This window comes from Rhizobium sp. PP-F2F-G48, from assembly GCF_004342335.1.
Taxonomy (GTDB): domain Bacteria; phylum Pseudomonadota; class Alphaproteobacteria; order Rhizobiales; family Rhizobiaceae; genus Ferranicluibacter.
Map to the genome: position 1 here is coordinate 171568 of NZ_SLVH01000008.1, position 115343 is coordinate 286910.

General features: G+C 65.4%; 100 protein-coding genes and 1 pseudogene (2 of these 101 only partly in view). 49 read left to right on the forward strand and 52 right to left on the reverse strand.

Annotated elements, in window-relative coordinates:
- On the forward strand, positions 1-83 hold the 3' portion of the coding sequence (locus C8J36_RS18120) for a hypothetical protein (protein ID WP_132536788.1). The gene continues 220 nt to the left of window position 1, outside the view; 83 of the gene's 303 nt are visible here — the last part of the coding sequence; its start codon lies beyond the left edge, outside the window; its stop codon occupies positions 81-83.
- 209 nt (positions 84-292) lie between these two features.
- Here C8J36_RS18120 and C8J36_RS18125 read toward each other — a convergent pair.
- Positions 293-535: pseudogene (locus tag C8J36_RS18125) on the reverse strand (WGR domain-containing protein); the annotation flags it as partial.
- Positions 536-857: 322 nt separating this feature from the next.
- On the opposite strand from C8J36_RS18125, the gene C8J36_RS18130 reads away from it, so the two are divergent.
- On the forward strand, positions 858-2876 hold the full coding sequence (locus tag C8J36_RS18130) for an EAL domain-containing protein (protein ID WP_132536790.1): 2019 nt from the start codon (positions 858-860) through the stop codon (positions 2874-2876).
- Between the two features lie 16 nt (positions 2877-2892).
- Here C8J36_RS18130 and C8J36_RS18135 read toward each other — a convergent pair whose 3' ends face one another.
- The 4 genes from C8J36_RS18135 to C8J36_RS18150 form a co-directional block, all read right to left on the reverse strand.
- Positions 2893-3846 (reverse strand): sugar-binding transcriptional regulator, encoded by a 954-nt coding sequence (locus tag C8J36_RS18135; protein ID WP_062597166.1) that lies wholly within the window; start codon positions 3844-3846, stop codon positions 2893-2895.
- A gap of 21 nt (positions 3847-3867) precedes the next feature.
- The gene (locus C8J36_RS18140) at positions 3868-5334 is read right to left on the reverse strand and encodes an FGGY-family carbohydrate kinase (protein WP_132536791.1); all 1467 of its coding nucleotides are present in this window, start codon (positions 5332-5334) and stop codon (positions 3868-3870) included.
- 95 nt (positions 5335-5429) lie between these two features.
- Positions 5430-6386 (reverse strand): transketolase family protein, encoded by a 957-nt coding sequence (locus C8J36_RS18145; RefSeq protein ID WP_062597164.1) that lies wholly within the window; start codon positions 6384-6386, stop codon positions 5430-5432.
- Complete coding sequence (locus tag C8J36_RS18150; RefSeq protein ID WP_062597163.1) at positions 6386-7195, reverse strand: transketolase; 810 nt, start codon at positions 7193-7195, stop codon at positions 6386-6388. Before C8J36_RS18150 ends, C8J36_RS18145 begins: the two co-directional genes overlap by 1 nt.
- Positions 7196-7417: 222 nt before the next feature.
- On the opposite strand from C8J36_RS18150, the gene C8J36_RS18155 reads away from it, so the two are divergent.
- From C8J36_RS18155 to C8J36_RS18200, 10 genes are all read left to right on the forward strand, one after another.
- Entirely contained in the window at positions 7418-8398 is a 981-nt protein-coding gene (locus C8J36_RS18155; RefSeq protein WP_132536792.1) for an ABC transporter permease, read from the forward strand.
- A gap of 179 nt (positions 8399-8577) precedes the next feature.
- Positions 8578-9507, forward strand: a complete 930-nt coding sequence (locus C8J36_RS18160; RefSeq protein WP_062597161.1) for a sugar ABC transporter substrate-binding protein — start codon at positions 8578-8580, stop codon at positions 9505-9507.
- Positions 9508-9537: 30 nt separating this feature from the next.
- Positions 9538-11016 (forward strand): sugar ABC transporter ATP-binding protein, encoded by a 1479-nt coding sequence (locus C8J36_RS18165; RefSeq protein WP_062597160.1) that lies wholly within the window; start codon positions 9538-9540, stop codon positions 11014-11016.
- Positions 11017-11038: 22 nt separating this feature from the next.
- Positions 11039-11827: an SDR family oxidoreductase gene (locus C8J36_RS18170; RefSeq protein WP_132536793.1), complete on the forward strand. Its 789-nt coding sequence runs from the start codon at positions 11039-11041 to the stop codon at positions 11825-11827.
- A gap of 185 nt (positions 11828-12012) precedes the next feature.
- Positions 12013-12795 carry an SDR family oxidoreductase gene (locus tag C8J36_RS18175; RefSeq protein ID WP_132536794.1) on the forward strand — a complete coding sequence of 261 codons (783 nt, stop codon included), beginning with the start codon at positions 12013-12015 and terminating at the stop codon, positions 12793-12795.
- A gap of 98 nt (positions 12796-12893) precedes the next feature.
- Positions 12894-13235, forward strand: coding sequence for a metalloregulator ArsR/SmtB family transcription factor (locus tag C8J36_RS18180; RefSeq protein ID WP_062597157.1), 342 nt, complete (start codon positions 12894-12896; stop codon positions 13233-13235).
- A complete protein-coding gene (locus C8J36_RS18185) occupies positions 13232-14149 on the forward strand; it encodes an SRPBCC family protein (RefSeq protein WP_132536795.1) in 918 nt (305 codons plus the stop codon). The genes C8J36_RS18180 and C8J36_RS18185 overlap by 4 nt, the downstream gene beginning before the upstream one ends.
- A gap of 252 nt (positions 14150-14401) precedes the next feature.
- Positions 14402-14572 carry a hypothetical protein gene (locus tag C8J36_RS25410; protein ID WP_348631358.1) on the forward strand — a complete coding sequence of 57 codons (171 nt, stop codon included), beginning with the start codon at positions 14402-14404 and terminating at the stop codon, positions 14570-14572.
- 129 nt (positions 14573-14701) lie between these two features.
- Positions 14702-16612, forward strand: a complete 1911-nt coding sequence (locus C8J36_RS18195) for a diguanylate cyclase (RefSeq protein ID WP_165915103.1) — start codon at positions 14702-14704, stop codon at positions 16610-16612.
- Between the two features lie 247 nt (positions 16613-16859).
- Positions 16860-17969, forward strand: a complete 1110-nt coding sequence (locus tag C8J36_RS18200) for a capsular polysaccharide biosynthesis protein (RefSeq protein WP_132536797.1) — start codon at positions 16860-16862, stop codon at positions 17967-17969.
- 36 nt (positions 17970-18005) lie between these two features.
- Here C8J36_RS18200 and C8J36_RS18205 read toward each other — a convergent pair whose 3' ends face one another.
- The 4 genes from C8J36_RS18205 to C8J36_RS18220 all read right to left on the reverse strand — a co-directional run bounded on the left by C8J36_RS18205 (position 18006) and on the right by C8J36_RS18220 (position 24567).
- The gene (locus tag C8J36_RS18205; RefSeq protein ID WP_132536798.1) at positions 18006-19103 is read right to left on the reverse strand and encodes a diguanylate cyclase; all 1098 of its coding nucleotides are present in this window, start codon (positions 19101-19103) and stop codon (positions 18006-18008) included.
- Positions 19104-19285: 182 nt separating this feature from the next.
- Entirely contained in the window at positions 19286-20695 is a 1410-nt protein-coding gene (locus C8J36_RS18210; RefSeq protein ID WP_132536799.1) for a gluconate:H+ symporter, read from the reverse strand.
- Positions 20696-21146: 451 nt separating this feature from the next.
- Complete coding sequence (locus tag C8J36_RS18215) at positions 21147-23882, reverse strand: ATP-binding protein (protein ID WP_132536800.1); 2736 nt, start codon at positions 23880-23882, stop codon at positions 21147-21149.
- A gap of 475 nt (positions 23883-24357) precedes the next feature.
- Positions 24358-24567, reverse strand: a complete 210-nt coding sequence (locus C8J36_RS18220) for a hypothetical protein (RefSeq protein ID WP_132536801.1) — start codon at positions 24565-24567, stop codon at positions 24358-24360.
- Positions 24568-24857: 290 nt separating this feature from the next.
- Here C8J36_RS18220 and C8J36_RS18225 point away from each other — a divergent pair, with 290 nt between their 5' ends.
- The gene (locus C8J36_RS18225; protein ID WP_132536802.1) at positions 24858-25838 is read left to right on the forward strand and encodes a TerC family protein; all 981 of its coding nucleotides are present in this window, start codon (positions 24858-24860) and stop codon (positions 25836-25838) included.
- A gap of 91 nt (positions 25839-25929) precedes the next feature.
- Here the strand turns inward: C8J36_RS18225 and C8J36_RS18230 are convergent, their stop codons facing one another.
- A complete protein-coding gene (locus C8J36_RS18230) occupies positions 25930-26562 on the reverse strand; it encodes a pyridoxamine 5'-phosphate oxidase family protein (RefSeq protein ID WP_132536803.1) in 633 nt (210 codons plus the stop codon).
- A gap of 128 nt (positions 26563-26690) precedes the next feature.
- On the opposite strand from C8J36_RS18230, the gene C8J36_RS18235 reads away from it, so the two are divergent.
- On the forward strand, positions 26691-27623 hold the full coding sequence (locus C8J36_RS18235; RefSeq protein WP_132536804.1) for a LysR family transcriptional regulator: 933 nt from the start codon (positions 26691-26693) through the stop codon (positions 27621-27623).
- Between the two features lie 7 nt (positions 27624-27630).
- On the opposite strand, the gene C8J36_RS18240 is transcribed toward C8J36_RS18235, so the two are convergent.
- Both C8J36_RS18240 and C8J36_RS18245 read right to left on the reverse strand, forming a co-directional pair.
- Positions 27631-28278, reverse strand: coding sequence for a DUF1109 domain-containing protein (locus tag C8J36_RS18240; protein WP_132536805.1), 648 nt, complete (start codon positions 28276-28278; stop codon positions 27631-27633).
- The gene (locus C8J36_RS18245) at positions 28262-28819 is read right to left on the reverse strand and encodes a sigma-70 family RNA polymerase sigma factor (RefSeq protein ID WP_132536806.1); all 558 of its coding nucleotides are present in this window, start codon (positions 28817-28819) and stop codon (positions 28262-28264) included. Before C8J36_RS18245 ends, C8J36_RS18240 begins: the two co-directional genes overlap by 17 nt.
- Positions 28820-29001: 182 nt before the next feature.
- Here C8J36_RS18245 and C8J36_RS18250 point away from each other — a divergent pair, with 182 nt between their 5' ends.
- The 4 genes from C8J36_RS18250 to C8J36_RS18265 all read left to right on the forward strand — a co-directional run bounded on the left by C8J36_RS18250 (position 29002) and on the right by C8J36_RS18265 (position 31832).
- Positions 29002-29283 (forward strand): pentapeptide MXKDX repeat protein, encoded by a 282-nt coding sequence (locus C8J36_RS18250; RefSeq protein WP_132536807.1) that lies wholly within the window; start codon positions 29002-29004, stop codon positions 29281-29283.
- 142 nt (positions 29284-29425) lie between these two features.
- Positions 29426-30301 carry a cytochrome b/b6 domain-containing protein gene (locus tag C8J36_RS18255; protein WP_132536808.1) on the forward strand — a complete coding sequence of 292 codons (876 nt, stop codon included), beginning with the start codon at positions 29426-29428 and terminating at the stop codon, positions 30299-30301.
- Positions 30298-31074, forward strand: a complete 777-nt coding sequence (locus C8J36_RS18260; RefSeq protein ID WP_062597146.1) for a molybdopterin-binding protein — start codon at positions 30298-30300, stop codon at positions 31072-31074. Before C8J36_RS18255 ends, C8J36_RS18260 begins: the two co-directional genes overlap by 4 nt.
- A gap of 140 nt (positions 31075-31214) precedes the next feature.
- Positions 31215-31832, forward strand: coding sequence for a hypothetical protein (locus C8J36_RS18265; RefSeq protein ID WP_132536809.1), 618 nt, complete (start codon positions 31215-31217; stop codon positions 31830-31832).
- A 30-nt stretch (positions 31833-31862) separates the two neighbouring features.
- Here the strand turns inward: C8J36_RS18265 and C8J36_RS18270 are convergent, their stop codons facing one another.
- The 4 genes from C8J36_RS18270 to C8J36_RS18285 form a co-directional block, all read right to left on the reverse strand.
- On the reverse strand, positions 31863-32108 hold the full coding sequence (locus C8J36_RS18270) for a DUF982 domain-containing protein (protein WP_062597144.1): 246 nt from the start codon (positions 32106-32108) through the stop codon (positions 31863-31865).
- A 123-nt stretch (positions 32109-32231) separates the two neighbouring features.
- Positions 32232-32699, reverse strand: a complete 468-nt coding sequence (locus C8J36_RS18275; RefSeq protein ID WP_162242471.1) for a chemotaxis protein CheW — start codon at positions 32697-32699, stop codon at positions 32232-32234.
- Positions 32699-34657: a methyl-accepting chemotaxis protein gene (locus C8J36_RS18280; RefSeq protein ID WP_132536810.1), complete on the reverse strand. Its 1959-nt coding sequence runs from the start codon at positions 34655-34657 to the stop codon at positions 32699-32701. The genes C8J36_RS18275 and C8J36_RS18280 overlap by 1 nt, the downstream gene beginning before the upstream one ends.
- 339 nt (positions 34658-34996) lie before the next feature.
- Positions 34997-36112, reverse strand: a complete 1116-nt coding sequence (locus C8J36_RS18285; RefSeq protein ID WP_132536811.1) for a branched-chain amino acid ABC transporter substrate-binding protein — start codon at positions 36110-36112, stop codon at positions 34997-34999.
- 531 nt (positions 36113-36643) lie between these two features.
- On the opposite strand from C8J36_RS18285, the gene C8J36_RS18290 reads away from it, so the two are divergent.
- Positions 36644-38602, forward strand: coding sequence for a methyl-accepting chemotaxis protein (locus C8J36_RS18290; RefSeq protein WP_132536812.1), 1959 nt, complete (start codon positions 36644-36646; stop codon positions 38600-38602).
- Positions 38603-38678: 76 nt separating this feature from the next.
- Here C8J36_RS18290 and C8J36_RS18295 read toward each other — a convergent pair whose 3' ends face one another.
- The 3 genes from C8J36_RS18295 to C8J36_RS18305 all read right to left on the reverse strand — a co-directional run bounded on the left by C8J36_RS18295 (position 38679) and on the right by C8J36_RS18305 (position 41597).
- Positions 38679-39098 carry a cyclophilin-like fold protein gene (locus C8J36_RS18295; RefSeq protein ID WP_245506617.1) on the reverse strand — a complete coding sequence of 140 codons (420 nt, stop codon included), beginning with the start codon at positions 39096-39098 and terminating at the stop codon, positions 38679-38681.
- 88 nt (positions 39099-39186) lie between these two features.
- Positions 39187-40308, reverse strand: a complete 1122-nt coding sequence (locus C8J36_RS18300; protein WP_207897562.1) for an alpha/beta hydrolase — start codon at positions 40306-40308, stop codon at positions 39187-39189.
- Between the two features lie 26 nt (positions 40309-40334).
- Positions 40335-41597: an MFS transporter gene (locus C8J36_RS18305; protein ID WP_165915105.1), complete on the reverse strand. Its 1263-nt coding sequence runs from the start codon at positions 41595-41597 to the stop codon at positions 40335-40337.
- Between the two features lie 109 nt (positions 41598-41706).
- On the opposite strand from C8J36_RS18305, the gene C8J36_RS18310 reads away from it, so the two are divergent.
- Positions 41707-42594: a LysR family transcriptional regulator gene (locus tag C8J36_RS18310; protein WP_062597139.1), complete on the forward strand. Its 888-nt coding sequence runs from the start codon at positions 41707-41709 to the stop codon at positions 42592-42594.
- Positions 42595-42669: 75 nt separating this feature from the next.
- Here the strand turns inward: C8J36_RS18310 and C8J36_RS18315 are convergent, their stop codons facing one another.
- Complete coding sequence (locus C8J36_RS18315) at positions 42670-43071, reverse strand: DUF1236 domain-containing protein (protein WP_132536813.1); 402 nt, start codon at positions 43069-43071, stop codon at positions 42670-42672.
- A gap of 305 nt (positions 43072-43376) precedes the next feature.
- Here C8J36_RS18315 and C8J36_RS18320 point away from each other — a divergent pair, with 305 nt between their 5' ends.
- Entirely contained in the window at positions 43377-45203 is a 1827-nt protein-coding gene (locus C8J36_RS18320; protein WP_132536814.1) for a CHASE4 domain-containing protein, read from the forward strand.
- A complete protein-coding gene (locus C8J36_RS18325; RefSeq protein WP_132536815.1) occupies positions 45200-47086 on the forward strand; it encodes an EAL domain-containing protein in 1887 nt (628 codons plus the stop codon). Before C8J36_RS18320 ends, C8J36_RS18325 begins: the two co-directional genes overlap by 4 nt.
- Before the next feature lie 48 nt (positions 47087-47134).
- On the opposite strand, the gene C8J36_RS18330 is transcribed toward C8J36_RS18325, so the two are convergent.
- Together C8J36_RS18330 and C8J36_RS18335 are read right to left on the reverse strand one after the other, a co-directional pair.
- Positions 47135-47380 carry a hypothetical protein gene (locus C8J36_RS18330; protein WP_062597135.1) on the reverse strand — a complete coding sequence of 82 codons (246 nt, stop codon included), beginning with the start codon at positions 47378-47380 and terminating at the stop codon, positions 47135-47137.
- Between the two features lie 116 nt (positions 47381-47496).
- On the reverse strand, positions 47497-47901 hold the full coding sequence (locus C8J36_RS18335) for a DUF1236 domain-containing protein (RefSeq protein ID WP_132536816.1): 405 nt from the start codon (positions 47899-47901) through the stop codon (positions 47497-47499).
- Positions 47902-48121: 220 nt separating this feature from the next.
- On the opposite strand from C8J36_RS18335, the gene C8J36_RS18340 reads away from it, so the two are divergent.
- Together C8J36_RS18340 and C8J36_RS18345 are read left to right on the forward strand one after the other, a co-directional pair.
- Positions 48122-49558 carry a sensor histidine kinase gene (locus tag C8J36_RS18340; RefSeq protein ID WP_245506618.1) on the forward strand — a complete coding sequence of 479 codons (1437 nt, stop codon included), beginning with the start codon at positions 48122-48124 and terminating at the stop codon, positions 49556-49558.
- Positions 49555-50205 carry a response regulator transcription factor gene (locus C8J36_RS18345; protein ID WP_062597133.1) on the forward strand — a complete coding sequence of 217 codons (651 nt, stop codon included), beginning with the start codon at positions 49555-49557 and terminating at the stop codon, positions 50203-50205. Before C8J36_RS18340 ends, C8J36_RS18345 begins: the two co-directional genes overlap by 4 nt.
- A 41-nt stretch (positions 50206-50246) precedes the next feature.
- On the opposite strand, the gene C8J36_RS25015 is transcribed toward C8J36_RS18345, so the two are convergent.
- Positions 50247-50759: a hypothetical protein gene (locus C8J36_RS25015; protein ID WP_245506619.1), complete on the reverse strand. Its 513-nt coding sequence runs from the start codon at positions 50757-50759 to the stop codon at positions 50247-50249.
- A gap of 443 nt (positions 50760-51202) precedes the next feature.
- Between C8J36_RS25015 and C8J36_RS18355 the strand changes: the two genes are divergently transcribed.
- Positions 51203-51613 (forward strand): hypothetical protein, encoded by a 411-nt coding sequence (locus C8J36_RS18355; RefSeq protein ID WP_132536817.1) that lies wholly within the window; start codon positions 51203-51205, stop codon positions 51611-51613.
- Between the two features lie 58 nt (positions 51614-51671).
- Here the strand turns inward: C8J36_RS18355 and C8J36_RS18360 are convergent, their stop codons facing one another.
- From C8J36_RS18360 to C8J36_RS18370, 3 genes are all read right to left on the reverse strand, one after another.
- Positions 51672-52220: a YbhB/YbcL family Raf kinase inhibitor-like protein gene (locus C8J36_RS18360; protein WP_132536818.1), complete on the reverse strand. Its 549-nt coding sequence runs from the start codon at positions 52218-52220 to the stop codon at positions 51672-51674.
- A 99-nt stretch (positions 52221-52319) separates the two neighbouring features.
- Positions 52320-53144 carry an AraC family transcriptional regulator gene (locus C8J36_RS18365; RefSeq protein ID WP_245506620.1) on the reverse strand — a complete coding sequence of 275 codons (825 nt, stop codon included), beginning with the start codon at positions 53142-53144 and terminating at the stop codon, positions 52320-52322.
- 196 nt (positions 53145-53340) lie between these two features.
- Positions 53341-53853 (reverse strand): MarR family winged helix-turn-helix transcriptional regulator, encoded by a 513-nt coding sequence (locus C8J36_RS18370; RefSeq protein ID WP_132536819.1) that lies wholly within the window; start codon positions 53851-53853, stop codon positions 53341-53343.
- Between the two features lie 86 nt (positions 53854-53939).
- Here C8J36_RS18370 and C8J36_RS18375 point away from each other — a divergent pair, with 86 nt between their 5' ends.
- The 11 genes from C8J36_RS18375 (at position 53940) to C8J36_RS18425 (ending at position 67670) form a co-directional block, all read left to right on the forward strand.
- On the forward strand, positions 53940-55376 hold the full coding sequence (locus C8J36_RS18375; RefSeq protein WP_132536820.1) for an aldehyde dehydrogenase: 1437 nt from the start codon (positions 53940-53942) through the stop codon (positions 55374-55376).
- 162 nt (positions 55377-55538) lie between these two features.
- Positions 55539-56378 (forward strand): p-hydroxycinnamoyl CoA hydratase/lyase, encoded by an 840-nt coding sequence (locus C8J36_RS18380; RefSeq protein WP_132536821.1) that lies wholly within the window; start codon positions 55539-55541, stop codon positions 56376-56378.
- 166 nt (positions 56379-56544) lie between these two features.
- Entirely contained in the window at positions 56545-58671 is a 2127-nt protein-coding gene (locus tag C8J36_RS18385) for an acetate--CoA ligase family protein (RefSeq protein ID WP_245506621.1), read from the forward strand.
- Between the two features lie 124 nt (positions 58672-58795).
- On the forward strand, positions 58796-60124 hold the full coding sequence (locus C8J36_RS18390) for an MFS transporter (RefSeq protein WP_132536823.1): 1329 nt from the start codon (positions 58796-58798) through the stop codon (positions 60122-60124).
- 487 nt (positions 60125-60611) lie between these two features.
- Positions 60612-61625, forward strand: coding sequence for a 2-oxoglutarate and iron-dependent oxygenase domain-containing protein (locus C8J36_RS18395; protein WP_132536824.1), 1014 nt, complete (start codon positions 60612-60614; stop codon positions 61623-61625).
- A gap of 102 nt (positions 61626-61727) precedes the next feature.
- Positions 61728-62111, forward strand: a complete 384-nt coding sequence (locus tag C8J36_RS18400; RefSeq protein ID WP_132536825.1) for a VOC family protein — start codon at positions 61728-61730, stop codon at positions 62109-62111.
- 53 nt (positions 62112-62164) lie between these two features.
- Positions 62165-63250 (forward strand): BMP family ABC transporter substrate-binding protein, encoded by a 1086-nt coding sequence (locus C8J36_RS18405; protein WP_132536826.1) that lies wholly within the window; start codon positions 62165-62167, stop codon positions 63248-63250.
- A 132-nt stretch (positions 63251-63382) separates the two neighbouring features.
- Positions 63383-64906 (forward strand): ABC transporter ATP-binding protein, encoded by a 1524-nt coding sequence (locus C8J36_RS18410; RefSeq protein ID WP_207897563.1) that lies wholly within the window; start codon positions 63383-63385, stop codon positions 64904-64906.
- Positions 64899-66014, forward strand: a complete 1116-nt coding sequence (locus C8J36_RS18415; protein WP_132536828.1) for an ABC transporter permease — start codon at positions 64899-64901, stop codon at positions 66012-66014. The genes C8J36_RS18410 and C8J36_RS18415 overlap by 8 nt, the downstream gene beginning before the upstream one ends.
- On the forward strand, positions 66011-66949 hold the full coding sequence (locus C8J36_RS18420; protein WP_132536829.1) for an ABC transporter permease: 939 nt from the start codon (positions 66011-66013) through the stop codon (positions 66947-66949). The genes C8J36_RS18415 and C8J36_RS18420 overlap by 4 nt, the downstream gene beginning before the upstream one ends.
- Positions 66950-66989: 40 nt before the next feature.
- Positions 66990-67670: an isochorismatase family cysteine hydrolase gene (locus C8J36_RS18425; RefSeq protein ID WP_132536830.1), complete on the forward strand. Its 681-nt coding sequence runs from the start codon at positions 66990-66992 to the stop codon at positions 67668-67670.
- Between the two features lie 60 nt (positions 67671-67730).
- Here the strand turns inward: C8J36_RS18425 and ugpC are convergent, their stop codons facing one another.
- From ugpC to C8J36_RS18450, 5 genes are all read right to left on the reverse strand, one after another.
- Positions 67731-68798 (reverse strand): sn-glycerol-3-phosphate ABC transporter ATP-binding protein UgpC, encoded by a 1068-nt coding sequence (gene ugpC / locus C8J36_RS18430; RefSeq protein ID WP_132536831.1) that lies wholly within the window; start codon positions 68796-68798, stop codon positions 67731-67733.
- Between the two features lie 13 nt (positions 68799-68811).
- Positions 68812-70326, reverse strand: coding sequence for a DUF5060 domain-containing protein (locus C8J36_RS18435; protein WP_132536832.1), 1515 nt, complete (start codon positions 70324-70326; stop codon positions 68812-68814).
- Positions 70327-70349: 23 nt separating this feature from the next.
- Positions 70350-71222 carry a carbohydrate ABC transporter permease gene (locus tag C8J36_RS18440; RefSeq protein WP_132536833.1) on the reverse strand — a complete coding sequence of 291 codons (873 nt, stop codon included), beginning with the start codon at positions 71220-71222 and terminating at the stop codon, positions 70350-70352.
- A complete protein-coding gene (locus tag C8J36_RS18445; RefSeq protein ID WP_132536834.1) occupies positions 71219-72118 on the reverse strand; it encodes a sugar ABC transporter permease in 900 nt (299 codons plus the stop codon). Before C8J36_RS18445 ends, C8J36_RS18440 begins: the two co-directional genes overlap by 4 nt.
- 110 nt (positions 72119-72228) lie before the next feature.
- On the reverse strand, positions 72229-73473 hold the full coding sequence (locus C8J36_RS18450) for an extracellular solute-binding protein (RefSeq protein ID WP_132536835.1): 1245 nt from the start codon (positions 73471-73473) through the stop codon (positions 72229-72231).
- 188 nt (positions 73474-73661) lie between these two features.
- Between C8J36_RS18450 and C8J36_RS18455 the strand changes: the two genes are divergently transcribed.
- Both C8J36_RS18455 and C8J36_RS18460 read left to right on the forward strand, forming a co-directional pair.
- A complete protein-coding gene (locus C8J36_RS18455) occupies positions 73662-74855 on the forward strand; it encodes an ROK family transcriptional regulator (protein WP_062594080.1) in 1194 nt (397 codons plus the stop codon).
- Positions 74856-75032: 177 nt separating this feature from the next.
- A complete protein-coding gene (locus tag C8J36_RS18460) occupies positions 75033-76412 on the forward strand; it encodes an LLM class flavin-dependent oxidoreductase (RefSeq protein ID WP_132536837.1) in 1380 nt (459 codons plus the stop codon).
- Between the two features lie 129 nt (positions 76413-76541).
- Here C8J36_RS18460 and C8J36_RS18465 read toward each other — a convergent pair whose 3' ends face one another.
- The 19 genes from C8J36_RS18465 to C8J36_RS18555 form a co-directional block, all read right to left on the reverse strand.
- Positions 76542-77831 (reverse strand): hemolysin family protein, encoded by a 1290-nt coding sequence (locus C8J36_RS18465; RefSeq protein WP_132536838.1) that lies wholly within the window; start codon positions 77829-77831, stop codon positions 76542-76544.
- A 279-nt stretch (positions 77832-78110) separates the two neighbouring features.
- Positions 78111-79184 carry an LLM class flavin-dependent oxidoreductase gene (locus C8J36_RS18470; RefSeq protein ID WP_132536839.1) on the reverse strand — a complete coding sequence of 358 codons (1074 nt, stop codon included), beginning with the start codon at positions 79182-79184 and terminating at the stop codon, positions 78111-78113.
- Positions 79185-79250: 66 nt separating this feature from the next.
- Entirely contained in the window at positions 79251-80228 is a 978-nt protein-coding gene (locus tag C8J36_RS18475) for a 2-dehydropantoate 2-reductase N-terminal domain-containing protein (RefSeq protein WP_132536840.1), read from the reverse strand.
- 88 nt (positions 80229-80316) lie between these two features.
- Positions 80317-81570, reverse strand: a complete 1254-nt coding sequence (locus C8J36_RS18480) for an acyl-CoA dehydrogenase family protein (protein WP_132536841.1) — start codon at positions 81568-81570, stop codon at positions 80317-80319.
- Positions 81571-81692: 122 nt separating this feature from the next.
- Positions 81693-82808 carry an LLM class flavin-dependent oxidoreductase gene (locus C8J36_RS18485; RefSeq protein WP_132536842.1) on the reverse strand — a complete coding sequence of 372 codons (1116 nt, stop codon included), beginning with the start codon at positions 82806-82808 and terminating at the stop codon, positions 81693-81695.
- Between the two features lie 138 nt (positions 82809-82946).
- A complete protein-coding gene (locus C8J36_RS18490; RefSeq protein WP_132536843.1) occupies positions 82947-84053 on the reverse strand; it encodes an LLM class flavin-dependent oxidoreductase in 1107 nt (368 codons plus the stop codon).
- Positions 84050-85786 (reverse strand): ABC transporter ATP-binding protein, encoded by a 1737-nt coding sequence (locus C8J36_RS18495; protein WP_132536844.1) that lies wholly within the window; start codon positions 85784-85786, stop codon positions 84050-84052. The genes C8J36_RS18490 and C8J36_RS18495 overlap by 4 nt, the downstream gene beginning before the upstream one ends.
- Complete coding sequence (locus C8J36_RS18500) at positions 85765-86610, reverse strand: ABC transporter permease (protein WP_132536845.1); 846 nt, start codon at positions 86608-86610, stop codon at positions 85765-85767. The genes C8J36_RS18495 and C8J36_RS18500 overlap by 22 nt, the downstream gene beginning before the upstream one ends.
- Complete coding sequence (locus C8J36_RS18505; protein WP_132536846.1) at positions 86607-87602, reverse strand: ABC transporter permease; 996 nt, start codon at positions 87600-87602, stop codon at positions 86607-86609. The genes C8J36_RS18500 and C8J36_RS18505 overlap by 4 nt, the downstream gene beginning before the upstream one ends.
- Before the next feature lie 25 nt (positions 87603-87627).
- The gene (locus C8J36_RS18510; protein ID WP_132536847.1) at positions 87628-89307 is read right to left on the reverse strand and encodes an ABC transporter substrate-binding protein; all 1680 of its coding nucleotides are present in this window, start codon (positions 89305-89307) and stop codon (positions 87628-87630) included.
- A 241-nt stretch (positions 89308-89548) separates the two neighbouring features.
- Positions 89549-91900: a molybdopterin guanine dinucleotide-containing S/N-oxide reductase gene (locus tag C8J36_RS18515; protein ID WP_132536848.1), complete on the reverse strand. Its 2352-nt coding sequence runs from the start codon at positions 91898-91900 to the stop codon at positions 89549-89551.
- A 28-nt stretch (positions 91901-91928) separates the two neighbouring features.
- Entirely contained in the window at positions 91929-93365 is a 1437-nt protein-coding gene (locus C8J36_RS18520) for an FAD-linked oxidase C-terminal domain-containing protein (RefSeq protein WP_132536849.1), read from the reverse strand.
- A gap of 43 nt (positions 93366-93408) precedes the next feature.
- Positions 93409-94011, reverse strand: a complete 603-nt coding sequence (locus C8J36_RS18525; RefSeq protein ID WP_132536850.1) for a 2-hydroxychromene-2-carboxylate isomerase — start codon at positions 94009-94011, stop codon at positions 93409-93411.
- Complete coding sequence (locus tag C8J36_RS18530; RefSeq protein WP_132536851.1) at positions 94008-94619, reverse strand: TetR/AcrR family transcriptional regulator; 612 nt, start codon at positions 94617-94619, stop codon at positions 94008-94010. Before C8J36_RS18530 ends, C8J36_RS18525 begins: the two co-directional genes overlap by 4 nt.
- Positions 94620-94732: 113 nt before the next feature.
- Positions 94733-95518: an ABC transporter permease subunit gene (locus tag C8J36_RS18535; protein ID WP_132536887.1), complete on the reverse strand. Its 786-nt coding sequence runs from the start codon at positions 95516-95518 to the stop codon at positions 94733-94735.
- A gap of 104 nt (positions 95519-95622) precedes the next feature.
- The gene (locus tag C8J36_RS18540) at positions 95623-96414 is read right to left on the reverse strand and encodes an ABC transporter ATP-binding protein (RefSeq protein WP_132536852.1); all 792 of its coding nucleotides are present in this window, start codon (positions 96412-96414) and stop codon (positions 95623-95625) included.
- Positions 96415-96479: 65 nt separating this feature from the next.
- Positions 96480-97493, reverse strand: a complete 1014-nt coding sequence (tauA, locus tag C8J36_RS18545) for a taurine ABC transporter substrate-binding protein (protein WP_132536853.1) — start codon at positions 97491-97493, stop codon at positions 96480-96482.
- Positions 97494-97636: 143 nt separating this feature from the next.
- Positions 97637-98191: a flavin reductase family protein gene (locus C8J36_RS18550; RefSeq protein ID WP_062594046.1), complete on the reverse strand. Its 555-nt coding sequence runs from the start codon at positions 98189-98191 to the stop codon at positions 97637-97639.
- A 185-nt stretch (positions 98192-98376) separates the two neighbouring features.
- Entirely contained in the window at positions 98377-99897 is a 1521-nt protein-coding gene (locus tag C8J36_RS18555) for an FAD/NAD(P)-binding protein (RefSeq protein ID WP_132536854.1), read from the reverse strand.
- Positions 99898-100080: 183 nt separating this feature from the next.
- On the opposite strand from C8J36_RS18555, the gene C8J36_RS18560 reads away from it, so the two are divergent.
- The 5 genes from C8J36_RS18560 to C8J36_RS18580 all read left to right on the forward strand — a co-directional run bounded on the left by C8J36_RS18560 (position 100081) and on the right by C8J36_RS18580 (position 105247).
- Positions 100081-101061, forward strand: a complete 981-nt coding sequence (locus C8J36_RS18560; RefSeq protein ID WP_132536855.1) for an aliphatic sulfonate ABC transporter substrate-binding protein — start codon at positions 100081-100083, stop codon at positions 101059-101061.
- The gene (locus tag C8J36_RS18565) at positions 101061-101972 is read left to right on the forward strand and encodes an ABC transporter permease (protein WP_245506622.1); all 912 of its coding nucleotides are present in this window, start codon (positions 101061-101063) and stop codon (positions 101970-101972) included. Before C8J36_RS18560 ends, C8J36_RS18565 begins: the two co-directional genes overlap by 1 nt.
- Entirely contained in the window at positions 101972-102763 is a 792-nt protein-coding gene (locus C8J36_RS18570; RefSeq protein ID WP_132536856.1) for an ABC transporter ATP-binding protein, read from the forward strand. Before C8J36_RS18565 ends, C8J36_RS18570 begins: the two co-directional genes overlap by 1 nt.
- On the forward strand, positions 102760-103929 hold the full coding sequence (ssuD, locus tag C8J36_RS18575) for an FMNH2-dependent alkanesulfonate monooxygenase (RefSeq protein WP_062594039.1): 1170 nt from the start codon (positions 102760-102762) through the stop codon (positions 103927-103929). Before C8J36_RS18570 ends, ssuD begins: the two co-directional genes overlap by 4 nt.
- Positions 103930-103999: 70 nt before the next feature.
- The gene (locus C8J36_RS18580; RefSeq protein WP_132536857.1) at positions 104000-105247 is read left to right on the forward strand and encodes an SfnB family sulfur acquisition oxidoreductase; all 1248 of its coding nucleotides are present in this window, start codon (positions 104000-104002) and stop codon (positions 105245-105247) included.
- A gap of 82 nt (positions 105248-105329) precedes the next feature.
- Here C8J36_RS18580 and C8J36_RS18585 read toward each other — a convergent pair whose 3' ends face one another.
- Together C8J36_RS18585 and C8J36_RS18590 are read right to left on the reverse strand one after the other, a co-directional pair.
- A complete protein-coding gene (locus C8J36_RS18585) occupies positions 105330-106541 on the reverse strand; it encodes an acyl-CoA dehydrogenase family protein (RefSeq protein WP_132536858.1) in 1212 nt (403 codons plus the stop codon).
- Between the two features lie 49 nt (positions 106542-106590).
- Positions 106591-107637, reverse strand: coding sequence for a substrate-binding domain-containing protein (locus C8J36_RS18590; protein ID WP_132536859.1), 1047 nt, complete (start codon positions 107635-107637; stop codon positions 106591-106593).
- A 354-nt stretch (positions 107638-107991) separates the two neighbouring features.
- Between C8J36_RS18590 and C8J36_RS18595 the strand changes: the two genes are divergently transcribed.
- From C8J36_RS18595 to C8J36_RS18620, 6 genes are all read left to right on the forward strand, one after another.
- Complete coding sequence (locus tag C8J36_RS18595) at positions 107992-109527, forward strand: sugar ABC transporter ATP-binding protein (protein WP_132536860.1); 1536 nt, start codon at positions 107992-107994, stop codon at positions 109525-109527.
- Complete coding sequence (locus C8J36_RS18600) at positions 109511-110602, forward strand: ABC transporter permease (protein ID WP_132536861.1); 1092 nt, start codon at positions 109511-109513, stop codon at positions 110600-110602. The genes C8J36_RS18595 and C8J36_RS18600 overlap by 17 nt, the downstream gene beginning before the upstream one ends.
- A 137-nt stretch (positions 110603-110739) precedes the next feature.
- Positions 110740-111747 carry a sugar ABC transporter substrate-binding protein gene (locus C8J36_RS18605; protein ID WP_062594029.1) on the forward strand — a complete coding sequence of 336 codons (1008 nt, stop codon included), beginning with the start codon at positions 110740-110742 and terminating at the stop codon, positions 111745-111747.
- Positions 111748-111856: 109 nt separating this feature from the next.
- A complete protein-coding gene (locus C8J36_RS18610) occupies positions 111857-113392 on the forward strand; it encodes a sugar ABC transporter ATP-binding protein (protein ID WP_132536862.1) in 1536 nt (511 codons plus the stop codon).
- Positions 113382-114410: an ABC transporter permease gene (locus C8J36_RS18615; protein ID WP_132536863.1), complete on the forward strand. Its 1029-nt coding sequence runs from the start codon at positions 113382-113384 to the stop codon at positions 114408-114410. The genes C8J36_RS18610 and C8J36_RS18615 overlap by 11 nt, the downstream gene beginning before the upstream one ends.
- Before the next feature lies 1 nt (position 114411).
- On the forward strand, positions 114412-115343 hold the 5' portion of the coding sequence (locus C8J36_RS18620; protein WP_132536864.1) for an ABC transporter permease. Its footprint extends 73 nt past the window's final position; the window shows 932 of its 1005 coding nt (coding positions 1-932); the start codon lies at positions 114412-114414; its stop codon lies beyond the right edge, outside the window.

The following is a 115343-nucleotide window of genomic DNA, read 5'->3' on the forward strand; positions in this document are numbered from 1 at the left end:
GTTGTCCGTCGACCGGGATGGTCGGCACGCTCAGCATGGCGCAGGGTGCGGCAGCGGGGAAAAACGGGCATGCCGTTCCTTGAAAAGACACGCCGTTTTCGGTGTTTTTCTCCCCGCTCTCTGCAGGCCTCGGCCGGCGAGCAGGATGAAAGTTGACAGCTGTCAACTTTCATCGGGAGGGTCGGGGCGGTCGATCGAAAAGTTGACAGCTGTCAACTTTCTTGGCCGGCAGCGTTCCAGCGCTCTGCCCGACCGCCCCGCTGTCCCACCGCCCCACTGTCCCACGGCCCCACTGTCCCACAGCATAGCCGCGGGCCCGCTTCTGCCGGAGCAGCGCCAGCATCGCGCGGATCGCGGTCGTCTCGTCCGCATAGACGTCGAGGCGCGAGCGGCCGGAGGCGCCGATCCGTCCCCAGCGGCGCACCAGCACGATCTCTCCGAACAGCGACGGTTCGAGCGAGAGCGCATAGAAGCGGGCCATGTTGCGCGCGGGGTCGCAGCGCTCGAGATGCAGGTGGTAACGGGAGGTTTTCATGGGGGCCATGCTCGCGCGCGATGGCGGCCCGGTCCAACGAGACTTTTGAATCGATCCGGCGCGTTCGATTCACGACGGTGATCGAACAGGCGCAATGCGCGTCGCTTGCCGTCGTGCCTGTGTCGAGCCCGTGCGCCGCAAGGGGGCCGAGGTCCGGGCGATCCGCCGCCGCCGCCCCCGTCGGCGCGACCGGGCTTTACCGGCCGTTAAGGTCGATCGGTTGCGTCATCTTAATGCAATACGGGCATCATCGGCCGGCGGGGGTGATGTCGGTCTTCGCGACGGGGGACATGAGGTTCCAAAAAGCGCATTTGGACATGGTATGGCGGTACGCGCACTCTTTTCGATATTCGGCGTTCAGGGAGACGATCCGGACCTGGTGAAGGCGCAATATGCGGCCTTCTCCAAGCAGATCCCGCTCATGTATTTCATCCTGCTCGTCAACAGCTGGGGCCTCGCCGCGACCCATATCGCGATCGCGCCGGCCTTTCTGACGATCTATATCCCGGCCTTCCTCACTCTCGTCTGTGCGGTGCGCATCCTCTACTGGTGGATCGAGGGCCTGCGGCCGACGGCCGACCTCGATGCGCTCCGGGCTTTGCGCAAGGCCAATGCGCTCTCCTGGGTGCTCGCCGCCGCCTTTGCCGCCTGGGGGCTCTGTCTTGCGCCCTATGGCGAGATGCTGCATCGCAGCCATGTCGCCTTCTATATGGGCATCACGGTCATCGGCTGTATCTTCTGCCTGTCGCATCTCCTGTCGGCCGCCCTTGCGGTCACGGTCATCGTCAGCCTCGCTTTCGCCGCCTATTTCGGCATGACCGGAAACCTGGTGTTTATCGCCATGGCGGTCGATCTCGTCCTCGTGTCCGCCGCGATGATCGCCGTTCTCTCGGTCCAGTACCGGGATTTTCTGGCGCTGATCTCCTCCAAGCGCACGCTTCTGGCGCTGAACGAGGAAAACAAGCTGCTGGCGAACCAGGACAGCCTGACATCCATGCCCAACCGGCGCCGTTTCTTTGCCGAGCTGGAATCCGACCATCAGGCCGATCATCACGCGGGCCATCAGGTGGGGCACCATCCTGACAGCCTCGACCGGCACGCGATCTGCGTCGGCCTGATCGATCTCGACGGGTTCAAGCCGGTCAACGATATTTTCGGGCACGGAACGGGCGACGATCTGCTCATCCAGGTCGCGGACCGCCTGCTGCGGCTGGGCGGCTGGGGACCGGAGGGCGAGGACAGGCCCGCGAATCAGACCTTCTTCGCCCGCCTCGGCGGCGACGAGTTCGGCTATATCACGCGGCAGGGCGGGCTCGCGGCGGCGGTCGATATCGGCACCGCGGTCTGCGCGGCGCTGGCGGAGCCGTTTCTGATCGCGGACGCCCGCATCGAACTCTCGGCCTCGATCGGCATTGCCGCGCTGTCTCCGACCGACGCCACGGTCGCCAGCGTCTATGAGCGCGCCGATCACGCGCTGTACGAAAGCAAGCGCCAGGGGCGCGGCGAGGTCGTGGTGTTCTCGAAAGAACATGGCGAGGCCTTCGCCCGCCTCCTGACCATCGAGCGCGCCTTCGGCAAGCACAATTACGAGGACGAGGTCTCGCTCGTCTATCAGCCGATCGTGGACATGGCCTCCGGCCGGCTCGTCGCCTTCGAGGCCCTGGCCCGCTGGTACAGCCCGACGCTCGGTCATGTCTCGCCCGCCGAGTTCATTCCGGCGGCCGAACGGTCCGGCTTCATCAATCCGCTGACCCGGCTGCTGCTGCGCCGCGCCCTTGAGGACGCGCTGACCTGGCCGGCCGGGATCCGCCTGTCCTTCAATCTGTCGGCACGGGACGTCTCCTCCGGCGAGCAGGCGCTGAGGCTGCTGAACATCGTGCTCGCCAGCGGCGTGGCGCCGCAGCGCGTCGAATTCGAGATCACCGAGACGGCGATTCTCGCCGATATGAGCCAGGCGCGCACCGTGGCCTTGATGTTCAAGGCGGCCGGCGTCGGCATTGCGCTCGACGATTTCGGCACAGGCTATTCCAGCCTCACCCATCTCCACGAAATGCCGCTCGACAAGCTGAAGATCGACCGCAGCTTCGTCAACGGCATCGACGGCAATTCGACCGGCAAGAAGATCGTCAAGTCGATGCTGCGGATGTGCGCGGATCTCGATATCGGCTGCGTGATCGAGGGCATCGAGACGCGGGCGGAATACGAGACCGTCAAGGCGCTGGGCGGCCCCCTGGCGCAGGGCTATTTCCTGTCGCGGCCGCTGTCCGCCGACAAGGCGCTCGCGCTTGCCGCCGCCGACGCGCCGCTTGCCGCCGCGCCCGAGGTGATGCTCGCCTCCTGAGACGGGGAGGGGAGACCTACAGCTCCAGCAGCCGCTGCGCCGTGAACTTGTCGGTAACGAGGATGTCGATGATGCCGACCTTCAGCGCGCCGGCGATCGCCACCGCCTTCTTGGCGCCGCCGGCCAGCGCGATCACCCGGTCGACCTTGGCGAGATCCTCGAGCGGCAGGCCGATGACCCGGTCGTCGAGCGGCGTCTTGACCGCCTTGCCGTCGATATCGAAAAACCGCAGCGAGATATCGCCGACCGCGCCCGCTTCGGCGAGATCGGCCAGTTCGCGCGCCGAAAAGATGTTGCCGGAGCGCGCCAGAAGCTCGGACGGTTCGACCGCGCCGATGCCGACGATGGCGAGCGTGATGCTGCCGAAGAGATCGACCGTCTCGCGCACGAACGGGTCCGCCATCATCAGAAGTTTCGCCTCGCGCGAGGAGGTCACGCCCTGCACCGGCAGAAGCTTGGGTTCGGCGCCGGTCAGGCCCGCAAGCCGCGTCGTCAGCTGCGTCGCATGGGTCTGCACCGAGGGATCGCCCATGCCGCCCAGCGTCTGCACGACGAATTTGGCGCGCGCGCTCTTCAGCGGATGGATGTTCTCGACCATGCGGAAGATGGTCTGGCTCCAGCTGGAAACGCCGATCGTTTCGCCCGGCGCGAGCGTAATTTCAAGGAGATGGGCGGCGGCCTCGCCGATCCGGGCCATGATGGCGCCGTCGCGATCCTCGGTGCATTCGACCACTACGGCTTCCGGCAGGTCGTAGCGCTCGCGCAGTGCGGCTTCCAGATCGCCATAGGTGCCGACCGGGGGAATGACGCTGGTGCGCACGATGCCCTCGGTCTCCGCCCGCTTCAGCATGCGCGACACGGTCGCCTGCGACAGCCGCAGATGGTCCGCGATCTCCGCCTGCCGGCGCCGCTCGATGTGATACATCTGGGCGACCCGAGAAATCAGACGGAGTTCGTTGAGGCGTCCCATGGGCGTTCCCGTCGTGAATTTTTATTCACTCTTAGCGGCTGCCGGGTCAAGCGTCGAGCGGGCGAGTGCGTCATTCCATGTTTTCAGCCGCTCGGCTGTCTCATCGGCACCCGGCGCGATTGTCGTGGTCTGCCGGGGGAGGGCGGAAATGGCGTCGAGATCGGCGAAGATGCCGAGCGAAAGCCCGGCGAGATAGGCCGCACCCAGTGCCGAGGCCTCCGGCGCTTCGCACTGGATGACCGTGTGGCGCAGCGTATCGGCGACGCATTGCATGAGAAACCGGTTCTGGCTCGGGCCGCCATCGACCGAGAGCGCGCCGATCTCGCCGCCGCTCTGGGCCTTCATGGCGGAGACGACGTCATGCACCTGGAAGGCGATGGAATCGGTGACCGCGCGGGCCATCTGTGCCCGGCTGGTGTTGAAATTGATCTGCGAAAACAGGGCCCGCGCCGTGGAATCCCAATAGGGCGCGCCCAATCCGACGAAGGCCGGCACGAAGCCGGGACCGCCGGGCGCGGCGGTGGACGCGAGATCGACCAGGGCCGCGACGTCGGGCAGGCCGAGAATCTCGGTCATCCAGGGCAGGCTGGCGGCGGAGACGAGGATATTGCCCTCGAAGGCGAAGGTCGGCCGGCCCGCGATCCGCCAGGCGACCGTGGTGGTAATGCCGTTGCGCGGCGCGATGTAATGGGCAAGCGTCGTCATGATGGACGAACCCGTGCCGAAGGTGACCTTTCCGTCGCCCGGCCGGAAGGCGCGATGGCTGAAGAGGGCGGCGTGGCTGTCGCCAATGGCCGCGCGGATCGGCGTGCCGTCGGCAATGCCGGGGACGCCGGAGGTGATGCCGAAATCGGCGGCACTGTCGCGCACCTCCGGCAGGACGGCGGGATCGACGCCGAAAATGTCGCAGAGTTCGGTGCTCCAGACCTGCGCCTTCAGATCGAACAGCTGGCTGCGGGCCGCGTTCGACGCATCGCAGGCGTGTTCGCGCCCGCCGGTCAGGCAATGGATCAGCCAGCTGTCGATGGTGCCGGCCCGCACGCGGCGGCCTTTGGGCACGCGGTCCAGCAGCCAGCGGAATTTCGCGCCGGGAAACATCGGGTCGAGTGGCAGGCCGGTGATCTCCTGAACGCGGTCGAGATGGCCCTCGCGGGTCAGTCGCTCGCAATCGGGCGCGGTGCGGCGGCACTGCCAGCTGAGAACGGGGCCGAGCGGTTCGCCCGTTGCCGCGTCCCAGACGGTGACCGATTCGCGCTGGTTGGAAATGGCGATGGCCTCGACCGTCGCGTCGGGTGCGGCCTTCAGGCAGGCGGCGATCGCCTCGCAGACCGAGGCCCAGAGACGGGCCGGATCCTGCTCGACCCAGCCGGGCGTGGGGTAGCTGATGCCGACGGGGGCGGAACCCCGGGCCAGAACCGCGCCGGTCAGCGACACGAGCACGGCCTTGGAATTGGTGGTGCCCTGGTCGATCGCCAGTATCGCCTGCATGTCGTCTCTCCTTGCCCCCTGTCGAACAGGGGGATATTCCACGAAAAAGCCGGGGGCGGCGATGAAACCGCGCCCGGCCCGAAGGGTTCGTTATCTTACTTGCGCTTGATGACGGCTTCCGCCGCATCGGCGATCGCTTCCGGCGCCATGCCGAATTCGTTCAGCAGGAACTCGGCCGAGCCGGTGGGCGCGAAGATGCCGGGAACGCCGAGCCGCTTCATCGGCACCGGGGCGAGATCGACCACCACTTCGGCCACGGCCGAACCGAGGCCGCCGAAGGTGGAATGCTCCTCGGCCGTGACGATCGCGCCGGTTTCGCGCGCAGCGGCGACGATGGCGTCCTCGTCCATCGGGCGCACGGTCGCAAGGTTGAGAACGCGGGCGCTGATGCCGCGCGCCGCAAGGATCTCGGCAGCCTTGACCATGCGATGCGTCAGCGTGCCATTGGCGATCAGCGTCACATCGGTGCCGTCGCGCAGCAGATTGGCCTTGCCCACCTCGAAGACATGGCCTTCGGGCAGCAGATCGGGAACGCCGACGCGCGACAGGCGCAGGAAGCAGGGGCCCTGATAGTGCGCGGCCCATTCGACGGCGGCAGCGGTCTCGATATGGTCGCAGGGCGCGATGACGGGCAGATTGGGGAGAACGCGCGTCCAAGCGAAATCCTCGATCGAATGATGCGTCGGCCCGAGATCGCCATAGGCCATGCCGGAGGAGATGCCGACGAGCTTCACATTGGCATTGGAATAGGCGATGTCGGCCTTGATCTGCTCCAGCGCGCGACCGGTGAGGAAGGGGGCGGCGGCGCAGACATAGGGCAGGCGCCCGCCATTGGCGAGACCGGCGGCGACGCCGATCATGTTCTGCTCGGCGATGCCGACATTGATCAGCCGCTCGGGAAACTTCGCCTTGAAGCCGCCGAGCTTGGAGGAGCCGACGGAATCGTTGCAGACGACCACAATCGTCTCGTCTTCCGCCGCAAGGCGCTCCAGCGTCGCCGCAAAGGCGTCGCGGCAGTCATGGAGCTTCTGGGATGGGACGTGCGCGTTCATTAGAGGGCCTCCGACAGTTCTTTTACGGCGATCTCGTACTGTTCCTTGCTCGGAACCTTGTGGTGCCAGTCGACGGTATCCTGCATGAACGAGATGCCGTGGCCCTTGTTGGTGTGGGCGACGATGCAGTGCGGACGCGTGCCGCGATGCTCGAGCGCGGCCACGACCTCGCCCATCGCATTGCCGTTGATCTCGGTGACCTCCCAGCCGAAGGCTTCCACCTTCGGACGCAGCGGCGCAAGGCCGTTGGTATCGGCGATCGAGGCGCCCTGCTGGAAGCGGTTATGGTCGATGAGCAGCGTCAGATTGTCGAGGCCGAAATGGGCGGCGGCCATGATGGCCTCCCAGTTGGAGCCTTCCTGCATCTCGCCATCGCCGGTGACGACATAGGTGTGATAGGATGCGCCCGAAAGCTTGGCGGCCTTCGCCATGCCGACCGCGACCGGCAGGCCGTGGCCGAGCGGGCCGGTATTGGTCTCGACGCCCGGCACCTTGTTGCAGTTGGGATGGCCGTTCAGCCGGGAATAGGGCTTGAGGAAGGTCGAAACCTCCTCCTCGGGGATGAAGCCGCGCTTGGCGAGCGTCACATAGAGCGCGCAGGCCGTATGCCCCTTGGACAGGACGAACCGGTCGCGATCCGGATGCTTCGGCTGGTCCGGCCAGATCTTCAGGACACGGAAATACAGCGCGGTCAGCGTGTCGATCACCGACATTTCGCCGCCGATATGGCCGGCGCCGGCTTCGAACACGGCCTGCAGGTCCCGCAGCCGGATTTGGCGCGCGACGCGCTCTAGCTCTTCAATCTCCATCATTCCCTCGCGTGAATAAATATGCATGTGGTGATATTCTTGCACAGTTGCCCGAATAGTCAACCCCTGTTGGCACTCTGCCGGCGTGCCTCCTATGTTGCAGCGCAATGACAAATCCGGTTGACACCTTTCCTCTCCCTTGCTAGTGAATTTTCCAGCAGGAGTGAATATTTATTCTAGCTGGCTGCGGACTTCGGTCCGCGCCGCTTGCGAGGAGGATTAATGGTGGCGCTCGACATCAACGGACAGGCCAAGCCGTCCGGCACGTGGCGGAAGAAACTCAGCGGCGCGACGGGGCCTCTCGTCGGACTGCTCGCGCTCTGCATCTTCCTCGGCTTCAGCACCGATGCCTTCTTCTCGCTGCGCAACGGCCTCAACATTCTCGACCAGATCACCGTCATCGGCATCATGGCCGTCGGCATGACCTTCGTCATCCTGATCGGCGGCATCGATCTCTCGGTCGGCTCGGTTCTGGCCCTCTCCATGATGGTCATGGGCTGGACCGCCAACATCGCCGGCCTGCCTTTGAGCCTTGCCATCGCGGTGGCACTTCTCGCCTCCGCCGTCAGCGGCCTCATCGTCGGGCTTCTGGTGACCGTCTTCCGGGTTCCCGCCTTCATCGCCACGCTGGCGATGATGTCGGCCGCCCGCGGCGTCGCCAACATGATCACCGACGGCCAGCAGATCGTCGGCTTTCCCGACTGGTTCATGATGCTCGCGATCGACCGCCATTTCGGCGTTCTCACGGCCACCGTGTTCCTGATGCTCTTCGTGGTGCTGATCGCCTGGCTGTTCCTGCATTACCGCGCCGAAGGCCGCATGCTCTACGCCGTCGGCGGCAATCCGGAGGTCGCGCGTCTCGCCGGCATCAACGTCCAGTTCGTCACCATTGCGGTCTATGTCGTCAGCGCCGTACTGGCGGGCCTGGCCGGCATCGTGCTCGCTGCGCGCCTCGACTCGGTGCAGCCGTCGAGCGGCTTCGGCTATGAGCTCGACACGATCGCCGCGGTCGTCATCGGCGGCACCTCCCTTTCGGGCGGGGCAGGGGGTATCGGCGGCACGCTGATCGGCGTTCTCATCATCGGCGTGCTGCGCAACGGTCTCAACCTGCTCAACGTCTCGCCCTTCCTGCAGCAGGTCATCATCGGCGTCGTCATCGTGCTGGCGGTGGGTGCCGAGACCATGCGCCGACGTCGCGCCTAGAGGGCCGCGCCCGGCGCCTGTCCAGGCCAGGCGGCACGACACGGATCCAGCTTGGCCCACGGGGTTGGCCCACGGGGCTCTGGATGCCCACAGAATTCCCCTCCGAGAGGTTTGGAGCGGAGCATATGCCCCAGGGGGTGGAGGATATCCCCGGGTTCAATCACAACGGAGGAACGACCATGACTTTTGCACGCACCCTTCTGACATCGGCGGCCATTCTCGGCCTCACGCTCGGCTCCGCCCATGCGGCCGAAGTCAAGAAGATCGGCCTTGCCGTCGCCAACCTGCAGGCGAACTTCTTCAACCAGATCAAGCAGTCCGTCGAAGCCGAAGCCAAGAAGCGCGGCATCGAGGTCGTCACCGTCGACGCCAAGGGCGACGGCCCGACCCAGATCAACCAGATCCAGGACCTGCTGACGCAGAACATCGACGCGCTCATCTACATTCCCGCAGGCGCGGCCGCGGCCACCGTTCCGGTGAAGCTTGCCAAGGCGGCCGGCGTGCCGGTCATCAACGTCGATCGCAATGCCGACGGCGCACCGGGCGACACGTTCCTCGCCACCGACTCCGTCTCCTCGGCCAAGGCCGTCTGCGACCACATCCTGAAGGAAGCCGGCGGCAAGGGCGACATGGTCATCATCCACGGCCAGAAGGGCACGACGCCGGAAGTCGACCGCTCCAAGGGCTGCGCCGAAGCGCTGAAGGCCTATCCGGACGTCAAGATCGTCGCCGAGCAGTTTTCCAACATGTGGGCCCAGGACGAGGGCTTCCAGATCATGCAGAACATGCTGCAGGCCAACCCGAACGTCTCGATCGTCTTTGCCCAGGCCGATGGCCTCGCGCTCGGCGCGGCCCAGGCGATCAAGGTCGCCAACCCGTCGCAGAAGGTCGTGGTCGGCGGCTTCGACGGTGACACGGCGGCTCTCGAAGCGCTCGGCAAGGGCGTCTTCAACGTGACGGCGACGCAGCAGACCCAGAAGATGGGCCGCGAAGCCGTCGAGAACGCGGTGAAGATCGTGGCCGGCGAAAAGGTGCCGCCGGTGCAGCTGCTCGACGCGACGCTGACCACCAAGGACAATGTTGCCGAGTTTATCGCCAACCATCCCTGATCGAACAGCGACGCGAGGAGGACGTTTGCCATGACCCAGCCGGTTCTGACGCTCAGAGGTATCTCGAAACACTACGGACCGCTCCAGGTGCTCAAATCCGTGAGCCTGGACGTGCATCCGGGGGAAGTCGTGGCGCTTCTCGGCGAGAACGGGGCCGGTAAGTCGACGCTGTCGGGCATCATCGCCGGATCGCGGGCACCGTCCGAGGGAACGATGACGTGGCTGGGGCAGCCTTATGCCCCGGCCACGCCACGCGAGGCGATCGACAAGGGCGTCGTCCTCATCCATCAGGAGCTGAAACTCCTGCCGCAGCTGTCCATCGCCGAGAACGTCTTCATCGGACGCTGGCCGACCCGCAACGGCGTGGTCGACCGGGCCGAGATGGAGCGCCGGGCGCAGGAACAGCTGTCGCGCCTCAACCTGCATATCCCGGCCTCCCGCAAGGTGGCCGGGCTTTCCACCGCCAACCAGCAGCTGATCGAGATCGCCAAGGCGCTGGCGCTGGACGCGAAACTCCTGATCCTCGACGAGCCGACGGCGGCACTCGGGGGTGCGGAGACCGAAGCCCTGTTCGAGCAGGTTCGCAAGCTGCGCGCCGAGGGCGTCGGCATCATCTACATTTCCCACCGCATGGAAGAGATCAAGAAGATCACCGACCGCATCGTCGTGCTGCGCGACGGCGAGCGGGTGCAGGAATTCGCCGACAGCGCGACGCCGGTGCGCACCGTGGTCGAAAGCATGGTCGGCCGGTCGCTCGACCGCCTGTTCCCGCCGGTGCCGGTGCCGACCGAGCGCCCCGTGCTGCAGGTGTCGAACCTGACCTCGGCCATGAACGCCTTCCGCGATGTCAGCTTCGAGGTGCATGCCGGCGAAATCCTCGGCATTGCCGGCCTCGTCGGCGCCGGCCGGACCGAGCTCGTGCGGGCGATCGCCGGTGCGGACCCGGTCAAGGCCGGCACGATCCGGCTGAATGGCGACGTGCTCAAACTGCGCGACCCCGCCGATGCGATCGCCAAGGGCATCGTGCTGGTGCCGGAGGACCGCAAGGACCAGGGCCTCGTCGTCGCCCACAAGATCAGCGAAAACCTGATCTACGCCAATCTCGACAAGCTCGGCTCCCGCTGGATCACGGCCGGGCTGAAGAAGGCCTTTGCCGAGAAGGCGATCGCGACCTTCAACGTCAAGGGACGGGCCGAGCAGCATGCCTCGGACCTGTCGGGCGGCAACCAGCAGAAGATCGTCATCGCCAAATGGCTGATGCGCGATCCGAAGGTGGTGGTGCTGGACGAGCCGACGCGCGGCATCGACGTCGGCGCGCGCGCCGGCATCTACGATATCATCGTCAACCTGGCCCGGCAGGGCGTCGCGGTCATCGTGGTCAGCTCCGACCTCGAGGAGGTGCTCGGCGTCTCCAACCGCATTCTCGTGCTGGCCCAGGGCAACCAGGCCGGCATTCTCAACCGCGAGCAGGCCAATGACGTCTCCGTCATGGAACTCGCAACGATCTGAAGAACCAGAGAAAGGAAGAGCGGTGTCCGACATCACTCTGAACGCCCCCAAGCTGTTCGACCTCACGGGCCACGTCGCCCTCGTCACCGGTGCGGGCAGCGGCATCGGCCAGCGCATCGCCATCGGCCTTGCCCAGTGCGGCGCCGATGTCGCCCTGCTCGACCGGCGCACCGATGACGGCCTGGCCATGACCGCGCATCACATCAAGGCGGCCGGCCGCCGCGCGATCGAGATCGCCGCCGACGTGACCAGCAAGGGCTCGCTCGCCGACGCCGTCGCGCGCACGGAAGCCGACCTCGGCAACCTCTCGCTCGCCGTCAACGCGGCCGGCATCGCCAATGCCAACCCGGCCGAGGAGATGGAGGAAGACCAGTACCAGACCCTGATGGACATCAACCTCAAGGGTGTCTTCCTCTCCTCGCAGGCCGAAGCGCGCGCGATGCTGAAGCATGGCCGCGGCGCGATCGTCAACATCGCCTCGATGTCCGGCGTCATCGTCAATCGCGGCCTGAGCCAGGCGCATTACAACGCCTCCAAGGCCGGCGTGATCCACCTGTCGAAGTCGATGGCGATGGAATGGGTCGATCGCGGCATCCGCGTCAACACGATCTCGCCCGGCTATACCGCGACGCCGATGAACACCCGGCCCGAAATGGTGCACCAGACCAAGCTGTTCGAAGAGCAGACGCCGATGCAGCGCATGGCCAAGGTCGATGAAATGGTCGGCCCGGCCATCTTCCTCCTGTCGGATGCGGCAAGCTTCGTCACCGGCGTCGACCTGCTCGTCGATGGCGGCTTCTGCTGCTGGTAGAGACCGGCCGGTAAAACAGCGGTTTCGGCACCTCCCTGACGAAACCGCGGGCGGATCGTGCGTCAAGCGACGTTGCCGTGCGATCCGCTTCTTCATGCCGGGCCCCGCCCAAGACAGGCGTGGAGGGGGGAGGAGACGCGCGCCAGGGCCAATCCGGGCGCGCCTGCAGATGGAGGAGATATCCCATGAAGCGTTTCGACAACAAGACGGTCGTCATCACCGGCGCAAGCCGCGGCATCGGCGCGGCGATGGCCGCCCGCTTTGCCCGCGAGGGCGCCAATCTCGTCGTCTCGGCCAATGAGGACCGGGTGCACGGCGTGGCCGAAAAGATCGTCGCGGACGGCGGCAAGGCGATCGCCTTCGTCGGCGACGTCACCAGCAAGGCGAGCGTCGTCGCGCTCTACGATGCGGCGGAGGCCGCGTTCGGATCGGTCGACGTGTCCATCCAGAATGCCGGCGTCATCACCATCGCCCGTGTCGAGGACCTGTCGGAGGGCGACTGGGACAAGGTGATGGCGGTGAACACCAAAGGCGTGTTTCTCTGCGCGCAGGAAGCCATCGCCCGCATCCGCAAACATGGCCGCGGCGGTCGCATCATCAACACGGCCTCCGGCCAGGCCCGCGACGGCTTCATCTATACCCCCCATTACGCCGCCTCCAAGATGGGTGTCGTCGGCATCACCCAGAGCCTTGCCAAGGAGGTCGCGACCGACGGCATCACCGTCAACGCCTTCTGCCCCGGCATCATCGAGACCGACATGTGGGCCTATAACGACGAGGCCTGGGGCAAGCTGCTCGGCACCTATGCGCCGGGCGAACTGATGAAGGAATGGGTCGAGGGCATTCCGATGAAACGCGCCGGCTCCGGCGAGGACGTCGCCGGCCTCGTCACCTTCCTCGCCAGCGACGACGCCGCCTATATCACCGGGCAGACGATCAATGTCGACGGCGGCCTGATCATGTCCTGACAGCGGCTCGCGCCTGCATCGTTTGAGTACGTTAAAAACCTAGCCGATCGGCTAGGTTTTTTCTTGCGTGCCGTCCGTTCCTCATGATAGTTAGTGATATGGCTAAGCATGAACCCGACCTTTCGCACCTGTTCCATGCGCTGGCGGATCCGACGCGACGGGCGATCCTGACCCGGCTGGCGGAGGGGCCGGCGCGGGTGACGGATCTCGCCGACCCCACCGGACTGCGCCTGCCGACCGTGATGAAGCACCTCGCGGTGCTGGAGGCGGCGGGCCTGATCGCCTCGGCCAAGGACGGCCGGGTCCGCACCTGCGCCCTTCGTCCGGGCGCCCTGGAGCCGGGCCGGCAATGGATCGAGGATAGGCGCGCGGCCTGGGAGGCCCGACTGGATCGGCTGGAAGCGCTTGTGATGCGCGGGATGGAGGAGCGTGAGACATGACGGACACACCGGAAACGACGGCCACAGGCGGCGGCGCCAGCCGCTTTGCGACACTGACGTTCGAGCGGATCATCGGCGCGCCGCGCGCCGTGCTCTGGGAGGCCTGGACCGCTCCCGCCCTGCGCGCCGTCTGGGCTTCGCCGTCGCCCGCGGTCGAGGTGACGTTTCTTCAGGCCGAGACCGGGATCGGCGGGCGCGAAATATCGCTCTGCAAGGTGGAGGGCGAGCCGGATCGGCGCTGCGATTGCCTCTGGCTGGAGCTTGAACCGGGATCGCGCAGCGTCAACACCGAAGTCGTCTCGTCCGAGGGCGTGCCGCAGTCCTCGGCGCTGGTCACGGCGGATTTTGCCGATGCGAGCGACGGGCGCAGCAGGCTGGTGGTGACGGTGCAGCTCTCGGCGCGCGACGGGGCGATGGAGAACGGCTACCGGCAGGGCTTTTCCGCCGGGCTGGACAATCTCGTGTCTGCGGCCGAGCGGACCATGCTGCTGCGCCGGGAGATCCGGGCACCCCGGTCGGCGGTCTGGAACGCGTGGATGAACCCCGAGACCCTGCCGCTCTGGTGGGGCCCGGACGGCTTCTCCTGCCGCACCCGCAGAATCGACCTGCGCCCGGGCGGCGCATGGGTCTTCGACATGATCGGCCCGGACGGCACGGTCTACCCGAACCATCACCTCTATGGCGACATCGTTCCGCAGGAACGGCTCGGCTACACGCTTCTCTGGGGCGAAAACGGCCCGAAGCATGCCGACGCCTGGGCCGCCTTCGAGGAAAAGGACGGGGTGACGACCGTGACCCTGGGCATGGTCTTCAGCACGGCGGCGGAGTTTCAGGACGCGAAAGGCTTCGGCGCCGTGGAACTCGGCCAGCAGACGCTCGGCAAGCTCGAGCGCTTCGTGGCGGCTGCGCGCTGAAGTGCCTCTCCGGGGCACGGGCCGAAGGCTCGGGCCTGTCGCGCTGTGCCGCCGTGTTCAAGGTGCGGAGGTCAACTCGCCCTTCTCCAGGCACCACATGGCATCGACCCATGTCCGCTGGGCGGCGAGCGGGCCGGATACGTTCCGTTTCGCGCTGAAAAGCTTTCGGAGCGCCTTTGGCGGACGGCTCGCGATCGCGTTTTCGCCGACCCGGCACCGGTCTGGCCGCTGGAGACGTTCGAAACGCCGCCCGTGTATATGAGGCTGCACGGCGCGCCGAAGATCTATTCTTCGTCCTATGATGACGCAGAGATCGCGCGACTGCGCGACGCGCTTCCCGATAACGGCTGGTGCGTCTTCGACAACACGGCCTCCGGCGCCGCGATCGGGAACGCCCTGACGATGCGGCATCTGCCGGCCTGAGAGCATGTCCGGCCGAAGACGGATCGCTTCGGCGCCCAGGCGCAGAACGATCTTTTCCGATCGCGAACCCGCGTCAGGTTTTCGTTGACGTTCTTCCGCTAGGATGCGCGCTGCATGCAGGTGGAAACGATGACACTCTGGAACAATCTTCTCGGCAACCTGGCCGTCGTGGCGATCTGCACGTCGCTGTTGACGCTCGGAAATCCGTGGTTTGCGCGCCTGCACCGCCGGGCACAGCCGCTGGCGCTCGGCATCATCATGGCATGCGGCACCGCCTGCGTCATGCTGCTGCCGTTCCAGTTCCTCACCGGGGTCTATCTCGACCTGCGCTATACCTTCATCGGCATCAGCGCCTTTTTCGGCGGTCCGATCGCCGTCGTCCTGCCGCTCGTCACCGCACTGGCGATGCGGATCTCGGCCGGCGGCACCGGGGTCGCGACGGGCGTCGTCCACATTCTGCTGACCGCCGGCTCCTGCCTCATCCTCTGGCGTCTGACGAAAGCCGGAACGGTCACGGCCGGCAGGCTCGTCACCGTTGCCGGCGCGGTCGCCGCCAGCGGCACCGTCGGCTTCGTCTTCACGGTTGCGGTTTCGCGCTGGGGCGTCGTCTTTCCCGCGGTGGTCGCGCCCTTCGCGTCGGTCCTGTTCGTGTCCACGACCTTTTCCGGCCTCGCCATTCTCCAGGAGCGGCGGCGCGTTCTCATCACCAACGAAAACAGGATCTACCGGGCGATCATCGAGGCGCTTCCCGATTGTCTGAACGCCAAGGACCTCGACGGCCGCTTCATCGCCGCCAATCCCGCGACCGCCGCGCTGATGAAGGCGCCGTCGGTCTCGACGCTTCTCGGCAAGAGCGATGCGGACTTCTACCCGGCCGAGATCGCAGCGGAATTTCACGCCGTCGAGCAGGATCTGATCCGGCAGGGCAAGCCGCTGATGGTGGAGCAGAAATTCACCGGCCTCGACGGACGGGACGTCTGGCTGGCGACGCTGAAGGCGCCCATCCGCGACGAGCGGGGGATGATCACGGGCCTCGTGACGCACAACCGCGAAATCACCGAGCAGAAGCGCACCGAACTGGCGCTCGCCACCGCCCGGACGCGGCTGGCCGATGCGGTCTCCAGCATGGCCGATGGGCTGGCCATGTTCGATGGGCGCGGCACGCTCCTGTTCCGCAACGAGCAATATCTCGCGCTGTTCCCGCTGACGGCGGATGTCCGCGATGTGGGCACGTCGCTGAAGGACGTGCTGCGGCTCTCCATCGAACGGGGCGAGGACCAGGCAGCGTCCACCTGTCCGGAAGACACGGTGGAGCGCAGCTTTGCGACGTTCATGACGCCGGGAACCCGCCAGTTCCGCCTGGCCGACGGCCGCTGGATCGAGGCGCGCACCCGGCACGCCACGGATGGCGGAGCCATGATCGTCTTCACCGACGTCACCGCCGCCAAGGAGGCGGAGGTGGACCTGAAGGTGCTGAACACGCATCTCGCCGGGCTCGCCACCACGGACGCCCTGACCGGCCTCTCCAACCGCCGCGCCTTCGACCTGGCGCTCGACGAGATGACCCGGAAGGCAAAGGAGGCAGGCGAGGCAAACGCGGGTCTCGGCCTTCTGATGATCGATGTCGATCGCTTCAAGGCCTATAACGACACCTATGGACATCCCGCAGGCGATGCCTGCCTGAAGGCGATTGCCGCCTGTCTGGCCGAGGCGGCGAGCGTTCACCCGGATGCCGTCGTCGCGCGCTATGGCGGCGAGGAGATCGCCGTCATCCTGCCCGGCGTCGGGGAGGAACAGGCGCTGCACATCGCGGAACGGCTCTGCGCGGCCGTGCGTGGCCGGATGATGCCGCATGCCGGCAGCGACAAGGGCATCGTCACCGTCAGCATCGGCGTCGCTTTGTCGAGCCCGCACGGCGGGCAGCGCCGGGACGATCTTCTGACCGAGGCCGACAGCGGCCTCTACAGCGCCAAGGCGCTCGGGCGCGACCAGGTGCAACGCGCCGCACCCCACGCCCCGCGCCGCAGGGCAAGGCGCTAGGCGGAGGCGTCTTGCGCAGTCGGAGCTTGCCCAAGCCTCCGGCAACCGGCCGTGACAGGCCCCATCCTGAAATCGACATGATTTGAGGATGGATGCGCAGGGACGACGCTCGACGGACATCCCGCTCGATCCAGCTCGATCCAGATTGGTTTTTCGACCTGATAACGCTATGTCGGGCAGCGCGGACCGACCATCGATCCCGAAACGCCGTCCACGATGAAAAGTCCTACCCCATGAAGACGCTGCCATGAACCTTGCAAAGCCGATCAGCGCCTATCTGCAGCGACGCGTGTCGTCGCTCGAGCCGCGCGCCTATGTCCTCGGCCTCAGCCCCTGGAAGGCGTTCATCCGGCATTGGCTTGCCGGCGAAACGGTCGTGCAGTGGAACAGGAACATGAGCCGGCTGAAGTTCCACACGCTGGTGGCGCCGGCCCTGCGGCTGCGCAAGGGCTCCAAGGTCTATGTCTGGGGATACAAGATACCGGCCTTCGTCGAGGACTTCTGCGAGAAGCACGGGATCGCGCTCATTCGCGTGGAGGACGGTTTTCTGCGCTCGATCGCGCTCGGCGCGACGAAGGCGCCGCCGATCTCCCTCTGCTTCGATCGGGGCGGCATGTATTTCGATGCGACCCAGCCGTCCGATCTCGAGCAGATTCTTCAGACCTATGATTTTTCGGCCGATCCGGCCCTTCTCGACCGGGCACGGCGCGGCATCGACAGCCTGGTCGCCTCGCGCCTGTCGAAGTACAATACGTCCAGGGACATCGACATCGCGTCCATCTATGGCCCGAAGACGCGCCGGCGCATTCTCGTCGTCGGGCAGGTCGAGGGCGATGCGTCGATCCTCAAAGGCTGCGATCGCAAGATCGACAACAACGATCTGGTGCGCGTCGCGGCGGCGGAAAATCCCGATGCCCAGATCATCTACAAGCCGCATCCGGAACTGCTGCACGGCACGCGGCCCTACCAGTCCGACCCGCGAGACGTGCGCCACCTCGCCATGATCCTCAAAGAGGACATCACACTGGCCGACGCCTTCGAGACTGTGGATCACGTCTATACGATCACCTCGCTCTCGGGCTTCGAGGCGCTGATCCGCGGCATTCCCGTCACCTGTCTCGGCATGCCGTTCTATGCCGGCTGGGGCGCGACCGACGACCGGCAGCTGTGCCCGCGCCGCACAGTGAGACGCAGCACGACCGAGATCTTCGCCGCCGCCTACATCCTCTATCCGCGCTATTTCGATCCCTCGCTCCGAACGGAGCTCGATTTCGAAGGCGCGCTCGCTTTGCTCGCCGGCATGAGGCAGCGCCAGGGCGAAGCGTCGGCACTGGCCGGAAAGGTCTCGCGGCGCTGACCGGCCCGCGTGCCTGACGCGCTCGCGCGTGACGTCTCAGGCGGCGGACGCGTTTTCGCGGAGCGCGGGGTCGAGATCGTCGTCGAAGATCCGGAACTGGCTGCGACCGCCGGCCTTGGCGGCGTAGAGGGCGGTGTCGGCTCTGCGGAAGAGGGTCTCCGGGCTGGTGCCGTCGGCAAAGGCGATGCCGACCGATGCCCCGACCGTCACGGCGACACCCGCAGACGAAACGGTCTGGCGCAGGTCCTGCACGATGATCTGGCCGAGGAGGGGGACGAAGCGCGGCTCCTTGCCACCCTCGACGATGACGGCGAATTCGTCGCCGCCGACCCGGGCGATCATGGATGCGTCGCCGAAAATGCGCGTCAGGCGGCCGGCGGCCTCCTTCAGGCAGTCGTCGCCGGCCGCATGGCCGAACGTGTCATTCAGCGTCTTGAAGCCGTCGAGATCGATGAGGAAGAGGCAGGCGCCCGATCCCGACAGCGCGTCGGCCGTCGTCAATCCGGCGAGCTTCTCCTGAAACGCTGCGCGGTTGGACAGGCCCGTCATCACATCATGTGCCGCGAGATAGCGGATCCGGTCCAGCGCCAGTTTTTCCTCGGTGATGTCCTGCTTGGTGCCGAAGATCCTGACCGGCTCTCCCGCCTCGGACTCGACCGTCGCCGTGATCCGGATCCAGCGGTGATCGCCCCTCGCGGTGACGATCTCCGCGTCGAACCCGAACCCGCCGCCGGTCGCGATGGCCTGGCTGCGCAGCGCTTCGAGCCGCGCGAGCGAGGCGGGGGGATAAAGGCCGACGATCTGCTCGCGCACCAGTTTCGAGCCGCGCGGCAGGTCGAAGATGTCGTAGACCACATCCGACCATTCCAGTTCGTTGCCCGGCAGGGCACAGACCCAGACGCCCGTGCGCGCAAGCGAGAGCGCCCGCGCAAAGGTTCCCCGCTGATGGTCGAGAACCGAGATGCGGTGTGACCGGACGGAGCCCTGGTCCCGCGCGCGGAGTTCGCAGTGCAGGCGTTCGATCTCGGCATGGCATTGCGCGATCGAGCCCGGCAGGTCCGGACCTTCTCCGGCGGATGACGCGAGCGAACTGCGATCAGCACCTCTCGTGTCGTCGTCAACTCCTGGGAACATCGCGCCTACGCCCTTGCATCATGCAGCTCCCGGGATGTTCGGCGATAGACCTTAAGACTTCGTCATGGGCGGTCCGTCGTGGCCGGATATCCCTAACAAGCCATGCGAACCGGGCGGCAAGCCCGGTCGGTGCGTCCGGGCCTTAAAGCGCGTCGCGACCGTTCCGATCTGTTCGCAGCACCTCAGGCGATCGCGAAGAGGAGGCCGGCCAGGGCGAAGCCGATGAGGCCGACCAGGGTCTGCATGACGGTCCAGGTCTTGAAGGTCGTCTTGACGTCCATGTTGAAGAACCTGCCGACGAGCCAGAAGCCGCTGTCGTTGACATGCGACAGCATGACGGAGCCGGAGGCGAGCGCGATGACGATGGCCGAAAGCTGCAGGCCCTGATAGCCCGCGGCCTGCACGGCCGGCTGGATGAGACCCGCCGCCGTGATGAGCGCGACCGTGGCCGAGCCCTGCGCGACGCGCAGCGCGGTCGCGACGAGAAAGCCCGCGACGAAGACCGGCAGGCCGATATCCGACAAAGCGTCCGACAGGGCCGCACCGATGCCGGAGGCGCGCAGCACGCCGCCGAACATGCCGCCGGCGCCGGTGATGAGGATGATGGAGCAGACGGGACCGAGCGCCGAATCCAGGATGCGCTCGACCTCGATCGGGGTCCGGCCGCGCATCGGGCCGAGCACGTAACTCGCCACGAGAACGGAGATGAGCAGGGCGACCGGCGTCGCGCCAAGCGTCCGCGCAAGCTGGAACCAGGCGGCATCCTTGCTCACCCAGCCTTGCGCGCGGGCGAAATCGAGCCCGGTGTTCATGAAGATCAGCAGCAGCGGCAGGAGGAGAAGGGCAACGACGAGGCCGGGGCTTGGCGGACGCGCGCTGTCCGTGGTCGCTCCAGCTGTCGTTACTCTGGCATCCTTCCCGTCCTTCGCGGAAAAGCTGTCGGGAACGGGCAGGATGATGCGCTTGCCGATCCAGGTGCCGAACATCTGTCCGGCGACGATCCAGGTGGGGATGGCAACCGCGAGACCGGCGAGGATGAGGAGACCGGCATCGGCGCCGAGAAGCTCGGCAGCTGCCACGGGGCCGGGATGCGGCGGCACGAAGACGTGCATGACGGAGAAGGCCGTGGCGACGGGAATGCCGTACAGCAGCAGGCTGCCGCCCAGCCGGCGCGCGACGGTGAAGACCACCGGCAGCATGACGACGAGGCCGGCATCGAAGAAGATCGGAAAGCCGAAGATGAGCGAGGTGATGCCGAGCGCCATCGGCGCCCGCTTCTCGCCGAAGCGTGCGACGAGATCGTCGGCCAGCGCCTGCGCCCCGCCGGAGATCTCCAGCATGCGCCCGAGCATGGCCCCGAGGCCGACCAGAAGCGCGACCCCGCCCAGCGTGGAGCCGAAACCGTTCGTCATCGTCGTCAGGATATTGGCGGCGGGAATGCCCGCGGCGACGGCGGTGAGAAGGCTGACGAGAATGAGCGCGACGAAGGCATGCACGCGAAACTGGATGATCAGCAGCAACAGCAGCAGGACGGCGCCGACGGCGATCGAGATCAGCGCTCCGGCGCCCAGTGTTTGTTCAAATTCCGGCAATGGTCCACCCCTTGGCGTGCCCGACGACAGAACCGGGACGCATATCCTTGAAGGGTTTTTATAGGGCTCGAAATTGCAGCGGAAAGATGTAAGGCCCCCGGCCTATCCACCGGCGGATCGCTTTCGCCGCAAATATGGGGTCGGTTCAGGCTCAGGGCGAAATGACACTCTCACGAGCGAAGTCCGCAATTGGGCCCGAAGGAGACATTCCGGGACAGATAGCTGCCAGGCGGCTACGCGCCTCCATTCCTGTCATCGGCATGCTAGTATTCTATTCCCGAAAGTGGTCATTCGCTGCGCACCGCGTTGTTGTCCGTAAAGGGCGGGAAGCGGAACTTCGCTACAACAGCAAACGATCCCAGACCCGAGGCACAAAGCTGACTTTCTTGACAGGAACAGCCATCCAAACGTCGATCAACCTGATTGAGTGTGCCCTTCAGCATGCGCGCATCTATCGCTCAATATTAAGTGTGAGGTAAAGTATTTTTTGCACTTTGCCGTCCTCATCTACTATCGATCTGGTGACCTCTTCCCATCGAGACTTACAGCCTTCTGACTGGATATATCTCTCAAAGTACCCAATAAGACAGTTTTGGCTGGCCAAATCAGGGTCGGAATAATTTACATTCCAATAATCATCCCCAGACAAAATTGTGAACTGATTCAAATAGAGAATTTCGTTACTAAAATTTCTTTTATAGAGCGAGGGTCCCACCCAAGCATGCTCTTCAATTTTTTTTCGATTTTCAATATAGCCGCCACGCATATCAAATAGAACCGGTCGTTTACCAACGAAGTGCATTAAATCAAAGTTCTTTACCAGATGAATTTCACCATCCAACATGAACTGATTCTCTTTCCAAATCGGATATGCATCAAATCCCCACCCAACAACATGCTGTATGGTGTTTTGGATGTCTCTTAGGTGAATATCCATTTCAGCCAGCAACCCAACTTGTTCGGGCAACCAAGCCTCTGCCGACTCGGGCGAAACTGCGCGAATCCAGTTGTCGGCACGGGTACCACGTGCCGCACCAGACGGCGGCACGCTCACTGCTCCGATGATGTTGCTGTTTCCCCCATCATCGAGAGAAATAAGCCCCGAGATACCCACCATTCCGTGAGAGTAGTAGTCTCCTTGACGGTAACCCACGTCCAATGCTGCCAAACCGACCTGCACATCGTTGTCATATATGTTTCGGATTCGTGTTAGATCGCGTTCTAGATCAATGTGCTCGCTAATCTTTTCTCCGTATTCGCGAGCATTCAGTGCAGAAATCCATTCAAGCACAATCGCACTATCATCTGACTGATCTGGCATACTTGGAAGCAATAATTCCGGACTGCCTTCTTTGAGGTAGTACACCGGGACATCGACAAGGGCCGCTGTGGCGCTCAAGAAATCTGGAAACTGCACAGTAAGACGACCTTTGGATCGCTTTTTAAACAGCAGAACTTCACCTGACTGGTTGATTGATACATCGTTAAGCTCGACAGCAACGCGGGTGGAAAGATCGGTGCTTACATTGGGAGGCAGCGATGACGAAAGAAGCGGGCGCAATGTCATACCATTCTGAAACTCCAATGTCCTAAAACTAGTGATGTCCGACGAGAACCTCCGTGATGATACTGTTACAGATTTGGCAATCATGAAGATGGAAAAAAAACCAATTCCAAATCTACCTGAAGATTGAAAGTTTGAGGAAAGCAACCCAGGCCATTCAGATTGCACTAGTTGTGATTTCCAGAAACTTGAACCGAAGTCTAGCAGATGTCCAGTCAATGTAGACTCGGACATACCCACGCCGTTATCTTTAACTACCAAGACCCAATTATTTTTTACTTCTTCAAGCGAGACTTTAATCGCTCCATTCTTGAATGTTGGCTCAATGGCCTGACGCGCAAAGATTGCATCTCTCGCGTTCTGAATAAGCTCTCTTAGAACAACGCCAAATTCTGTCTGTTCGTCATATAGTTGAGCCCCCCCCAGCTGGGTTACAACGGACTCAACGTTTCCAATTCTTACTTTCGCCTCCGTTGGGTGCCAACCCTTCGTTTTGACGACTGCGGTCAAACTCTCGGTGTCTTGGGCTCCGTAGACAGAATTGTGTTTAAATACGGGAGCGTTTGGGCGATCATATTCAGCTAGGGCGTTATTACACTGGCGGATTTCTTTCGATAGAACATCAACGGCTTCTTTCGCCACCCACCAAGCAGATGCCTCTGAGGGATTGAACGGCCTGGTAGAATTGATCGAGAGTGTTTGCCCTGAGCGATCTGCCTGATATTCGCACAACCTGCTCAGGTAGTTCTGCGCAAGCCAGTGATCTTGAGAGACGCGGTTGCGAGCTAGAACTGACAGTAGAAAATCTGGAGCTCTCCTACCATCGATATGACCGGCATCAGCACAACGCAGTATACACGCCAGTTTTAGAGGATGAACGACCCAAGATGACGGAAGTTCGCCGGTCGGATTTACCTGTTCATTGAAATGGTTGGTCACATCGTCAATGTCCCAATGATGAGATCCAGCGATTGCTCCGATCATCTCTCCATAGTGATTCCTTAAATGTGAATCATCAATTAGGTACTCGCCGTTGCGTTCGTCCCTACGCCATTCTCTCACCGCCAAATCTTGACATTCAGATGCGTGTAGATAACGTACAGTTGCGAAATCCGCGTTGTTTCGCGCAGCTTCATCATTCCCGCGTCGATTGGATTTGTGATAAAAACTATAGTTATCTTTCCAGACAGTGGTCTCGCGAAGTTTATCAGCACCACCCTCATACGCTGTGAAACTAAGTGCGGTGTCGTGCAACAAAATGGCAGCACCGAGAATGAAGCCCTCGAGTGGATTGAATGGGTAGTTTGGTCCACAGATCGTACTCCCCACCTCCCACAACGCATCCAGATGGGAAACCTCATGTGCAGTTAGGTCAGGAAAATCTGTGCGTACCATTGACGAAAGCTGATCGGCTTTCGATCTCATGCGGGTTAGAGAAGATACAAGCCGCTGAATGTCGTCTTTGTAATCCGACTGATCAACGAATGCACTGCTCCACAGGCTGGAGTTTTTGACTGATGGTGGAAACATCTCTTTCGCTCCCTTGGCTATGGCAAGAGGTAACAGCGGATCGAAGACTAGGCAAATGCCTGCTTGTAAATGTTTCCAGCGCCTTCCCGACATTCGAAAGTGGTCGCGTTTAGACGGTTCTATTGCTTCGCCTAGGATCAGTTGTTTGGCGCCTACACTCCCGAGAAAATCTGGCAGGTTTTCAAAGGGCTAAGAGTCTGCTTTGGCGGTGAATAAATGTCTGCTTTCTGGAAGCTGCGCTGCAGCGAGCCCGTTACCAACAGATAGCCGCTTCGGGCAGGGAGTGACATTGCTCAGGTTGAAGCCGAATGTCTGCTTCACCAGCTTCGTCACCACAAGCAGCCTGACAGGTTGCGGCCCCTTTTCAGCCTCTAACCTCAATGCAGCTCATGTCTCCTTTTGGCGCAAAGCGGACGTCCCAACTGGACGAAAGACTGTTTGAGACAGTCTTCAGCCCCTACACATCAAAGTTTTCCGGCCCTAAAATTCACGAGGGTTCAATTGCGACAACAAGCGGTGAGCTTAAAGTGGCATTCCGCCCCGTACCGGAACCGACCCCAATATCGTCTCAGATATCGAACAGGACGTAGCTGTCCTCAATATCCGCGGTGTTGGGGGAGGGGGCGTCCGGCGCGCCTTCGTGGCCGAGCAGCAGAGCCAGTTCCGCCTCGTCTTCGCCGAATTGCTGCACGATGCGTTCGGCTTCTCCGGGGCTGACGGAATAGGTCTCGATGATCGCGTCCACGGCTGCGGGGTGGCTGTTCTGCGTGCTGTCCATGACATTCTCCTTTGTGAGAACAACGGATGGGTGCCCGATGCGTTCCATGTTCGGCGGCCCATGTGCGGCGTCCCCTGCCGGCGGCGCATGTCGGCGGACGCGTCGGGGTCGGGTCGTCGGAGGTCGTCCTTGAAAAAATCCGCAGATTTGCACGGATACCCTCTTGATACGGTTTTGGGGCATGCCCATCTCGCCTTCAACCCGCTGGTCCGGGCCCCTCTGGCGAGAGCTCCGGCGCTCTTGCGATGTCGGACCCTTTTCCCGACACCGCGCCGGCAGAGGTTTCTCCGATGGATTTTGCGTTTCTCTTTTTCGACTGGCTGGGCAAGCCGGTCTGGATGTGGGCCGGCTTTCTCGGCATCGTCATCGCCCTTCTCACCTTCGATCTCGGCGTCCTGCACAAGGAGAACAGGGAGATCGAGGTGAGCGAAAGCCTGCGGCTCTCCGCGCTCTACATCTCGCTCGGCCTCGCCTTCGGCGGCTGGGTCTGGTGGTATCTCGGCGCCGACTCCGGTCTGGCCTATATGACCGGTTTCGTGGTCGAGAAGACGCTGGCCCTCGACAACGTCTTCGTCATCGCTCTGATCTTCTCCTTCTTCGCCGTACCCCGGCTCTATCAGCACCGCGTGCTGTTCTGGGGCATTCTCGGCGTCATCGTGCTGCGCGCCATCATGATCGGCGTCGGCGCGACGCTGGTGGCCGAGTTCTCCTGGCTGCTCTATGTCTTCGCCGCCTTCCTCGTCTTCACCGGCGTGAAGATGCTGGTGATGAAGGACGCCGAGCCGGATATTGCCAGAAACCCGCTCGTGCGCTGGATGCGCCGCCGCTTCAACGTCACCGAGACGCACCAGGGCGAGCGCTTCTTCGTGCGCCAGCCCCATCCGGTGACAGGCAGGACGGTCCTGTTCGTGACGCCGCTGTTCCTGTCGCTGGTGCTGATCGAAGTCGCCGACGTCATCTTCGCGGTCGACTCGGTTCCCGCCATCTTCGCCATCACCACCGATCCGTTCATCGTCTACACCTCCAACATCTTCGCGATCCTCGGCCTGCGCGCCCTCTACTTCGCCTTGGCCGCGATGATCCACCGCTTCAAATATCTGAAGCCGGCGCTGGCCGTGGTGCTCATCTTCATCGGCTCCAAGGTGTTCCTTGCCGATCTCCTGGGTCTTGAAAAATTCCCCGCCGCCCTCTCGCTCGGCATCACCTTCGCCATCATCGCGAGCGGCGTCGTCTGGAGCCTCGCAAAGACGCGCGATGCGAAGGCCGGGTAATCGAAGATCGGGTAATCGAAGATCGGCCGGGCCCGCCGGATCGGGCATTCCCACCCGGCGGGCCGTCCACATCTCGGGCGCGCGCTTACTCTCAGGTCTTTTCCGGGGAGGGGCCAAGCGCGAGCGTGCGTTTCAGGCTTTCGTTCTCGGCCTGAAGCGCCGCGATGCGGTCGTTCAGCCGCTGGACCGTTTCGGCCACGTCGGCCGCATCGATCTTCTGGGGGATATGCTGCGGGCAGTTCACATCCCAGGCCTCGACCTCGAACAGGATGGCCTGTTCCGGCCGGGCCGGATAGCCTTCCGGCATCAACCGGTCGATCAGCGCGGGATCATCGGCGACGACGTGGGCGCGGCCCCAGAGCTTGATCCGGCGGCGATGGGCGTAGTCCATCAGGAACAGGAACGCCTTGTCGTTTTCCGCCAGGTTTCCGGTCGAGACATATTGCCGGTTGCCGGCATAATCGGCAAAGCCGAGCGTCTTGCCGTCGATCACCCTGATGAATCCTCTCGGGCCGCCGCGATGCTGGGCATAGGGCTGTCCCGCGGCATTGGCGGTCGCCAGATAGGCCGTATCGACCCCGTCGAGGAAGGTCGCGAGATCCCGCGTGATCGTCGTGCGGAAACCGCCATCCTCTTCCATCCTGGCATAGGCAGACCGCGAGCCGCGCGCGGCCTGAAGAGCCTTCACCGTCGGCGTGAAGGCGATATCGCTCGAGGCCGTCATCGGTTTCATCCTTTCGTATCAAGCCGGAGGCCCCTCGGCGTCCGGTGCACCCTGTCTAGACCATTGCGGAAAGCGGCAGTATCTGCGACGTTGACAAGTCTTCCTTCCGTTTTATGGAATGCACTTTCATGGACCGCTTCGAAGCCATGCGCACCTTGCTGGCCGCCATCGACGGGGGCAGCCTGTCGGCGGCCTCGCGCAGCCTCGGCGTGCCCCTGCCGACCGTCAGCCGCCGCGTCTCCGACCTCGAAGCGCATCTGCGGGCGCAGCTGGTCGTGCGCACCAGCCGCAAACTGCTGCTGACGGAGGCGGGAGAGGCCTATGTCGCCGCCTGCCGGCGCGTGCTCGACGAGCTGGACGCGGCGGAGCGTGCGGCGACCGGTGAATATCGCACGCCGCGCGGCGACATGCTGATCACGGCGCCGATCCTGTTCGGGCGCATGCATGTCGAGCCGGTCGTGCTCGATTTCCTGAAAGCCTATCCGGAGATCAATGTGCGGCTGGCGCTGTCGGATCATGTGCTCGATCTCGTCGAGACCCATGTCGATCTCGCGGTGCGGATCGGCCCGCTGCCGGACAGCCGCCTCAAGGCGACGCGGCTCGGCGCGGTGCGCTGGGTCACCTGTGCGAGCCCCGCTTATCTCGCCGCGCGCGGCGCACCTCAAAGCCTCGAGGCGCTCGCCGGGCATGACTGCATCGCCTTCGACCGGCTGTCCGCCGGCGCCGTCTGGCTGTTTCGCGGCGACAGGAAGGGGGGCAAGGCCGGGCAGAGCGAGACCATCGCCGTGCCCATCCGGCCGCGCTTTGCGGTCGATACCGCCGATGGCGCGATCGATGCGGCGCTGGCCGGTGCCGGCATCGCCCGCATCCTCTCCTATCAGGCGGCGACCGCGCTTGCCGACGGCCGGCTGGTCGTGGTGCTAGAGGGCGCTCAGCCGGAGCCGCTGCCGGTGCATCTCGTGCATCTGGGGCAGGCGATCATGCCGCTGAAGATGCGCGCCTTTGCGGAATTCGCGACGCCGCGGCTACGGGCCTGCCTGGCACACCCGCCGGGGGCATGACGCTCGCCTACCAGCGGAGCCAGAAGCGCCCCATCAGCCCGCCGAGCATCGTGCAGAGCACGATGCCGAGCGTGTACCAGAGGGCGACGAAGGGGAGGCCGTTTTCGATGCAGCCCCAGCTGTAGATCCAGGCGCCGAGCGCACCGGCGGCAAGGCCGGCAACGGTGCCGGCAAGGGTGGGGGAGGTGGGCGCGCTCCGGCGCAGGAACCAGAAGGTCGCCGCCAGCAGCGGCGCGCCGGTCGCAAGGATGATCAGCGGGCAATAGAGTGCGGATATGCCCATCACCAGCCGGTGGCTCTCGTCCGGGGAGGTCGCCTGCCGCATCTGCAGGACGGCGAGCGCGACCAGCAGCGCATAGACGATCGCGACCTTCAGCGCGCCGCCGAGCGGCCGCCCGCCGGGCCGCGCGACGGTGAGCAGGGCACCGAGGCCGATGAGGCCGAGCAGCAGCGGATAGGCGGACTTGACCCAGAAGGCGGGCACGAAGACGGCCGCGCCAAGATCCGGCCGCAGCCCGTGGCCGAACAGAATGAGACAAGCCGAGAGCGCCAGTCCGGGCACCAAAGCGCGGGCGAGAAGGCCTGCGAGCGCGTGCCTGTGCACCGGCCGGAGATCGCGCACGAGGTCCTCGATCAGTTCATTCGTCTTTGTCATGATCGCCTCTCAATCGTGCCGCCAGTGCCTTGATCCCTCTGTGAATGCCGACCTTGACCATGCTTTCGGACCGTCCCGCATGCAGCGCGGCCTCGGTGATCGACCGGCCGTCGAGCCGCACCTGCCGGATCGCCTCCGCCTGCCAGGCGGGAAGACCGGCAAGCAGCCGCTGAATGTCCATCTGCGCGGACACCGCATCCTCGCGGTAGCCGTCCGGCATCTCGTCCACCGCCTCGAGCCCCACATGGCCGCGACCGCCCGTCCTGCGGTGATGATCCACCAGCTTGTGGCGGGCGATGGTGAAGAACCAGGCCGTGAACGGCCGGTCGCGATCATAGGTGATCCGGCGCTGGTGCAGCGCCAGCAGCGTCTCCTGCACCAGATCGTCCACCTCGCTCCTGTCCGACCGTCCGAGGCGCCGTCCGTAATAGCGCTCCAGCAGGTGTCGCAGCACGTCGAGCAGGCAGCGATAGGCCGCCTCGTCCCCGTCGAGGGACAAGAGCATCAGCACCTTCAACTCGGACTCGGTCACATCTGGCATGTCTCTGAAGGGCTCATACGGGGAAACGTCGAAACGGTTACAGCGCTTTTCGAAAAAAGCGAGCGAATTTCCAGCGCGATCACGTCCGCGTGATGGCTGTAACCGGATCGGGCTTCCGTCCGAATGAGCTTTCCGTGAGCATCGACGCAGTCCGCGTCCTGCACCTCAAGAGGAGATCCATCATGACCCATCGCATCATCGCCGTCACCGCCGCCGCCGTTCTCGGCCTCGCTCTCTCGTTCGGCGCGGCGCAGGCCGAAACCGCCACCGACGCCATGAAGAAGCCGGACGCGATGAAGACGGACAGCATGAAGACCGATGCCATGAAGCCCGCCGCCATGAAAAACGATGCCATGAAGCCGGATGCCATGAAGGGCACCAAGGCCGACTGCGCCCACAAGGCGGGCATGGAAAAGGACAGCATGAAGAAGGCCGACATGATGAAGGGCTGCGACGCCATGTAGGCATCGCCGCCGCAGTGATCCTCGTCGTTCCCCGCTTCGTACACGATATCACGAGCCGGGGAACGACGGTTCCGGCCCGCCTTCACATCCGCAAGGCAGGCCCGGAGATCGTCCCGATTTCGCCGACCTCGGAGGGAACGTCATGTTCGGCTCATCTTCCACCCCATCCGGCCAGCGGACGCTGATCCGCCGTCACAGCCTGACCGTGCGCCTGTCGCACTGGCTGAACGTGCTCGCCATGACGGTGCTGCTCTTCAGCGGATTGCAGATCTTCAATGCGCATCCCTCGCTCTATTGGGGCCAGTACGGTGCCGACGACGATCCGGCCGTGCTCTCCCTGCAGGCCGTCGACGATGACGGCGCGCTGAAGGGCGTGACGCGCATCGGCAGCCTCTCGCTCGACACCACGGGCGTGCTCGGCGTGTCCACTGTCGATGGCGAGCCGACCGTGCGCGGCTTTCCGGCCTGGATCACGCTCCCGAGCTATCAGGATCTCGCCACCGGCCGGCGCTGGCACTTCTTCTTTGCCTGGGCCTTCGTTCTCAACGGTCTGGTCTATCTCGCCTACGGCCTGGTCTCGCGTCATTTCCGGCGCGACCTCCTGCCGACCAGAGCCGAGCTGGCGCCCTCCCATCTCGGGCACGAGATCGCCGATCATGCCCGGCTGCGGTTTCCCAAGGGCGAAAAGGCGCGGCATTACAATGCGCTTCAGAAGCTCACCTATCTCGCCGTCATCTTCCTGATGCTTCCCGGCATGATCCTGACCGGCCTGACCATGTCGCCGGGCTTCAACGCCTTTGCGCCCTGGCTGCTCGATCTTTTCGGCGGCCGGCAGTCGGCCCGCACGCTGCATTTCCTCTTCGCCACTTCGCTCGTCGCCTTCGTGCTCGTCCATATCGCGATGGTGCTCGCCTCCGGCGTCGTCAACAACATGCGCTCGATGATCACCGGTCGTTACGCGATCCGCACGGATCCATCGCCGGCATCCGCGTCAACGGCATCGGAGATCGCGCCATGACCAGCCTTTTGACCCGCCGCCGGTTCCTGATCGGCTCGACGCTCACCGCCTCGGCCCTCGGCCTGACCGGCTGCGACGGGCTGGCGGAGGATGGCAACGTCCAGTCCGTCATCCGCATGGCCGAGCGCCTGACCATGGGAACGCAGCGCTTTCTCATCGGCGATACGGCACTCGCCCGCGAGTTTCGCGCCGAAGATCTCTCGCCGACCTTCCGCGCCAATGGCAGCACCATGCCGGACGGTGCCGAGTACCAGGCGCTGCTCGCCGGCGGATTTGCACAATGGCAGCTGAAGATCGGCGGGCTGGTCGAGCATCCGGCAAGCCTGTCGCTTGCCGCCCTGAAGGCGATGCCGGCGCGCACGCAGATCACGCGGCACGATTGCGTCGAGGGCTGGAGCGCCATCGGCCAGTGGACCGGCGTGCCGCTCGGCGCGGTGCTGAAGGCCGCGGGCCTGAAGAAGGAGGCGCGCTACATCGTGTTCCATTGTGCCGACGAATACGAAAAGACGCTCGACGGCAGCGGCTGGTATTACGAGAGCATCGACCTCGTCGATGCCTTCCACCCCCAGACCATCCTTGCCTATGCCATGAACGGCCGCGATCTCGAGGTGCCGCACGGCGCGCCGCTGCGGCTGAGGGTCGAGCGGCAGCTCGGCTACAAGCAGGCGAAATATCTCATGCGCATCGAGGCCGTCGCCGATCTGAAGACGTTCTATGGCGGCAATGGCGGCTTCTGGGAGGATCGCGGCTACGAATGGTATGCCGGGATCTGACGGGCCCTCGATGAATTTGTTTTCGTTCGTTTTTTCGGGAGATGGATTGTCATTTCTCCCGGAGAGACGCCCAGCGGAACCGGTGGATAACCCCCCGCATGCGCCGGACCTGACGACAGGGGATGAATAAGGAATGACACATGACCTACGTCTCGAACATCAGCACCGCAGCGCTCGCCGGTATTGCCCTGGCGGCCCTGCTCGGCACGACCGTCCAGGCGGCCGACCAGATCCGCGTGCGCGGCACCGTGGAAAGCCTTGAGGGAAACACGCTGTCGGTCAAGACCCGCGAGGGGACCGCCGCGACGATCCTGCTGAAGGACGGCTGGAAGGTTTCCAGCGTCGCCAAGGCCTCGATCGACGACATCAAGACCGGCGATTTCGTCGGCATCGCCTCGCTGCCGACGGCGGAGGGCGGCGACGGCGCGCTCGAAGTGCTGATCTTCCCCGCGGCCATGAAGGGCACGGGCGAGGGGAGCTATGCCTGGGATCTGAAGCCCAACAGCTCCATGACCAACGCCACCGTCGCCAATGCCGTCAAGGCGGTGGACGGCCAGACGGTGACCGTGACCTACAAGGGCAAGGAAAAGAAGATCTCGATTCCCGCGGGCACGCCGGTCGTCACCTTCGCGCCGGCCGTCGAGGCGGACCTGAAGAGCGGTGCGACCGTGTTCGTCCCGTCCGAGAAAGCCGCCGACGGCACGATCTCCAGCAGCCGCGTCGTGGTCGGCACCAATGGCGTCCAGCCGCCGATGTAAGGCGAAAGCGACGTCAAGCGGCCGCCCGGTCTAGTCCCTGATCTCGATCCCCGCCTCGTGCGCGGCGGCGATGAAGGACAGCCGGGCGGCTTCCGCCGACTTCTTGCCCTTCATCGCGGCCTCGAGCGTCAGAAGCGCGGCGTCGAGCGCCGGGCCGTCTTCCAGAGGCCAGTCTTCGATCAGGGCCCAGGAGGCCTGCTGATTGTTGGTGATGGTGGTGAACGTGCCGGGTCCTTCCAGCGCGAGCGACACGCCCTTGTTCCAGTCATTGCTCAAGCGATCGTCTCCAGATGCGGGTAAAACCCGCTGTCTAGAGCAAATCCCGCGACAGTGCGACGCGCTTTTGCATCCGGAGCTGCGTGAAAACAAGGGCTCCATCGGCCGGGAGGCCGGCTTCTCTCACGCCGCCGCCATCAGTTCGGTCTCGCTCCGGTTGAACATGCGTTCCAGATTGAGGAAGCAGATCATGCCGGTCGGCTGGACGATGATGCCGTCGGAATAGGCGGTCGCGGCCGAGGTGGTGACATCGGGAACCGGCTGGAGAAGATCGGCCGGGATCATCAGAATGTCTGAGACCTGATCGACCAGCAGCCCCATGGCCATGCCGTGCACCTCGGTGACGACGATGGCGCTGCGCTCGGTCGGCTCGGCACCCCGCATGCCGAGCTTGAGCGCGAGGTTGATCACCGGAATGACCGTGCCGCGCAGGTTCATGACGCCGAGAACTTCCGGCGGTGCCTGCGGGATGGGGGTTGCCGGTGCCCAGCCGCGAATTTCGCGGATGGTCACCGTGCGGACGCAGAATTCCTGCTCGTGAAGCCGGAACGCGATGATTTCGAGCATGCCGTTGGTGGTCGTGTCACGCATCAGAATTCCTTCCATCCTTCGTTCGCGGCGGCCGTGCTGGCGGTGCCGGCCATTGCGCCCGCGACTTTGCGCGGACGGGATTGTGCGGGAGCCGGGGCGCGCTGCGGCGCGTTCGCGGCCTTCATGCTGGCAGCGGTCTGGCGCAGCGCCTGGACCGGCGAACCGCCGTCACCCAGGGCGAACTGGCCGATGAGCTGGCGGAGCGTGCTGCTCTCGGTGGCGAGCGTCATGCCGGCAGCGCTGGTTTCCTCGACCATGGCGGCGTTCTGCTGGGTCACCTGGTCCATCTGGTTGACGGCGATATTGACCTCGCTGAGACCGACCGACTGTTCGCGCGCCGAGGTGGCGATCGAGTCCATATGGGTGTTGATGGTGACGATGTAGCCCTCGATGGTCTGCAGGGCCTTGCCCGTCTCGCTGACCAGCTGCACGCCGTTCCTGACCTCGACCGAGGAGTTGCGGATGAGCTCCTTGATTTCCTTGGCGGCCTTTGCCGAGCGTTGCGCCAGTTCGCGCACCTCCTGGGCGACCACCGCAAAGCCCTTGCCGGCTTCGCCTGCCCGTGCCGCCTCGACGCCGGCATTCAGCGCGAGAAGGTTGGTCTGGAAGGCGATTTCGTCGATGACGCCGATGATGTTCGACACCTCGTTCGAAGACGCCTCGATCTTGCCCATCGCATCGACCGCCTGGGCGACCACCTGGCCGGACTGGCTGGCGCTGGCATTGGCCTGCACCGCGACGGCCCGGGCTTCCTCGGCACGCTTGGACGAGTTCGAGACGTTGGCCGTGATCTGGTCGAGCGCGGCGGCGGTTTCCTCGAGAGAGGCCGCCTGCTGTTCCGTGCGCTTGGAGAGATCGTCCGCACCGCGGCTGATCTCCTGGCTGCCGCCGTCGATCGAACCGGCGGCCTGCGCGACCGAGCGCAGGGTTTCGCCGAGCTGGCTGACCGCATTGTTGAGATCGTGGCGCAGCGCTTCGAAGTCCGGCGAGAAGGGTTCTTCGAGCTGGAACGTCAGGTCGCCGGAGGCGAGCCGCCGCAGGCCGCTGGCAAGACCCGATGTCGCCTCGTTCAGGCGTCGCTGGGCGGCGGCTTCCGCCTCGGACGTCAGCCGGACGCGGTCGGCCTCGGCCTGCCGGCGGGCGGCTTCCGCATCCCGCTCCAGCTGCGCGTTGACGATGGCCGCCTGGCGGAAGACCTCGACGGCACCGGACATTTCGCCGATCTCATCGGCGCGTCCGGCACCGGGGATGGCGATGTCGGTGCGTCCCGCGGCCAGTTCGCGCATGGCGTCGTTCATGCCGCGCACGGGGCGAACGAGCGCGACGTTGAGGACGATGAGGGCGAGAAGCGAGACCAGCAGCATGCCGGCGCCGCCCGCGATATTGTTGAAGCGACCGGAAGAGGCTGCGGCCTCGGCCGCTGCGGCACGCTCGCCCAGAAGGCTCGATTCGACATCGACCATCTCGGCCACGGTGGCGCGGATGCCGTCCATCGAGGCCTTGCCGGCGCCGCTCGCCGCGATCGCACGGGCCTGATCCCGCGTCGCCGGGTTCGCCATCAGAGCGAGCTCGGGCGTCGCGATCTTCTCGTGCCAGGTGGCGACGAAGGTTTCGAGCGTGTCGAGGCGCTTCTGCTGCGCCGGATTGTCCAAGGTGAGGGTGCGAACGGCTTTCAGATGTTTGGCATAGGCCTCGAGGCCGCCCTTCTGGGGCGCCAGGAAGGCTTCGTTGGCCGAGACCAGGTAGCCCCGCAGGCCGGTTTCCTGGTCGACCATTCCGGCGGTGATGCCGTTCAGAGCATTGATGACCTTGTAGGTGTGATCCGTCATGGCGGCCGTCTGCTCGAGCTTGGTGAGCGAGGCATAGCTGGAATAGCTGACGCCGATGGCGATGAGGATCAGAAGGGAGAGGGTCGCGGCAATCTTCGTGAGGATACGGAGGTTGTTGAAGGAGGACATGGCAGCTCGCTATTCGTTTATCTTGTGCTGACGACGGGGTCGGGGGCAGACGATAGATCAACCGTAGTGGGCACGACGTCAGAGCCGCGAGGGGACGGACCCGTCTGATCGCCGATAACATGCGTGATACCTGAAATACGATAAGAAGATGTAAACGCGGATCGAGAAGAACCCCCACGTGTGTAGCGGGTCCATTTCTGCCCGTGCGCTTGGGTTTCGCCCTAGGGTTTCGCGCTGGGGTTTCGCGCGGGGGCTGTAGCCCGCGAAAAGCGCACCAACGCAAACGGGCACCCGTGAGGCGCCCGCTGCTCGTCCTGTCCAGCCGGATGTCGCGGTGGATTATTCCACGGCGACGGTCTTGCCGGCTTCCCATTTGTAGACCGAGAAGCTCTGCGAGGTGAGGTCGCCGGTCTCGCCATAGGTCAGGTCGCCGATCGCGGTCTTGATCGGGGTGCCATCCTTCAGCGCCTGCGACACCGCTTCCGCATCGTCGGTGCTGCCGGCCTTGGCGATGCCCGCGGCGATGACCTCGACCGCGGCATAGGCGTTGAGGGTGAAGGCCTCGACCGGGATCTTCTTCGCCGTGAGCGCATCGGCGGCGGCCTTGCTGTCGGCGCTCTTCAGCGCGTCGGCCGCATTGGTGTAGATCGTGCCGTTGGCGTCATCGCCGCCGGTGGCGATGAATTCGCTGTTCGACAGACCGTCGCCGGCGATCAGCTGCACGGAGAGGCCGGCATCCTTCATCTGGCGCACCAGCAGCCCGGCTTCCGGATGGTAGCCGCCGAAATAGAGAACCTCCACGCCGTCCGCCTTCATGCGCGTGACGAGCGCGCTGAAATCCTTGTCGCCGGCGGTCAGCGCGTCGTTGAAGATCTCCGTGACGCCGGCCGCGTTGAGCGAGGCCTTGAACGCGTCGGCAAGGCCCTTTCCGTACTGGCCCTTGTCGTTGAGGATCGCGATCTTCTTGTCCTTGAAGTTGGCGACGACGTATTTTGCCGCCACATCGGCCTGCTGGTCGTCGCGGCCGCAGGTGCGGAAGACGGTGGTCAGGCCGCGTGCGGTCAGTTCCGGCGATGTCGCGGTCGGGGTCACCATCAGCGTGCCGTTCTCCGCAAAGGCGACGGAGGCGGGGATCGAGACGCCCGAGGTGACCGGGCCGACGACGAAGCGGATGTTATCGGCGATCAGCTGGTTGGCGGCGGAAACGCCCTGCTTCGGCTCGCCGGCGTCGTCGGCGATCTTCAGCACGAGCTTTTCGCCGTTGACGCCGCCCTTCTTGTTGATCTCCTCGACGGCGGTTTCCGCGCCGTTCTTGATCTGCGCGCCGATGGCCGCGACCGGTCCGGTGAGCGGGGCGACGAGGCCGACGGTGATATCGGCGAAAGCGGCGGGTGCCGCGAGTGGCGAAAAGGCGAGCGTGGCGGCCAGCGCCGCGGTGATTGTCTTGAAACTCATGTCCGTCTCCTTGGAACGCGGGCCTCCCAGTCCGCGGGGTGATGATGCACCGAGCCTTGCCCTCGCTCGAATGCCGCGCATTCGACCTGGAGGGACACGAGGGCATGGCCCCCGGCCCGCGCTGCGGCCATGTTTGGCTCGCAGCGTTAAGCGTCAGATTTCTAAAAACATTCGCTCTGTCGCGCAAGACGATGACCGGAAAGGCGCGCTGATCGGGACCGACATCTCACAGCATCGTGACCGGAAGCCGGACCGGCACGTCCCTGCGCGGCAGATCGATTTGGACCGGAGACTTGCACCAGCGATGCCGGAGACGATGCCGCTCTTTGGTAAAGCATATGTTTCAGAAATAATTAAGCATGTACTGGTAAAGCATTTTCTACGGCCTCGGCGAGATGACGCGTCTGGTCCGTGCTTCGTGGCGCGTGCTTTGGTTCGCCTTTGACCGAACGACGCGACAGGGGTCGCCCCGGCATATGATTTGCTAGCGGTCAGCCTTCAATGGACATTTCGCTCCGGGAGGAAACAGACGTGAAACACATTTCGATTATCGGAAAATTCCTGCTGATCATGGCCGGTTTCGGCCTGTTCTCGTTGGCGACGACACTCTACTCGGCACGCCAGATATCGGCGATCAACACGGATTATTCCGGGCTCATCTCCGGCGAGCAGTCAGCCGCCCTCAGCATTGCCCGCTCCAATCGCAGCCTGCAGGCGATCCGGGCATCGATCGGCGACTTGCTGATTGCCCGGACCAGGCAGGCCAACGATGCCGCTGCCAAGGAGCTGGACACCAACAAGGCCGCCTTCGTCACCTTCATCGACAACGCTGCAACCGCGCTGCCGGAGAAGACGGAGATCGCGACGTTGAAAGCCGCCAGCGTGGCCGTCATCGAGACCACCTGCGCCCCGGCGATCGCTGCGGCCCGTGCAGCAACGTCCGACGCGGAGATCAGCGCCTCGCAGGCGAAATACCTCGCCGAGTGCCAGCCGGCCTTCTCCGCCATGACCCCCCGTCTCAGCGCGCTGGCGAGCGAGATTTCCGACGGCGCGGCAAAGGTCAGCGACGCGCTGTCGGCAACGGCCGCAACGACCATTCTGAAGACGGTCGGCATGGTCGTCGGCGGTCTGCTGGTCGTCATGCTGGCGGGGTACCTTGCCATCCGGGCCTGGCTGGTCCGCCCGATCAAGGGTCTCTCGCAGACGATGGAAACGCTGGCTGAAGGCAAGCTCGACGCAGAGGTCGCCGGCATCGACCGCCGCGACGAGATCGGCGGCATGGCCAAGGCCGTGCAGGTGTTCAAGGACAACGGCCTGCGTGCCCGCCAGCTGGAACAGGACGCCGCGGCCTCCCGCAGTGCAGGCGAGATCGAGGCGGCGCGGATCGCCGAAAGCGACCGTCTGCGGGCCGAGGCGATGGCGCAGGCGACATCCGGTCTTGCCGACGGGCTGAAAAACCTTTCGAGCGGCGACCTGACATTCCGCCTGACGCAGCCCTTTGCCGCCGACTTCGAAAGCCTTCGCTCCGACTTCAATGCCGCCGTTTCGCAGCTTTCCGAAAGCTTGCGCTCGGTGGCCGACGCGACCGGCTCGATCGACAGCGGCGCCCGCGAGATCAGCCAGAGCGCCGACGATCTCTCCAAGCGCACCGAACAGCAGGCCGCCTCGCTCGAGGAGACCGCAGCGGCGCTCGACCAGATCACGGTCAACGTCTCGCATTCCTCCAAGCGCACCGAAGAGGCCCGCAACGTCGCCATCGAGGCCAACCGCTCGGCCCGCCATTCCGGCGAGGTCGTCGCCAGCGCCGTGACCGCGATGCAGCGCATCGAGGAATCCTCCAGCCAGATCTCGTCCATCATCGGCGTGATCGACGAGATCGCCTTCCAGACCAACCTTCTGGCGCTGAACGCCGGCGTGGAAGCCGCCCGCGCCGGGGAGGCCGGCAAGGGCTTTGCGGTGGTGGCGCAGGAGGTTCGCGAGCTTGCCCAGCGCTCCGCCCAGGCGGCCAAGGAGATCAAGGACCTGATCCGCAACTCGTCGACCGAAGTCAGCACGGGCGTGAAGCTGGTGCAGGAAACGGGCGAGGCGCTGAAGGTCATCGAAGCGCAGGTGGTGACGATCAACACCCAGCTCGACGCCATCGCCACCTCGGCCCGGGAGCAGTCCGTCGGACTTGCCGAAGTCAACACGGCGGTCAACCAGATGGACCAGGTGACCCAGCAGAACGCGGCGATGGTGGAGGAATCCACCGCGGCCAGCGCCACGCTTGCCGGCGAGGTCAACCGCCTGCGCGAGATCATCTCGGACTTCCGCCTCGGCAATTCGGGGTCTGGTTCGGGTGCGCGCGCCGCGGCACCGGTTCGCAAGCCACAGGCGGCAAGGGCCGAGCACAGCCCGGTCGCCTCGCCGGCCCGCCGGATGATGGCGAAGGTGGCCGGCGCTGTCGGCCCTGGCGGCGGCGCGGCAGCGGAAAGCTGGGAAGAATTCTAGGCCCGGATCTCGCTAGACCTTCGAACGCAGGAAGGAGGGCGACGAAAGCTGCCCTCCTTCGTCGTTTCTGGAAGACCTAACGCGCGGCTTCCACCGTCACCGTGACCTTGCCGGGACGGTCGAAGATCGAGACGTCGCCGGTGACCTGGCCGAGACGCACGATGCCCGGCGGCGGAACCTGGCCGTCGCGGTAATAGATGACGAAATCGCCGGAGCTCCAGAGGCCGAGCGAGCCGGCGGCAAAGGCGCGCTGGCGCGGCGCCGCGGGCAAAGCGCGCGGCAGGGTGCCGGTCTTTTCCTGGCGCAGATGGTCGTCCATCTCGATCGTCAGCGGCAGCATCGCGAGAAGCGCATGTGCGGCGGCATTGTCGGCGAGCTCGGCGGTGACCTTGCCCCAGTCGGAGGTGATCAGGATGCGGCTCTCGGCCATGGCGGGTCCTCCCATCGAAAGCGTCAGCAGAATGGCGGCATAGGCAGGCGCGGCGAACCAAGTCATGTCCGGTCTTCCTTGTCTGTCAGATCGTCCGGAGATCGATATGGCGGCGGCGGCGCCGGATCGCCGCCTGCCGCCTTTTGGTTGCGGATCAGGCCAGATGCCGGTCGAAGAAGCCCTTGAGCTTTTCGAACGGGATCAGGTCCACGCGGTCGTAGAGATCGACATGGCCGGCACCCTTGATCCAGACGAGTTCCTTCGGCTCCGAGGCACGATCGTAGGCGTCCTGGCTGAATTCCTTCGAATGCGCCTGGTCGCCCGAGATGAACAGCATCGGGCGCGGCGAGATCGTTTCGATATCGTTGAACGGGTAGAAGTTCATGAACCTGGTGCTGCTGCTGAGGCTCGGCTTGGTCGTCGTCTCCCTGGTGACGCCGACCGGGGTGAATTCGCCGCGCGGCGTGCGGTAGAAGTCGTAGAATTCGCGCTGGATCGGGTCGGTTTCTGCCGTCAGGGCAAGCGTCGTGCCGCCGATATAGTGCGGGTCCGCGCCATCCGCCTCCGCCCAGCGCTGCTCGGCGGCCGTGGCGATGAAGGCCTTGCGCTGCTCGACCGTCTGGGATTTGTTCAGCGCATCACGGAAGGCGGCGCCCATGTCGTACATGCTGAGGGTGGCGACCGCCTTGATGCGCGGATCGATCTTGGCGGCGCTGATGACGAAGCTGCCGCTGCCGCAGACGCCGATCGCGCCGATGTTGCCGCGATCGACGAAAGCCTGCGTGCCGAGGAAATCGACGCCGGCGCTGAAGGCTTCGGCATAGGCTTCCGGAGAGACGAGATTGCGCGGCTGCCCCTCGCTCTCGCCCCAGAAGGGCAGGTCGATCGACATCGCGACGAAGCCCTGCTCGGCCATCTTGGTGGCATAGAGATTGGCGCTCTGTTCCTTGACCGCCCCCATGGGGTGGCCGACGATGATCGCCGGATGTTTCGCCGCCCGGTCCAGATCTTTCGGCACGAACAGGTTGCCGGCAACCGTCGTCCGGTCCTGGGTCTTGAAGGCGACCTTCTGCAGGGTCACCCGATCGCTGGTGTAGAAATTGGAAGCGCCGTTGGACATGTCCTGAGCCTTTGCGGTGGTGCTGTCGAAAAGCGAGATCGAACCGAGCGCGGCGATGCCGGCACCCGTCATCTTGAGCAGGTTGCGACGGTCGATGCCCGTCGCCTGCATCTCGGCGCGCGTTTGCGTGTCGTCGGAGAGGATGTCTTTCGTCATGTCGATGGGTCCTTGATGGGTGAGGGTTATCGGCGGGAATGCCAGGCCGCCGCGGCGAGAAGGGAGGAGCCGGACAGGAGCACGGCGGCAAACAGGAAGGTCGTCCACCACCCCGCGGCATCGAACAGCATGCCGCCGGTGGAGGCGCCGAGCGTGATGGCCAGCTGGATGGTCGCCACCTGCAGGCCGCCGCCGGCCTCGGCATCCTCGGGCATGGTGCGGCTGAGCCAGGTGCCCCAGCCGACGGGCGCCGCCGTGCCGAACAGTCCCCAGCCGACGAGCAGGGCCGCGGTGGCGGTGACGGAGGATCCGAAGGCGATCAGCCCGAGCGCGATGGCGGCCATGACCAGCGGGATGGCGATCAGCACGGGAAACAGGCGGGTTCCGAGCAGGTTGCTGACGAGAGTGGTGCCGACGACCCCGGCAAGGCCCATGAGCAGCAGGAGAAGCGAGAGCGTCTCGATCGACACCGCCGTCACCGTCTCCAGAAAGGGGCGGAGATAGGTGAAGAGTGCGAACTGGCCCGTGAACAGCAGGAGGATGGAGGCCATGCCGAGCGCGACCGGACGGCGCAGCAGAAGCCGGAACACGTTCGCCGAACGCCTGTCGGATGCGGCTGCACCCGTGCCCGTTTCCGCGCGACGCGGCGGCAGCGGCGGCAGGCTGATCCACTGCCAGACCAGCGCCACCAGCGCCAGAGGCACCACGGCGAAGAAGGCGCCACGCCAGCCGATATAGTTTCCGAGCAGGCTGCCGAGCGGCGCGGAAATCGTCGCGGCGATGGCATTGCCGGCGTTCAGCATCGCCAGGCCCTTGGGCACGGACTCTTCCGGCACGAGCCGCATGACGATCGCGGTCGACATCGACCAGAACCCGCCGATCGCGATGCCGAGCAGCGCGCGCCCGATCATCAGGACGAGATAGTTCGGCGAGAACGTGACGATCGTGCCCGAGATCACCAGCAGCAGCGAGAAGGCGGCGAGCACCAGCCGCCGGTCGATCCTGCGGGTGAGGCCGGCCACGAAGAGGCTGGTCAGCACCGCGAAGATGCCGGAGATCGAGATCGCCTGTCCCGCCCGGCCTTCGCTCACGCCGAGTTCGGTCGCGATCGGCGAGAGCAGGCTGACCGGCATGAACTCGGAGGCGATGAGGACCGCGACGCAGAGCGCCATGGAAATGACGGCGCTCCAGGCGGCAGCCTTGGGGACAGTGGTGTTCGCGCTTGGGGACGCTTCCTTTGGGCCGCGTTCGTGTGGCGCAAGATCGTGTGTGAGGGCATGGTCTGTCATGCGGGACAAGATAAACCGAATGCAGTTCCGGAATTAGCCGTTGCAATCCGCATGGACTTATCGATGATGGACATCAATTAAGACGGCAGAGCGGCGGGAACGGGCGGCCATGAAGCGCGAAGATCTGAACGACATGCTCTGGTTTCTCGCCGTTGCCGAGGAGCGCAGCTTTACCAAGGCGGCGGCAAAGCTCGGCACGTCGCAATCGACCATCAGCCACACGATCAAGAAGCTGGAGGCCCGGATGGGCCTGCGGCTGCTCACCCGCACGACCCGCAGCGTTGTTCCGACGGACGCCGGCGAGCGGCTGATCCGCTCGCTCGCGCCGCGCATCGAGGAGCTGGAGACCGAGATCGACCAGTTGATGGAGATCCGCGACAAGCCGGTCGGCTCGGTGCGGATCACGCTGTCGGACCATGCGCAGGAGAGCACCGTCTGGCCGAAGCTGCGCCCGCTCCTGCTCCAGTATCCCGATATCAAGGTGGAGCTGAACAGCGACAACGGCTTCCGCAACATCGTCGAGGAGAAGTTCGATGCCGGGGTCCGGCTCGGGGAAAGCGTCGACAAGGACATGATCGCGGTGCGCATCGGCCCGGACTGGCGGCTGGTGGCCGTCGCATCGCCCGCCTATCTCGCCACGCGCGAGGCGCCGAAGACGCCGCAGGAGCTGGTCGGCCATGTCTGCATCAACCACCGGCAGGCCCGGGCCGGCGGTCTCTATGCCTGGGAGTTCGAGAAGGACGGCCGCGAGGTTCGGGTCCGGGTCGACGGACAGCTGACCTTCAGCACCTCCTTCGCCATGATCGATGCGGCGGTCGCCGGCTACGGCATCGCCTATGTGCCGGAAGGCCTCGTCACGGCCGAGATCGCCGCCGGCCGCCTCGTCCAGCTTCTGGACGACTGGTGCCCGCTGTTTCCCGGCTACTATCTCTACTACCCCAGCCGCCGCCAGAACTCGCCGGCCTTCAAGATCGTGGTGGATGCGCTGAAGGCTTGAGAGCCGCAGGAAACACGCACACGAAGAAAGGGCCCCTCGTGCGAGGAGCCCCTTCGGTAATCGGTACGTCAATTATTACTGAACGATCTGGACGACCTGGCCCGTCTGCGGATCGACGATCAGGCGCTGCTGGTCGACGATGGCGTAGGAGTAGGCAGGGTCTTCCGGGATGGGGGTGAGGACGACGGTCTGCGGCACGCGCTTGCCGACCACGATCGGCTCCTCGACGACGACGCGCTGCGTCGGCATGGGCTGCTGGCGGACATAGGTGATGACGCGTTCCGGCGGCGGGTCGATCGCGGCACCGGCGATGGCACCGACGGCGCCACCGACGACAGCGCCGACCGGACCGCCGACGACGGCACCCGTTGCCGCACCGCCGGCCAGGCCGGTGACCGTGCCGTTGCCGTCCGCATAGGCAGCGGTGCTGAAGCCGAGCGACAGGACGGCGAAAGGAATGAGAAGAGCGGTTTTCATGGGGTCTGGTCCTTGTGATGTTTCAAAGTGCGTTGGTCTTGTTCTTGTCGTGTGGTTCGGGACGGAAAGGCTTTGCCCGGCCTGTTGGTTCCGGCTCGGGACTTCAGTCCATGCCGGGGCACCGGGACTTAGGACTTAAGTCTGACGCGCCTTGGAAGTCCGCGGTTTTGCGGCTGGATCGGTCAGGAAGTTCGAACATAACGCCGGTAAACCGCGCCAGCCGCCGGACCGAAAAATCGCGTTAACCACCATCCGCAACCGCGGCTTTACGAAGACGATGTAAGGATGTCCCAAAGGAATCTTTCATGCGTCTCGTCACCAAATTGAACGTTGCCCTGCTTGGCGTCGTCGCGGTTTCCGCCGTTCTCAACTTCGCCACGCTGCGGCTCGCCGTGCTCCCCAGCTTCTCCGCTCTCGAGGAGCAGGCCGCCGAGCGCAACCAGACCCGCGTGCTGGAAGCCATCCAGCTGCAGAAGGATCAGGTCGCCAACAGTGCCGGCGACTATGCCATCTGGGACGATACCTACGATTTCATGAAGGGTGCCGGGCCCGACTATCAGGACAAGAACGTCACCGCGGACTCGCTGAAGACACTCGGCGTCACCTTCTTCGTCGCGATCGATACCGCGGGGCAGGTCGTGCTCGACAGCGGCTTTGCGCAGGACGACGCAGACGAGCCCCGGCCGGTGAAACTCCTGCCGACGACGCGCCTGCCGCAAAACAGCCCGTTCCTGACCGAGCCGCAGGGCTTGGCCATCCGCTCCTCGCTGATGCAGACGCCGGAAGGCCTCGCCGTCATCGGCTATTCGCCCATCCTGCGCTCCGACAGGTCCGGCATCCGCGCCGGAACGCTCGTCCTCGGCCGGCTTCTCGACATGGACGCGATCCGCTCGGCGACGCGCGTCGATTTCGATCTGGTGGCGACCTCGTCCTTCCCGACGCGGCCGATGTCCGAGAGCGGCCGGACGGTCGACAAGATCGATCCGCTGCTCGGGCCCGATGGCCGGGCCCTGGCGATGATCCGGTCGCACACGCCGCGCGACATCACCGCCGTCGGCGAACAGACCATCCTCACGACGCTGCTCCTGCTGCTGGCCGGCGCGACGATCCTGTTGATCGCCCTCGGCGTCATCCTGCGCCTCATCGTCATCCGCCGCATCGAGACGCTGCGCTCGCACCTCCTGTCGGTTGCCGCGAGCGGTCATCTCGATCCGATGCGGGAAGACGGCAAGGGCGACGAGCTGAGCGAAACCGTGGTGTCCTTCAACGCGATGGCCCGGCAGCTCGATGACCTCCGGGCAAAGCTGCGGCGGCAGGATTACGACCATGGCGCCGCCGACGAGGCCGCCGGTCTCCTCCACAATGTGCGCAATGCGCTGAGCCCCATTTCCGTCGTCGCCTGGGGCCTTGCCAAGGCGAATGCCGCACCATGGAAGCAGAACCTGACCAAGGCATTGGACCAGCTCGGCGAAGACGGGCTCGCGCCCGACCGTGCGGCCAAGCTTCAGCAGTTCGTCGCCCTGTCGTCGGCCCGGCTGATGGACGAGGACCGGGCGCGGCAGGAGGAGGTGGGCTCGCTCGTCTCCATGCTGCGTCATGTCGACGATATCCTCAAGGACCAGGACCGTTCGGCCCAGCGGGAACGCGTGCTCGATACGGTCGATCTCGCCGCCTCGCTGCGCAATGCCCTGCCGCTCATCGAGCGCCGCGATGGCATCGCCGTCGATGTCGGCGATCTCGAGAGCCTTGCAGCCCTCGGCCATCGGGTTCCGCTCGAACAGGTTTTCGGCAACCTGATCGTCAATGCGGCCGAAGCGATCGACGCCTCCGGCAAGGGCGCCGGCACGGTGCGGATTGCCGCACGGTCGATCACCGATGGTGCGGGGACAGGGAGCGTGGAGCTGACCGTCAGCGACGACGGCGTCGGCATCGACGCTGCGAACCGAGACCGGCTGTTCGAAAAGGGCTTTTCGACCAAGAGCGGCGGCAAGCGCGGCGTCGGCCTGCACTGGTGCGCCAATGCCGTGAATGCCATGGGCGGCCGCCTGTCGGTCGAAAGCGACGGGCCGCAGCAGGGCGCCACCTTCAGGATCACCCTGCCGGCCGCTCTATCAAGACGAGACGCAGCATGACCGTATCACCGACACACGGCAAACGCCGGATCCTGATCTGCGACGACGAGGCGGGCATTCTCGATGCCTACCGGCGGATCTTCGCCGACCTCGTCGCATCGGCCGGGGACGAAGAGGCGAGCGACTACGACGCCTTGTCCGCCGACCTCTTCGGCGACGAGCCGGTTGCCGGCGGCATCGGCGTCATCGACGAGATCGTCACCTGCCGCCAGGGCGAAGAAGCCGTCGAGGCCGTGCGCGCGGCCAAGGCCGCCGGTCAGCCCTTCGGCGTCGTGTTTCTCGACGTACGCATGCCGCCCGGCATCGACGGCGTCGAAGCCGCCCGGCAGATCCGGGCGATCGAGCCGGTCATCAACATCGTCATCGTCACGGGCTATTCCGACCATCGTCCGGCCGAGATCGCCGGCGTGGTGGGAACGCTCGACCGGCTGTTCTATCTCGTCAAACCTTTCGATGCGGACGAGGTGCGCCAGATGGCGACCACGCTCGTCAACCGCTGGACCAGCGACAGCCGGATCGCGAGCGAACTTGCGGCCCAGGTCGAGGCGCTGGAGGCGTTGAACCAGGCGCTGCGAGCGAGCGAAGCCTCCGCCCACCGGGCCGCCCGCCGCGATTCCCTGACGAAGCTTTTGAACCGCACCGGGCTGCAGGAACAGTTCGACCTGGCCCGTGACCGCGCGAGGGCGAGCGGCGCGAGGCTTGCGCTTCTCTATCTGGATCTCGACCGCTTCAAGCGGGTCAACGACACCTACGGCCATGGCGTCGGCGATCTCTTGATCTGCGAGGTCGCCCGGCGGCTGTCTGCGGCGGTCCTCGACGAGGGTTTCGTCGCCCGTCTGGGCGGGGACGAGTTCGCCATCGTCTGCGAGACGGCGCGGCTCGAACCGCTGCTGGCCCGCGTGCTTGCCATGGCCGAGGCGCCGTTCGTCACGGGCGCGCATCATCTGCCGGTGCCGTTTTCCATCGGCTATTCCCGCGAGAGCGACGGCGCGGAGACCGATCTGCCCGAGCTCATGCGCCAGGCGGACGTCGCGCTTTACGTCGCCAAGGATGCGGGCCGCGGCGTCGCCCGCGCCTTCGATCCCGATCTCGACCGGATCTTCCTGCACGACCAGATGATGGCGCGCGACCTCAAAGCCGCCATCGAGACGGAAGGGCTCTGTCTGTTCTACCAGCCGCTGATGTGCATCGACGGCAAGACGGTGACCGGCGTCGAGGCGCTGCTGCGTTGGCAGCATGACGGTTATGGCCCCATTTCGCCGGACATCTTCGTGCCGATCGCCGAGAAGAACGGCCTGATGGGCGAACTGGGCGACTGGGTTCTGAGAACGGCCTTTGCGGACGCACGGGCGTGGCCTGACGTTACCACCTCGATCAACCTCTCCGTTCTGCAGTTCGCCAGGCCGGATTTCGCCGCGACCGTGCTGACGCTTGCGCGCGACATGGGGGTCATGCCCGACAAGATCGAGTTCGAGATCACAGAGACGGCCATGACGAACGATACCGCCTCGTTCCTTGCCCAGGTCGAGGTGCTGCGGCTCGCCGGATTCCGGTTCGCGCTCGATGATTTCGGCAGCGGCTATGCCAGTATCGGCTATCTCTCGCGCCTCAATTTCCACAAGCTCAAGATCGACCGCTCCTTCGTCAGCGCATTGACCACCAAGCCGGATGCCGACAGAATGATCCGATCGATCGTCAACCTCGGACTGGCCATGGGCTTGACCATCACGGCGGAGGGCGTCGAGGATGTGGTGCAGCACGATATCCTGAAGGCGGTCGGTTGCGACCAGCTCCAGGGGTTCCTGTTCCACAGGCCCTGCTCGCGCGGCGAGGTGGAAAAGATCCTGAACCTTGCCGGCGCAGGCCGGCAGCATGCGGCCTGATGTGACAGGGCGAGCGCCGGTGCGCCGGAGACGGAAAAGCGTCGGCGGTTACTTGCGAACCGCAGCCTTGTCGGTGCCGAGCTGGCTGGAAAAGGCGACGAGCGCGTCGGCGACGCCGTAATTCGGCGTGCCCTTCAAGGTTTCGGAGAGCGCGAGCACATTGGCCTTGTAGTGGTCGCCCTTCAGCGTCCCCGTCTGCTCGAAGGTGGCGACCAGCGCCAGAAGCTGCGCCTCGTGCAGGAGATGGAACTTCTCGATCTCCTGAAACGGGTCTTTTTTCTCGTCCTTGGCCATGACAGGTCTGCTTTCTCAAAAGGTTGGTCCGCGCTCGTTTCCCCGCCGCCCGCAGGGGGTTCCCGCCGCCCGCAGGGGGTTCAACGGCGGCGGGGAGACGAGGCGATCAGGTGCGTTTATTCAACGACCTGAACCACGGTGTAGGTCTGCGGGTCGACGATGACCCGGCGTTCGTTGACGACGGTATAGGCATAGGTCGGGTCGTCGGCGACCGGGGTCAGCACGACCTCGCGCGGGAGCGGTTTGCCGACGACGATGTCCTGCTGGATGCTGACATGCTGTTCGGGCATGGGCTGGCTTTCGACATACTGCACGACGCGCGCCGGCGGCGGATCGATGGCCGTGCCGGCAATGGCGCCGACGGCACCACCGACGACGGCCCCGACCGGGCCTCCGACGACGGCACCTGTAACCGCGCCGCCGGCGGCACCGGTCACCGTGCCCTCCTGCGCCTGGGCCGTGCCGGCAAGGCCGCCCGCGAGGCCGAAGAGAGCGGTCGTGACGATGAGGAGATTTTTCATGAGATCCATCCTTTCTGGTCGTTGCGATGCCCCTCAACGGGGTTCGCACCACCCCGTTCCGCCGCTCAGACCTTTGCCCTCCGGCCTCCGACTTTGGTCCCACGGGCGCCGCTGCGAACAGATATCGCGCGGGGAGATGCTTGCGCTTGCCTTGGGACGACCGCATTCCATGTAATCGTCCACTGACATGCCGGCCGCCGCCGGCGGATGTTGAGGACCCATGCGCCGATATACGTACAGCACCATCCGGGACCAGATCCGGAAAATGACCGATCGCTGGAATGCGCAGTCGCTCGCGCGGCAGTTCTTCATCGCCGGCGGGGCGGTGGCCCTGGTTGCGATCGGGCTCGTGGGGGCCTTCGTCACCAACCTGATCGAAGCGACCGTGACCCGCAATTCCGCCGCGGCAACCGCGCTCTATGTCGACAGCATCATCGCGCCGATCCTCCCCGATCTGAAGACCACGGTCGCGCTGGACGAAACCGTGGAGCGGGCGCTGGACGAGACCCTGAGCCAGGGCGCGCTCGGACAGCGGCTGATCTCGTTCCGGCTGTGGCGCAAGGACGGCACCGTGCTGTACTCCAACGACAAGGCGCTGATGGGCCGCACATTCGCGCCGAGCGCCGATCTGCAGCGCGCCTTCTCCGGCGCCATCGTCGCGCATTTCGACCATGCGGACGACCCGGAGAGCCTGGCGGAGAAGGCGACGGGCAAGCGGCTCCTGGAGATCTACAATCCGGTGCTGCAGCCCTGGTCGGGCGAAATCGTCGCCGTTCTCGAATTCTACGAAGTGTCCAACGAATTCGAGAACGATATCCAGACGGCCCGGTTTTCCACATGGGCCGCGGTCATTCTGGTGACCCTGCTGTTCTTCAGCGTCCTGTCGCTCATCGTGTTTCGCGGCAACCGGACGATCGAGCGCCAGCGCGTGGCGCTTGCCGATCGGATTTCGGAACTCTCGACGCTTCTCGCCCAGAACAAGGCGCTGAGCGCCCGCGTGCAACGCGCCTCGCAGCGCACCGCCGCGCTCAACGAGAATTTTCTCCGCCGCGTCGGGGCCGACCTGCATGACGGGCCGGCGCAACTGGTGGCCTTTGCCGGGCTGCGCATCGACAGCGAGGTGCTGCTCGATCCTTCGGTATCGCGCGGTCGACGAGAGCAGGAGATCACCGCGATCAAGGACAGTCTCGACGAGGCCATGCGCGAGATCCGCAGCATCTGCACCGGCCTCGTCCTTCCCGATATCGAGGCGCTCGGGGTCCACGAGGTCGTCGAGCGCGCCGTCCGCGCCTATCGCCAGCGCACGGGCGCGCGGGTGGCGCTCGTGCAGGAGACGCCGGCCGAGCTGCCGGCGCTCTCCACGGCCATGCGGATCTGCGTCTACCGGTTCGTGCAGGAAACGCTCAACAACGGCTATCGGCATGCGCATGCCAAGGGGCAGAGCGTGCGGCTCGATGTAACCGGGAGAACGGTGACCGTGGAGACGGCCGACCAGGGGGCGGGGTTCGACCCGTCCGCGGTCCAGCCGAGAAGTCTCGGGCTTGCGGGCCTGCGCGAACGGATTGAAAGCCTTGGCGGTCAGTTCAATATACAGGCCACGCCGCAAGGCACCATTGTCACGATGCGCCTCGCGCTGGAGGAGGGGGAACAGATATGACGCAGACGATCAGCATTGCCGTGGTGGACGATCATCCGCTGTTTCGCGAGGGGGTCAGCCGCAGCCTCAATGAAATCGGCGGCTTTCGGATCGTCGGCGAGGGGAGCAGCAGCGCCGACGCCGTCCGGCTGTCACGCGAATGCGCCCCCGACGTCATGCTTCTCGACATTTCGCTGCCCGGCGGCGGGCTGGAGGCGATCGAGCCGATCCTGGAAGACTGTCCGACGCGCATTCTGATCATGCTGACCGTGTCGGAAAGTGCCGACGATCTGAAGACCGCCATCCAGCGCGGCGCCAAGGGCTACGTGCTGAAGGGCGTGGGCTCGCGCACGCTGGCCGAGATCATCCGCACCGTCCATTCTGGCGAAAGCTACATCGCGCCGGCGCTCTCCTTCAAGCTGGTCGCCGACATGACCGAGGCGCATGCCAAGCCCGCCGATCAGGACGCGCTGGCCAGCCTGACGGCGCGGGAGCAGGACGTGCTGAAGCTCGTCGCCTCCGGTCTCAGCAACAAGATGGTCGCGCGCGACCTCAACCTGCATGAAAAGACCATCAAGCATCATATGACGCGGATCTTCGTGAAACTGAACGTGAAGAACCGCACCGAGGCAGCGCTTGCCATGCGGGATGCGCATCTTTCGCGCTGATGACGGTGGCGGATCGACCGTCGCAACCGTCGCCTCTGACATCACCGGGCCGCCAGCCGCCTCAACCGGTCGCGATCCGCGCGCGTCGCGCGGCGATCGACGACGATGCGCCCCTGCGCGTCGCGCATCACGTAGCGCCCACGGGCGAGCTGTTCCCGAAATCCGTTGCGGTGGCGAACGCTTAAAGCCTGACCATCGGTCCCGTCATCCTCCGGCCTCGTGAAGGCCGGGAGGCTGGTGGCCGGCGCCCGGGTGGAAGGACCGGCTTCCGCATTGCTGTTTCCTCCGGTCCTGCTGCCCGCCGCGCCGTTATTGCCCCGACCACCGCCGTTCCCGCCGCCATTGCCGTTCCCGCCGCCGTTCCCGTTGCCGCCGCCATTGCCTCCGCCGTTCCCGCCCCCGTTGCCGCCACCATTCCCGCCGCCATTGTTACCGTCCTTGGCAAAGGTCGCGGCAGCGTCGAACGAGAACGCGCTGTCCAGCGCGAAACGGACAGGGGCCACGGCCAGAAGACAACCCAGCATGCCGGCAAGATACAGATTTCGGTTCATCATCTCTCTCCGGATCCCGGCGCATCCTGATCTTTGCCATCCTACGTCCCGCAGCCGTGCTTGGACTACACCGGGAACGCCGTCTCATCCTGCCATGCCCCATTATAGGGGTTCCGTTTGAAGCCTCTGCGATGCCCATGGTTCCATTTGCGGGCCGGCATCCAACCAAAGACCGTCCCCGCCCGACCAAGGTCTGATGCCGGACGGGACGGAAGTCCCGGCCCGGAACCGTCGCGGACCGCACGCGCAACCGGTCGAACAGTGCGCGGCCTGTAAGGAAAGACGTGCGGCGATCCCGATCGGTTTCGCCCGCGTAAGACATGCCCGTTTAAGACAGGGCGGAGGACGCAAGCCCGCCGCCGCCGATCGGGTGTAAACCCTCGATGTCCCCCCGGATTCAGTCCCGGTTCATCTTCCAAGCGTCATATCGGGCTTGGAGAAACGCTATGACCGACACGTTCAATGATCAGAAACCGCCTGCCAAACGCCGCCTGCCAGGGCTGCGGCTCAAGCGGGCTGCCGGCGGCCTGACGGTCCTGATCGGCATGAGCTACGCCATCGGCAGCTTTGCGGCGCACGCGCCGAGCGATGTCGGGATCGGCGCCAGTTCCTGCGCGGCCACCATCGAAATGCTCGGCGACGCCCATTTCGATCGCATCGTCACGGCCTGGAGCTCCGGCTTCATCAGCGGTTCGAATGCGGACCCCGTCGGCGATCCGTCACGGCAGCGCGACATCGCCACCGTCTCGGAAGCCTCGATCCTGCGCCACGTCCGAACCTACTGCGCCGCCAACCCCACGAAAACCCTGGCCTCCGCCGTGGAAAGACTGTTCGCCAGCCTGCCGGACTATCACTAGCCGCCGGCCAGGGCCGTCGATGTCGCCTCATCGACGGTCCCCGCCCGCGATCCTCGTCTCAGCGACTGTAGACCGCCGTCATGCGTGCGCTGCCGATCGTGTTCGCGCCGATCATGAAGCCCGCCAGCGCATTGCTGGCGTTGTCGGGCAGGTCCAGACGCTCCGTCGACAGGGCGTGCACCGTGAACACGTAGCGGTGGACGTTGCCCGGAGGCGGGCAGGCGCCGCCGAAGCCGGCCACGCCGTAATCATTGGTGATCTCGACCGCCCCTGCCGGCATTGTCTTGCCCCCGCTCGCGCCCAGGGCGAGGGAGGTCACGGAGGCCGGGATGTTCACGACGTTCCAGTGCCACCACCCCGAGCCGGTCGGCGCATCCGGATCATAGGCGGTGATCGCAAAGCTCTTCGTGCCCTGCGGCGCGCCGGACCAGGACAGTTGCGGCGAGCGATTGCCGCCGTCGCATCCAAAGCCTTTGAAGACGAAGTCGGAGGCAAGTTGCGCGCCTTCGGCAATGGACGTGCTGGACAGTTTGAAGTCCTGCGCGCTGGCCGTGGTGCCCATCAGGGTTGCCAGCAGCACGCCGGCGAGAGAAGCGGTCTTCAGCATGATGATATGTCCTTTCGAGACGATTGATCATGCTGTCTTCGATAGATCGCCGTCCGTCGTCGCGCTTCCGGCGAGCGCTCAAAGACTATCGAAAAACGATCATTCCTCCGCGAATCGGATCATGCGCGGCGTAATGCCGAACCTTTTTCGAAAGGAGTCGGAAAAATGCGACGGGGTTTTGAAGCCGCAGTCCAGCGCGATCTGCGAGATCGGAAGATCCGTCGACTGCAGCAGGGTCAGGCCCTTCTCGAGGCGGGTGTTGAACAGGATCCGGGCGAAACCGGGCCCCGATCTCGCCAGCCATCGGCGAAAGCTCGCCTCGCTCATGGCAAAGTGTCCGGCGACCTCCGCCACCCGCCAGGGATGGCCGAGGTCCGTCTCGATCAGCCGCCGCACCTTGCCCCAGGGCTGCTCCTCACCCCGCTTCGGCAGGGAGACCCCCTTCTGGCGGAGCCAGATCAGGGGTTCCAGAAACCGATGCTGCCGGATGGCCGGCGGCAGGTCGTCCCTGCCGAGCGTTTCCTTGATGAGATCGAGGATTTCGGACGGGCGATGCGCCGCGGCGCGCAGCACCTGGATGCCCGGCGAAGTGGCGCGCTGCGGCTGGTCGGCAAAAACCCTATCGACCAGATCATGGGGAAAACACACGCCATCGGCCCGGTAGCGCGCCTTGAGGATCGGCCGATTTTCGAGGGTCACCACGGAGCCCGGCGGGAAAATCAGCACATCCCCCGCCTCGCCGATCACCTCCCCGTTCGTCGGGCATTTCACCCGTTTCGATCCGGTTTCGATGAAAAAGAGGAAGGTCTGTGTAAAATACAGGTCCGTAAACGTCGCGGACGTCGCTTGGGTGACCGAGAGAATGGACACGCCGGACCCTGCCATGTCCATGCCGGCGCCCTGATCCTGTTTGTCGTGCTTCACGGGCAACCCTTGTGACGGAAACCTCTGCGCTCCCCCCGTTGTGAACCCTCTCGCGCCCTCGATCAACGGCATCGACACGCCGACAGGGGTTGAACGGCGGCATCCCGAGCCCTCCGTGGTTCAACACGTTGGCCTGGGAAACAGCGATCCGTCCCATGGTCAAGGGCCGGTGGGACCTTCGTCTGTCGCCTCTCCGTTACTCTCCCTTCTTCCAGACCGCACCGAGCAGATCCGTCAGCAACGTGCGGGACGAGGGCGGCAGGGCGCCGAAGAATTCCCGTTCGTGCTCCAGCATGACCTGCTGGGCGTCTTCGGCGGCCCGCCGGCCGTCTGCGGTCACGGTCAGTCCGAAGGATTTTCCGCCGATATGTTGCCGCTCGATCAGGCCGCGTCTTTCCAGCGAGGCGGTCAGCGGCACCATGTTCGCCCGCTGGATCCCGAGGATCCGGCCGATCTCGCTTTGAATGATGCGGTCGTTGCCGGCGATCAGGATGATGACGGACGCTTCGCTCGGGGTCAGGGCGATCAGCGAAAGCCTTTGGGCGAGCACGCCCATCAGAAAGCTCGAGGCCCTTCGAAGCTGATAGCCGAGATGGTCGTCGAGGGGATTGGCGGGCGTCGTGGAAGCGGGGGTGGAAGCGGGCGTGAGCGAAGGCGTGACGTCCGGTGACGCGTCTTCGGACGACGGGGCGGCTTCGATGCGGGTCATGTCCCGACCCTAGAAAATTTCGCTTGCCAATTCAAATCAAAATGTCATGCTATATAACATATCATGAGACGGGAGGCTCACTGGTCATGAATTTTGCACACAAACCAACGCGATCGGATCGTCACGCCACGTTCGAGCGGCTCAATCCGCTCGATGGCACGGTGGCGACGGTCGCAAGCGCCTGCGATGTCGACGATGTCGGCGCAATTGCCGAGAAGGCAGAGGCGGCGTTCGCGGTCTGGAGCCGCTTCGGGCCGAATGCCCGGCGCGCGGCCCTGTCCAAGGCGGCGGCGGCACTGGAGGCGAGGGCCACCGATTTCATCGCGGCCATGATGGCGGAAATCGGCGCAACCGAGGGCTGGGCGCGGTTCAATATCATGCTGGCCGCCGGAATGATCCGCGAAGCGGCGGCGATGACCACCCAGATCGGCGGCGAGATCATTCCGTCCGACAAACCCGGCTGCCTCGCCATGACGGTTCGCGAGCCGGTCGGCGTCATTCTCGGCATCGCACCGTGGAACGCGCCGATCATTCTCGGCGTCCGGGCGATCGCCATGCCGCTCGCCTGCGGCAACACGGTCATCCTCAAGGCGTCGGAGCTTTGCCCGCGAACGCACAGTCTCATCGTCGCGTCCTTCATCGATGCCGGCCTGCCGGACGGTGCGGTCAACATCGTCACCCATGCCGCGGCCGATGCGGGTCCTGTCGTCGGCGCGCTGATCGACCATCCCGCCATTCGCCGCATCAATTTTACCGGATCGACCGCCGTCGGCCGGATCATCGCCAAGCGGGCCGCGGAGCACCTCAAGCCGGTTCTCCTGGAACTGGGCGGCAAGGCGCCTCTCATCGTCCTCGACGATGCGGATCTTGACGAGGCGGTCAAGGCCGCCGCCTTCGGCGCCTTCATGAACCAGGGCCAGATCTGCATGTCGACCGAACGCATCATCGTCGTCGACGCGGTGGCGGAGGCTTTCGTTGCCCGCTTTCAGGCGAAAGTCGCAACGCTCGAGGTCGGCGATCCGCGCACGGGAACCGCGCCGCTCGGCGCCGTGGCGGATCTCAAGACCGTCCACCACGTGCAATCGCTTGTCGACGACGCCGTTGCCGCCGGAGCCACGCTGGTCAATGGCGGCACCGCGCAGGGCGTCCTCATGCCGGCGCATGTCGTGGACGGCGTGACGCCGGCTATGCGGCTGTTTCGCGACGAGAGCTTCGGCCCGGTCGTTGCCATCGTCAGGGCGCGGGACGAGGACCACGCCGTCACTCTGGCGAACGACACCGAATACGGCCTGTCGGCCGCCGTGTTCACGCGCGACACCGCGCGTGGCCTGCGTGTCGCCCGGCGGATCCGATCCGGGATCTGCCACATCAACGGACCGACCGTCCACGACGAGGCGCAGATGCCGTTCGGCGGCGTCAAGAACTCGGGCTATGGCCGCTTCGGCGGCAAGGCCGGCATCGACGCCTTTACCGAATTGCGCTGGATCACGCTGGAGACCGAGGGCGGTCACTTCCCGATCTGAGTCCGTCCGGAAGACACGGGACACGCGCCAAACGAGACGACGTCCAGGGGTATGGCCGGTTGCGAACCGGCAAGCCTCAAGGAGGTCGGCTGTCTTCAACACCGTTCATCGGACGACCGTCGTTCGTCACTGACCGTCATTCGTCACTTAAGGAGAAATGCCATGGATCTGCATCGGCAGGAGCAGGACACCGTCACGTTCGAGATCGTGGATCGGGTCGCCTGGGTCAGTTTCAATCGTCCCGACAAGCGCAACGCCATGAACCCCGCCCTCAATCGGCGGATGATGGACGTGCTGGACGAGCTCGAATTTTCCGAGGAGGTCGGCGTTCTCGTCCTGACCGGCGAGGGGACAGCCTGGTCCGCCGGCATGGATCTCAAGGAGTACTTTCGCGAAACCGAAGGGCAGGGCCTGCGCGGCACACGCAAGGCGCAGCGGGAGAGCTATGGCTGGTGGCGCCGGCTGCGGTGGTACCAGAAGCCCACCATCGCCATGGTCAACGGCTGGTGCTTTGGCGGCGGCTACGGCCCGCTGTTTGCCTGCGATCTGGCGTTTGCCGCGGAAGACGCGAAATTCGGTCTCTCCGAAATCAATTGGGGCATCCTGCCGGGCGGCGGGGCCACCAAGGTCGCGCTGGAGCTGACCGGTTTCCGCAACGCGATGTACCATGCGCTCACCGGCGAGAACATCGATGGCCGGAAGGCCGCCGAATGGGGCTTCGTCAACGAGGCCCTGCCGCTCGACCGGTTGAAGGCCCGCGTCGAAGAGGTCGCACAGGTGCTTCTCAAGAAGAACCCCGTGGCCTTGAAAGCCACCAAGGATGCCGTGCGACGGGTCGGCACCATGACCTATGACGAGGCGGAAGACTACCTCGTCCGCGCGCAGGAGGCCGCCAACAGCTACGACAACGAGGGACGCAAGGAAGGCATCCGGCAGTTCATCGACGAGAAGAGCTACAAGCCGGGTCTCGGCGCCTACGACCGGTCGAAGTCGAAAGCATAGACCGGGAGCTGTCAGGGATCAGTGGAATCCGGTTGTCCCGAAAAGACAGACGACGAGACGAGAATCGCGTGTCCGCATCGGCCCGGGAGACGATGCGGACCCGTCAACGGATGCAAGGAAAGCCGCCGCTCCGATGGAGGCGCGGCTCTGTGGAGGAGAGACGACTGTGGATCAAGATATCCGGTTCCTGCCTGCAAACGCCATCGGCCGCTTGCTTCGTCCGGCCTCCGTGGCGATCATCGGTGCCTCCGACAAGCCCGGCGCGCTCGGCGCCTCGGTTCTGGCCAATCTCGACCGTTTGCGGTTTCCCGGCGAGATCTATCTCGTCAACCCCAACCGGGAGGAGATCGGCGGTCGCGCCTGCCGGAAGGCCATCGGCGATCTGCCGGAGGGTGTCGACGTGGCGATCCTCGCCATTCCGCGCGCCGCCGTTCTCGACGCCGTGACGGCGCTGGCGTCGCGCAAAACCGGCGCCGTGGTGATCTTCTCGGCCGGTTTTGCCGAGGGTGGGCCCGAGGGATTGGCCGAACAGCGCGAGATCGCCGCCATCGCGGCCCGCAGCGGCATGATGGTCGAGGGGCCGAACTGCCTCGGCCTCGTCAACTTCGTCGATGGCATCCCCCTGACCTTCATCGAGACGCCCGACATCAGGCTTAACGGCCGTCCGGGCATCGGCATCGTCTCCCAGTCCGGCGCGATCGCCGCCGTCGTGGACAGCACCCTGCTTGCCCGCGGCCTCGGCCTGTCTTTCTCGATCTCGACCGGCAACGAAGCGGCCAGCGGGGTCGAGGACTATGTCGACTATCTGATCGACGATCCCCATACCCGCGTCATCGGCCTGGTGGTCGAGCAGTTCCGCAAGCCGGCGCGCTTCCTGCAGGCCGCGCGGCGCTCAATCGCGGCGGGGAAGCCGATCGTTCTCCTGCATCCCGGCCGCAGCAGCGCCGCGCGGGAATCGGCTGCGACCCACACCGGCGCCATGGCGGGCGACTATCAGGTGATGAAGACCCGTGTCGAGCGGGTGGGCGTCACGCTTGTGGAGACGCTGGAGGAGTTCGGCGACTGCCTGGAACTGACCGCCCGCTACGGCCGGATCGGTGGCGGGGGTGCGGCGGTCGTCGGCGAATCCGGTGCCTTCAAGGCGTTGACGCTCGATCTGGCCGAAGCGCTGGCCCTGCCCCTGCCGCAGATGACCGACGAGGACAGTCCCGATCTTCGCGCCGCCCTGCCGCCCTTCGTGCCGGTCAGCAACCCCGTCGATCTCACAGCGCAATCTCTGGTCGATCCGGACCTGTACCGGCGCACGCTCGCCGCTCTTCTGGCCGACGATCGTGTCGAGACCATCGTGCTCGGCATCATCCAGACCGACGCTGCGACCTGCACCCTGAAGTTCCCCTCGATCCTCAGCGCCATCGAGGACCTGAAACCCGCCAAGCCGATCATCGTCGCCGGCCTGGACGAGGGCGCGCCGATCCCGCCCGCCTATGTCGAGGGCCTTCGCGCCCTCGATATCGCCTATTTCCCATCCACCGACCGGGTGATGCGGGCCGTGTCCAGGCTTTCCGAACGCGCCCGCCGCACGCTCGCCGTGACCGACGCCGAGCCGATGCCGCTGGCAGCCTTGCCGGCCGGTCCGGCCGTCCTTCCGGAATACCGCGCCAAGGACCTGCTGCGGCAGGCCGGGTTCGTCTTTCCGGACGGCGCGCTCGCTACGACGCCGGAAGAGGCCTGCCGGCGCGCCCGAGAGATCGGCTATCCCGTCGTCCTCAAGGCGCAATCCGCCGACCTCTCGCACAAGAGCGATGCCGGCGGGGTCTTGGTCGGTCTTTCCGACGACGCGGCCGTCGCGAAGGGCTGGGCCGAGCTGTCGGCCAACATCGCCCGCCACCGGCCCGGTCTGGTTCTGGACGGGGTCCTTGTGGAAACGATGAGCCCGCGCGGGATCGAACTGATCGTCGGCGCACGCAACGATCCGGAATGGGGTCCCGTCATTCTCGTGGGCTTCGGCGGCGTTCAGGCGGAAATCCTGAAGGACGTGCGCCTGCTCGCCGCCGACCTGACGGAGGAGGCGATCGTCGCGGACATCGGACGGCTGAAATGCGCCGCCCTTCTCCACGGCTTTCGCGGGGCCGCGCCTTGCGATGTCCCGGCGGTGGCCGACATCGTCGGCCGGCTCGGCCGTCTTCTTCGGGCAGAACCGTCGATCCGCGAGATCGACCTCAATCCCGTCGTCGTCTACCCCGGACGCAAGGGCGCCGTCATTCTCGACGCGCTGATGACGCTGGGCGTCTAAGGCCGGGCGACTGACACTGGGCGACTGGGCTGGGCGACGGAGACCGATACCGCAGGAGGGCCCTGCATCCGCGGAGGGCGGGCAGGGCATCCGGTGCCATTTCAACCTTGAGGGAGGAGCAGTCATGACCGAGGATCCGAAACACAGTCTCGCGCAGACGCCGATGAGCCCGATGCAGATCTGGGCCGTCGGTCTCTGCGTCCTGTTGAACGCGCTCGATGGGTTCGATGTCCTGTCGATCAGCTTTGCGTCGCCCGGCATCGCCAAGGAATGGGGCATCGACCGGGCGGCGCTCGGCATCGTCCTGTCGATGGAACTCATCGGCATGGCCATCGGCTCCGTGTGGCTCGGAGGCCTCTGCGACCGGATCGGCAGGCGCGCCGCCGTCCTCACCAGCCTCGTGCTGATGGCCGGCGGGATGTCGCTGGCAGCGACCGCCTCCGGCATCCTGCCGCTGTCGGCCTGGCGGCTCCTGACCGGTCTCGGCATCGGCGGCATGCTGGCAGCGACCAACGCGCTCGCGGCCGAGCATGCCAATGCGAAACGCCGAAATTTCGCGGTCGCATTGATGGCGACGGGCTATCCCGTCGGCGCCGTGATCGGCGGCGCCCTCGTGTCGCATTTCCTGGTCGATTACAGCTGGAGGGCGGTGTTTGCCAGCGGGGCGATCGTGACCGCCTGCTGCATACCGCTGGTCTACTTCACCCTCCCGGAAACCGTGCCGTGGCTCATCCAGCGCCGGCCCGAAGGCGCGCTCGAACGGCTCAACGCCGTCCTGAAACGCATGGGCCGCGCGACCGTCGTCGCCCTGCCGGAACCGGACGGGGAACGCCTGAAGCCGGGTCTCGGGCAGTTGTTCTCCCCGACCTTGATCGTCGCCACCCTGTGCCTGACCTTTGCCTATTTCTTCCACATCATGACCTTCTACTTCATCCTCAAATGGGCGCCGAAAATCGTTGCGGATATGGGCTTCCTGCCATCGGCTGCCGGCAATGTCCTGGTCTGGGCCAATATCGGCGGCATCGCCGGCTCCATCGTCGTCAGCCTCCTCAGCCAGCGCTTCCCCGTGCGGAACCTGACGATCGGCGTCATGGTGATCGCGACGGCTCTCGTCGCCCTGTTCGGGCGCAGCGCTCCGGATCTCGTGCAGCTCTCCATCCTCGCGGCGATCGCGGGATGCGCCACCAATGCCGGCGTTGTCGGGATCTATGCGATCGTCGCCGAAACCTTTCCGACGGAAGTCCGCGCAAGCGGCACCGGCTTCGTCATCGGCATCGGCCGGGGCGGCGCAGCCCTCAGCCCCATCATTGCCGGCTTCCTGTTTGCAAACGGAGCGACGCTCCCGACCGTCGCCCTCGCCATGGGCCTCGGCTCGACCATCGCTGCCCTGACCCTCCTGCTGCTCGCTCTTCGAGGGGCCGGACCGAAGGGCTCGCGGCAGGCTTTGCGGTAGCAGACAGCGACAGAACCGCGCCGACCAAGATCGGTTGCTGTTGCGAATGTTGCATGGCTGATCCATCGGAGGATCAGCCATGCAACGGTTCCGGCAGCGTTCCCGCGTGCGTTGACCTGGCGGAACGGCGGCCACGCGCGAGCTCGGAGATCACGATCGACAAGTGCGGCCCGGCCGCCGCGCCGGGTCGCCCTATTACATCAGAAGGATCTTTCGTGACGCGGCAGGCAGGGATGCTGTGCATTGCAGGGTCACAGGCGTACCCGATGCCGTCGGGCCGCCAATTCTCTCACGCGTCTGCGAGGCAACACGCTTAAATTTTAGACATACTGAATTTAAGTGAATTTTTTTTGATCGCTTGGTAAATTTTAAAGATCTCAAAGACCGGAAGAGGTGGATTCTTCGGTTGGCATGAGCCTTGCATTCCCTGTTCGTAGCAAGAGCGAACAGAGTTCGAGCGCACATAACCCGATCGAGGAAGAGACAGATGACCTTGCTTGAAGTTCCCGTAATTGATCTCAGCCCCTACAAAAACGGATCCGCGGAAGGCAAAGCAGCGGTTGCTGCGAAGATCGGACAGGCGTGCCGCGACATCGGCTTTCTCGTCGTCTCGGGGCACGGTATTTCCGAAGATCTAATCCGCAAGACCCACGCTGTTTCCTCCGCATTCTTCGCGCTGCCGCACGGTGAGAAGGTCAAATGCGACCGCCCGGCCCCGGATCAGGTTCGCGGATATTCGGCTGTGGGCGGCGAAGGCCTGTCCTTCAGCCTCGATGAGCCGACGCCCCCGGATATCAAGGAATCCCTCTCCATCGGACCTGTCGATGTGCCGAGCAACGATCCGTACTACACGTCGGCAAGTGCCGGTCCGCATTTCGCTCCGAATGTCTGGCCGGTCGTGCCCGCCGAGTTGAAAGGCCTCTGGGAGGATTACTTCCGGGCTGTCGATGCGCTCGCAACCGATCTGATGCGGCTTTTCGCCCTCGCGCTCGATCTCGACGAAAATTACTTCGACAAGACGATCGACCGCAACATCTCGATGATGCGCGTGTTGCGCTATCCGCGACAGACGAGTGAGCCTCTTCCCGGCCAGCTGCGTGCGGGAGCCCATTCCGACTATGGCAGCATGACGATCCTGCGGAAGGAACTTGGGGATCGGAGCCTCGAGGTAAAGAACAAGGCGGGCGACTGGGTCGGCGTTCCCGTCATCGAAGGCACGTTCATCGTCAACATCGGCGACCTCATGCAGCAATGGACCAACGATACCTGGATCTCGACGGTCCATCGCGTCGTCAATCCGTCGATGGCATCGGAAGAAAACGTGGATCGCCTTTCCGTCGTCTTCTTTCATCAGCCGAACTACGACGCCGTCATCGCGTGCTTGCCGGGCTGCATCGAGGACGGTGCCGCCGCGAAGTACGAGGCCGTCACCTCGGGCGACCATCTCAAGAGCAAGTTCGTCAAACAGACGACATTCGGCAAGGGCGAAAAAGCCGCCTGATCCATCCTCGTTTGAGGTTGCAGCGCGCAGACGGCTCACCCGTCTGTCGTGTCCCTGCGCGCCTGCGCCTTTCCCCAATTTTCCGCGTCAAGGGTCGATCCCGTGAACCTTTCCTATGTCAACATCTTCACGCAGAACATCGTGTCGCTTTCGGGCTTTTACCGCGACCTGTTCGGATTCGAGGAGATCCCGGAAATCCGGTCTCCGATCTTCGTCGGCCTCAAGACGGGACAAACGTGCCTCGGCTTCAACGCGCAGGATGCCTATGACCTGCTGGGGCTCGGCGAACTTGCTGGCCCGACAGGCGTCAAGTTCCTCTTGAATATCGATGTCGATCAGCCGGAGGACGTTGATCGTCTTGTGCCGGTCGCGGTGTCGATGGGCGCCCAACTCATCAAGCCACCCTACAAGACCTACTACAACTGGTACCAGGCAGTCCTCCTCGATCCCGAGGGAAATGTCTTCAGAATCAACAAGATGCTGTGAATGCATTTGATGCCGACGTCTCGTGCGGTCGGCCAATCCAGGGAAATTCGCGAATGACCAGATTAAAGAAGGCCGTTATTCTCACGGCCGCTGCCTCCATCTTCTCCGCGTCGCTCGCGTCGGCTGCCGAATTCAAGGTGGAGGGAACGCCGAAGGCCGCCATCATCCTGTTCGGACCCAAGAATGACGGCGGATGGAGCCAGGCCTTCGAGGAGGCGCGGCCGGCGCTCGAAGAGGCGCTCGGCGCAAAAATCCCGATGGTCGAGAAGGTGTCCGAGGATGCCGCCTCGATCAGCCCGCCGGTGGAACGCTTCATCCAGCGCGGCTACAACGTCATCATCGGCACCGCCTTCGGCTATTCCGACACGTTCAAGAAGCTGTCGGAAGCCTATCCGAAGGTTGCCTTTCTCAATGCAAGCGGCATCACCAACGGTCCGAACCTTGAGTCTTTCTACGGACGCACCTACCAGAGCCAGTATCTCTGCGGCATGGCGGCGGCCGCCTCTTCCAAGACCGGGAAGCTCGGTTTCGTCGCGGCAAACCCGCTTCCGGTGGTCAACTGGACCATCAACGCCTACGAACTCGGGGCGAAGGCGATCAATCCCGACGCGACCCTGACGGTCGTGTTCACCGGCGCCTGGAACGATCCGGTCAAGGAGCGGGCCGCAGCGTCGGCGCTGATCGACGAGGGGATCGACGTGATCGGCCAGCATGTGGATACGCCCACACCGCAGATCGTGGCCGAGGAACGGGGCGTCTACGGCACGGGGCACCACCGCGATCTGACGGAGTTTGCCGCGAAGGCCACGCAGTGCTCGTCTGTCTGGACCTGGGCGAAGTTTCTGGCGCCGGAGATCGAAAAGATCAAGGCGGGGACCTGGGAGCCGGCACCCTATGGTGCGTTCCCGGGCATCAAGGAGGGCGGAACCGACATTACCTGCTGCGGCCCGGCCGTCTCCGAAGACAACAAGAAGAAGATCATGGCGGCGCGCCAGTCGATCATCGACGGCAATCCGGTTTTCTCAGGGCCTCTGAAGGACCGCGACGGAAAGGAACGTCTGGCTGCGAATGTCGCGATCACCGACGCCGAGTTGTGGACGATGGACTGGTTCGTGCCCGGTGTCATCTCGCAAAAGTAGCGGCGCTTGCCCGGCGGAGGCCGCGAGAGCATTTCCAGCAGAAGCCGGATCGCTTCTGCATCGGACAATGCTGTTGAAACAAAGATCCAGAGCCTCCGCCAGGCTCGTTCCAAACAGTCCGAAAGCATGTCCATGACCCATCCAATTCTGGAACTCGAGCGCGTCAGCAAAACGTTCGACGGTTTCCGGGCGCTCGACGGGGCCAGCTTTTCCGCGGCAGCAGGCGAGATTCATGCTTTGCTGGGCGAGAACGGCGCGGGGAAATCGACGCTGATGAACATCTGCTGTGGGCTCTACACGCCCGACGGCGGTTCGCTCAGACTGGAGGGGCGGGAAACCTACCTCTCCGGCCCCAGGGAGGCTGCGGCTCTCGGCATCGGCATGGTGCACCAGCACTTCAAACTCGTTCGTCCCTTCACCGTTCTCGACAATGTCCTCCTGTCACGGCTCGGCGCCGTCGATCGCATCGCCTCGGCGAAGAGCGAGCGACGGACGGTGATGGCCGCCATCCAGAAACAGGCTGCAGCACTCGGCGCCGCGCTCGACCCCGATGCCCGGATCGACAGCCTGTCCATTGCAGAGCAGCAGCGGGTCGAGGTGGTCAAGGCATTGATCGGCGGCGCGCGCATCCTCATTCTCGATGAACCGACGGCCGTCCTGACGGATCAGGAAGCCGAAAAACTGATGCTGACGCTGCGACGGCTGGCCGAGAGCGGAACGACGATCGTTCTGGTGACGCACAAGCTTTCGGACGTGAAGCGGTTTGCGGATCGCGTGACGATCCTGCGGGGCGGGCGCACGGTCGCCTCGGTGAACCCGAAAGAAACGACCCTCGAGGAGTTGACGCGCCTGACGGTCGGCGAAGCCCTGCCGAGCCTGCGGGATGTGCAGCCGGTTTTCGGCCGACGCCGGCTGGAGACGCTCAGCCTCTCCGTCCAGCGCGCCAATGGAACGAAGGCCGTCGATGCGGTCTCCTTTCATGTCCGGGCGGGCGAGATCTATGCGGTCGCCGGCGTCTCCGGCAACGGCCAGAGCGAACTGACCGAACTGCTGATGGGTCTGCGCCGCGCCGATTCCGGCACGGTTCAGTTCGAAGACGCGGGAGAGGCGGTCAGCGCGGCGGATCCGGCGCGCCTGCGCCAGTTCGGCGTCGCGTTCATTCCAGCCGACCGCTATCGTTATGCATTGGCCGGAGGTCTCTCCGTCGCGGAGAACTACGGCATCGGCAATGTGGTGCGTGGTCTCTATGGTTCGTGGCTCTGGTTGAAGCGCGGCCGTCTGCGCGCAGATGCCGAAGAGGCTCTTTCGACCTTCGACGTCCAGGGCGTCCGGAATCTCTCGCAGAACGCAGCCCTTCTCTCCGGCGGAAACGCCCAGAAGCTCGTCATCGCGCGCGAGTTCTCCGACCCGCCCAGCATCATCGTGGCGCAAAGCCCAAGTCGCGGCCTCGATGCCCGCGCGACGGCTGCCGTGCATGCCCGGTTGCAGGAGGCGGCGGGCAACGGCGCGGCCGTTCTTCTCGTCAGCGAGGATCTGGATGAGGCGATGAAGCTGGCGCACCGCATCGGCGTCATGGCTGGCGGTAAACTTATCGCGGAATTCACGGCGCCGTTCGATCGGCAGGCAATCGGAGCGGCAATGGTGGGTCATGACTGAGAGCATTCCAGATGTAACGAGGCACGCTGCCTCCCTCGGGCAGCGTCACCGCTTCGGCCAGATATCCATCGAGGTCCGGCGCAGCGCCAGCCTCTCGCTGCGCCTCCTTGCGCTTGCGGGCGCGCTCGCAGCAGGGCTCGGACTTTCCGCTCTTGCCCTCGTTCTCGTCGGTGTGCCGGCGGCGAGCCTCGCCGACGAATTCATCACGGCGACCATCCTCGATCCGATGAACTTCAAGGCCGTTCTCGTCCAGGCAGCACCGCTGATGCTGGTCGGTCTCTCCGCCGCAATGGCGTTTCGCGTGCGTTTCTGGAATCTCGGCATCGAGGGCCAGATGATCTTCGGCGGCATCGGAGCGACGCTCGTTTCGCTCCTTCATCTCGGCCCGGAATGGGCACGCCTGCCGTTGATGGGGCTTGCCGCCATGGCATGCGGCGCTCTCTGGGCTCTGATCCCCGCTCTGCTGAAGCTGCGCCTTTCGGTCAACGAGATCATCTCGACCCTGCTGCTCAACTACATCGCCTACTATTTTCTGCTGCATCTTCTCTACGGCGCCTGGAAGGATCAGGACGGGTTCCCGCACTCGCCATCTTATGCCGCTTCCGAGCTCTTGCCGAACCTCGACAGTGGCGTGAGTGTCTCGCTCCTCCTTGCCGGTCTGGCAACCGTTCTCATGGCCTACCTCGTCATGCGCAGCCGGGCAGGCATCTACATGCGCTTCGTCAGCGCCAATCCGGGTGTCGCCCGGGCGTTGGGCGTACCGGTGGCACGGATGGTCCTCATGATTGTCCTGGTCTCGGGCTGCCTCGCCGCGCTGGCCGGCTTTGTCGTCACGAGCGGTCAGGAAGGGCGGCTCACGCAGTCCTTCTTCCCGGGCTATGGCGTCTCGGGCGTCCTGATCGGGTTTCTTGCGCGCAACAACCCGATCGCCGCGGCCATCGTCGCTCTGCTGATGTCGGTGCTTTTCGTCGCCGGCCAGAATCTGCAAGTCTTCTATTCCATTCCCCCGTCGACGGTTCAGCTGATTCAGGCCGTGGTCGTCATGAGCGTCGCCGCCTCGGATTTCCTCGTCATTCATCGCGTCCACTGGATCAGGTCCCGCGCATGACCACATTTCTCATCACGTGGCTTGCCACCGTTCCCCAGCTCGCCGTGCCCTATGCCCTTGCCGCGCTGGGGCTCATCCTGTCCGAGCGCGCCGGCGTTCTCAATCTGACGGCGGAGGGCCTGATGCTCGTCGGGGCGCTGGCCTCCGTCGCGATCCTCCTGACGCTGAAGGTCGACCCGCTGATCGCAATGGCCGGCGGCATGCTGGCGGCCGCGGTCGTGTCGGTTCTCTTCTCGTTCCTGGTCATCGTTCTCAGGGTCAATCAGGTCATTGCCGGGCTCGTCATCGTTTTCTTCTGCCAGGGACTGACGAGCCTCCTCGGCAATCTCTTCGGCTGGACCAGCAAGGCCTTTTCAGGGCTCATGCCTCTCTCCCTTGGGATCCTCGCGGATATTCCCGTGCTCGGACCGATCGTCTTTCGCCAGGACGTCATCGTCTATCTGATGATCCCGATCCTCATCGGCGTGTCCTATCTTCTCCGGAAAACGCGGTTCGGCCTGCGTCTGCGCGCCGTCGGCGAGAACCCGGAAGCCGCCGATGCCATGGGCGTGTCCGTTTCGATGACGCGCTTTCTCGCGGTCACGGCAGGCAGTTCCCTCGTCGGTCTTGCCGGCGCCTATATCGCCGTTGCGAACGTCAAGGTCTGGATTGACGACATGACCTCCGGTCGCGGCTGGATCGCCATCGCGCTGGTGATCTTTGCGCGCTGGAACCCATGGCAAGCGGCTGCGGGCGCGCTTCTGTTCGGGTCGATCCAGGCAATCATTCCGAAACTTGCCGCCGCGGGTGTCGTCCTTCCGCAATATCTGCTGATGACGGCGCCTTATCTGGCCACGCTCGGCGTCATGATCTGGGTGTCGATCCGGCATCTGAACCGCCCCAGCGACGAGCCCGGAGCACTGGGCCAACCCTATGTGCGCGAGGAGCGCCGCTAAGGCGCCTGGCGCTTTTCCGAGACCATCGAGAGAGGCCATCATGAAAGCACGAGTTTACGGGGAGCCGACCGAACTTCCCGACGATTTCCGGGAGTTCACGGCGCTCGCAGGAACGGTCGCGATTTCGATCGACCTTCATCAAGGCCATCTGTCCGAAGATCCGGACTGCCCCTGTCCCGCGCCGCGGGCACGGCAGGTGGTCGAGGGTGTTGATCGGTTCCACGATCGTGCGCGCAAACTGGGGGTGCCGATCATCCATGTGCGCAGCACCCTGCGGCCGGGAGGCGTGGATGACATCAAGGGCATCCCGGCCGCCTGGCGCATGACATTCCCGCTCTTCGTGGGCGATATTCCGAATGCCGACGCACATGCGATTGCCGGCAGCCGCTGGACGGAGTTCGTCACGCGCGTGGAACCCTCCGACTTGATCGTCGACAGCAAGAAACGGCTGTCCGCGTTCTACCCGACGGACCTCGATTTCCTGCTCAGGAACATGGGAGCCCGTCGGGTCGTTCTTACCGGCTGCATGGCCGACTGCTGCGTATTGAACACGGCCTTCGACGCCTCCAATCTCGGATACCGCGTCACCGTTCTCGAGGATCTGGTCCGCGGAACCGACGAGCCTTTGGAAAAGGCCGCACTCGCGATGATCTCGCTGCATCTCGGCGTCGTGACGGACAGTGAGACGCTGCTGCGCGAATGGGAAACCGCGCTGGAGTAAACGCGCGCAGCGGGAGGCCGCCGTATCCATCAAACGGACCACCACATCCCGTTAAAACTCTTAAATGACCTCTTTCGTGTCCTTATCGAACAGGTGGAACTTGGCGTCATTGAACGAGAGATGGACCCTCTCGCCCGGGATCAGCGCCACGCGGGAGCGGAGGACGACGATGATCTCCTGGCCTCCCAGCCGGACGGCGAGATGGGTTTCGGAGCCGGTCGGCTCGACGACGAGCACCTCGGCCGAGATGCCGCCGGTGTCCGCGATGCCGATGTCTTCGGGACGGATGCCGACGATGACGCTTTTTCCGACAGTGTGGCTCATCCCGCCGGCCAACGGAACGCGGCCGGCGCCGTCCAGATCGAGAAAGGCAGCGTCTCGTTCTTTCGCGACAACGCCGTCGAGGAAGTTCATCGCGGGCGAACCGAGGAAGCCGGCGACGAACATGTTCTTGGGGTGGTCGTAGAGGTTGAGCGGCGTGCCGATCTGCTCGATATGTCCGCCCTGCATGACGACGATCGTGTCGGCCATGGTCATCGCTTCGATCTGGTCATGGGTGACATAGACGATCGTCGTCTTCAGGCGCTGATGCAGTGCCTTGATCTCCGCGCGCATCTTGACGCGCAGTTTGGCATCGAGATTGGACAAGGGCTCGTCGAACAGGAAGACCTTGGGATCGCGCACGATGGCGCGGCCCATGGCGACGCGCTGTCGCTGTCCGCCCGACAGTTGCGCCGGCTTGCGCTGGAGAAGCGGCTCCAGCCCGAGAATGCCGGCCGCATGGTCCACCTTGCGCTTGATCTCGTCCTTGGCGGTGCCGGCCAGTTCCAGCGCGAAGCCCATGTTCTGGGCGACGGTCATCTGCGGGTAGAGCGCATAGTTCTGGAAAACCATGGCAATATCGCGGTCCTTCGGCTCCAGTCCGTTGACCACGCGGCCGTCGATGCTGATCGTCCCGCCGGTAATGGACTCGAGCCCCGCCACCATGCGCAGCAGGGTCGATTTCCCGCAGCCGGAGGGACCGACGAGGATGACGAACTCTCCGTCCGCAATGTCGATATCGACGCCGTGCAGCACGGGATGAGCGCCGTAGGATTTGCGAACGTCACGGATCTGAACGGTCGACATGGCAATGTTCCTTCTAGCGCTTCGGCCGAACGCGGATCGCAAGGTTCGGCTTGCCCGGCAGTTCCACCGCGAAGGCCGCATCCGGCCGCCGGGGGCGCAGCGAGGCGCCATGCCGGGTCGGATGGTTGGCGGGAGCATCCACAAGGGTCGCCGGCGTCACCGTCATCTCCCAGATGTCGATCACGTCGACCGCGTAGTCACCCGCCTCCTGCGGCAGACCGGGCGCCCAGATGACGGGCTGATGCTCGCCGAGATAGATATAGGTCACGTCACCATCGGTCGCACCGGACACGCGGCTCCAGGGCCAGTTCGCCTCGCGTGCGATCGGCGTCAGACCGTTCTTCACGTCCTCCTGCAGGAGATCGCGCAGGAAGCCGATGCGCTGCCAGGCCTCCCCGTGGAGGACGCCGCCTTTTGCCCACCAGAGGATGTCGTCCGGATGCATGAAGGTTTCACCATGTCCGGCATAGCCGCCGCGGAGTAGGGTGATCCAGTAGCGGTGGACCAGTTCGCGCGCCGAGATATTGCCCCAGGAGAGCATGATGTTGCCCTCATATTCCGGCTCGTCGTTGACGACCGGTTTGCCGTAGGCTTCGCGCCATTCCTGGGTGCGCTTCACGTCCCAGTTCTGGATGCAGACATGGCTGACCCAGGGCCGGCGGTGGTCGTAATTCGCGTTGACGTCGCCGTTGTGAATGGATTTCAGGTGATGGTAGGGGTCGTTCTCCTCGATGATCTGGAAGTAGCGATCCCATTGGCCCATCGGCTTGGTGTCGAGCAGGAAATCATACTCGTTGGCAAGCGACCACCAGACATTGCGATAGGCGGCCAGACGCGCCGTGAGATAGGCGACGTAGCGATAGTCCTGCTCGGCGCTCATGTCGCAATAGCCCCAGCGATCATAGGGGTGGAAGATGATGATGTCGGCCTCGATCCCGAGATCCCCGAGGGCCTTCACCTGATTTTCGAAGTGCCGGAAGCTCTCGGGATTGGGCCTGTCGAAGTCGAGTTCCCCGTCCGCGTCCCGCTCGTAGACATCATGCAGCGGCTCGTTGATGTTGAACGGATAATCTTTCGGAAAAACGCCCATGCGCATCTTGTTGAAGCGCGCCTGCTTCAGGGTTTCGAGCGTCTTTGCCTGCAGGTCGAGCGGCTGGTGCGTCCAGGCATAGCAGGTGGTGCCGAAGGAGAGATACGGTGTGCCATCGGCATGGGCGAAGTGGTAGCGGTTGGCGACCTGGACAGGCCCGTGCGCATTCGGGCTTGCCGGGCCTGCCGTGAAGGATCCCGCGCGAGCATCGAGTTCCGGCGCTGACGCGCGCGTCACATAGGTCCATTCGCCTTCGTTGTCGGGCATGAAGCGGATCTTGTAGACGCCATCGCCGTCATAGAAGCCGGGCACGCGCACGGTTCGGCTCTTCTGGCTGAAATGGGCTTCGAGATCGACCTCGACGAACGGATTGCCGGCGGACGGCCCGCTCAGGCTGGCTTCGAAGAGGTCCCATTTGGCGATGATGGTGTCGGTCATATCTGCGTCCTTGATGTCCGTTTTCAACCCTTCACCGCGCCGGAGGTGAGCCCGGACACGAAGTAGCGCTGGAAGATGAGGTAGACGATGGCGGCGGGAAGCACCGTCATGACGATGGCGGCATTGAGCTGGCCGTAGTCCCTGGAAAACTGCCCCTGGAAGGCGGAAAGGCCGAGGGGAAGGGTCCACATGTCGCGGTCCTGCAGAAGGACGAGCGCCATGGCGAATTCGTTCCAGGTGGAGACGAAATCGAGGATGAGCAGCGCGGCCAGAACAGGCAGCGACACCGGCAGGAAGATCCGCCGGAAGATCGTGAAGTGCGAGGCACCGTCGATGCGGGCGGCTTCGCTGAGTTCCTTCGGAATGCCGCGGAAAAAGCTCTGCAGGATGAAGACCTGATAGGGAATGCCGAAGGCGAGATAGGGGAGGATGACGCCGGGATAGGTATCGATCAGGTGCAGGCCGTTGACCAGCGTGAAGAGCGGCGCGAGCATAACCTGAAACGGGATCATCGTGCCGAACAGAATCGCCAGCAGCAGCATCTTGCGCCCCGTGAACGGGATCTTCGCCAGCGCATAGGCGGCCATGGCGGAGATGAAGAGACCGAGCGGGACCTTGATCGCGGTGATGATAACGCTGTTGAAGAAGGTGGTGTTGAAGCGGCCGCGGTCCCAGGCGCCGGTATAGTTGGCGAACTTCGGATCGACGGGCGGGGAAAACGCGCTGGTGCCCATGACGGCGGCGTTGGACTTCAGCGAGGTGAAGACGATGAAGACGAAGGGCGCGACCCAGATCAGCGCGACCAGAGCGAGCGAGATCCAGAGCGCCACCAGCACCCAGTCCCGTTGCGGCTTCTCCAGCCGGTTGTCGAAGAGGGAGGCTGAGGTCGCGGTCATTCTTCGGGCTCCTCGGCGTTTCGCGTCCAGCGCAGGTAGGGAATGACGACGGAGAGGGTGATGAGCAGAAGAACGACCGAGATGGCGCTGCCGCGTCCGAAGTCGAAGATCTGCATGGACTGGGTGAAGGCCCAGAGCGCCAGCATCTGTGTCGACTGCGCCGGCCCGCCGCCCGTCAGCCCGTAGATGATGTCGAAGGCCTTGAGGGAGGAGATGATGGCCAGCACCAGAACGATGGTGATGGTGGGTTTGAGTGCGGGAAAGGTGACGTGGCGAAAGAGGCTCCAGCGTCCGGCTCCGTCGATGCGGGCGGCCTCGATCAGCGTCTTGCTGACGCCCTGCAAGCCGGCGAGAAACAGCACCATGGAGAAACCGACGGTCTGCCAGAGATAGGCGACGAAGGCGGAATAGAGCGCGATGTTACGGTTACCGAGCCAATCCTGAATCCAGGATTGAAGCCCGAGGGAGGTGAGAACCTGCCCGAACAGGCCGAAAAAGGGATCGTACATCCAGCGCCACATGGTGGCGACGGCGATGGGGGCGATGATGACGGGCAGGTAGAAGATCGCCCGCAGGCCGTTGCGGCCGAAGATCGGCTGGTTGAGCCCGAGCGCCAGCAGAAGCCCGACGAGCGGCGGGAAGATCGTCGACAGGATCGTCCAGATGACGGTGTTGCGAAAGGCGCTCCAGAACACTGGATCCTTCGTGAAGATGTCGATGTAATTACTGAAGCCGACGAACGTCTTATGGGCATCGAGGCCGTTCCATCGCTGGAAGCTCAAGGCCACCACGTCCACCATGGGGTAGATCGCAAAGACGACGTAGATGACGATCGCCGGAGCGACCAGAAGGGCCGCCTGCATGCGCGGGTCGGAGAAGAGGGATCTAGTCGTCATGAGACACTCCGTGCGAGACAGGCGCTACGGCGCAGGCGTGCAGGGACGCAGGCGAAGGTTACGGAACGGACATGGCCGGCCCTTCCCGAGGCCGGCCTGGCCATGGGCGCCTAGCGCCTGTTGTCGATGAAGGCCTGGAGCTGGCCGCCGGCATCTGCCGCCGCCATGTTGCCGCTCGCCACTTCGTTGATGACCCGAAAATACTCCGTCGTCACGTCGAGCGGGAACGCCTGGTCGCCGTTCATGTAGACCTGCGTATAGGTATTGAAGATATCGACCCATTTCTGGTCGAGGGGACGCAGATCCTTGTAGGCGACGTTCTTGTTGATGGAGGTGGTGCTGAACTGGCCGAGGCTGGCCTGCTGAACCGGCGTCGACATGAAGTAGTCGAGGAACTTGGCGGCCATGTCCGGATTTTTGCTCTTGCTGCTGATGTAGTGGTATTCGGCAAAACCGTAGAGCCGGTTGGTTCCCGTGGGGAAGGGGAAGACGTCGTAGTCGTCGAGGTTCCCGGCTTCCGCCAGCTGCTGCACCAGCCAGTCGCCTTCGAGCATCATGGCCGCACGGCCGCCGACGAAGAGGTTGAACGACTGCGCATTGTCGATGCCCATGAAGGGGCTGAGAATGTAGTTCTTGCTCCACGTGTCGAGTTCGGCAAAGGAGGCCGCCGCACAGGGCTCGGTCTTCCAGCTGGTTTTCATGTTCATCAGCGCGTCATGCTTCTCGATGCCGCATTTGGACTCGAGGATCACGTCCATCAGGCGCATCAGATGCCAGTTGACGGTGCCGCCGAAGGTGATAGCCGGAATGCCGGCGGCTTTCAGTTTTTCGGCGTCCGCAACCAGTGCGTCGTAGTCCTTCGGGGCTTCGGTGATGCCCGCCTGCTGAAACAGCGCCTTGTTGTAGTAGAGCGCCTCGCCCTTGAAGGTGAAGGGCACGCCCTGGCGACCGCCCTCGTAGATCTTGGAGAACGACGCCGCCGCCGGAACAAGTTCGTCGTCCCACTTGTATTGTGCGTAATATTTGTCGAGCGGCAGGCTGAGGCCCGCCTTGATGTATTCGCCGCCGAGACCGAGGCCCGCCCAGCTGAAGAAGATATCGGGGCCGCGATCCGAGCCGGCAGCGACGCGAAGGGCCGTCTTGTGGTCGTCGACGCCGCGCGTGACGATCTCGACATTGACGCCGGGATTGGCAGCCTCGAAATCGGAGGCGATCTTCTGCATCGCGGCGTTCGACGCTTCCGAGCTGAAATTCAGCGTCCAGAGCGTGATGTCCTCGGCGAAAGCCGCGCCGCCCGATAGCGCCAGCGTCGCCAGAATCGTGCCGGTCCGCAACGCATTGTTGATCATGCTCATGGTGTCCTCCCTTGGTGTTTCCTCGTCCTCGACATCTTTTAGACTGTCAGCGCGATCGATTGTCAATATGATTTATGTCAGCCATGACAAAAGTCCGGCGAAAACGGAATTGTGATCGGTCGACATATGTCATAGAAGATAGCTGTAACGGGTTCGGGCGGACGTGGGGCGCGGGCAGGGGAGGCGACATGGCCAATATGATCAGCGGCGGCTTGCGGGGTCTTCTCGACGAGCGCCAGGTCGACACGCCGGTGGCACGCGTTGTTCGCGCGCTGAGCGGACACGGCGCGGTCAGTACCGCGCAGATTGCCCGCACGACCGGACTTGCACGTTCGACTGTTTCCACGATTCTCGCCGACCTCCGGCGATCGAGCCTGGTTGTCGAGGTGGAAACGCGCAGCCCCGGCATCGGGCGGCCGGCGCTTGCCCATTCGCTCAATCCGGAAGCCGGAACCTGTCTCGGCGTCCTCCTCGGGCGCAACGAATTGCGGGTGGTGCTGGCCGACGTCGCCCACAATATCGTCGCGGACGTCGCCATTCCGCTGGAGCAGGATTACAAGCCGGAACGGGCGACACGCACGGCCAAGCAGGCGATCGACAACATCTACAAGGAGCATAGTCTCCCGTATTCGGGGCTTCTTGGCGTCGGTTTTGCCGTTTCCGCGCCGATTGCCGCCAGTGGGCGCGTCATGCGGGGCTCGCAGCTTCCGGGCTGGCAGGGTGTCGATCTGCGTGCGACCTTCGAGCCCGTGCTGCAGAAGCCGATCTTTGCCGACAACGAGAGCAATTGCGCGGCCCTGGCCGAGATGATGTGGGGAGCCGCGGCGGGCTTCGACAATTTCGTGCTGTTCAAGCTGGACCTCGGCATCGGTGGTGCGATCGTCGCCAACGGCAAGGTGTTGACGGGTGCAGCGGGCACGGCAGGCGAATTCGGCCACATGGTCCTCGACCCCCGTGGCGATCTCTGCACCTGCGGTAATCGCGGCTGCATGGAGCTTTCCTGCAGCGGTGCGGCGGTTCTCGGCATCGCGGAGCGACGGCTTGCGCGCAGCATCGGCATGGCGGAATTCGTGAAGACGGCGCAGGCGGGCGACGTCGGGTTCCAGCGGCTCCTGGACGATGCGGGCGAGGCCGCCGGGCGCGGACTGGCAGCGGTCGGAACCATTCTCAATCCCGGCCTTTTCGTCATCAGCGGCAGAATGGCGACGGCGGGCGAAATGCTGCTCGCTCCGATCCGCTCGGCCTATGCCCGGCACACGCTGGTCAAGCCGGGCGACGGCGAAGGCGCCGATCCCGCCTTTGTGACGGGCCGTTTTCTCGACAACGACAACTGCATGGGCGCCGTCGGCCTCGTCCTGCGGCATCACGGTCGGCTGACATAGCCTCGTTTCCCTGTCCGGGACCGGCTCGACGCTTGGCGGGGACAGTTTCGGCCGATACCGGTGCAATGTCCGTACCCACAGGCTGCACGATCCGGTACGCTGGAGAGACCAGGCGGTCGGCAGATATCATCTCAACGGCAAGCGACCGCCCCGGCACGGAGCGATCGAGGCAGGACCATGACATCTGGCAAAAAGCACATTCTTCTCAATGCGTTCAACATGAACGCGGTCGGCCATATCAATCACGGTCTCTGGACGCATCCGCGGGACCAGTCGCATCGCTACAAGACGCTCGACTACTGGACATCGCTGGCGGCAACCCTGGAACGGGGGCTGTTCGACGGGCTGTTTCTGGCCGACATCATCGGGGTCTACGATGTCTATCAGGGCTCCAGCGACCTGACAGTGCGGGAATCGATCCAGCTTCCGGTCAACGATCCCATGCTGCTCGTCTCGGGCATGGCGGCCGTCACGAAACATCTCGGCTTCGGCATCACGGCCAATCTGAATGCGGAGCCGCCCTATCTGTTCGCCCGTCGCATATCGACGCTGGATCATCTGACCGACGGCCGCATCGGCTGGAACATCGTGACAGGCTACCTCGACAGCGCCGCGCGCGCGCTCGGGCAGGATGCGCTGGCGGAGCACGATCTGCGCTACGATCAGGCGGACGACTATCTCGAGGTTCTCTACAAATTGTGGGAGGGAAGCTGGGATGACGATGCGGTGCGGCTCGACCGGGCCGCCCGCATCTTTGCCGACCCGTCCAAGGTCCGCCGGATCGCGCATGACGGCCCGTTCTACCGGTCGCATGGCACCCATCTCTCGGAGCCGTCCCGACAGCGGACGCCGGTCCTCTATCAAGCCGGAACCTCCGGGCGCGGCCGGCGCTTTGCCGCCCGCCATGCGGAATGCGTTTTCGTCACGGCAGCGGACAAGACGGCGGCGCGCACCGCGTCCCGTGCGCTGAGAGAGGCGTTCGTTGCGGCCGGCCGCCGGGCAGAGGACGTGAAACTGTTCGTCGGCATCACGGTCGTGACGGATGCGACCGGCAAGGCGGCCGAGGCCAAACTCGCCGACTATCTCGCGCATGCCAATCCGGAAGCGGGCGTCGCGCACTTCTCGGCCAGCACCGGCATCGATTTCTCCGCTTACGATCTCGACGACCCGATCGTCTACGGCCGATCGAACGCCATGCAGTCGGCAACCCAGCTGGCGCAGGAGCGCCGGTGGACCAAGCGCGACCTGATGAACGAACTGAAGATCGGCGGCCGCTATCCGATCATCGTGGGCGATGGAGCCGTGGTTGCCGACGAGCTGCAGAGCTGGATCGAGGAGGGCGAGATCGACGGTTTCAACCTGACGCGGACGGTCGTCCCGGAAAGCTACGAGGACTTCATCGCCTTCGTCGTGCCGGTTCTGCAGGAGCGCGGGCTCTACAAGACATCCTATGCCGAGGGCGCGTTCCGGCAGAAGCTGTTCGGCGAAGGCGATCGCCTCGGCCCCCGGCACGTCGCTACGGGATACCGCTTCCCCACGAACGCGTCCGGCGCCTGACCCTTCCGCGGGTCTACTTGCAGAGGGCCTTACCCGCCTGGAACGCTGGCCGGGAACCTTCGGAGACCGTCATGCTCTTCAGGGAGAGGGGTCCGTGTCGGGAGGGGGCTCGTGCCCCCTCGTGTCTCGTCAGCCGGCGCTGCCCGATGGCTTGCGGACCAGCAGCTTGTCGATGCGACGACCGTCGAGATCGATGACTTCGAAATACCAGTCCCGCGTCGTCAGGTGCTCGCCGAGCGAGGGAAGGCGGCCGAGTTCATCGATGACGAAGCCCGCCACGGTCTCGTAGCCGGGCTCGCTCTCGAACTGGAACCCCATCTCGTCGGCGAACTCGTCGATCGGCATCCAGCCGGCGACGAGAAAGGATCCGTCCTCGCGCTCGACGACGGCCGGTTCGTCGCCCTCATCGACCTGAAATGCGCCCGTGATGGCTTCGAGCACGTCGCCGGAGGTGACGATACCCTCGAAATGTCCGTATTCGTCATAGACCAGAACCATGTGCGCCGAGGACTTGCGCAGCGCCTGGACGACGTCGATCGCGCCCGCCCGGTCGGAAACGACGGGTGCGTCGCGCATGATGGTGCGGACGTCGAGATCGGTCCCCTGGAGGAAGGCATCGAGCGCGTCCTTGACGAAGAGAACGCCGACGATCTCGTCCGAGGAGCCGTTGCGGACGGGAAGGCGCGACCGGTTCGAGCTGCGGAGCTGCTCCCGGATTTCGAGCAGATCGTCTTCGATATCGACCACCTCGACCTCCCGGCGCGGCGTCATCAGTCCGCGCGCCGTCCGGTCGGCAAGCCGCATGACGCCCGAGATCATCTCGGATTCCTCGGCCTCGATCACGCCGGCCGTATGGGCCTCGGCGAGAACCGTGCGAATCTCTTCGTCCGACATCCTCTCGTCCGTTTCGCCTTTCTGGCCGAGAAGCGCGAGGACCGCCTTGCCGGAGGCGTTGAGGAGCCAGACGAGCGGCAGGGCGACCTTCGACAGCACCACCATCGCCGGCGCAACCTTGGATGCGACCGCTTCGGGAGCCCGGAGCGCGATCTGCTTGGGCACGAGTTCGCCGATGATCAGGGAGAGATAGGTGATGGCGACGACCACGGAGCCGACGCCGAAGCCATCGGCCATGCCCTTCGACAGACCCTGGAGTTCGAGCCAGCCCGCCAGCCGCGCACCGAGCGTCGCGCCGGAAAAGGCGCCCGAGAGCACGCCGACGAGGGTGATGCCGATCTGGACGGTGGACAGAAAGCGGCCGGGGTCCTCTGCAAGGCGGATGGCCATGGCCGCCCCCTTGTTGCCTTGCTCGGCCAGCAGTTTCAGCCTGACGGGGCGGGAGGAGACGACGGCGAGTTCAGACATCGCGAGCACGCCATTGAGCAGCGTCAGAAGCACGACGATCGATATTTCGGTTAACAAAACAGGTCCTTTGAATGCGTCGGGACGACATGAAGCTTGCTGACCTCACTGTCCGGGTCGCCGATGAGCCGGCCACTCCCTCCGACCTCGCAGCGAACCGAAAACAGATCGCGCGAGGAACGTCGACAGCCCCAGCTATACAGTGCCAGCCCGTCTCCCGGCAATGCATGACACCGTAACCTCGGTGATCGCCGTTGACGATGTGACACTGTGCCTGCGATCGATGAAGCGGGCGTGACGGAAAAGGCGATGCAGGCGGCTCGATCGGGAGCGCCGGGATCAGCCGTCCGCGAGAAGGGGAAGGAGCGTCCTGCCCTGTCGCTCGCTTTCGCTGCGGTAGGGCGTGTCGGAGAGGATGAACTGGGAGATGCCGAGATCCCGGTATTTTCCAAGTGCGCTGGCGACGTCCTGCGCCGTGCCCACGAGCCAGGTCGTGCCGGCGCCGCCGCCGCCGTGACGGCCGGGCCGCGTGTAGAGGATGTCGTCCAGCACGTCACCGCGGGCGGCAAGGTCGTTCAGGCGCTGCTGGCCGTAGGCGATGACGGTGCGATGGTCCTGCCAGCTGCCGGCTTGGCCTGCGGCCATGCGATCGACCCTGGCCTCGGCATCCGCCCAGGCCGCCTCCCGCGTCTCGCGGACGACGGTGGTGATGCGCAGACCGAAGGCGAGCGGCGGGAGATCGCGGTCGAGCCGGGCGCCGAGCGCCTTCAGGCGTGCGATGCGCTCGGCGATATCGGCGAGCGGTTCCCCCCAGAAGAGCTGGACGTCGGCCTCCGTCGCCGCCACATACTCGGCGGCTGCCGACGCGCCGCCGAAATGCAGCCTTGGATGCAGGCGGTCGCCCCGTGCCGCGATCCGCGGCTGAACGGTGGAGCCGGACAGCTGGAAAGAGCGGCCGGCATGGGTCACGTCTTCCTCGGTCCAGAGCCGGCGCACGAGCCGCATGAATTCCTTCGTCCGGTCGTAGCGCGCCTGCTGGTCGCCCTCGCTGTCGCCATAGGCGGCAGGATCGTCCTTGCCGGAGACGATGTTGATGCGGACGCGGCCGCCGCTCAGCCGGTCGAGCGTCGCGGCGGACGCCGCAAAATGCGCGGGCGACCAATAGCCGGGGCGCACGGCGATCAACGGCTCGAAGGTCGTCGTTCGCGCGACGAGGGCGGTTGCGACCGTGAACGTATCCGGCCGGCCCCAGCCGGTGCCGATCAGCGCGCCGGTCCAGCCGTTTTCCTCGAGCGCGGTCGCCTGCGCGGTCAGGCTCTCCAAGCTGTCATGCCCCTCGACGGCCACATCGCCGCGATGACCCGCCTCGGTATCGTTCGGGATGTACCAGAGAAACTCGGACCCGCCCGCCATCCTCAACCTCTTCCGTTAGACCGGGCACGCCCGCATGCGGCGACCGCGATGTCCGGGACATCCGGCTCACGCCCCGCCATTGACCGCCTCGAGCGCCACCGATCCCGGCCGGCCGCCATTCCGCGCCAGCCGGGCGACGGCCTGTTGCAGCGCCGCATTGCGCGGCGCGGGAATGCCGTTGAGGCGGGCAAGGCGGACGATTTCGCCGTTGAGATAGTCGACCTCGCTCGAGGTACCGCGCGTAAAACTCTGCCATGTCGATTGCTGCCCCCGCTCGATGCCGCTGTCCTCTGCGACATGCCAGCCGGAGATATCGACCGTCCGTTCGGAAGGGTGCGCCGGGTCGAGGCCGGCGGCCGCAAGCACCGTGCGCGCCTCGTCGGCGACGCCGCCGGCAAAGGCGGCGCGGGCCTCCGGCGTCGCGTCGAAGAGTTCCGTGGCGTTGGTCACGTTGTGGATCAGCTTCTCCGCTTTCCATCGGACGATGTCGGCGCGCGCTTCCGTCAGATAGCCCGCTGTCGCGAGATCGGCGGCGATGGCACGGGCGGTGTCGTCGAGGCCGTGGGGATAGCGGCCGAGCGTCACGACGCCGAGGTTCGGCATGCCGCCGACCACGACTTCGCCGGTCACGGTGTAGCGGGCCGGGATCTTGACGCTGGCGGCATAGAGACGGGAGAAACGGCGTATCGCGATGTCCTCGGCCGCCAGCCCGTTCTGCACCGTCACCAGCGGCAGGTCGGATGCCAGTCCGCCGCCGTCCACCGGCTGCCACGCCCAGAATTCGGTCGCCGCCTCCACGTCCTGCGTCTTGACGGTCAGGACGAGGCGATCGTCCGGCCTCAGTGCCGGTGGCGTCGCGCTGTCGACGGCCTGAAGCCGGATCTGGCGCGTGGCCTGCGGGCGGCGATAGGTCAGGCCGTGGCGCACGATATGCGCGATCTGCGCACCGCGCCCGACAAGGACATAGGCGATGCCATGCGTCTCGAATTCTGCGGCAAGGCTTGCGCCCACGGCGCCGGCGCCGATGATGATGTAGCGGGTCATGGACATCCGATGGCGTCGGGGCGGGTCGCTCGATTGTAACCCGTCGCTTTCTGAGGAGGTCTCCGGAAGCACGGGAAGCCGAGCTGCCTCATGCGCTTTTCCGGGCGGGGAGGGGCGCTGCGGCAGAGGCATCGTCGCGCAGGTTTGCGGCGCGGTCATAGGCGCTGCGGCCGAGGAGGGCGAGGGAGGTATCCTCCTGCGGGGCGTGGACGAGCACGAACTGGATGTCGCGGAAATGACGCTCCAGGCCGAGATCGGCGCCGAGGCCCGGATTGCCGATGCCGCGCACGGCGATCTGCACCGCATCGCGCAATTGCCGGCCGGCCAGCAGGCGCGCACGGATCAGCGCCTCGGTGTCGTCGGCGCGGTGGGCGAGCGCGTCGAAGATCAGCTGTCGCGCACCCGACACCAGCAGGTCGATCTCGCCCGAAAGCGTCACGAAGCGCTCCGTGCGGGCGATGGGATGGCCGAGATTGGTGGGAACGCGCGTCTGCGCAAAACGGATGAAGGCGTCCTGCGCGGCTTCGGCGACGCCGAGATAGAGCGCCGTGAGCGCGAGCGTCATGCCGGCATGGGCGCGGTTGTCCTGCTGGGCGATCGCGGGATCGACCAGATCGAGCCCGTTTTCGGCGGGGATCTCGACATCGGTGTAGGCGACGTCGTGCGAGCCGCTGGCGCGCATGCCGAGGCTGCTCCAGTTCTCGATCACCTCGATCCCGGGCAGTCCGTTCGGCACGACGAAGGTGCCGACGCGCGCGGGCGTCTCGTCGGTGTGCGCCCAGACGAGGAAATGCGTAAGGCCGTGGGCGCCGGTGACGAAGCGCTTGCGACCGGAGATCGACCAGCCCCTGGTCGTGCGGCGGGCGATCGTCGCCGGCAGACCGCCGCGCGCGGGCGAGCCGAGGTCCGGCTCGACGCGGGCGGCATTGAGGAGCAGCGGTCGCGCCTTGGCCTCGGCAAGCAGCCGCCGGTAGAGATCGTCCGGCCAGTTGCTTTTGGCCGCCTGGCCGAGATGGGTGAAGAGCGTCATGGCGCTGATCAGGGCAACTGAGGGATCGCCGCGTCCGAGCGCCGCAAGAATGATGGCCGCATCGAGCAGCGTACCGCCGCGCCCGCCATAGCGGGTGGCGACGGTGTGCTCCAGCAGGCCGCTGCGGTGAACGGCGTTGATCCCTGCCCAGGGAAACCGACCGGAACCGTCCGCCTCCGGTGCGGCGTCCGCGACAGCCCGGACGGTGGCCTCGGCGACAAGTGTGGGGGAGGCGGGCGCTCCGTAAACGGGCGCATCCGGAGGGGACGCTTCGGAAACGAAGGCTTTGGCAAGGGGAAGCGGACGGGACATGGGGCGGGCCTTCTGGCTTTCAGGAAAACATCCGGCAGGCGCATCGGGATCGGAAGGAGGAAGATGCACCTGCGGCGTCGGCAGATCGGACGCGGGAAAGCGTCCGGTTGCCGCAGCGCGGGTCAAGCCGCAGCCTTCTTGTCCGCGGCGCTGCCAGCCTCTTCCCGGGCGCGGATCCCCTCCCGCACGAGCGGCAGGACGTAGCGGCCATAGTCCACCGCGTCGTTGTAATTGTCATAGCCGCGGATCGAGATCAGGTCGGCGCCGAGATCGATATAGTCGAGAATGGAGTCCGCAATGGTCTGCGGCGAGCCGACGAGGGCCGTGGTCGCACCGCTGGCATTGGTGGCGGTGACGGTGGGGTACCAGAGCGCCCGGTCGTGGACATGGCCGCGCGCGGCGATATCGAGGAGCCGCTGCGAGCCGACATTGGCCGGCGGCGCAGCCGAGACGGGCTTGCGGGACAGCCCCTTTTCACGGTTCGCATTGAGCTGGTCGAGCACCGCGTGGGCCTTCACCCAGGCCAGTTCGTCGGTTTCGGCGATGATCGGGCGGAAGGTGACCCAGATGCGCGGCCGGTCCGTCCGTCCGGCCTTGGCGGCCTCCTCGTAGACCCGGTCGATCTGTTGCTTGGTCTCGGCCAGCGGCTCGCCCCAGAGGCCGAAGATGTCGCAGAGCGACCCGCCGATGCGGTAGGCGGCCTCCGACGAGCCGCCGAGCGAGATGGGAATATGCCCCTTGGTCGGGCGGACGGCGCTGCGGAACTGCTTGAACTGGTAGTATGTCCCGTCGAAGTCGAAGGGCTCGGTGGCGCTCCAGGCGAGGCGGAGGATGCGGATGTACTCCTCCTGCCGCTCATAGCGCTCTTCCTTGTTCAGGAAATCGCCCTCCCGGGCCTGCTCCTCGTCGCTGCCGCCGGCAATGAAGTGGACGACGACACGGCCGCCGCTCAACTGGTCGAGCGTGGCGAGCGCTTTCGCCGCGACCGTGGGATAGACGGTGTTCGGCCTGAGCGCGACGATGATGTTGAGGTTCTTCGTGTGCGCAAGGATCGTCGCGCCGATGGTGAAGGGGTCGAAGGACGACGATGCGTAGGGAACCAGCGTGTAGTTGAAGCCGTAATCATCGAGCGTGCGCGCATAGCGCTGCAGATAGGCGGGATCGATCGGCAGCTCCGGCTGGGGGTGGAGGTCGTTGCTTTCGTTCGGAAAGGTAACGCTGATGAACTCTGCAGGCATGAGGCTGTCTCCTATCGGATATCGGCGCCCACCGGAGGCCGATGATGGTGTCAGCCTAGGGTCCGGGATGACGCCAAGGAAGACAGGTCGTTCTATTTCTACTTATTCTATAGAAAATATTCCTCCGGATTGCCGGTTTCACCAGGACGGCGACCAGCCAAGGCTCGGGGCGACCGTCGCGGCGAAGTCGGTCAGCACACGCGTGTTCTCGGCAAGGCCGAAGCCGGGCGGCAGGAAGAGGATGATCTCGTCGGCGGCGCTGAGGCCGGGATCGGCGAGGATCGCCGCGATCACCCGGTCCGGCGTGCCATGGAAGACGGGCGAAATCTGCGTTCCCGGCGGCTGGGCGGCAACCGGCGTCAGCGCCCCTCTCGGCCGCGAGGCGGCAATGCCGAGGGTGCGCCGCTCGGCATCGTAGGCGGCGTAGGTTTCGAGGCGATCCGGCGCGGTTGACGCCAGCACGGAGGCGGCGACCGTGACCGGCGGCGGCTCCGTGCCCCAGAGCGCGCGCCAGCGGGCCCGGAACGCGGCGATGCCCCGCGCCTGATAGGCGCCGAAGGTTTCGCCCGCCTCATGATCGTGCTGGACGGTGCCGCAGACGAGCCCGATGCCGAGGTCTGCCGCCTGCACGGCCGAGGCAAGGCTTGCCGAACCCTGTCGGATCCGCGCGGCGAGCGTCGGGCTGTGCGGCGTCACCCGCAGCGCCGTCCCCTCCGGCGCGCCTTCGCCGGGGCCGGCCACCGTGTGCAACACCTCGCCCCGAACGGCGGCCAGGAAACGCGCCTGTCGGCGCTTTGCCTCCGTTCGCGCATCCGATCCGACCGTTCCGAAGACCGCATCGAACGCGGCGTTGGCGCCGGTCGCGATCGCCAGTTCCAGCCGGCCATCGAGCAGGAGATCGGTGGTGCCGGCGGCCTCCGCCAGAAGGATCGGGTCCTGATAGCGCATGGGGATGACGGCGGAGCCGAAGGTGATGCGCCGCGCATGCTGTCCGGCGGCGGCAAAGAAGGGCAGCGGCGACGACAGATAGTGGTCGAAATGCCGCTGATAGACCCATCCGGACTGATAACCCAGCCGCTCCGCCGCCATGTAGAGCGCGATGCCGTCGCGCATGCCCTGCGCCGGGCCCGCCTCGTCGTTGAAGGCGACGCGGGTGTTGAAGCCGATGCGCGTTTTCGGCCGGAACGTTCCCTTTGAAACAGGTGCCGGATCCTCGGCAAGGGTCGGCGCAGGGGCGGCGGTCATGCGATCTGCTCTTGCCCGATAACCGCCGACCCGACAACGGCTTGCGGCGCCGGCCGCGGGCTGCGCGTGCGAGCGGGAACGACCGTGCTCGACGGGATCGAGTGCAGCAGGGCCGCCGTATAAGGGTCCCGCGGGGTCTCGAAGATGTCGCGGACCGTGCCATGCTCGACGATGCGGCCGTGGCGCATGACGGAGATAGTGTGGGCGAGCTGGCGCACCAGCGCGAGATCGTGGGAGACGAACACATAGGTCAGCCCGAGCTTTGCCTGAAGCTCGAGCAGCACCGCGACGATATCGGCCTGCACGCTGACATCGAGCGCAGAGGTCGGCTCGTCCAGCACGATCACGTCGGGCCGCAGCACCAGCGACCGGGCAATCGCCACCCGCTGGCGCTGCCCGCCGGAAAGCGCCTGCGGCTTGCGAGTGACCAGATGCGCGCCGAGCCCGACATCGACGAGCGCCGCGCGCACCCATTCGGCCCGCTCTTTCGGCGTTCCGATCCGGAACCGGTCGAGCGGTTCGCGCACCAGACGCTCGACCGTCCAGGTCGGGTCGAGCGAGGTGAACGGGTTCTGGTAGACGAGCTGCAGATGCCGCCAGGCCGCCTGCATCGAACGGCGCGTGCGCCCGGTGAGCGTCTCGCCCGCGACGCTGATCTCGCCGCTATCGGGCTGCTCCAGCCCCAGCAGCAGCCGGATGGTCGTCGTCTTGCCGGACCCGGACTCGCCGACCAGCGCATGAGTCGTGCCCGGGGACACCGAGAAGGAGACGTTGTTGACAGCTGTCAACACCTTGCCGTCCACCTCGAAGGTCTTGGTAAGCTTACGGACTGCGATCTTCGGGGCCTGGCCCTGATCGGCAAGGCGACGCAAACCGAGATCGCGCAGCGCCGAATAGCGGTCCGGGTTCAGCGCCGGCACGTCGGCATGCAGCTTGCGGGCATAAGGGGAGGTCGGCGCTACGAAGACCGTGGCCGTGGGGCCCGCCTCCTGCACGCTGCCGTCTTTCAGCACGACGATGCTGTCGGCCCGTTCGGCCGCGATGGCCAGATCGTGGGTGATCAGCAGCAGGCTGATGTCGAGGTCTTCCCGGAGGCGGGAGAGGAGGTCGAGAATGTGCTTCTGGATCGTGACGTCGAGGGCCGAGGTCGGCTCGTCCGCGACCAGCAGCAGCGGTCGGGGCAGGACGGCAAGGCCGATCAGCACGCGCTGGAGCATGCCGCCCGAAAGCTGGTGCGGATAGCTGTCGAAGACGCGTCTGGGATTGTCGAGCCCGACCTCCGCGAAGGTTTCGAGGATCCGCTCCCTGGCGATGCGCGGGTCGCGCGCGTCGGTCAGCGCAGCGGCCTCCATCGCCTGCGAACCGATGGTGCGCACGGGGTTGAGCGCGTTTCCCGGGTCCTGCGGCACGAAGCCGATGGCCCGCCCGCGCAACGGCCGGAAGCGACGCTCGGAAAGCCCCAGAATGTCCTCGCCGTCGAAGGAGACGCGGCCTTCGACATGGGCCGAACCGGGCAGGAGGCGCAGGACGGTGCGGGCGATGGTGGACTTGCCGGAGCCGGATTCGCCGATGAGCGCGAGGCTCCGGCCGCGACCGAGCGAAAAGCCGACATCGGTGACGACGCGGGTTGCGCCGTAGGAGACGTCGAGGGCCTCGACCTCTAGGAGCGGCGCCGGATGCTCGCCTGCAAGGCTGTGCGGAAAGGCGGCGGTCAGTCTGTCGTGCGGAGCCATCGGCTGATCCTGTTAACGGAGAGGACTGTGGCGATCGTGACGAGCGCGGGGGCGTAAACCAGCCAGGGCCATTTGGGATAATCCTTGCCGATCGAGATCAGCAGGCCCCAGTCGGAGGCGGGCGGCGGGTCGCCGTAGCCGAGAAAGGCGAGGCTGGCGATGACGAGGATCGAGTCCCCGAAATGCAGCACGGCGAGCGGCAGGACCGAGCGCGAGGCGTTGGGCAGAACATGGCGTGCCAGGATATGCCAGCGCGAGCCGCCCGAGAGGAACGAGGCCTCCACGAAGGTCGCCTCCCGCGTCTTGATCACCTCCGAGCGCATGACGCGGGCAAAGACCGCGACGGCGGAGACGCCGGTGGCGATCGCCGCATTGATCGTGTCGAAGCCGATGGCGGTGACGACGATGACCGCGAGCAGGAATTTCGGGATCGCCAGCAGCACATCCACGAATCGGGCGAGCACCGTATCGACCCAGCCACCGAGAAAGCCCGCGACCAGCCCGATGAGCCCGCCGGCGAGAACGCCGATGACGACGGCGATGAGCGCGCTGGTGACGGAGGAGGCACTACCGAAGACGACGCGGGCAAAGACGTCGCGGCCGAGATGATCGGTGCCGAACCAGTGGGCAAGGCTCGGGCCCAGCAGCTTGTCGGCCGGCACGCCGGCGATCGGATCGTGACCGGTGAAGAGGCCGGGCGCGAGCGACCAGGCGATGACCAGCGCGACGAAGACGAGCGACGCCGCGACGGGAAGCGGCGGCAGCGCCGGCCGGCGGCGTGGCGGCGCCAGACGGGCGGCCGCGGCGGTGGAGAGAAGCGTCATGGGGCTGTTGCTCCCGCAGGCTTGGGGGCGGATGTGCGCGGGGTTCTCGCCCCCAGCAGCTTCACGCGCGGATCGAGCAGGGGATAGACGAGATCGGCGATCAGGTTGGACAGCACGAAGACGACGGCTGCCAGCGACACCACGGCTTGGAGTACGGGCAGGTCCTGCGTGCTGACGGAGCGCTGCACGAGGCTGCCGATGCCGGTGCGGCCGAAGACCGTTTCGGTGATCAGCGATCCGCCGAGCAGCTCGCCGATGGTGAGCGCGATGACGGTGACGACGGGCAGCGAAGAGGGCTTCAGGAGATGGCGGGTGAACAGGCGGAAGGGCGGCAGCCCGCGTCCGCGCGCGACCGCGATGTAATCCTGCCCCGCTTCATGATCGAGGCTTGCGATCAGCACCTCGGCGATCTGGGCCGAGATGGGAATGGCGAGCGTGATCGCCGCAAAGAAGGTCGCCCAGGCGCTGTCCGGATGGATGACCCGGAAGAGGCCCAGCTGAAACCCGAAGAGATGGATCAGCACGAGCCCGATGACGAAATTGGGCACCGACAGGAACAAGGACGGGAAGGCGCGCAGCAGGCCCTGGCCGTAGCGCCTGGGCACGACCTGCGTACCATAGGCGATGACCACCGCCAGCACCACCGCCAGAAAGAGCGCCGATGTGGCGAGGATGAGGGTCGAGGGCAGCACTTCGGCGATCATCGTGGTCACCGGCCGGCTGGAGCGCATGGAGAGGCCGAGATCGCCGGTGAGAAAGCCCGAGAGTGACGACCAGAGCTGCACCAGCACCGGCCTGTCGAGGCCCTGCGCCGCAACGATCTGCGCGATCTCCTCCTCGGTGAAGCCGTTCTGGGGATTGCGCAGCACGCTGGTGATCGGGTCGCCGGGCAGGATGCTGACGACCACGAAGGTGAAGACATAGGCCAGCAGGATGACGACGGCCGCCTGCGCCAGCCGCTTGGCGGCATAGGTCGGATAGGCGCCGTTCATTGCCTGCCTCCCACTTGGCGTGCCGTCATTGCCCGACCTCGCTCTTGGTCGCGGTGTAGTAGCTGGCATAGGCGACGCCATTGTAGACCTCGCCCTTCAGGGCCGGCGACTGGACGTAGACGCGCTGGACGATCTGGGTGCGGGGAATGAAATAGCCCTGTTCCAGCACGTATGTCTGCAGCGTATCGAGGAGGGGCAGGCGGGCCTCGATCGTGCCGGCGCTGGCGATCTTGTCGCGCAGGTCGTTGATGGTCTGATCCCGGTCGTCGAGCGCGAACCAGTTCTCGCCATTGTTGGCATTGGTCAGGATGCCCGCCACGGTGCCCGCATCGATGAAGCTGCGCGTCACCTCGTAGGCCGGGACGGCCGCGCCGCCGAATTTCACCTTCTCGCCATAGGTCACCACGTCGAAGGCGCGGATCGCGACCTTCCAGCCGATCTTGCCGAGCTGCTGGGCGATCAGCTCGTCCACGGATTTGGACGTCGCGAGATAGGGGTTGGAATGGAGCGTCAGCAGCAGGGGCTTGCCGTCCTTGACGCGCACGCCGTCCGCGCCCTTCACCCAGCCGGCTTCGTCGAGCAGCGTCTCGGCCTTTTCGGGATTGTAGGCCAAGAGATCGCCGTGATCGGTCGCGCCGGGCACGTTGCTCTGGATGAAGGAGGTCGCAAGCTTCCAGTCGGGCGTATAGACGGTGTCGATGATCTCCTGCCGGTTGATGCCGGCCTGCAAGGCCTGGCGCACCTTCAGGTCGTCATAGGGCGCAAGCTTGGTGTTGACGGCAAGGCCGTTGACGAAGCCGAGATAGCGCGGCGTGGCGACCGTGAAGCCTTCGTCCTTCAGCGACGACAGTTCCTGGGGCGAAGCGTTGTAGGCGACATCGGCCTGCCCGGACTGGACGGAGGCGACGCGCAGCGACGGCTCGGAGACGAGCTTGTAGGTGATGGTATCGAGGAAGGCCGGACCGGTGTGGCCGACCGCAGCCGGCCCCCAGTTGTAATCCTTGCGCTTGGTCAGCGTGACATGGTCGCCTTCCTTCCAGGATTCGACCACATAAGGGCCGCTGCCGGAGGTTTTCGAAAGATCCGCCTGTTCGGAAGCCGGCTGGGCAAGCGTCTTCGGCGAGATCAGGATGGAGCCGTGATAGCCGAGCGTCGGAATGAAGCCGAGCGTCGGCTTCTTGAAGGACACTTTCACGGTCGCCGCATCCACCGCCTCGGCGCGATCGTAGGTTTTTGGGAAAAGGCCGATCGGGTTGATGCCGTCCTTCTTGCGGCCGGCATACCAGATGTCGAGATTGGCGACGACCGCGGCCGCATCGAGCGGCGTGCCGTCGGAGAAGGTGACGCCCGGCTTCAGGTGCAGCGTGAACTGCGTGGCATCGTCGTTCTGCTCCCAGCGCTCGGCGATCCAGGGGCTGACCTTGCCCTCCGCGTCGACATAAAGAAGCTTGTCGGCCACATGGCCCCAGATATGACCCTGGAAGCTGGAGATGGCGCTGTTGTTGGGGATCCAGGTATCGCCGAGCGAGTCGATGAGGAAGGTGATATCACCGCCCTCCTTCTTCGCGTCATCGGCCAGTGTCGCGGTGGGTCCGGCGAGTGTCGCAAGAAGCGCGAGCGCCGTGACGGCGGATGTGGCGCGCAGCAGGCGGCGGCGGGACTGGGAGAAGGGCGTGCGGGAAAGCAGGGAGACGCGGTCGGTCATGCGGGTTTCCTGAAAAAGGTTCGGGTTCTCTTAATCCGCGGGCTCTCGTTGGCGCGCGCGGCAGATCGATCGTTTGCTGGCTAAGCGTGTGTGACCGGACAACAGGCTTTCGTTTGCGCGGTGTGGCCAGATCTCGGGATCGCGGGAGAAGATGTCGTCGGGGTCACGGTTGTCGGCTCTCGTTTCTAAAGCCCAGACTAGGGGCCACGGCGCGAAATGAGAAAGACCAGTTGTTCTTATTCTATCGAATTAATAGATTATTTTGGTCGGGTTTTGGCGCGGTGAGGATGGCTGTTTCAGCGCGCGCAAACCGCATCGGCTCGAAAATCCGCACCGGCGGCGGGGTGCCGGCACAGCGGGTGGCCTCGACGCGGGTCAGCTGGCCCGTGCAGCCCTGCGCCAGTTGCGAGGTGCCGATGTCGCGGGTGAGGATATTGGGGTTGCCATGGAGGCACGTGGCGGTGTCCGCGGCGGGATCGTGCGGCTCGAACCAGGCGCCGGTGGACAGCTGCATTACGCCGGGACGCAGGGCGTCGCTGAGCACGGCGGTGGCAAGGCAGCTGCCGCGGGCGTTGGAGAGGCGCACCACGTCGCCATTCGCAATGCCGCGCGCGGCGGCATCCGTCGGGTGGATGCGCAGGGCTTCGCGGCCGTCGATCTTGGTCGCGCGGCTGAAGGCGCCGTAGTCGAGCTGGCTGTGCAGGCGCTGGTGCGGCTGGTTGCAGACGAGGTAGAGTGGCGCGGGGTCCGCGCCCTCGGGCTCGGCATGCGGCGGATACCAGCGGGGATGGCCGCGGCAATCGTCGTAACCGAAGCTCTCGATGACGGTCGAAAAGATCTCGATCTTCCCCGATGGCGTGGCGAGCGGGAAGGCGTCCGGATCTTGCCGGAACGCGCGGGCCGGGCCGCCCGTGTCCGGCGCGACGGGCAGGCGCAGCTCGCCGCGGGTCCAGAAGGTCTCGAAGTCCGGCGCGTCGTGGCCGCCTTCGGCCAGCGCCTTGCGTGTCCGATCGTAGAGCAGAGCCAGCCAGTCGCGGGCGCTGCGGTTTTCGGTGAAGACCTCGGCCGTGCCGAGCAGGCGGGCAAGGCCGGAGAAGATGGCATAGTCGTCGCGCGCCTCGCCCACCGGGGCGATCAGCGGCTTCATGGCGATCATCAACGGATCGCCCGAGGCCGCGCCGATATCCTCGCGCTCGAGCGTCGTCGTTGCCGGCAGCACGATATCGGCATGCCGGGCCGAGGAGGTCCACGCGGTCTCGTGCACGATGACGGTGTCCGGTCGGCGGAAGGCGGCGCGCAGGCGGTTGAGATCCTGATGATGGTGGAAGGGGTTGCCGCCCGCCCAGTAGACGAGCCGGATATCGGGATAGCGACGCGCCTGCCCGTCATAGGCGTAGGAAAGACCCGGCTGGAGCAGCATGTCGGCAATGCGGGCGACGGGGATGAAATCGGCGACCGGATTGCGGAACTGGTCGAGCGTCGGCAGGGGCACGGCGAGATCGTGTTTTCCGGTGTTGCCGAGCGCGCCGAGCGAATAGGCGTAGCCACCGCCGTCGAGGCCCATCTGGCCGAGCATGGCGGCGAGAACGATGCCCATCCAGACCGGCTGTTCGCCATGGTCGGCACGCTGGAGCGAATGGCTGACGGTGACGAGCGTTCGGGCGCGCGCCATGTCGCGGGCGAGCGTGCGGATCGTCTCCGCCGGAATGCCGCAGAGGGCGGAGGCCCAGTCGGCCGTTTTCGGGATGCCGTCGGAAGCGCCGGTGAGGTAGGCCTCGAACCGCTCATAACCGACCGTGTAGCGATCGAGAAAGGCGCGGTCGTGCAGCGTCTCTGCGACGAGACCGTGGGCGATGCCCAGCATCAGCGCGACGTCCGTTCCCGGCGTGATCGACAGCCATTCGCCGTTGGCCTCTGCCGGGAAGTCGTCTCGCAGCGGGCTGACTAGGATGAAACGGCAGCCGCGCGCGCTGGCACTGGCGATCCTGTCGCGCACGATATGCGCGCTGTTGCCGCCGCCATGCACATCCGCATTCTTGATCGCCATGCCGCCGAAGGCGACCACCATCTCGGCGCTGCGCGCGATGGCATCCCAGGTCACGCTCTTGCGCTCCACATGATCATAGGGCCCGAGCACATGCGGCATGATGACCATGGCCGCGCCGGAGCTGTAGGTGTTGACCGACCGCACATAGCCGCCGAGCGTGTTCAGGAACCGGTGGACCTGGCTCTGCGCGTGGTGGAAGCGCCCGGCGCTCGCCCATCCGTAAGACCCGCCAAACACGGCCTGCGGGCCATGCGTGTCGTAGACCCGGCGGAGCTCGCCTGCGACCAGCGCCAGCGCCTCGTCCCATTCCACCTCCACGAAATCATCCGCCCCCCGCTTGCGCGCAGGGCCGGGTCCGTGCTCCAGCCAGCCGCGCCGCACGGCCGGGCGGCGGATGCGCATGGGGCTGTCGACACTGGCAGGCAGGTTTCCGAGAAGCGGCGACGGGTGCGGATCGCCGGCATGCGGGCGGATTTCGAGCGTGCCATCCCGCAGCCGGCCGGAAAATGCACCCCAGTGGGAGCTGTGTGGCTGGAACGGCGTCATGATCTGGGTCCTTCTCCGGATAGGCCTTTCACGACTGGGAGGCAAAGGCGTCGTCGGGCAGGATCTTGCCGGGGTTCATGATGCCCTGGGGGTCGATGGCCGCCTTGATGACGCCCATGAGATCGACGGCGGCCCCGTGCTCGCGCCTGAGATAGCCGATCTTGCCGGTGCCGACGCCGTGCTCGCCGGTGGAGGTGCCGCCGACGGCGATCGCATGGTGCACCATGGCCTTGTTGATGGCCGCGACCTCGGCGAGCTCGGCCGTGTTCTGCGGATCGACGGCGAAGACGACATGATAGTTGCCATCGCCGACATGCCCGAGGATGGCGGCGGGCACGCTGCAGGTCTTCAGAAGCGCGCGCGTCATGAGGATGCAGCCGGCAAGCTCCGACACCGGCACGCAGACATCCGACGACCAGCCCTTGGCGTTCGGGCGCTGGGAGACGACGGCGTAGAACGCGTTGTGCCGCGCTTTCCACAGGCGGTTGCGCGCCTCCGGTGTGCTGGCGAAGGCGAAGTCGCGCCCGCCATTGTCCGCGACGATGGCGGCGACCATCTCCACCTGCTCGGCCACGGCCGCCGGCGCGCCGTGGAACTCGAAGGCGAGCGTGTCCGCAACGTCGAGTGTAAGCGTCGAGTAACGGTTGACGGCGTCGATCAGGCCGCGATCCATCAGCTCCATGCGGGCAACGGGAATGCCGAGCTGCACCACGGCAATGGCGGTCGCCACCGCCTGCTCGACGCTGGCAAAGGAGCAGAGCGCCGCCGAGATCGTTTCCGGCACGCCATAAAGCCGCAGCGTGACCTCGGTGATGATGCCGAGCGTGCCCTCCGAGCCGACGAAGAGCCGGGTGAGATCATAACCGGCCGAGGATTTGCGGGCGCGGCCGCCTGTGCGGATGATCTCGCCGTTCGGAAGCACGACGGTCAGCGACAGCACGTTCTCGCGCATGGTGCCGTAGCGCACCGCATTGGTGCCCGAGGCGCGGGTGGCCGTCATGCCGCCGATCGACGCGTTGGCGCCGGGATCGATCGGGAAGAACAGGCCGGTATCGCGCAGATGGGCATTCAGCTGCTCGCGTGTGACGCCCGCCTCGACCGTGCAGTCCAGATCCTCCGCACCGATCCGCAGGATCTTCGTCATGCGCGAGAGATCGATGCTGACGCCGCCGTGCAGCGCCGAGAGATGACCTTCGAGCGAGGTGCCGGTGCCATAGGGAATGACCGCCACGCCGGCCTGCGCGCAGAGCCGGACGATGTCCGCCACCTCTTGCGTCGTCTCGGCAAAGACCACAGCATCCGGAACGGCCGGCGCGTGGTGCGACTCGCCGCGCCCGTGCTGCTCGCGCAGGGCTTCGGAGGTGGAAAGCCGATCGCTGAACCGTGCTCTCAACCCGTCGAGAAGCGCGGCCGGGACCACGTTTGCGGAGGCGGGCTGCGCGGCGAGGGCGGGTGATGGGGACATGATGGACTCCGGAAACAGGGGATCGACGGCGGCGGGTCCGCGATCAGGCGATCGGCGTTTCGCCGTTCAGGTGGTGTTCGAGAAAGGGGAGGCTGTCCTGGCCCCAATAGAGTTCGTTCTCGAAGCGGTAGGTCGGCAGGCCGAAGACGCCGGCGGCGGCGGCGATCTGCCGGTTGGATGCCCAGATGTCGTGGATCGCTCGCGACTGCGCCAGCGCTTCGAGGGCCGCGCCGTCGAGGCCCGCGGCCTCCGCGACGGCGATGCGCACCTCGGGGTTGCCGATGTCGGCGGCACGGCTCCAGAAGGCCTCCTGCAAGGCCGCGGTGAGACCCAGCCAGTCCCTGCCGGTCTCGATGGCGGCCAGCACGAGAAAGCCGGCCGGCGTCGGATCGGAGAGGGCGGCGCGGTTCTCGAAGGTCAGCGTCCTGCCGCGATGGGCCGCCCAGCGCTTCAGGTCCTTGAGCCAGTAGGTCCGGCGCGGCTCGGGCCGGTTGCGCGAATAGATGCCGCCATTGTCCTCGATCACGGGGATGAGATAGGGGCGGATGGTCGCGCCATGGCGTTCCGTGAGCGTGCGAAACGGTTCGAGCCCGATGAAGGCGAAAGGGGAGCCGATGCCGAAGAAATAATCGATGGTTTTCGTCATGCGCTTTTTCTTTCAGGAAGGGACCCGGCCGGACGATATCCGGCCCGGAGAGATGGGGATATCGCGGCGTCGCAGACGAGAAGCGCACAGTCGCAGGCCACCAGCACGGCCTGCGGATCGCGTCCGACGGCGACCGTCGACAGGGCGCCCTCGTAGAGAAGGGCAAGGTGGGCGGCGGGCCGATCCGGCATGTCCGTGACGGTGGCGAGCACCCGGCGGAAGACGTCGCCGATGGCGGCCTTGTGGGTGCGTGCGATCGTCGTGACGCGCTCGGAATCGCCGTGTTCGGCGACGGCAAGGGCGAAGGCGCAGCCCCGGAATTCCGGGCTATCGGCCTTGTCGTACAATCGCCTAAAGATCGCCTCGACCTGATCGCGCGCCGGACCGACAGTGGCGAGCACATCCTGCAGCGACCGCAGCACGCGCTCGTGCCGGTCCTGCAGATAGGCGGCAACCAGATGGTCCTTCGAGGGAAAATGCCGGTAGAGCGTCGCCTTGGCAACATTGGCTTCCACGACGATCCGGTCGATGCCGACGGCCCGAATGCCGTCCCGATAGAAGAGCGTGCCGGCGGAGGCGAGGATCTGGTGGGCAACGGATGGTTTCATGCTGATGCCTTCTGGTGCCCTTCTGTTGCGCCTGGGGTTCCGGCCCGATCCGCGCGCGCCTGTATTGTAAGTAAGTACTTACGTAAGGGCGATGCCCCTTCGGCCGGAACGCTTCAGGTGCGGCCCTTCCATGGCACGAGCGCGGTTTCCACCAGCCTGACGATCGCGGCGGAGGAGAAGGCGCAGGCGGCGATGATGAAGATGCCGACGAAGACGACGTCGGTGGCGAGAAACTGCGCGGCGGACATGATCATAAAGCCGATGCCGCGCGTCGAGGCGATCAGCTCGGCGGCCACCAGCGTGCCCCAGCCGATGCCGAGCGCGATGCGGATGCCGGTCAGGATTTCCGGCAGCGCGGAGGGAAAGACGATGTCGGTGAAGAGCTGGAAGCGGCTCGCCCCCAGCGATCGCGCCGCATTGATGCGTTCGATCGGCAGCGCCCGCACGCCAGCCTGCGCCGACAGGCAGATGGGCGCGAACATGGCGAGCGTCAGCAGCGTGATCTTCGACGTCTCGCCGATGCCGAGCCAGATGATCATCAGCGGCAGATAGGACAAAGGCGGCAGGGGCCAGTAGAATTCGATCGGCGTGTCGAGCACGCCCTTGGCGACGCGGTTGACGCCCATCAGCAGGCCGACGGGAATGGCAAGGCTGATGGCGATGGCGGCCGCCGTGAGGATGCGGAACAGGCTGGCGAACAGGTGCTCGCCGAGCGACGCGCCCGCATAGCCATCCCGATAGATGTTGGCGAACTGCGTGACGACTTCGGCCGGCGCCGGCAGGAAGAGGGGGGAAACGAGGCCGAACCGCGACGTCGCCCACCAGGCAAGCAGAATGGCCACGGCGGTGACGAGACTGATGACGGCCGTCGGGCGACCGGCGATGCCGAAGCTGGTCATCTCCACCGTCCGGACGGGACGCGCGACGGAGGCCGCCCGGGCAGGGGTGCCGGTCTGCGCGTGGATCTGGTCGGCGCGAAGGACGATGGATTGGGTGATCTCGCTCATGCGGCGTCTCTCTTCACAGTGTCCGTGGCGTGCAGCATGGCGCGGATCTCCTCGCGCAATTCGGCGAATTCCGGCGCGGTCTTGACCGCGCGGGCGTCTCCGCTTTCGGCGAACTGGCGCATGAACGGCGGATCGAACCGCCCGACGATGCGGCCGGGGCGGGGAGACATGACCAGCACCTGCGTGCCGAGGAACAGGGCCTCTTCGATGGAATGGGTGATGAAGAAGATGCGCTTGCCGGTGCGCTTCCACACCGACACCAGCAATTCCTGCATCTGCTCGCGCGTCAGGCTGTCGAGCGCGCCGAAGGGCTCGTCCATCAGGAGGATATCCGGCTCGGGGGCGAGCGCCCGGGCGATGCCGACGCGCTGTCGCATGCCGCCCGACAGCTCGTAAGGATAGGCGGCCGAAAAATCGGCGAGACCGACGAGCTGCAGCAGCGCCTCAACCCTGTCCCGCCGCTCTGCCCGCGACACGCCGGTGAACTTCAGGCCAAGGCCGACATTGTCGGCGATCGTCTTCCAGGGCAGCAGCGTGTCCTTCTGGAAAACCACGCCGCGGTCTGCTCCCGGGCCCGAGATCGGTCGGCCGTCGAGCGCGATCGTGCCCTCCGACAGAGGCAGGAAGCCGGCAATCGCGTTCAGAATGGTGGACTTGCCGCAACCGGACGCGCCGAGCGCCACGACGAAACCACTGTCGGGGATGTCGAAGGACACGCGGTCCAGCGCCTGGACGGTTCGGCCGTCGCGCGTGGCGAAATAGACGCTGGCCTGGTCGACTGTGAGCATAGGGGTCATCTCATGCAGAGGACGCCAGCGCAGATGCGCCAGCGTCCGAGGTTGGAAGGTTGCGGTCAGTTGCTGGGGCTGGTCAGTGCGTCCGGCGTGACGAACGCGGCGTAGCTCGGGAGGACTTGCGAGACCTTGCCCTGGTCCTTCAGGAACTGCGCCGTATCCTTGAGGATCTTCGCCGCACCCGATGCTTCGCCGCCGCCGAGCCAGGCGGCCGATGCCTGCGCGTCCGGCGTCAGAAGGTTGAGGTTCTTCAGCGCTGCCGCATGCTGCTCCGGCGTGCCGCCGAGGATCTTGGCGAGCGCCTTGGTGTTGTCGCTCCCCGGTGCCCAGGCTGCCTTGTCGGCTGCGAAAGAAGCGTAATATTTGCTGATCACGCCGGCGTAGTCGCGCAGGAATTTCGGGTTTTCAGAGGCGAACTCCGAAGCCGCGACCCAGGCCGAGAAGGTCGGCGCGCCACGTTCGGCCACGTCCTTGGAGGTGATCAGCACCTTGCCGTTCTTCTTCAGCTCGGTCAGCGCCGGATCCCAGACGAAGCCGCCATCAATATCGCCGCGCGTGTAGCTGGCGACGATCTCCGGCTGCGGAATGGCAAAGACCTGTACGTCTTTTTCGCTCAGGCCCAAGGACTTGATGAGAGCGAGCAGCTGGTAGTGGTCCGTCGAGACGGGTGCGGCAGCGAGCTTCTTGCCCTTGAGATCCTTAAGGCTTTCGATACCCGAGCCGTTGCGCACGACAAGCGTCTCGTCGATGCCGGAGATGGACGAGAGGTAGAAGGCCTTGACGTCGAGTCCGCGCGAGGTGGCGGCGGCAAACGGGCTGGAGCCGACATAGCCGACCTGGACATCGCCGGAAGCGATGGCGGCGAAGATCTCGGCGCCGGAATTGAACTTGCGGAAATCGATGTCGTAGCCGGTCGCCTTGGCGAATTCGCCATTGGCGATGGCGACCGAGGACGGCAACGCGTCCGTCTGATAACCGACGACGACCTTCTTGTCCGCCGCCTGCGCAATCGATGCGATGGAAACGCTTGCGAGACCGACCGCGACCGCCGCGAGGAATGATGTGAATTTCATGCTTGCCCCCTTAACGCGAAAGCCCTCTTCCGCGCTTCTCTGATACCCCCGGAGGATGACGGGGCCGGGCGGGTAGCGACAGCAACAAACTACCAATTATATAGACATTCTTGGCAGCCGTTTCTCTTTGGAAGCGTGCGCTGTTACGTTCGGAACTGCCCGTATCCGCCCTGGTGATAGAGCAGGGGTTCGGCGTCCTTCTGCGTGACGGCGAGGACGCGGCCGATGATGATGGCGTGGGTGTGGTGCTCGATGACGTGCTCGACTTCGCAATCGATGGCGGACAGGGCGTCGCGGAGCACGGGCGCGCCGCTGACGAGCGTGGTCCAGTCGGCACCCTCGTAGCGAGCGGGGCCCTTGAGGCCGCCCTTGCCGGCGAACCGGTCGGCAATGTCCTGCTGGTCGCTCGAAAGGATGTTGACGCAGAAGTGGCCGTGGCGCTCGATCACCGGCCAGCTTGAGGAGGAGCGGTTGATGTTGACGATCATCGTCGGCGGATCGACGCTGAGCGCAGTGGCCGACGTGACCGTGGCGCCCGTTCTGTCGTCGGTGCCCGCCGTGACGACCGAGACCGTGGCGGCGACGTGCCGCATGGCGCGCTTCAGCTGTTCGGAACCGTCGAACTGGACGACGGACAAAGGCGGCTGGTTGAAGGCACTGGCGCCGTTTGCGAGGGAAGACGTCTTGGAAAGGCTCATGGCAATGTCTTTCGGGAAGGGCCGCGCGCGGTCGGGCGGCCTGTGTCGGGCGTCGGAGATCCTGTCCTGGCTCTGGAGCCAGGCCACCTGTCGACCGGCATCGTAATGTCTAGTGGAATTCTAGACAAAGAAGGGAATGCCCCGATCGGCCATCCCCGGAGAATGATTTTCCGATTTGCGCACGCTCAACGGGCCGCGATCTCTCCGGCATGCGATTGCGTGCGGAGCGTTTCGGCGGCGCGAGCGGCCACGAGCCGTGCGTGTTCGCTGACCTGCGGCAGGCCCATCAACTCGCCGAAACGTCCGCGGGCGAGCGGGCCCGAGATCAGAAGGCTGTCGTCCGGCACGCCCTCATGATTGAGGGCCTGAGACTGCGCATCGCAATCGATGCCGAGACCGGTCGGATCGAGGTGGAGATGTCCGGCGGCGTGCAGATCTCGCAGCCAGGCCTGACTGTCGAGGATGCCGCCATGGGCGGGGCCGGTGGTGACGACCACGGCATCGAACAGGGGCTCGACAGGGTCGGCGGAGCCTTTTCGCGTCACGGAGACGCGGATGCGATCGTCCTCGATCGCGGCCTTGCGCAGCGAACCGGCGACGATCTCGAGACGACCGGCTGCGATTGCCGCATCCAGCGCCTCTTCGACCTGCGGGGCGATGCGAAAGCGATGAACGTCCCAGAAGACCCGGAGGTGGCGGACGATGCGGCGGCGCTCGGCGACGGGCAGGTTCGGCCAGAGATCGGCTGCCTGGGTGCGCACCTGATCGATCACGGCGTGCCATGTGAGGCCCTCGGCCGACGCCGCGCGGATGGCGTCGCGGATGCGTTTGACGAGGGTGCGTGCGGACAAGGGCGGCGGGGAGAGCAGGTCGCCGAAGGGTTCCTGCGGAAACGGCGCATGGCCGCGGGAGCGAAGGCCCCGGCGCGAGACCGAGAGGATGCGGCCGCGATGGCCGGAGGCGGCAAGCGAGGCGATCACATCGGCGGATGTGAGGCCGTTTCCGACGACGAGGACATCATCGTCCGGGCGGATGGCGGCGAGCGCCTGGGGTTGGGTCGGGTCGGATATGAACCGCGGGTGGTGGCCGAGCGCGTCGACAAGCGCGCGGGGCGGGGCCGGTGGCGGGTGGGTGGTGGCAATGACGACCAGCGCGGCACTCCGGCGTCCGCCGGCGCTGTCCTCTATCTCCCAACCGCCCGGAGCCCTGCGAACAGCCGTGACGGCGGCGCGGATATGGCGCACGGCGCCGCTTTCCAGATACGGTTTCAGGCTGTCGGCGACATAGGCGCCGAACACGCCGCGCCGCGGAAAGAGGGACCCATCCGGTCGCTCCGCCGCGACGTCATCGGCGGCGGCGTCCGTGCGCGCCAGCCAGGCGGAGAAATGCTCGGGCGCATCGGGGCGAAGGCTCATGCGCGCCGCGGGCACATTGATGCGGTGCGCCGGATCGGCGGTATCGTAGGCAAGGCCGCGGCCGATCTCCGCACGCGGTTCGAAGACGACGATGTCGGTCTGAAAGGCGATGTCGGGATGTCCGGCAAGGTTATAGGCCACCGCAGCCCCGGAAAAGCCGCCGCCGATGATGGCGATGGTTTTGCGGGCGCCGACCTCAGAGACGGCAAGGGGCGCTGCCGCATCAACCGGGCCCGCCTGAACCGCACCTGCCAGAATCGCCGCGGACAGGCGCACGTCGTTGATCGTCATAAAGGGAACCCGTTCCATCGCACTCGAGAGCTGACAGTCTCGCCTGAAGGGACGCGCGCTGCAAATGAAGAAATTCTAAGGATTTAGTGGATTATAGAAAGCCATTCCTTCTTTGCGACGAGCGTAATTTCTACCTTCCATCCTTCCCGGCGTAGGGCCGGCTTGATGAGGACGGGTGACGGTATGGCGATGATCGCGCGAAAACTTCTGGCCTTCGGCCTTGCCACGGGCGTGGCGCTTGCCGCGGCCATCACCGGCGCACGTGCGGCCGATGTAACGGAGATCCGCATCGACTGGGCGACCTACAACCCGGTCAGCCTTCTCCTCAAGAAGGAAGGGCTGCTCGAAAAGGCGTTCGAGAAGGACGGGATCAGCATCCGCTGGGTGCAGTCGGCCGGCTCCAACAAGGCGCTGGAATATCTGAACGCCGGGTCGATCGATTTCGGATCGACGGCCGGTGCGGCGGCGCTGATCGCCCGGGTGAACGGCAATCCCGTCAAATCCGTCTATGTCTATTCGCGCCCGGAATGGACCGCGCTGGTGACGGGCAAGGATTCGCCGATCAAGACCGTTGCCGATCTCAAGGGCAAGACGGTCGCCGTCACGCGGGGCACCGATCCGCATGTGTTTCTGGTGCGGGCGCTCGCCGATGCCGGGCTGACCTCGAAAGACGTGACGTTCGTGCTCCTGCAGCACGCCGATGGGCGGCTCGCGCTCAGCCGTGGCGATGTCGATGCCTGGGCGGGTCTCGATCCGTTGATGGCCGCAGCCGAAGTGGAGGAGGGCGCAAAGCTCTTCTATCGCAAGCCGGAGAACAACAGCTGGGGCGTGCTGAACACAACCGAAACGTTTGCCGCCGAGCATCCGGATATCGTGAAGCGGGTTCTCGCAACCTATGAACAGGCGCGCAAGCAGGCGCTGGCCGATCCGGCCGCCCTGAAGGCGGCGTTGATCGAGGCGGCGAAACTGCCCGACGCGGTCATCGATCGTCAGCTGGAGCGCACAGATCTATCGACCTCCCGCATCGGCGACGTCCAGGCGGAGACCATCACCAAGGCAGGGCTCGCGCTTCAGGAAGCGGGCGTTCTTGCGGCCGATGCCGACATCGCCAAGACGGTGGCCGATCTGATCGATCCGAGCTTCAGTCAGGATCTGATCCAGTAATGACGATGAATGCGCTCAAGGCAGGGTCCGTGTCGGATGTCGCATCGGGCGCCACCGACGAGCCGTCACGGACAGCAGCCGGATCGGATGCGCCGGCACGGCCGGTTCGGCCTGCCGGTTTTTCGGGTGGTCGGTGGGGCGGTGCGCTGATCCGCTTCGCCACGGCTGTCGCTCTGCCGGTCGGTGCGTTTCTCCTCTGGGAGATCGCCGTCGACAGCGGTTTTGCGAGCGGTCGGCTCGTGCCGCCGCCGTCGCGCATTCTCACGACGCTGGTCGATCTCTGGACGGCCGGGCAGCTTGTCGATCACATCGTCTCGACCTGCCTGCGCGTGCTGCTCGGCTTTCTCGCAGGCGCTGCCGCCGGTGCGCTGGCCGGCAGCCTGACCGGCTATTTCCGCGTCGCGCATGCGGTCGTCGATCCGACGCTTCAGGCGTTGCGGGCCATTCCCTCGATCGCCTGGGTGCCGCTCTTCATTCTCTGGTTCGGCATCTTCGAGACCTCCAAGGTGGTGCTGATCGCGACGGGCGTCTTCTTCCCGGTCTATCTCGGCGTGTCCACGGCCCTGCTGTCGGTCGATCGCAAGATCGTCGAGGTCGGTCGGATCTTTCGCCTGAGCGGTTTCGATCTCGTGCGGCGTATCCTCTTTCCGGCCGTGCTGCCGGCCTTCATCGTGTCGCTGCGGGCGGGCCTTGGGCTCGGATGGATGTTCGTCGTTGCCGCCGAGTTCATGGGCGCCTCCGAAGGTCTCGGCTATCTGCTCGTGGACGGTCAGCAACTGGGCAAGCCCGACCAGATCATGGCGGCGATCCTGATCTTCGCGGTGATCGGCAAGCTGTCGGATGCGCTTCTGGTGCGCGCCACCGCGCCGCTCGTCGCGTGGCAGGACAATTTCAGCCGGGGAGGGTTGTGATGCTGGCGCTGAAGGGACTCGGCAAGACCTATGCCGGTGGCGTGCAGGCACTAGCCGGCTTTACGCTGGATGCACGGCCCGGCGAGATCGTGGCCATCATCGGCGGCTCGGGCTGCGGCAAGAGCACGCTCCTGCGGCTGATCGGCGGGCTGGATACGCCGACCAGCGGCACGGTCAGCATCCATGGCGAGGCGGTTTACGAGCCGCATCCGCTGATCAACCTCATCTTCCAGGAACCGCGTCTCCTGCCCTGGCTCAGCGTCCGGGACAATGTCGGCTTCGGGCTCGCGCATCTGCCGCGCGTAGAGCAGGCCGCGCGGATCGAGGAGGCGCTCTGTCGCGTCAACCTCGAGGCCTATGGCGACCGGCTGCCGAAGGCACTGTCGGGCGGACAGGCCCAGCGCGTCGCCATCGCCCGGGCGCTGGTGACCCGGCCGGAGGTCCTGTTGCTCGACGAGCCGTTCTCCGCCCTCGATGCCCTGACGCGGGAGACGCTGCAGCAGCATCTCCTCGATATCTGGGCGCAAACCCGGGCAACGATGATCCTCGTGACCCACGACATCGATGAAGCCGTGGCCCTTGCCCATCGCGTCATCGTCTTGAAGCCGTGGCCCGGCCGAATCCTCGACGACATCAAAATCGCCCATCCGCACCAGCGGAGCGGCGTTCCTTTCGACCAGGCGCGCGCCAAGGTGCGCAGCGCGCTTCACCAATCCCTTTCCGTCCCGGCGCCTGCGGATATCCGCACGGCCCGGGCTCAGCATCCATCCGTTCTGGAGACATCGCCATGACTTCCGCGCCCGAAAAGATCAACGTCCTCTGGTTCCTGCCGACCCATGGCGACAGCCGCTATCTCGGCACCACCATCGGCGGCCGCAATGTCGATCTGGCCTATCTCAAGCAGGTCGCGCAGGCAGCGGATTCGCTCGGCTATTACGGCGTGCTCATCCCCACGGGAAAGAGCTGCGAGGACAGCTGGGTGGTCGCGTCCGCGCTGGCGCCGCTGACGGAGAAGCTGAAATACCTGATCGCCGTGCGCCCCGGCCTGCTGTCGCCGACGCTGGCCGCGCGCATGACGGCGACGCTCGACCGGATTTCGGAAGGCCGCGTGCTGATCAATGTCGTCACCGGCGGCGATCCGATCGAGAACAAGGGCGACGGCATCCACTTCGCCCATGCCGAGCGCTACGAGGTGACGGAGGAATTCCTCCACATCTACAAGGCGCTGCTGCAAGGCGAGACGGTCAATCACAAGGGCAAGCATTTCGACATCGAGGACGGACGCGTCCTGTTCCCGTCCTACCAGACGCCGCATCCGCCGCTCTATTTCGGCGGCTCCTCCGGCATCGGCCAGGAAGTCGCGGCCCGCACCATCGACAAGTACCTGACCTGGGGCGAGCCGCCGGAGGACGTCGCCAAGAAGATCGCCGAGGTTCGGGCGCTCGCCGATCGCGAGGGTCGCGAGGTGACCTTCGGCATCCGCCTGCACGTCATCGTGCGCGAGACGGCCGAAGCGGCCTGGCGGGCGGCGGACGAGCTCATTCAATATCTCGACGACGATACGATCGCCGCGGCGCAAAAAGTATTCGAGCGCATGGACTCGGTCGGCCAGAGCCGCATGAGCCGCCTGCATGGCGGACGGCGCGACAAGCTGGAGGTCAGCCCCAATCTCTGGGCCGGCGTCGGCCTCGTGCGCGGCGGCGCCGGCACGGCCCTGGTCGGCGATCCGGACCAGGTGAAGGCACGGATGGAGGAATATCGCGAGATCGGCATCGATACCTTCATCATGTCGGGCTATCCGCATCTCGAAGAAGCCTATCGTTTCGGTGAGCTGGTCCTGCCGAACCTGCCGCTGGCCCATCCCGTCAAGGCGCGCGAAGCGTCCATCAATACGGGGCCGTTCGGAGAAACGATCGCCGGCGATCACCGTCCGGCGCTCAAAATCAGCCAGTCCTGATCCCCTTCCGGAAATTTCATGGCGGGCCGATGGCCCGCCTTTCCCTGCGTCTCGATTGAGGAACCGTGCCATGACGATCCTAGCCATTCACGATCCTGCCGGTCGTGTGACGACGTTTCCGCCTTCCGAGGAGAGCCTTCCGCAGGGCCGGATCGGGAGCGAGGAGGAGGCCCTTGCCGTCGCTGCGGACCTGGCTGCGGATTTTGCCGAGGGCGCTGCCCGGCGCGACGAGGAACGCCTGCTGCCGCATCGCGAACTGGACGCGCTGTCGCGCTCCGGCCTTCTGGCGATCACCGTTCCGCCGGACTATGGCGGGATCGACGTGTCGAATGCCGTGCTGGCGGAGGTGACGGCGATCCTGTCTGCGGCGGATGCCTCGATCGGCCAGATCCCGCAGAACCATTTCTACATCCTGGAGGCCTTGCGCGTCGATGGCGGGGAGGAGCAGAAGCGCTTCTTCTTCGGTCGGGCGCTCGCGGGCGACCGGTTCGGCAACGCCTTGTCGGAACGCGGCACCAAGACGGTCGGGCACTACAACACGCGGATCGCGCGCGACGGGCTCGGCTACCGGATCAACGGCCAAAAATTCTATTCCACCGGCGTGCTCTTTGCCGACTGGGTGACCATCTTCGCGCTCGACGAGGAGGAGCACCTGACCATGTCCTTCGTGCCCCGCGGCGCCGAGGGCATCGAGATCATCGACGACTGGGACGGTTTCGGGCAGCGCACCACGGGCAGCGGCACCACCATCCTGAAGAATGTCGCCGTCGGCGCCGATGCGGTCGTGCACCATCATCGCGGGTTCGAGCGCCCGACGACCATCGGCTCGGTCGGCCAGATCATCCATGCCGGCGTCGATCTCGGCATCGCCCGCGCCGCCTTTGCCGATATGGTGACCTTCGTGAAGACGCAGTCGCGCCCCTGGACGCACAGCGGTGTCGAACGCGCCTCCGAAGATCCGCTGACCGTGTCGAAGGTCGGCGAGATCGCCATCCGGATCGAGGCGGCGACGGCGCTGCTCGCCAGCGCCGGGCACAAGGTCGATCTCGCGCAGATCGATCCGACGGAGGACAAGGTGCTGCAGGCTTCGCTCGCCGTTGCCGCGGCCAAGGTTCTGACGACGGAGATCGCGCTCGATGCCTCCAGCACCCTGTTCGAGCTGGCAGGCACGTCTTCGACCAAGGTGGCGCTCAATCTCAACCGCCACTGGCGCAACGCCCGCACCCATACGCTGCACGATCCGGTGCGCTGGAAGCCCCATGTGGTCGGAAACTACCACCTCAACGGCGTCCTGCCACCCCGCAGCGGCGCCCTCTGATCCGGTTTCAGTCTCATCGACGCGAACGAGAAAGGCCCGCTCCCCGGAGGGAACGGGCCTTTCTCGTGTGGAGTTTTCGCCGTCAGCTGTAGAGGCTGACCGTCGGGATCGTGCCGTTCAGGGCGAAATCGCCGACTTCGCGGGCCTTGTAGAACACGGGATCGTGGAGCGTGTGGGTGCGGACGTTGCGCCAGAAGCGGTCGAACCGGTATTTCGATGCCGTGGAGCGGGCGCCGGTCAGTTCGAAGACGCGGGACGTGATGTCGAGCGAGACATGGGTGGCGTGAACCTTGGCCGCATAGGCCTCGGCCGCCGCCGCACCGCGCTCCTCCGCGGTGACGTCATGGCCCTTGGACAAAGCGCGCTCGACGGCGGCGGCGGCGCTGTCGGCGAGGGCGGCGGAAGCCTTCAATGCCGCGGTGAATTCGCCGACGCGCTCGAGGATATAGGGATCGTCCGCTGCCCGCTCGACGTTCGAGGTGACCCAGGGGCGCGTCGTGGTCCGGACGTAGTCGAGTGCGGCGGCCAGCGCGCCCTCCGCTGTGCCGAGATAGAAGTTGACGAAGACCAGCTGGATCAACGGCGTGTTGAAGGTCGGCAGAACCGCGCCCGCGGCATCCGGCGCGGCCGGGGAGCCGACGAGATCCTCCGCATAGACCGGGAAATCCCGGAACTCGACGCTGCCGCTGTCCGACAGGCGCTGGCCGATATTGTCCCAGTCGTCATGCGCGATGTAGCCTGGCCGATCGGTCGGCACGGCAAACCCGGCGATCGTGTCGCCGAGGCTGGCATTGGCATTGATGTAGTCGGAGATCCGCGCGGCGGTGGAAAACGACTTGCGGCCGTTCAGCACATAGTCCTTGCCGCGCGGGGTCAGCGTCAACCCCGGATCGCGCGGGTTGACGGCAGCACCCCAATAGAGATTGCGGGACACGGTTTCGGCCGCCAGCGCTTCCGCCTTTGCCCGGTCCGGATGGGCCCAGCCGATATAGGCGGCATTGACGAAATGGTAGCCGAGCAACTGCCCGAGCGAACTTTCGCCGCGTGCGAGAATGCGCACCAGCCGCAACCCGTCCACCCAGTCGAGCCCGCCGCCACCGATCCCGACCGGCTGCAGCGCGTTCAGGAGCCCGGCCGCCTTCAGCCTGGCGATCTCCTCCACCGGGGCAAGCCCCGCCTCGTCGAGCGCTGCGGCACGGCTGCCGAAATCGGCGGAGAGTTCTGTGGCGCGGGCAAAGAGCGTCTCTCTGGACGCTCCATGGCTCGCGAGAGGGACGACATTGGTCTTGCTCATGCTCAGGTCCTTGAATTCGCGGTTCGGTCGCGTTCGGGCAATGGTCGGGTCAGAACAGCTTGGCCGGGATCCAGTCGGCCTTTGCTGCATCGCTGGCGTTAAAGGCGGGCACCTTGGCGGCGAGCTCCTCGATGGTCTTCACACCGGCCGCGCGCAGCTCCGCCTGCGTCAGAAGCGCCGGCTTGACGACGAGCGTGTGGTCGACCGGCTGGCCGGCGATCTGCAGGGCGGCGGCACGGATCGAGACGGCGCCGACGACGGCGGGGTTCGTTGCGGCCGTCGCCACCCAGGGGCTGCCCTCCTCGGTGATCTCCTGGATATCCGCGGTGGAGACATCCGCCGAATAGATCTTGATCCTGTCGGCGATGCCGAGATCGGTGGCCGCGAGCTTCACGCCGCGGGCGAACTCGTCATAGGGGGCGAAGACGACGGTGATATCGGGGTTCGCCCGCAGGACAGCCTTGGCCTGGTCGGCCGTGGCGATCGCCGTGGTGTCGTTGACCGTGCCGAACCGGGCCTTCTCCACGACACCCTTGTTCTGCGTCCTGAAGCTGTCCCAGACCTCGTTGCGCCGGTCGAGCGGCGCAAAGCCCGCGACATAGACATAGCCGGCATTAAAGCTGGTGCCGTTCTCCTTCACGGCCTGGTCGAGGGCGAGGCGCGCCAGTTCGTGATCGCTCTGCTCGACCTGCGGGATCTTGGGATTGTCGAGGTTCACGTCGAAGGCGACGACCTTGATCCCCTTGTCCAGAGCCTGCTGCACGACGTCGCCAAGCGATTCCGGCAGGCCGTGATCGACGACGATGCCTTCGACCCCAAGATTGATCGCCTGGAGGATCTGCTCGCGCTGTTCGGCTGCATCCTGCCGGCCCGGGAAGACCCGCAGATCGATGCCGAGCGCATCCGCCTGCGCCTGCGCGCCGGCCTGGTAGGCCTGGAAGAAATCGCCGGCCGAGATATAGCTGACGAGCGCGACCTTGACGCCGCCTTTGTCGAACGGTGCAGGTGCACCGGCAATCCCCCCGGCATGCGCCGCGGGAAGGACGGAAAATGTCAGAAGGGCAGCAGAGGCCGCCAGGCTGAAGAAGGATGTCATCGGCAGGGTCCTTTGAGAGCGCGGTCATCGTTGCGCGCTGCGGCCATGGCTGCTGCATGCCGGGTTCGCCACGCAGTTCTCCCATTAGATATTTAATCCAGTAATTTTGTAGAATTAGCGGTTCTTTTTTGAGGCCTCCGGCGCAACGCCGTTCCAAATGTTCGCGCCAACGCCAAAATCCGTGCCCCGAACCGTGGAGCAATGAAAAACGCGCTGCGGATGATCGTTCTCCTCAGGGGTCGTCAGGGGAACGGACATTCCCGGCAAGGGCGTGTCTTCGGAACGTCGTTGCCCTCGCCACCCTTCTGTCGGGCAGAAATATATGACAGTCTTTATAGACAATAAGGCAGGCGCATGACCCCACCTCTTCTGACCATCGCCAATGTGACGCAGAGTTTCGAGGGCACGCGTGCCCTCGATGGCGTCTCGTTCGACATCGGGCGGGGCGAGATCGTGGCGCTGATGGGGGCGAACGGCGCCGGAAAATCGACGCTGGTCAAGATCCTCTCCGGCGTGCTTTTGGCCGACGGTGGAACCATCACGCTCGACGGGAAGGCCTTTCGGCCGCGCTCGCCGGCGGAGGCCGGGCGGGCCGGGATCGCCACGGTGCACCAGTCGACGGATGTCGTCGGCATTCCCGGATTGACCGTGGCGGATGCCCTGATGCTCGGGCGCTTCGCCGATCGGAACAGCCCGTTCTTCCTGTCCCGCAAAACCGTCCGCAGGCAGGCGCAGGCCATGCTCGATACGGTTGGGATCGCACTGCCGCTCGAGCGCGATTTCGCCGACCTGCCGGCCGCCGATCGTCAGCTGCTTGCCATCGCGCGCGCGCTTTCCGCCCATCCGCAGGCGGAACCGCCCCATCTGTTGATCCTCGACGAGCCGACAGCCAGCCTTTCGGCGGCGGAAAGCCGGCGGCTGTTTACGATCCTGCTGCGGCTGCGGCAGGACGGGCTCGCCGTCCTCTACATCTCCCACCGCACAGCCGATCTCGCGGCGCTCGCGGACCGGGCGATCGTGCTGCGGAACGGCGCGGTCGCGGGCGCCTTCGCAAGGCCGATCGACTTCTCCCGCGCCATCGAGACGATGATCGGCAGGCCCCTCGCGCCGCCGTCTGCAGGCTTGGTTCGGCCGCGTGGCGTGGCGGTTCTGGAGGCCCGGCAGCTTCGGCTCGGTCCGGATGCGGCACCCTTCGACCTGACGGTCCATGCGGGCGAGGTCGTGGCCGTTACCGGGGTGCTCGGCGGCGGCAAGAGCCGCCTGCTGTCCACCCTCTTCGGCGTCCATCCGCTGCACACGGGCACCATCCACCTCGATGGCCGGTCCTATCGGCCGCGCTCGCCGGCCCAGGCCATCGCGGCCGGTGTCGTCATGGCCGGGGAGGATCGGCATCGATCCTCACTCATGCCGCCGGATTGGCCGGGGCACACGCTGCAATCGACGATCAGCCTGCCGCATCTGGCGGCGTGGTCTTACGCCGGCTTTCTGTTCGGCGGCCGGGAACGGCGCGAGGCGGAGACGGCGATGGCGCGCCTGTCGATCAAGGCCTCCGGTCCGGATGCCTCGATCTGGTCGCTCTCGGGCGGCAACCAGCAGAAGGCGGTGCTGGCACGCTGGGACGCCGCCCCCTGTCGCCTGCTGATGCTGGACGAGCCGTTCCAGGGCGTGGATGTCGGCGCGCGGGCTGAGATCATCGCCGCGATCCGGGCGCGCACCGACCGCGCCACGCTGATCGCAACCTCCGACCGGGAAGAGGCCGAGGCCGTGGCCGACCGCATTCTCGTGCTCGACCAGCACAGCCTCCTGGCAGACGATCATCCTCACCCCGCAGATCTGCAGGGCACACCTGCTCCCTTACCCGAAGGACGGCCTCATGACCGCGCTCACTGACGATCCGATTCCGGTCACGCGGCCCGTGAAGGGGCCCGCGAAGGCGACAGCGGAAAGGCCGGATGCGGCGCGACGCGGCGGGGTCGCAAGACGTGCAGACATCGCGGCAGGGCTGCGGGCGAGCGCGGTGTTTCTGCTGCTGGCCGCGCTGCTTGCGGGCTTCACCATCGCCGAGCCTGCCTTTGCCAATGTCGGCAACCTGATGAGCATCCTGCAGGGGGTCTCGGTGGTGGCGATCCTCGGCGCGGGCGTGACGCTGACGCTCGCCGTCGGCGGTTTCGACCTTTCCATCGGCGCAGTCGCTGCCTCCAGCGTCATGGCGGCCAGCTATGCGATGATCGTCCTGCAGCTGGATGTCTTCGCCACCGTGCCGCTTGTGCTCGCATTCGGCGCGGCGGTCGGACTGGTCAACGCCCTCCTCATCGTCCGGCTGAAGGTGCCGGATCTGCTCGCCACGCTGGCGATGATGTTTCTGCTGTCCGGCCTGCAGCTGCTGCCCACCGCCGGCCGCTCCATTTCTGCCGGCCTCGTGCTTCCCGATGGCGCGAAGGCCGCGGGCGTCTATGACGGCCGCTTTCTCCTGATCGGTCGGCACAGCCTGTCGGGCGTCGTCCCGGTCTCGGTCGTGCTGATGGCGGTCGTTGCGGTATCGCTCTCCGTGCTGACCGAGCGGACCCGGATCGGCCGGCTGCTGTTTGCCACCGGCGGCAACGAGGTGGCGGCGCGGCTGGCCGGGGCGCCCACCCTGCGGCTGAAAACGCTCGCCTACGTGCTGTCGGGAATGCTCGCCTCGCTCGGCGGCATCATCATCGCCGCCCGTGTCGGCCGGGGTGACGTGTCGTCCGGCGGGTCCCTGCTGATGGACGCGGTGGCCGCAGCGCTGATCGGCTTCGCCGTCCTCAATCTTCGGCGCCCCAACGTGCTCGGTACGATCGTCGGCGCGGTGTTCGTCGGGGTGCTGCTCAACGGGCTGACAATGCTGAACGCCCCCTATTACACGCAGGACTTCGTCAAGGGCGCGGTGCTCGTCGGTGCATTGGCGCTGACCTATGGCCTCGGACGGCGCACGCGCTGAGACCGCTGGAAGGGGTCTTTCGGCAGCCTCGGGACGGCTGAAGTTTTCCACGGATGCCCCTTTGTTTGGAACGTTCTTCCTCGGCATGGAATAAATTCTACATATTCTGTAGACATTATTGAACGGGGACCTTTCGCATGATCGACACCTGGATGGCCGCACTCGGCCGCCGCGATATTTTGAAATTCACCGCTGCCGCAGGCGCCACGCTGACGGCGGCAAGTCTGCTCGGTCCGAGCATCGCCAGCGCCAGCGGCGCGCTGTCGCTGAAGGGCAAGCGGATCGGCATCAGCGCCACCGGCACGGATCACTTCTTCGACCTCCAGGCCTACAATGCGCAGATCGAAGAGGTGAAGCGTCTCGGCGGCGAGCCGATCGCGGTCGATGCCGGCCGCAACGACGGCAAGCTGGTCTCCCAGCTTCAGACGCTGATCGCCCAGCGGCCGGACGCCATCGTCCAGATCCTCGGCACGCTGAGCGTGATCGATCCCTGGCTGAAGAAGGCGCGCGATGCCGGCATTCCGGTGCTGACCGTCGATGTCGGCTCCACAAACTCGATCAACAACACGACCTCCGACAACTGGGGTATCGGCAAGGATCTGGCGTTGCAGCTCGTCTCCGACATCGGCGGCGAAGGCAATATCGTGGTGTTCAACGGCTTTTACGGGGTCACGCCCTGCGCCATCCGCTACGACCAGCTCGTCAACGTCGTCAAGTACTTCCCCAAGGTGAAGATCCTTGAGCCGGAACTGCGCGACGTGATCCCGAACACGGTGCAGGACGCATTTACCCAGATCACGGCGCTGCTCAACAAGTATCCGGAGAAGGGCTCGATCAAGGCCATCTGGTCGGCCTGGGATATTCCCCAGCTCGGTGCGACGCAGGCGCTGGCCGCGGCCGGCCGGACCGAAATCCGCACCTATGGCGTCGATGGCAGCCCAGAGGTCCTGCAACTGGTCGCCGATCCGGCATCGCCCGCGGGCGCCGACGTTGCCCAGCAACCGGCAGAGATCGGCCGTACCGCGATCCAGAACGTCGCCCGGCTTCTCTCCGGCGAAACGCTGCCGCGCGAGACCTATGTTCCCGCACTTCTCGCCAACAAGGCCAATGTGGCCGAAGTGACGAAGAAACTCGGGATCGGCTGATCCCGATCGGGCCGGACGGCGCCTCCCAACGTCCGGCCCACACCGTCTCCCGCCATTATCCGCTCTCCGTCCGCGCCGTCCGCAGGAGCCCAGACATGACCTCTCAGACATGACACTCCCGGCACACCGGCCAGGCGCCGCGCTTTCCTTTTCGGGGATCGTCAAGCATTTCGACGGGGCCCAGGCGCTTGCAGGCGCATCGCTGACCGTGCCGCGCGGCACGGTGCACGGCCTTGTCGGCCAGAACGGCGCGGGCAAGTCGACGCTGATCAAGCTGCTTGCCGGCCTGCATCAGGCCGATGACGGGCGGATCGAGATCGACGGCATCGAACACCGGACGCTGACGCCGCATCTCGTCGAAACGCTCGGCATCCATTTCATCCACCAGGACCGGCTGCTCGTTCCCACATTCACGGTCGGCGAGGCGCTGTTTCTCGGCCGCGAGCCGCGGATCGCCGGAACGCCGTTTCTCGACCGCCGCCTGATGCAGCGCCGCGCCGCGGACATTCTCAACGACTACTTCGGGATCCGTATTCCCAACAGCGCGCTGATCCGCGATCTCTCCACGGCGGAGCGGCAGATCGTCCAGATCACGCGGGCGCTGCTCGACCAGCCGAAGGTTCTGGTCTTCGACGAGCCGACGGCCGCGCTGGTGCGGCGCGAGGCCGACATCCTGTTCCGTCTCATCCGCCGGCTGCGCGACGAGGGCGTGACGATCCTCTACGTCTCCCACTATCTCAACGAGATCGAGGCGCTGTGCGACGCCGTGACCGTGCTGCGCAACGGCCGCGACGTCGCGACCCTGCCGCTCGCGCAGACCTCGGCGTCCGAGATCGCCGGACTGATGATCGCCCGCGACATCGGCGAGATGTTTCCCAAGCGGGACGTCGTGCCGGGTCATGACATTCTCAAGGTGCACGGGCTGCAGCTTTCCGGAAAATATCACGACGTCTCCTTTTCGCTTCGGCGCGGCGAGGTCCTCGGCCTGACGGGCCTGCTCGGCTCCGGCGCCAAGGACGTGCTGCGCACCCTGTTCGGGCTCGACCAGGCCGATGGCGGCACGATCGAGATCGACGGCCAGCCGGCACGCAGGCTCGACCCGGTCCGGGCGGCGCAGCGGGAGCTGGCGCTGGTGCCCGAGGATCGCCGCCGCAACGGCGTGGCGCTCGACATGACGGTCGGCGAGAACCTGACGCTGTCGTCCCTCAAGCAATTCACCCGCTTCGGCTTTCTCGACACGGCGCGCGAGCGTGGCGAGGCCGACAGGCTGATCGCCCGGCTGGAGATCAAGACGGCCGGGCGCGACGCCCTGGTGCGAACGCTGTCCGGCGGCAACCAGCAGAAGGTGGCGATCGCCAAATGGCTCAGCCGCCATTCGCAGATCTATCTGCTCGACGAGCCGACCGTCGGCGTCGATATCGGCTCCAAGGTGGAGATCTACCGATTGATCGGCGATCTGGCCGAGCGGGGCGCGGGCGTGATCGTGCTGTCGTCGGACCTCACCGAACTCGTCGGCATCACCGATCGTATCCTCGTTCTCTTCCGCGGCCGCGTGATCCGCGCCTTCGCCTCCGCCGAGACGACGCCGGAAGCGGTGCTCGCGGCCTCGACCGGTTCGTCCGAGGTGCTCCGCCATGTCGGCTGAACTCGACCTGACGCCGCTTTCGCCGCTCGGACAAGAGACGACGCCTGCGGGGCCGGCGCTTGGCGGGCAGATCGCAGCGCTCGCGCTGCGCGCCGGATCCCTCATCGCCTTTGCCGTCATCGTCGCGGTCTTCGCGATCACGGCACCCTATTTTCTCAGCGTCGGCAATATCGGCAATGTGGTCGGGCAATCGGCCATTCCCGGCGTTCTCGCCGTGGGGCTGACGATCGTGCTGATCGCCGGTGGATCGAACGTGGTGACCGGCGGCATCGACCTGTCGCTCGCCGCCAATATGGGCTTGAGCGCCGCGGTCTATGCGACGCTCGCCCAGGCCGGATATGGCGACGGAACCGCCGTTGCGGCCGCGCTTCTGACCGGCGGCATCATCGGGGCGGTCAATGCCTTCGCCGTGGTGGTTGCCGGGATCGTGCCGCTGCTCGCCACCCTGGCGGTGATGAACGTCGTGGCCGGCATCGAGCTCGTCCTTACCCAGAACACGGTCATTCCCGCTACCACGCCGCTGCTCTCGGCGCTCTCTTCGTCCGGCCCGCTCGGCATTCCGGTGCTCGGCCTCGTTCTCGTCGTCTTCACTCTCATCGTCGGGGCCATCGTGCAGTTCACGCCGACCGGCCTCAGGCTCTATGCCGTGGGCGAGTTTCCGGAGGCGGGGCGCGCCGCCGGTCTGCCTGTGCGGCGGTTGACGGCCGGCGCCTTCGTCGCCAGCGGGCTCTGTGGCGGGTTTGCCGGCATTCTCTCCGTCTCCAACCTCAGCGGCAGCACCACGGGTTCGGGCGAAATGCTGCTTCCGGTGGTGGTCACGGCGCTGCTCGGCGCGGTGTTCTCCCGTCGCCTGGTTCCCACCATCGGCGGCACGCTGCTGTCGACGCTGTTCGTCGGCATCCTCGTCAACGGGTTTCAGCTGCTCAACATCTCCAGCACGCTGGTCAACGGCGTTCAGGGCATCCTCATCCTGCTGGTCGTCTCCGCGACCACGCTGCTGCGCAAGAAGGAGGCCTGACATGGCCGTCCCGGCATCCGGCACCGTCCGCCCGTCGTCCACGATCCTGCAGGCGGCCTATGGCGGCATCCTGCGCTATCCTTTGCTCGTGGCGCTCGCCGCCGTCATCGTGCTGTTCTCGCTGGCGAGCCCCGTCTTCCTGACCGCGGCCAATCTGCAAAGCATCCTCGTCAACAACGTCACCCTTCTCGTCATCGTCACCATCGCCATGACCTTCGCGGTGGCCGTCGGCGGCATCGACCTCTCGGTCGGCACGGCGATCGATTTTGCAAGTTTCGCCTTCGTCTCGCTGGTTCTGGCCGGGCAGCCGGTGGGCGTGGCGGCGCTGGCGGGCCTTGCCTCCGGCGCGCTGGTCGGCGCCTTCAACGCCGTGCTGATCTCGCTCATCGGCATCTCGCCCTTCCTTGCGACGCTCGGCACGCTGTTCATCGGCCGCAGCCTGCAGCAGATCCTCACCCATGGCGGAAACCCGGTCTACCTGCCTCCGGCCGGCGTGCCGGAAGCCTTCCGTTTCCTCGGCCGCGGCACGCTCGCCGGCATTCCCGTCCCGCTCGTCATCGCCGGTGCGCTGATCCTGGTCGCGACGCTCGTCTTTGCGCGCACGCGCTTCGGCCGCGTGGCGATCGCGATCGGCATCCAGCCGGATGTCGTGCGCTATTCCGGCGTCGCCAGCCGCGCGCATGTCGCCGTCACCTTCATCCTCGTCGGGCTGATCGCCGCCGTGGCAGGGCTGATCCTGACGGCGACGGTGACGGTCTACATTCCCTCGTCCGGCAATGCCTTCCTGCTGAACGCCATCGGCGCCACCTTCATCGGCACGACGCTCAGTCCGCTCGGCCGGCCGAACATTCCCGGCACGGTGCTCGGCGTTCTTCTGCTCGGCATCGTCGCCAACGGCCTGTTGCTGACGGGCCTCAATTTCTACTGGCAGCA

Bases quoted from the DNA above. Each gene is read 5' to 3' on its own strand.
- C8J36_RS18130 (WP_132536790.1), top strand. From the start codon at position 858: ATGGCGGTACGCGCACTCTTTTCGATATTCGGCGTTCAGGGAGACGAT.
- C8J36_RS18135 (WP_062597166.1), bottom strand. From the start codon at position 3,846: ATGGGACGCCTCAACGAACTCCGTCTGATTTCTCGGGTCGCCCAGATG.
- C8J36_RS18140 (WP_132536791.1), bottom strand. From the start codon at position 5,334: ATGCAGGCGATACTGGCGATCGACCAGGGCACCACCAATTCCAAGGCC.
- C8J36_RS18145 (WP_062597164.1), bottom strand. From the start codon at position 6,386: ATGAACGCGCACGTCCCATCCCAGAAGCTCCATGACTGCCGCGACGCC.
- C8J36_RS18150 (WP_062597163.1), bottom strand. From the start codon at position 7,195: ATGGAGATTGAAGAGCTAGAGCGCGTCGCGCGCCAAATCCGGCTGCGG.
- C8J36_RS18155 (WP_132536792.1), top strand. From the start codon at position 7,418: ATGGTGGCGCTCGACATCAACGGACAGGCCAAGCCGTCCGGCACGTGG.
- C8J36_RS18160 (WP_062597161.1), top strand. From the start codon at position 8,578: ATGACTTTTGCACGCACCCTTCTGACATCGGCGGCCATTCTCGGCCTC.
- C8J36_RS18165 (WP_062597160.1), top strand. From the start codon at position 9,538: ATGACCCAGCCGGTTCTGACGCTCAGAGGTATCTCGAAACACTACGGA.
- C8J36_RS18175 (WP_132536794.1), top strand. From the start codon at position 12,013: ATGAAGCGTTTCGACAACAAGACGGTCGTCATCACCGGCGCAAGCCGC.
- C8J36_RS18180 (WP_062597157.1), top strand. From the start codon at position 12,894: ATGGCTAAGCATGAACCCGACCTTTCGCACCTGTTCCATGCGCTGGCG.
- C8J36_RS18185 (WP_132536795.1), top strand. From the start codon at position 13,232: ATGACGGACACACCGGAAACGACGGCCACAGGCGGCGGCGCCAGCCGC.
- C8J36_RS18195 (WP_165915103.1), top strand. From the start codon at position 14,702: ATGACACTCTGGAACAATCTTCTCGGCAACCTGGCCGTCGTGGCGATC.
- C8J36_RS18200 (WP_132536797.1), top strand. From the start codon at position 16,860: ATGAACCTTGCAAAGCCGATCAGCGCCTATCTGCAGCGACGCGTGTCG.
- C8J36_RS18205 (WP_132536798.1), bottom strand. From the start codon at position 19,103: ATGTTCCCAGGAGTTGACGACGACACGAGAGGTGCTGATCGCAGTTCG.
- C8J36_RS18215 (WP_132536800.1), bottom strand. From the start codon at position 23,882: ATGTCGGGAAGGCGCTGGAAACATTTACAAGCAGGCATTTGCCTAGTC.
- C8J36_RS18220 (WP_132536801.1), bottom strand. From the start codon at position 24,567: ATGGACAGCACGCAGAACAGCCACCCCGCAGCCGTGGACGCGATCATC.
- C8J36_RS18225 (WP_132536802.1), top strand. From the start codon at position 24,858: ATGGATTTTGCGTTTCTCTTTTTCGACTGGCTGGGCAAGCCGGTCTGG.
- C8J36_RS18230 (WP_132536803.1), bottom strand. From the start codon at position 26,562: ATGACGGCCTCGAGCGATATCGCCTTCACGCCGACGGTGAAGGCTCTT.
- C8J36_RS18235 (WP_132536804.1), top strand. From the start codon at position 26,691: ATGGACCGCTTCGAAGCCATGCGCACCTTGCTGGCCGCCATCGACGGG.
- C8J36_RS18240 (WP_132536805.1), bottom strand. From the start codon at position 28,278: ATGACAAAGACGAATGAACTGATCGAGGACCTCGTGCGCGATCTCCGG.
- C8J36_RS18245 (WP_132536806.1), bottom strand. From the start codon at position 28,819: ATGCCAGATGTGACCGAGTCCGAGTTGAAGGTGCTGATGCTCTTGTCC.
- C8J36_RS18250 (WP_132536807.1), top strand. From the start codon at position 29,002: ATGACCCATCGCATCATCGCCGTCACCGCCGCCGCCGTTCTCGGCCTC.
- C8J36_RS18255 (WP_132536808.1), top strand. From the start codon at position 29,426: ATGTTCGGCTCATCTTCCACCCCATCCGGCCAGCGGACGCTGATCCGC.
- C8J36_RS18260 (WP_062597146.1), top strand. From the start codon at position 30,298: ATGACCAGCCTTTTGACCCGCCGCCGGTTCCTGATCGGCTCGACGCTC.
- C8J36_RS18265 (WP_132536809.1), top strand. From the start codon at position 31,215: ATGACCTACGTCTCGAACATCAGCACCGCAGCGCTCGCCGGTATTGCC.
- C8J36_RS18275 (WP_162242471.1), bottom strand. From the start codon at position 32,699: ATGCGTGACACGACCACCAACGGCATGCTCGAAATCATCGCGTTCCGG.
- C8J36_RS18280 (WP_132536810.1), bottom strand. From the start codon at position 34,657: ATGTCCTCCTTCAACAACCTCCGTATCCTCACGAAGATTGCCGCGACC.
- C8J36_RS18285 (WP_132536811.1), bottom strand. From the start codon at position 36,112: ATGAGTTTCAAGACAATCACCGCGGCGCTGGCCGCCACGCTCGCCTTT.
- C8J36_RS18295 (WP_245506617.1), bottom strand. From the start codon at position 39,098: ATGACTTGGTTCGCCGCGCCTGCCTATGCCGCCATTCTGCTGACGCTT.
- C8J36_RS18300 (WP_207897562.1), bottom strand. From the start codon at position 40,308: ATGACGAAAGACATCCTCTCCGACGACACGCAAACGCGCGCCGAGATG.
- C8J36_RS18305 (WP_165915105.1), bottom strand. From the start codon at position 41,597: ATGACAGACCATGCCCTCACACACGATCTTGCGCCACACGAACGCGGC.
- C8J36_RS18310 (WP_062597139.1), top strand. From the start codon at position 41,707: ATGAAGCGCGAAGATCTGAACGACATGCTCTGGTTTCTCGCCGTTGCC.
- C8J36_RS18315 (WP_132536813.1), bottom strand. From the start codon at position 43,071: ATGAAAACCGCTCTTCTCATTCCTTTCGCCGTCCTGTCGCTCGGCTTC.
- C8J36_RS18320 (WP_132536814.1), top strand. From the start codon at position 43,377: ATGCGTCTCGTCACCAAATTGAACGTTGCCCTGCTTGGCGTCGTCGCG.
- C8J36_RS18325 (WP_132536815.1), top strand. From the start codon at position 45,200: ATGACCGTATCACCGACACACGGCAAACGCCGGATCCTGATCTGCGAC.
- C8J36_RS18330 (WP_062597135.1), bottom strand. From the start codon at position 47,380: ATGGCCAAGGACGAGAAAAAAGACCCGTTTCAGGAGATCGAGAAGTTC.
- C8J36_RS18335 (WP_132536816.1), bottom strand. From the start codon at position 47,901: ATGAAAAATCTCCTCATCGTCACGACCGCTCTCTTCGGCCTCGCGGGC.
- C8J36_RS18340 (WP_245506618.1), top strand. From the start codon at position 48,122: ATGCGCCGATATACGTACAGCACCATCCGGGACCAGATCCGGAAAATG.
- C8J36_RS18345 (WP_062597133.1), top strand. From the start codon at position 49,555: ATGACGCAGACGATCAGCATTGCCGTGGTGGACGATCATCCGCTGTTT.
- C8J36_RS25015 (WP_245506619.1), bottom strand. From the start codon at position 50,759: ATGATGAACCGAAATCTGTATCTTGCCGGCATGCTGGGTTGTCTTCTG.
- C8J36_RS18355 (WP_132536817.1), top strand. From the start codon at position 51,203: ATGACCGACACGTTCAATGATCAGAAACCGCCTGCCAAACGCCGCCTG.
- C8J36_RS18360 (WP_132536818.1), bottom strand. From the start codon at position 52,220: ATGCTGAAGACCGCTTCTCTCGCCGGCGTGCTGCTGGCAACCCTGATG.
- C8J36_RS18370 (WP_132536819.1), bottom strand. From the start codon at position 53,853: ATGACCCGCATCGAAGCCGCCCCGTCGTCCGAAGACGCGTCACCGGAC.
- C8J36_RS18375 (WP_132536820.1), top strand. From the start codon at position 53,940: ATGAATTTTGCACACAAACCAACGCGATCGGATCGTCACGCCACGTTC.
- C8J36_RS18380 (WP_132536821.1), top strand. From the start codon at position 55,539: ATGGATCTGCATCGGCAGGAGCAGGACACCGTCACGTTCGAGATCGTG.
- C8J36_RS18390 (WP_132536823.1), top strand. From the start codon at position 58,796: ATGACCGAGGATCCGAAACACAGTCTCGCGCAGACGCCGATGAGCCCG.
- C8J36_RS18395 (WP_132536824.1), top strand. From the start codon at position 60,612: ATGACCTTGCTTGAAGTTCCCGTAATTGATCTCAGCCCCTACAAAAAC.
- C8J36_RS18405 (WP_132536826.1), top strand. From the start codon at position 62,165: ATGACCAGATTAAAGAAGGCCGTTATTCTCACGGCCGCTGCCTCCATC.
- C8J36_RS18410 (WP_207897563.1), top strand. From the start codon at position 63,383: ATGACCCATCCAATTCTGGAACTCGAGCGCGTCAGCAAAACGTTCGAC.
- C8J36_RS18415 (WP_132536828.1), top strand. From the start codon at position 64,899: ATGACTGAGAGCATTCCAGATGTAACGAGGCACGCTGCCTCCCTCGGG.
- C8J36_RS18420 (WP_132536829.1), top strand. From the start codon at position 66,011: ATGACCACATTTCTCATCACGTGGCTTGCCACCGTTCCCCAGCTCGCC.
- C8J36_RS18425 (WP_132536830.1), top strand. From the start codon at position 66,990: ATGAAAGCACGAGTTTACGGGGAGCCGACCGAACTTCCCGACGATTTC.
- ugpC (WP_132536831.1), bottom strand. From the start codon at position 68,798: ATGTCGACCGTTCAGATCCGTGACGTTCGCAAATCCTACGGCGCTCAT.
- C8J36_RS18435 (WP_132536832.1), bottom strand. From the start codon at position 70,326: ATGACCGACACCATCATCGCCAAATGGGACCTCTTCGAAGCCAGCCTG.
- C8J36_RS18440 (WP_132536833.1), bottom strand. From the start codon at position 71,222: ATGACCGCGACCTCAGCCTCCCTCTTCGACAACCGGCTGGAGAAGCCG.
- C8J36_RS18445 (WP_132536834.1), bottom strand. From the start codon at position 72,118: ATGACGACTAGATCCCTCTTCTCCGACCCGCGCATGCAGGCGGCCCTT.
- C8J36_RS18450 (WP_132536835.1), bottom strand. From the start codon at position 73,473: ATGAGCATGATCAACAATGCGTTGCGGACCGGCACGATTCTGGCGACG.
- C8J36_RS18455 (WP_062594080.1), top strand. From the start codon at position 73,662: ATGGCCAATATGATCAGCGGCGGCTTGCGGGGTCTTCTCGACGAGCGC.
- C8J36_RS18460 (WP_132536837.1), top strand. From the start codon at position 75,033: ATGACATCTGGCAAAAAGCACATTCTTCTCAATGCGTTCAACATGAAC.
- C8J36_RS18470 (WP_132536839.1), bottom strand. From the start codon at position 79,184: ATGGCGGGCGGGTCCGAGTTTCTCTGGTACATCCCGAACGATACCGAG.
- C8J36_RS18475 (WP_132536840.1), bottom strand. From the start codon at position 80,228: ATGACCCGCTACATCATCATCGGCGCCGGCGCCGTGGGCGCAAGCCTT.
- C8J36_RS18480 (WP_132536841.1), bottom strand. From the start codon at position 81,570: ATGTCCCGTCCGCTTCCCCTTGCCAAAGCCTTCGTTTCCGAAGCGTCC.
- C8J36_RS18485 (WP_132536842.1), bottom strand. From the start codon at position 82,808: ATGCCTGCAGAGTTCATCAGCGTTACCTTTCCGAACGAAAGCAACGAC.
- C8J36_RS18490 (WP_132536843.1), bottom strand. From the start codon at position 84,053: ATGACCGCCGCCCCTGCGCCGACCCTTGCCGAGGATCCGGCACCTGTT.
- C8J36_RS18495 (WP_132536844.1), bottom strand. From the start codon at position 85,786: ATGGCTCCGCACGACAGACTGACCGCCGCCTTTCCGCACAGCCTTGCA.
- C8J36_RS18500 (WP_132536845.1), bottom strand. From the start codon at position 86,610: ATGACGCTTCTCTCCACCGCCGCGGCCGCCCGTCTGGCGCCGCCACGC.
- C8J36_RS18505 (WP_132536846.1), bottom strand. From the start codon at position 87,602: ATGAACGGCGCCTATCCGACCTATGCCGCCAAGCGGCTGGCGCAGGCG.
- C8J36_RS18510 (WP_132536847.1), bottom strand. From the start codon at position 89,307: ATGACCGACCGCGTCTCCCTGCTTTCCCGCACGCCCTTCTCCCAGTCC.
- C8J36_RS18515 (WP_132536848.1), bottom strand. From the start codon at position 91,900: ATGACGCCGTTCCAGCCACACAGCTCCCACTGGGGTGCATTTTCCGGC.
- C8J36_RS18520 (WP_132536849.1), bottom strand. From the start codon at position 93,365: ATGTCCCCATCACCCGCCCTCGCCGCGCAGCCCGCCTCCGCAAACGTG.
- C8J36_RS18525 (WP_132536850.1), bottom strand. From the start codon at position 94,011: ATGACGAAAACCATCGATTATTTCTTCGGCATCGGCTCCCCTTTCGCC.
- C8J36_RS18530 (WP_132536851.1), bottom strand. From the start codon at position 94,619: ATGAAACCATCCGTTGCCCACCAGATCCTCGCCTCCGCCGGCACGCTC.
- C8J36_RS18535 (WP_132536887.1), bottom strand. From the start codon at position 95,518: ATGACCAGCTTCGGCATCGCCGGTCGCCCGACGGCCGTCATCAGTCTC.
- C8J36_RS18540 (WP_132536852.1), bottom strand. From the start codon at position 96,414: ATGCTCACAGTCGACCAGGCCAGCGTCTATTTCGCCACGCGCGACGGC.
- tauA (WP_132536853.1), bottom strand. From the start codon at position 97,493: ATGAAATTCACATCATTCCTCGCGGCGGTCGCGGTCGGTCTCGCAAGC.
- C8J36_RS18550 (WP_062594046.1), bottom strand. From the start codon at position 98,191: ATGAGCCTTTCCAAGACGTCTTCCCTCGCAAACGGCGCCAGTGCCTTC.
- C8J36_RS18555 (WP_132536854.1), bottom strand. From the start codon at position 99,897: ATGACGATCAACGACGTGCGCCTGTCCGCGGCGATTCTGGCAGGTGCG.
- C8J36_RS18560 (WP_132536855.1), top strand. From the start codon at position 100,081: ATGGCGATGATCGCGCGAAAACTTCTGGCCTTCGGCCTTGCCACGGGC.
- C8J36_RS18565 (WP_245506622.1), top strand. From the start codon at position 101,061: ATGACGATGAATGCGCTCAAGGCAGGGTCCGTGTCGGATGTCGCATCG.
- C8J36_RS18570 (WP_132536856.1), top strand. From the start codon at position 101,972: ATGCTGGCGCTGAAGGGACTCGGCAAGACCTATGCCGGTGGCGTGCAG.
- ssuD (WP_062594039.1), top strand. From the start codon at position 102,760: ATGACTTCCGCGCCCGAAAAGATCAACGTCCTCTGGTTCCTGCCGACC.
- C8J36_RS18580 (WP_132536857.1), top strand. From the start codon at position 104,000: ATGACGATCCTAGCCATTCACGATCCTGCCGGTCGTGTGACGACGTTT.
- C8J36_RS18585 (WP_132536858.1), bottom strand. From the start codon at position 106,541: ATGAGCAAGACCAATGTCGTCCCTCTCGCGAGCCATGGAGCGTCCAGA.
- C8J36_RS18590 (WP_132536859.1), bottom strand. From the start codon at position 107,637: ATGACATCCTTCTTCAGCCTGGCGGCCTCTGCTGCCCTTCTGACATTT.
- C8J36_RS18595 (WP_132536860.1), top strand. From the start codon at position 107,992: ATGACCCCACCTCTTCTGACCATCGCCAATGTGACGCAGAGTTTCGAG.
- C8J36_RS18600 (WP_132536861.1), top strand. From the start codon at position 109,511: ATGACCGCGCTCACTGACGATCCGATTCCGGTCACGCGGCCCGTGAAG.
- C8J36_RS18605 (WP_062594029.1), top strand. From the start codon at position 110,740: ATGATCGACACCTGGATGGCCGCACTCGGCCGCCGCGATATTTTGAAA.
- C8J36_RS18610 (WP_132536862.1), top strand. From the start codon at position 111,857: ATGACACTCCCGGCACACCGGCCAGGCGCCGCGCTTTCCTTTTCGGGG.
- C8J36_RS18615 (WP_132536863.1), top strand. From the start codon at position 113,382: ATGTCGGCTGAACTCGACCTGACGCCGCTTTCGCCGCTCGGACAAGAG.